This window comes from Aquibaculum sediminis (assembly GCF_040712085.1).
Classification (GTDB): Bacteria; Pseudomonadota; Alphaproteobacteria; order Kiloniellales; family DSM-21159; genus Aquibaculum; species Aquibaculum sediminis.
Genome location: NZ_JBFCVK010000003.1, coordinates 113887 through 224610, shown reverse-complemented (window position 1 = coordinate 224610; position 110724 = coordinate 113887). Strand labels below are relative to the sequence as shown.

The following is a 110724-nucleotide window of genomic DNA, read 5'->3' as shown; positions in this document are numbered from 1 at the left end:
ACATCGACCTTTTCGGTCGTGACCCGCTCCTGCCTGCCTGCGCCCATGTGCGAAAACCCCTTCGCCGACGCGGCCGTTCCACCCCTGGATTGGCCCCTGGATCGACCGTGACCGGGAATCCTAGACCGGATCGACTTCAATTTGAACCACAAGGTTTCAAATTAAATGCGTGAATCCAGTCTAGTTTCAAACAGCTAGAGCCGATTCACGCATTATATCGCGTTATATACGGATCGCTTGGCGATTCCGATAACACGCGATCTGCTCGGGCCGCTCCTGCCGCGGCTGCCAACCCATGCTGGCCGGCGAGCCGACTAAAACTGCGTGACGGTCTGTCGTTCCAGGCGGCCCCGCTTCAGGGGCGCAGGAAGCCGACGACGTCTTGCACTTCGCGCAGGATGGGCTCGGCAATCGCCGCGGCGCGTTCGGCGCCGTCGTGCAGGATGCCGTCCACATGGTCTGGATCGGCCTGCAGGCGCTTCATCTCGGCCCCGATGGGCCCAAGCTTCTCCACGGCGAGTTCGGTCAGCGCCTTCTTGAAGCTGGAGAACTGGGCGCCCTCGAACTCCTGCAGGACCTCGCTCCAGCTCTGGTCGGACAGGGCGGCATAGATGCCGAGCAGGTTCCAGGCCTCGGGCCGGGCCTTGCGGGTTTCCTCCGGCAGGCGCCCCGCCTCGTCCAGCGCGGCCGGGCCGGGCAGGAGCTCCGGATCTGTGGTGGCGCGGCGGATCTTCTGGGCGATGGCGTCCGCCTCGTCGGTCATGTTGATGCGGCTCATGTCCGAGGGGTCGGACTTGCTCATCTTCTTGCTGCCGTCGCGCAGCGACATGACCCGGGTCGCTGCGCCCAGGATCAGCGGCTCGGTGATCGGGAAGAAGTCGACACCGTAGTCGTTGTTGAACTTCTGGGCCGTGTCACGCGTCAGCTCCAGGTGCTGCTTCTGGTCCTCGCCCACCGGCACGTGCGTGGCCTTGTAGGCCAGGATGTCGGCGGCCATCAGGCTGGGATAGACGAAGAGGCCCGCGCTGGCGTTCTCGCGGTGCTTGCCGGCTTTCTCCTTGAACTGGGTCATGCGGCTGAGCCACCCCATGCGCACGACGCAGTTGAAGATCCAGGCAAGTTCCGCATGTGCGGGGACTTGCGACTGGTTGAAGATGATCGAGTGCTTGGGATCGATGCCGGCGGCCAGGTAGGCGGCCGTGACTTCACGCGTGTGGGCGCGCAGGGCGGCCGGCTCCTGCCAGACCGTGATGGCGTGCAGATCCACCACGCAGTATATGCACTCATAGTCGTGCTGCAGGGCGACGAAGTTGCGGATGGCGCCGAGATAGTTGCCCAGGTGCAGGTTGCCGGTGGGCTGCACGCCGGAAAAGATGCGCTTCATGTCGCTGGGTCCAGGCACTGAAAAGCAAACGCGGGCTGCGGGAACGGAACGGAAGGGGTTATCGCCCTTGCCGGGCAGAGGGTCAAGCAGCGGGCCGAAGGCCGGTCATGGCCGTTCCCCGCCCTACAGCCGCTCCCAGGGCAGCAGGAAGGGCTCGCCCTTCTCCATGCCGCGCAGCACGCGCACGCCATAGGCGCTGGCCAGTTCCCGGTCGCCCAGCACCGTCTCGGGCTGTCCCTGGGCGAGCAGGCGGCCGCGGTGCAGCAGGGCCAGCCGGTCGCAGAAGCGCGCAGCCAGGGAGAGATCGTGCAGCACCACGACGACAGCCTTGCCTGCACGGGCCTCGGCGCGCAGCAGGTCCATGACCCGCAGCTGATGATGCGGGTCGAGGGCGGCCACCGGCTCGTCGGCCAGCAGGGCCTCGGCCTCCACCGCCAGCGCCCGGGCCAGCAGCACCTGCATGCGCTCCCCGCCCGAGAGCGTGGCGAGGGTGCGCGCGCGCAGGTGTTCGACGCCGCTGCGCTGCAACGCCCGCTCCACCGCCGCCTGGTCCTCGGCCGAGGTGCGGCCGAGCGGCCCCTGGTGCGGCAGGCGGCCCAGCGCCACCAGACGTTCGACGCGCAGCGGCCAGTGCGCCTCGCCGCCCTGCGCCAGATAGGCCAGCCGCCGCGCCAGGGCGGGACGCTCCCGGCGGGCAATGGCCTTCCCGTCGTAGAGAACCCGTCCGGACCCAGGCGGTCGCAGGGCGCCCAGCACCCGCAGCAGCGTGGTCTTGCCGGCGCCGTTTGGGCCGATCAGGCCCGTCAGTTCGCCGGGCCGCACTTCCAGGTCGACGCCGTCGAGCAGCGGCTTGCCGCCGATCTCGACGCTGACGGCTTCGGCGGTGATGCGCATCATTCGGCCATCTCCCGCCGCAGGCGGTGGAGCAGCAGCAGGAAGATGGGCGCCCCGACCAGGGCGGTGACCACCCCCAGCTTCAGTTCCGGACCGGTTGGCAGCAGCCGCACCAAAAGGTCTGCGGCCAGCAGCAGGGCGGCCCCACCCAGCGCCGAGGCCGGCAGCAGTCGCGCCGGTTGCTGCCCCACCAGGGGACGCAGCAGGTGCGGCACCACCAGGCCGACGAAGCCGATGGCGCCGGAGACCGCCACGGCCGCACCCACTGCCAAGGCAGTGCCCACGATCAGCTTGAGGCGGAGATAGCCCAGGTCGATGCCCAGGCTGGCCGCGGTGTCCTCGCCCAGGGTAAGCGCGTCGAGCCCCCGACCGGAGGCAAGAAGCAGCAGCCAGCCCAGCAGCATGATCGGCGCCACCAGCTGCACATGCTCCATACTGCGGTCGGCCAGGGACCCCATGATCCAGAAGATGATCTCCAGTGCGGCGTAGGGGTTGGGCGCGAAGTTCAGCACCAGGGAGGTGAGCGCTGCAGAGAAGGCATTGATCGCCACGCCGGCGAGAATGATCGAGAGCGTGCTGGCTTCCCGCCCGGCGAGCAGATGCAGCAGCAGCACCGACAGGAATGCGCCGCCGATGCCGCCCAGGGGCAGGGCCAGCGGGAAGGTGAGGGAGAGCCCGCTGTAGAAGGCCAGAACCGCTCCGAAGGCAGCGCAGCTCGACACGCCGATCACGCCCGGTTCCGCCAGGGGATTGCGCAGGAAGCCCTGCATGGCGGCACCGGCCAGGCCCAGGCTGGCCCCGACCAGCAGGCCGAGCAGGGCGCGGGGCAGGCGCAGTTCCAGCAGGAGCAGCGTTTCCAGGCTGCTCTCGCCCCTGAACAGAGCGGCCAGCGTGCCGCTCAGCGGCAGGGGCATCGTTCCCACCCCTAGGGAGATGAAAAAGAGCACGATGACGAGCAGCCCCAGCCCGGGCAGCAGCCAGGCCGGCATGGGCGCATTCTCGCGACTTTCGGTCATTCGCCGCTGCCCGTCGTCAGGCGCTTGGCGGCACTGCGCAGCTTGGTGAGGGCTTCCATCAGCCCCGGTCCGCCGCAGCTCCAGAGTGCAGGATGCACCACGACGCGCTGCATGTCGGGAAAGGCGTCCTCCAGGGCGGGGTGGGAGAGCACTTCATGGGCCAGGGAGGGCATGGGCTCCTCGATGCTGTTGAGCACGAGCAGATCCGGGCGATGCCAGAGCAGCGTTTCGATCGACAGCACGCCGTTGTGATTCTGCAGGCCTTCCGAGGCAAGGTTCCTGAAGCCCGCAAGCCGCAGGATTTCATCCACCAGGGTGCCCGGTCCGACCAGAAAGCCGTTGGGGCGATAGACCGCAGCCAGCGGTCTCGGTCCCTCCAGCGGAGGACCGAGGCTTGCCTGGGCCTGGCGCATGGACTCGATCATGGCCTGCCCGCGATCCGGCCAGCCCAGCGCGGCGGACACCTCGGCGACCTGGGCTTCCACCTCCTCCAGGGTGCTGGGCACGGCCACGTCGAGGATCGGCACCTCAAGGCGCCGGAGCAGCTCGACCGTGCTGCGGGTGGTGTAGGGTTCCGCCAGCACCAGATCCGGTTTGAGCGGCAGGATCTCCTCGGCCCGGCCGCGGTTGAGGGGCAGGTCGCCCACCTGGTCGGATACCGAGGACACCCGCGAGTCTGCGGCCAGGAAGGTGATCGAGGCGATGTCCTCGCGGTCGGCAAGCCGCAGCAGCAACTCGTCGGCGCAGAGGTTGAGCGAAACGATGCGGCTGGGGTTCTCGGCCCAGCCGACCGAAGGGCTCAGGGCGAGCAGGAGTGCTGCGAGCCAGGACGGCCACCGGCAGACTTTCCGGATGAAGCGCATGACTCGCAGCGTCCCCGCCTAGAAGCGCAGGCGCAGGCCGGCGTAGGCTGCGCGCCCTGGGGTGTTGTAGGTGTAGCTCTCCTCGTAGCTCTCGTTCAGCGCGTTCTCGATGCGCCCGAAGACCTCCAGATTGTCGGTGATGCGGTAGGAGCCCGCCAGGTTCACCAGCGTGTAGGAGCGCAGCGAGACCACCGAGGTGTTGAAGTTCTGGTCGAAGGCCAGATCGTGCTGATTGCCGTTGTAGAGCACCCCCAGGTTCAGGTTCGCCCGATCCTCCAGGAAGCGGTAGTTGAGGTTCACGCTGCCGCTGTGCCGTGGCCGCTTGGTCAGGCGGTCGCCGTTGGGGTCGCGGGTGTCGTTGAAGGTGTAGCTGCCCTGCAGCGAAAAGCCGTTGGAAAGGTCGAGATCGGCGGTCAGCTCCACACCGCGGGAGCGCGAGCGGCCGTCCAGGTTGACCGAGGTGCGTCCGGCGCCGGTGATCAGGTCCTCGATGTTCTGCTGGAACCAGGTGGCGCCGAGCGTGAGGCGATCCTGGAAGAGATCCTGCTCGATGCCGATGTCCCAGCCGCGGCTGCTTTCCGGCTTCAGGTCGGGATTGCCCTGATAGGTCTGGTCGAAGCCGTAGAGCTCGGTGACCGTGGGGTTCTTCACCGCCGTGCCGTAGGAGGCGCGCAGGCGGGTCCCGGTCTCGAAATGGTTGTAGGCGGCGGTGAAGCGGTAGGTCTGGGTGTCCTCGAAGCGCTGGTTGGCATCGTGGCGCAGGCCGGCGGTCAGGGAGACCCGCTCGAGCAGGTCGATCTGGTACTGGCCGAAAAGGCTGCGGGTGCGGAAGCTGCGGTCGAGATCGGCGAAGGCGCTGTTCATCTCAACGCTTTCCCGCTCCTGCTCCAGCCCCAGCGTGACCAGATGCGACGCGTCTGCGAACTCCGGCGTGTCGAAAAGGACGTCGCTCTGATAGTCGAACTTCGTCTTGCCGCCGGTGGCCGTGTTGGTCCGGTTGCCGCTGTCGTAGTCCCGGGCCTTCATGCGCGTCAGGGTCGCGCCGAAGCGCTGCTGCCAATGACCGTCGAAGAGGTCCAGGCGTGCCTGGGCGCGGCCGTAGCGCTGATCGCCCTTGGTCCTCATGTCCGCTTCCACCGCGCGGGTGGTGAAATTGTCGATCTCCTGATCGTAGCGGGTGTAGCGCGCCACGAAGTCGAGTTCCAGATTCTCCACCGGGCGCGCCGCCAGCTTGGTGAAGACCGTGGTGTTCTCGTAGCCGTCGGGCTTCAGGCTGCCGCCGGGGCTCTTGGCCTGGGAGATGCCGTCGCTGCGCATGTGGGTGCCGCTGATGAAGGCGTTGTAGCGCTCTCCCCCGGCGCCGAGGCTGGCATTGGCCTGTCCGGTGCGGAAGGAGCCGCCTTCCAGGCTGACGGCGCCGCTGGGCCGGTCGCCACCGCTCTTGGTGATGACATTGATGACGCCGCCCACGGCCTCTGAGCCGTAGAGCACCGTCTGGGGCCCGCGGAGGATCTCGATGCGCTCCACGTCAGCCGCCAGCAGATGGGCGAAGTTGAAGAAGGAGGCGCCGGCGGGGTCGTTCACCTCGATGCCGTCGATCAGCACCAGGGTCTGGTTGGTCTCGGTGCCGCGCAGCCGCACCTCGGTCAGGGCCCCCGGCCCGCCGCTGCGGTTCACGCTGACACCGGGCACTTCGCGCAGGATGTCGGCGACATAGTCCGTGCCGCGGTTTTCGAGATCCTCGGCCGTGATCAGCGTCAGGCTGCTGCCGACGCTGCTGAGCGGGCGTTCGGTGCGGGTGGCGGTGACCACCAGCGGGTCGAGCTGTGCGGCGTCCGCAGCGTTCTCCTGCGCCTGAACGGGCGCCGAGGAGAGGGTTGAAAGACAAAACAAAAGGGTGAGCGGGGCGGCGATTGCAACCGCCCGCTCCCCACCGAAAGGCTTGCGCATGGCAGTGTTCCTTGGTGCAGAGGACTGCGACCTGGGACAGCGTGCCGGACGCCGCGCGTGCAGCGCCCGGAAGGGCTATGCAGGTCGGCGGTCGGGTTATTGGGCGGTTTTGGTGATGAAAGGACGCGTGAGTTCGTTCGGCATCGGTCGAGACTTCCCCTCGAAGCGTCGCGCCGAACGACCGAGGTCCTGCCAAGGCAGGACGCTTCGACACCGGCACCCCCGTCCGATGCGCTCGAGCGCGACTCCGTGCCGACGGCAGGTCTCCTGGCTCGTGGGTCTTCGCCCGCACCCGACCTTCCCAGGCTTGATCGCCCAGTGGCATGTTTGGGTGCCAGCTCGCCACTCACAGTTGCGGGGGCAGCCGCGGCTTCGGATGACTCCTACCGCGTTCCCTCTCGGGCCCTTGCGGGCACCGTCGGCGGCGCGGAGTGTGGCCGAGGTGCTCGTGCCCGGTCAAGCATTTCGCGGGAGGTTCTCATCGCGCGATTGATCGCCGTCGCCGCTCGCAGGCTTGCGCCGAAAGGCGGCGCGGAAATCGGCCGGCTCGACCGCGCGCAGGGCGAAGGCCAGAAGGAAATAGAGCCCGCCGCCCGCCGCCACCAGCAGCGCCAGAGCAAGGATGCGTTCAATCTCGCCGCCGGCAAAGAGATCGGCCAGCAGCGGCTGGAGCAGGATAAGCGCCAGGGCCATGGCCAGTGCGGCGGCCAGGGAGCGCGGCAGCCGTCGGCGCAGTCGGGCATCGAAGCGCAGAAAGCCCAGCCGGCGCAGGCGCCCGGCGAGCAGCAGCACGTTCAGCCAGGAGGAGAGTGCGGTTGCCAGCGCGATGCCGACAAACCCGATGGTGAAGAAGAGCAGCAGGCTGAGCGCCAGGTTCGCCGCCACCGATGCCAGGGCGAAGCGCAGTGGTGTCACCGTGTCCTCGCGGGCGAAGAAGGGCGGCTGCAGGACCTTGACCAGGACATAGGCCGGCAGCCCGATGGCGAAGGCGGCCAGGGCCCAGGCGGTCAGGCGTGCCGCCTCGGCATCGAAGGCACCGCGTTCGAACAGCACCGAGATGATCGGGAAGGGCGCCACCAGCAGGGCCGCGGTCGCCGGCAGGGTCAGCAGCAGCGAGAACTCGAGCGCGCGGTTCAGGCTGCCGTGGGCTTCGTCGTCCCGACCGGCGCGCAGCTTGCGTGCCAGCTCCGGCAGCAGCACCACGCCGATGCCGATGCCGATGATGCCGAGCGGCAGCTGGTAGAGCCGGTCGGCGTAGTAGAGGTAGGAGACGGCACCCGCCTGCAGCGTGGCGATCATGGTGCCGACCAGCAGGTTGAACTGCATGGCCCCGGCCGAGGCCACCCCCGGCAGCATGAGGCGCCACAAGCGGCGGATCTCCGGTGTCAGGTGCGGGCGCGGCATCCGCAGCGCCATGCCCGCGCGCTTAGCCGCCCAGAGCAGGAGCAGCAACTGGCCCAGTCCGGCCAGGCAGACCGTCCAGGCCAGCACCTGCCCCGGCGCATCGCGGAAGTGCGGCAGCACCAGAATGATGGCGGCGATGAAGAAGAGGTTGAGCAGGATCGGCGCGGCGGCGGCCGCTGCATAGCGATAGAGCGCGTTCAGCACACCGGAGAGCAGCGCCACCAGCGCCATGGCCAGAAGGTAGGGAAAGGCGATGCGGGTCAGCTCCACCGCCAGGGCAAACTGCTCCGGGTCGTCGGTGAAGCCCGGTGCGATCACCTGCATCAGCCAGGGCATGGCGAGCAGGCAGAGCGCGGTGAGCAGCAGCAGCACGGCGGTCAGCACGGCCAGCGCCTGCTCCGCGAAGGCCTTGGCCGCCGCCTTGCCGTCACGCTCCAGCCGCGTCGCGAAGAGCGGAACGAAAGCGGCGTTGAAGGCGCCCTCGGCGAAGAGACGACGGAAGAGATTGGGAAAACGGAAGGCGACGAAGAAGGCATCGGCCACCGGCCCGGTGCCAAGCGCCGCGGCCATCAGGATGTCGCGGATGAATCCGAGAACGCGGCTGACAGCGGTGAGCGAGCCGACGGTGGCGAAGGCGCGGAGCAGCATGGGTATCGCGGCCGGTGCGGCGCAGGCCCCGCCCTACCAGGGCACGGCCGGGACGCCGAAGACCCAGGGATGCAGAATGATGAAGGCCAGGTAGAGCACGATACCCAGCAGAGGGCGCCACCAGCCGAGCCCCGCCCAGTCCATCTCGGTGCGCCCCTCCGCGATGGCGCGAAAGGGCAGCAGCGAGGTGGTCAGCTTCACCGGTCCCCAACCGGCGCCGAGCTGCAGCTCGCGCTTGCGGTCGATCTGCTTCATGCCCAGCAGGGACAGCGCCAGGATGCCGCCCATCATCACCAGACTCGCTAGGTCGCCCCTGGCCAGAAGGTGACTGATCGCCCAGAGCGCAGTGCCCCAGAGAAAGGGATGACGGGTGACTCGCAGGATTCCCGGTGCCGGATCGGCCGCCAAGGCCGCTGTTTCATTGCCGACGGCCGTTGGGGAGGTGGTGGTGACACCGGCCACCAGCAGGACCGAGGCGATGGGCATGAGCAGCAGGGGAATCCAGTCCAGCAGCGGTATGAAGGACCAGAGCGGCACGAAGGGCGCCTGGGTGTAGGCCTTGATCATCCAGACCAGGGTGACGACAGCCACGAGCGAATAAAGCAGACGGAAGCCTGTCGCGCCCAGTTTGCCGTGCAGCAGGCCGCGCAGAGGCGCGCTGGCGAGGAGCAGATGGCCGCCGACGAACAGAACGGTCGCGGCAAGGAGTTCGTTGATGTCCAGCATGGCGCGGCCAGTCTAGACTGGATCGCGCTCAATCTGAACCACAAGGTTTCAGATTAGGCGCGTGAATCCGGTCTGGATTCAAGGTGCTGCAGGGTCGCGCGTCTCGTTATGCCGAGCGCCGATACCCTTGGGCTAAGTGGAACTGCCGTAGCGCTCGGCCACGCTGCGCGGCAGCAGCAGCCAGTAGCGACCCTGCTGGCGCATGCGCCCGGCCTGTTCCAGGGCGGCCTCGCCGCTGCCCCAGAAGAAGTCGCCGCGCACGACGCCCTTGATCGCGCTTCCGGTGTCCTGGGCCACCATGAGCCGCTGCAAGGGCTGGTCGCTGGCCGGCCAGGTGGTCTCGAGCCAGAGCGGTGCCCCGAGCGGAAGTTCACCCGGGTCTACCGCCAGGGAGCGCCCGGGCGTCAGGGCCACGCCCTGGGCCCCGATGGGCCCTTCGCCGTCGATGGCGCGGAAGAAGATGAAACGCTCGTTGCGGTGCATCAGGGCTTCGGCCTGATCCGGGTTGGCGCGCAGCCAGTCGCGGATCGCCTGCATGGAGCTGCGTTCGCGGTCGATGATGCCTTCGTCGATCAACGCCCGGCCGATGGCGTAGAAGGGCCGGCCGTTGGAGCCGGCAAAACCGACCCGCAGCCGCCGGCCGTCGTCCAGCTGCACCACCCCGGAGCCCTGGATATGCAAAAAGAAGGCATCGATCGGATCGCTGACCCAGAGCAACTCTGCCTGCTGCCCGGCGAGGTGGCCGTTCTCGATAGCGGCGCGTTCGGGATAAGGCTTGAGCCGGCCGTTATCCACATGACCAACCAGCCGTTCCGGGGGCAGGTCGGCGCGGAAGTCGCGCAGGTCCACCTCGACCAGGTCGTCGGGGCGCTCGAAAAGCGGCACCTCGTAGCCCGGCTTGCGCTCCAGGCTGCCGTTCAGCTCCGCCTCGTAGTAGCCGGTGAAGAGGCCTTGCGCGTCCTCGCCGTCGCCGACAGAGAGAGGCTGGAAGGTATCCTCAAGAAAGCTGCGCAGCGCTGCGTCGTCGCCTTCCGGGAGGTTGGCGAGACGCTCGCAGGGTGCGCGCCAGTCCGCCACGGTGCCGGCCAGGCCATCGGGACCCAGGGCCCGCTCGTCGGGCTGGGTCAGCAGCCGCCCGCAGGAGCGCCGCAGGGCCGGCAGGGCCCGTGCCACGTCATCCGCCTGCCAGCCCGGCAGATCGCTGAAGGAGGCGGGCTGCAGCTTGAGGCCGCGTGGCGGTTCTTCCTTGGGGGATTCGCAGGAGGCAACAATGAAGGCCAGCGCCGCGGCGGGAAGCAGTCGCGCCAGTATGCGACGCGAGGTCAAACCCTTGGACAGGGCCCACGACCGGCTTGCATTGCGACCCGTGTGCGCTCGACCGGGTAGCGCCATGCCTCGCGCCTCAGTTGGGGCTGCTTGTGGCGACCAGCGCCCAGTTCGGGTCGCGGCTGCGGGTGTTGCGGGCAAAGGTCCAGATGTCGGTCAGGCGGACCACATCGCTGGGATCGCCCTCGATGATACGCCCCTCGGAGTCGCGGGTGACATTCACCTGTTCGGACACGATCTTGACCGTCACGAAGGCGGTGTTGCCCTGCATCTCGGCCTCGATGATCTCCGGGTGCTGGATGCTGACCAGCGTGGTGTCCAGGGTCTGGTCCTCGCTGGCGCGCTCCTCGATGGCGCGGGAGAAGTCATTGTAGACGTCGTCGGCCAGCAGGGAGCGCAGTGTATCCTTGTCGCCCTGTGCGAAGGCGGTGACGATCATCTCGAAGGCAGCGCGCGCGCCCTGAAGAAAGCCGTCGGGATCGAAGTTGCTGTCCGCCAGACGGATCTGGATGACGCCGGCCGATACGGGATCGTTTGCGTCCGCCATGGATGGGGCCTCCTGCGGTCGGCGACCGTTGCCCGGCAGCGGGATCACCTTATCGTCGGGCTGCTGATCGGCGTCCTGCTCCGGCCCGTTCTTCTGCTCGGGGCGCTGCTTGAAGGGATCGAAATCCGGCCGCGATTCATCGCCGGTACGCCGCCCAAGGACATTCCTGAGCCTGAGAACGAGGAAGGCCGCGATCGCTGCAAAGAGTATGATATCGAGCAACTGACTGCCTTCACCCATTCGGTCGATCCGATGATTACCGCGCAAGAAGCCGACCCCACGCAGCCGATGTGCGAAAGGCCTTGACGAGACGCGCCGTGGGACCCTTGTAGTGTCCAGCGCCCCACCCCCCGTACATAGGGAAGCAACGGAAAAAGAGCAAGCATGCCCCTGCTGATCCTGGCCATTCTCCTTGCCGTCCCGCTCATCGAAGTGGGGCTTTTCATCGAAGTGGGCGACGCCATCGGCCTCTGGCCGACCCTGGCGACGGCGATTCTCACGGCCGTGGTCGGCATCTGGCTGGTCCGGCTGCAAGGCTTTGCCTTGTTGATGCAGGCGCGTCAGCAGCTCGACCGTGGCGAGGTTCCGGCCCGCGAGATGTTCGACGGCATCTGCCTGGCCATAGCCGGTGCCATGCTGCTGCTGCCCGGTTTTGCGACCGATACCCTGGGCGTGCTGTTGCTGCTGCCGCCGGTGCGCGGCTGGTTGTTCAGGCGCAGCCGCATCCGCGCTGAGAAGATGCGCATGCGCACCCGGGTCTATCGCGATGGCGAGGAGGTCTACCGCTCGGGGCCGCACGGCCAGCAGCAACGCAGCGACACCATCGAGGGCGACTGGGTCCAGGTGGACAGTCAGGGGGACCTGCCCGCCAACGACCAGGACAGCGACACACACCCCAAGGGGTCGCAGCCAAAGGGGCCGCAGGCACCGGGGCGCGACCCGGCCTGAGGCCGCGCCAGCCGGGGCGAAGCGCCGTTCGGCGATCCTGCTGCAGAGTTGTACCGGCGGGAGGATCGTGATAGCCAATCGGCCGCCGTCAAGACACCATACCAGCCGTGCGGAGCAACCATGAGCGATCAGAACAGCAGCGCGCCGACAGGCGCCGCGACCGGGGGAGCCGCCCAGCCGGGCGCCCAGACCGAGGCCGGCCAGACTCAGGCCGCCCAGAACCAGGGCACCGAGAACAAGCAGGAAGCCCCCATCGTCATCCACGGGCAGTATGTGAAGGACCTCTCCTTCGAAAGCCCGCGTGCGCCGGCGGTACTGGCCAGCATGCGCCAGTCGCCGCAGCTCGACATCCAGATGCACGTTAACGCGCGGCCGATCCAGCAGGAGCAGCAAAAGCGCCTCTACGAGGTGATGCTGAAGATCCGCGCCTCGGCGAAGCACGAGGAAAAGGCCGCTTTCATGATCGAGTTGGATTATGGGGCCTTGATCACCCTGGGCTCCATGATCCCGGAGGACCGGATCGAGCCTGTGCTGCTGATCGACGTGGCGACGATGATCTTCCCCTTCGCCCGGCGCATCGTGGCCGACATTACGCGCGAAGGCGGCTTCCCGCCCGTGCTGATCAATCCGGTGGACTTCGTCAGCCTCTATCGCCAGCGCAAGGCGCAGGAGCAGCAGGCGCAGGCCGAAGCCACCCAGGGAGCGCCGGCCGGCAACGCCTGAGGGCGTTCCAAAGTTATCTGGCTTCAGACAGCCGGCCCCACCAGGGCCGGCTGTTTGCGTTTCAGGGGGTTGTTTCCTTGCTGCCGCCGAGGTCCGTCAGGGCGCGGCGCAGCAGCCCGCGGGCCGAGGGCGGTGGTTGCCGGTCCCAGGGGAAGGGGCGGCAGAGGTCCATGGCAGCGGTGGCGATCCGGGCCGTCAGCAGGCCATTGAGCAGCCCCACGCCGGCGCGACGCGACAAGCGGGACGCGATCCCGGCCCCGATCAGGTCGCCGATGCTGTCGTCGGCCAGGTCCAGGGCGCCGCTGGCGAGAACCTGGGCGAGTGACAGCCGCAGCAGGCGCCAGGCCCCGAGCCAGCCGGGTCGTCCGCCGTAGATGCGGGCAATGCGGCGCAACAACCCCAGGCCGATCATCAGGCTGACCAGCATGTCCAGCAGGGCAAAGGGGCTGATCGCCGTGATCATGGCGGCACGGCGGACCGCGGAGACCGCGATCCTTTGTGCGCGCTGGTCCAGGGGGGCAAGCAGTTCTCGTTCCGCCAGGGGCAGCAGGCTGCCGGAGGCCGCGGCCGCGGCCTGCTGGTCCTCCACCCGACGCAATGCCCACTCCATGTCCGAGCGGCGGCGGTAGAGCTGCTTCAGTTCTTTGACAACGGCCTGGGCGGCCTCGGGCTGCCCGGCAGCTTCGGCACTTTCCGCCTGCAGCCGGGCTGCGCGCAGACGCTCGAGGCTGGTCAGGCCGTGCCACTCGCGCAGGAAGGCGAGCAGCAGACCCAGCGCCAGCAGCCCCAGTCCTGTCAGACCGATCCAGGCAAGCTGGCCCGCCGGCTCCAGCGCGCGGCGGATCAGATCCTCGGCGATCAGCGCCAGGGCTCCGCCCAGCAGCAGACCGCCGCCCGCGAGGACCAGGCGCAGGGCCAGGGAGCGGCGCGGCGGGTCGGCCGGGTCGCGCGCTTCCACGTCAACCGGCAGCAGCCGCGTGGCTTCCAGCGGCAGGGAGTGCGGTGCCTCCGGGCGCGGCGCTTCGGCCTGCGGAGCTGTCGCCTCGACCTCTTCCAGGGGGCGGGAGCGTGGACCCTCAGCGTCGCTCATTCCACCCAGTCTCCAATGAGGAATTCCAGCGCCCGGTCGAGACCGAGGTGTGGCCAGGGGCCAGTGGGGTCCAGGTCCGCGGGCGGGCGAAAGCGTTCGATGCGAAAGCTGCCGTTGGCCAGGCGCCCGGTCTGGGGAATCCTGCCCGGATAGTGCGCCAGCGGCTTCTCGCCGCCGTAGGGCGTGCCGGCGACATAGCGCCGTGCTTCGCCCCGCGCCTCCACTTCGCGCGTCGCCCGCAGGGAGGCGAGCACGCGGGTTTCCATTTCGGCGCCGCTATAGGCCGTCCGCCGCAGAGCCGCGTCGAGCTTGCGGCGCAGCTGTTCCTCGAGGCCCTGGTGCTGGTCGCCGGGCAGATGGTCCGCCTTGGTGGCGGCGAAGAGCACCCGATCAATGTGCGGCGAGAGCCAGCGCGGCAGCCAGCCGCTGCCGCCCACTCTCAGTGCGGCCAGCACCGCGTCCAGCGCCGCGGCCGAGGCGTCGGCCCGCTCCTCACCGGCGCTGAGGTGGCCGGCGAGGTCGATCAGCACGATCTGGCGGTCCAGGCGGGTGAAATGACGCTGGTGAAAGGCGCGCACCACCTGCTCGCGATAGGCGTCGTAGCGCTCGGCCATGAGGCGGCGCAGCGAGCTGCGCGCCGTTGCCTCGGCGCCGGGTGGCGGCAGCGGTGCAAAGGTGAGCAGCGGCGAGCCCTCCAGCTCGCCCGGCAGCAGGAAGCGACCCGGCCCCAGCGGTGCGGCCCGGCCGACGCTGCGCTGGCGCGCCAGCAGATAGGCGGTGAACAGCCGGGCAGCCTCGATGGCCTGGGGTTCGGCGGTGGCGTCGGCCCGGTCGGGCGCCAGGCGATGCAGCAGCTCCAGGAAGGCGCGCGCCTCCGGCAGGGCGCTGGCCTCGCGCAGGCTGGCCAGTGCGCCGGCGGACCAGGTCTCGTAGTCCTGCTGCAGCAAGGCGAGGTCGAGCAGCCATTCGCCGGGATAGTCGAAGAGGTCGAGGTGCAGCACCCGCTCGCCCAGCCGGCCCATCAGCCCGCCCGGCAGGTAACGGAGCGACAGCCGAAGTTCGGCCTGGTTGCGCGTGCTTTCGGGCCAGTCCGGCGGCCCGTCGCGGCCCGTGAGGCGGGCGACGCAGTCCTCGAAGGGAAAGCGGGGCAGGTCCTGGCTGGGCTGCGGACGCAGCAGCACGGTGCGCAGACGTCCCTCAGCCACCACCTGCAGCCGCGGCAGGGCGGCGGGGTGCAGGAGGGCCTGCACCAGTGCGGTGATGAAGACCGTCTTGCCGGCCTCGGCGAGGCCGGTCACGCCGAGGCGCAGCCGACGTTCTACCAGTCCGCGTCCGGTATCGAGCGCGCGGTCAAAGAGACGGTCGAGATAAAGGTCCATGACGCCAGGAGATAGGCCTTTGAGGTGACAGCGACAAAAGGAAAAGCTGCATGGCCGTGCCTCATGCTTCCAGGGAAAAGCCGGTGCCTGCCTTGCGGATGAGGTAGAGCGTGGTCTCTCCGTTGATCCGATCGCGCGGCCGTTCTTCGATCACGGTAAAGCCGAAACGGGCCAGGGCGCGACTCATCGGGAGGTTGGATTCATGGGTGGAGACCCGGAAATCGCGATGAAAGTGCAGCAGCAGCAGGCTGGCCAGCAGCCGGCTCACCAGACCCCGGCCGCGGTGATCCGGATGGGTCATGCAGAAGCCGATTTCCACCTCGTTGAGCTCTTCGCGCAGGCAATAGTCGAGGTAGGACACGAGTTTTGTTTCTCGATGCTCGAGAGCCATGCCGTGCCAGCGGCCGTCGCGCAGGCCCTTGACCAGCATTTCCGTGTGGCTGGTCTTCCAGGTCACCTTGGGCAGGAAACGAATTGCTTCCGACAGGGCGCGGATCGTCGCCTCGGCATCCGGTGAGAGGAAGCGCAGCGGCTCGCCGGAGGGGCAGGGCGCAAGTCGTGCCTCCACCTCATCGCCCTGACGCACGGCCGCTTGCGGGCACAGCGCCTCGCCTTCCAGCAGCGCGCGCAGGCGCTCGCCGTCCTCGGTCGGTCGGTAGCGATGCGAGTGTGAAACCGCTGCCTGCTCCAGCTCTGGTGACGGCATTGACGCTTATCCCCCGCTTGACGTTTCCTGCTGGCGTGACCTTCAGCAAAGGAGCCTATACCCTTACGGGTGGTTCTACAAAGTGGCGAGGTATCGGTGCATTTACTCCTCTGCAGCAAGCGCGATCTGGTGGCGAACCTGATGCTTCATCGCATGCTGCCACAACTTCCGCCTGCACGGATCACGCTGCTCCTGGCCAACCGCCTGCGCAGCGGCGCGCTGGCGGTGCCGCAGCTGCGCATGCTGCGGCTTTTCGAGGAGGAGTTGCCGAACCAGGTTCTTTTTCCCCTCGCGGCGGCAGCGGGCGCGCCGGGTGAGTTGGCACCGTTCGAAAGCCTGGCGGCGCGCCACGACATTCGCCTGATCATTGCCGACGGCATGGGCCGTGCCGGGCGCAGTGCGCTTTATCGTGAACTCGCGCCCGACATGATCCTCACCTTCAAGTTCGGTTTCCTGCTGCAGCCCGATGACATCGCCCTGCCGCGCCTGGGCGCCTGGAACCTGCATTCCGGCGCCCTGCCGGAGCGTCCGGGCCTGCATGCGGCCTTCTGGGCGATGCACGACGGTGAAGCCACTACCACAGCCACGGTGCACCAGATCGACGAGGGCATCGACACCGGCCCCATCGCCCTGATGCGCCAGCGGCCCATCGAGCCGGGGCGCTCCTTCTTTTACACCATGGTGCAGAACTACCTGCAGGGCGCCGACATGCTGGCCGAACTGGCCCGCGGCCTGGCCGAGGGGAACCCGCCCGCGCTGCAGACGCAGTCGCCGACGGCCCCCCGGCGCTATCTTCGCCTTCCCGATGCGGAGGCCCTGGCGCGCTTCGAGGCGGCGGGCAAGGTCATGGTGGAGCCGGAGGACTATCTGGCACTGGCCCGGCACTTCCTGCCGGAAGGGTTAGAGGCTTAGACCCGATCGTCTCGATTTCTTTTGATTAACTGCCGCCGCGACGGTAGCCGGTCGCCAGGATGGTCATGTCGTCGGCCTGGGCGGCGCCGTTCTCGAAGGCCTTGACCGCGTTGCCCAGGGCCTGCGGCATCATCCAGGTTGGCGTGTCCTGATTGCGCCGCAGTTCGCTCAACAGGCGTTCCTCCCCGAACTCGTTGTTCACGGGATCGCAGGCCTCAGTCACGCCGTCGGTATAGAGCAGGAGCAGATCGCCGGGCTCCAGAATGACTTCGCGCTCCTGGTAGTCCTGCTCCTCCATCACCGCCAGTGCCATGTCGCCCGTCACTTGCAGCAGCTCCACCTCGCCGGACGCACGCAAGTGCAGGGGCGGGTTATGGCCGCCGTTGACGTAGACGAAGCGGCCGGTTTCCGGCTCCAGCAGGCCGAAGAACAGCGTGACGAACATCATCTGCTCGTTCTCGGCGCAGAGCAGATCGTTCAGCCGCTCGATGGCAGCGCGCGGCTCGGCATCAGCGGTGGCGATGGCTTTCAGCAGCGTGCGCGTGATCAGGCTGAAGAAGGCCGCCGGCACGCCCTTGCCCGAGACGTCGGCGACCACAAGCGCCAGGCGCCCGTCCGGCAGCTCGAAGGCGTCGTAGAAGTCGCCCCCCACCTCCTTGGCGGGCAGCATCATGCCGTGCACCGCCAGGCCGTTCTGTTCGGGGCGGTCCGGCGGCAGGATGGAGAGCTGCATCGAGCGCGCCATGTCCAGTTCCTGCTGCAGCAGCAGGAACTCGCTCTTGGCGCGCAGGGCCTCGTTCAGCTCGGAGACGAGCTGCTTCAGGTTGGCGTTCTGATCGCGGATGCGGAAGGAGAGGTTCTCGAAGGCCACTGCCAGAAGCGCGAAGTCATCCTGGCCGCCGGCGCGGGGCTCCAGCAGCGCCTTTTCCAGTCGGCCGTCGGCGGCCCCCAGCAGGTCGCTCTGCTGCGCGCCTTCGCGCCGGGCCGTGCGCTCCAGGCGCTCCAGGTCGCCGAGCAGCGCCTCGCGGTCCTTGCCCTCCAGGGTTTCGGCCAGACCGGTGAGCTGGCGCCGCAGGAAGCGTTCCTGCCGCCGCCGCTGCCGTTCGCGGGAGATCTCCAGCGTGGTGAGCAGCAGCGCGCGCTGGCGCAGTTGCTGCAGGGCGCTGGACAGGCGGCCGGCCTCGTCGGTGCCGGCATGGCGCGGCACCTCCACCTCGCTGTCGCCGGCCGCGAGCGCGGTCACGCCGTGGATCAGGCGATCGAGCGGCGCGAACTCGCTGTGCAGCGCCCGGGCCAGGACCAGGAGCAGCAGCAGGAAGAGCGCCAGGCCCAGTCCGGCGGTCAGCAGGAAGAGCCGGTTCATGGTCTCGCTGACCGGCTCGGCCGGCAGCAGCGAGAAGAGCTGTCCGATGGGCCGCTCGGCGATGTCGGAAAGCGGCGTTTCCAGCAGCCGCAGGCCCTCCGGCACCGCAACCTCGCCGGCCACCACCTGGCGCAGCAGCGACTGGCCTTCGTCCGGTCCGGAGAGCGCGACGGTCTGACCACGCAGGTCGGCAAAAGCGGCGGGGCGTGCCGGCGCAACCCCATTGCGCGAGATGCCCTGGAGCAGCCTGTCCATGCCGGAGGAGACGATCACGCGCGCGTCGTTCGGCAGCGTTCGGGTGTAGGCCAGCACGAAGTCGCGCTGCGCGTTCTGTCGGAAGCCGGCGAACTCATCGCCCGCCTCGGCATCGGCACCGGCGGCCGTGGTGGCGCGGGCCTCGAGGTTGCCGACGCGCTGTCCGTTCGAGCCGTTCTCTGTCTGCGGGTAGAGCAGCCGGCCCTCGCTGTCGACGATCTCGACGCTGCGCAGGCCGTAGCGCCGCTCCAGGGTCGGCAGTTCACTGGCGATGCGGGTGGCCAGCAGGTCAGGGCGGTCCTGGTCCAGAAGCCGCGGCAGCCAGGGCTGTTCGGCCAACTCCTCCGCAGCCAGGGAAAGCAGCCCCGACTGCTGCTCCACCAGGGTGCGCCAGAGCCGCGCCTGCTCGCGCTGATGCACCTGGAACTCGGCTTCGCTGACGCTGGGAAGCGCGACGCTGCGGGTCCAGATCAGGCTGCCGGCAACGCCGAGCGCGAGCAGCAGGCCGGCGATCAGCAGCAGGCGCAGGCGTGCGCTCATCAGCGCCTCCCCATCAGACTGGTGGCCAGGAGGGCGGCGGCCGCCAGGGCGAAGAGGAGCGGCCAGCCAAAGGCACTGATCGCCAGCAGGCCGACCGCCGTGCCGCCGGCAAGGGCGAAGACATTCTGCGTGCTCCGGGGTGCGCTGTGGCCCGCGTCAGCGGTCAGGACCGCTGCAGTGAGCAGCAGCCCGGCAAGCACAGCAGCGGCCAGCGCCGGAATCGACATGGCCTGCAGGGACGAGGGGGCCGCCTGGCTCAGGAAGGCCGCAAGTGCGAGGCAGAGCCCGCCCGCGAGGGCGGCGAAGCGGCGCGTGCGCACCAGCCCCAGGGCCGGGGCAAGGTTGCCCGAGAGCAGCACGCCGGCCAGCAGCGCGATGGCGATGGCCAGCAGTGCGACGATTTCTGTGGTGCCGCTGTCTGCGGCGCGGTCCGCGAACAGCGTCGGCAGCAGGGCCGCCAGCAGGCCGAGGCTGAACAGCGGCAGGGGTAGCGGCAGCCAGCGTGGCGTCGCTTGTGCCTCGATGGCGCCATCCATCGCCTCGTTGCGTTCCGGCAGGGTCTGGCCGACGAGCAGGCCGCCTATGGCGGTGACCAGGGCGGCCAGCGGTGCCAGGTTTGGCGAGCCGGTGAGCGCCAGGAAGAGAAAGCCCGGGCCGGCGCCGGCCACCAGGGCCAGCAGCGCCCCGCGCGTGAGCGCCGCGCCACCCCCCAGCGGGCGAAAGGCCATGCCGATGCCCAATCCACCGAGAACGCGCAGCGCCATCACCGATTCCGGGGATTCCGCCAGGGCCAAGCCGAGCTGTCCGGCGGCGGCGATCAGGGCGCCGGCGGTGAAGGTCATGCCCGGGGCGAAGCCGGCCAGGGCACGCCCGGCCAGGCCATAGCCCAGCGGAATGGCGAGCAGCAGCGGCAGTGCCAGCACCGCCGTGGCGGCATTTGTCGAGAGCGCCTCCAGTGCGCCGAGGCTCCACCAGCCCGGCAGCAGCACCGCCTCGCCCAGCAGCAGCGCAAAGACGGCCAGCCGGAAGAGACCGTCGCCGGCCACGGCCACCGGCCAGGCACCGGCCACCGGGGGCAGTCGATGCGGGCCGAGCCCGCGGCGCACCACATCGGTGATCTCCCGCAGGACCGGCGGCTCGAAATGGCCGGCCCGGGCGGCGAAGGCGCTGAGCAGGAAGGCGTGGAAGGCGGTGTTGACGCCGGCAAGTCGGTGCCGGGTGGCGAGGAGCAGCCGGCCCATGCTGCCCGGGGCTGCAAGCCAGGTGGTGCGAGACAGGTCGCCGCGCTCAAGGGCCGCCGCCAGGCGCGCGAGCGCCTCCGCGGGTCGCTCCACGCTCTTGAACAGGGTTGCGCGCAGCGCTTCGTGCAGCAGCACCAGGAGGGCCAGCGTGGCCAGAGCGGCGGCGGCCGCAAACGCCAGGATCGTGTGCGGCGGCAGACCATCGGCGACGCCAACCAGCACATAGCCTTGGGTCGTGCCCCCGTGCGAAATGGGCGCGATCACCGCCAGATGGCCGGCGGGGCGGAAGGCTTCTGCGTTGAGCGAGTCAGCGCCCAGCCGGTCCGGCACCAGGCCACTGTCGCGGCCGGCGGCTGCGACCTTCGCGCCCTCGCCGTCGAGCAGGGTGGCAAATCCGATGCGGTCGTCGAAGCTGGTGGTCGTCGCCAGGAAGGCCTCGACACCGGCAAGGCGCTCAAAGGGGATGCCGGCTTCCAGGGCGAGCTCGAACTGCTGTACCAAGCCGTTGCCCACGGTGCGCGAGGCCGAGGTCATCTCACTTTCCAGGCGGTCTTCGACGGCGCGCAGCCCAAGCCAGCCGCTCAGCCCGGCAGTCAGCAGCACGAGCAGGAGGCCGCAGAGCACCAACCGGACCCGCAGCCGCAGCGTCCAGCCGGTCTGCACAAGCAGGGCCCGGCTGTCGGCGTCCGCCGTTTCGTCCAGCGTCTCGCCCTTCGTCACCGGGGCGCCTGGAGCGAGGGGCGACTGGTCAGTTACGGCCATCGATGCGCTCCACCTCACCGGTTGCCTCGCGGCAGCGGCGCTCGGCGGCCTGAACCGCGCCGTGCAGGGCCGTGACCGTTGCGATCAGGCTGCCCGTGGCGTTGGTTGCCGTCTTGCTGTCCAGGGTCTTGCTTTCGGCCTGAGGCCTATCCAGGGCCTCGGCCAGCGCGGCGGCTTCCCTTTCGACCGGGCGGCAGAGGCGCTGAAACAGCAGCCCGCCGATCAGTGTGCCGCCGAGGGCCAGCGCCAAAGGCAGGGCCAGCGCCATGTTCTGCGCCGAGAGGTACCCTTCGCCGACGCGGGTGATGCTGTGGCGCAGAACCAGACCGCCGACCACAAGCCCGAAATCGTTGTGCAGGGCCACGCCCAGGGCCTGACCGTCGCGCTCCTCCAGATGCCAGATTGCTTCGCTTTCCGGGGTCTGCTCGGCCTCGTCGGGCGTCGGTAGTTGCAGGGTTGCCTCCAGCCAGCCTTCGGGCACGGCCTGGCGGATGCCGACGCGGTCGGTGGTGAAGAGGAGGTTGCCTTCGGAATCGAACAGGTCGATGGACAGGATCTCGGGATCGGCAGCGGCTTCCAGCTCGAGCAGCTGCTGCAGATAGTCGAGGCTTTCCACCTCGAGCCCCAGGGAGAGCGGCGATTCCACCCGCTGCTTCAATTGGGCAAGGCTGTAGGCAAAGCGGCCTTCGCGCAGATCCCGCTCGCTGTCCACATGCACTGATTCCAGGGCGAGGCTGAACAGCAGGGCCAGCACCAGCAGCACGCTGCCGAGAATCGTCGTCATGCGAAGAGCGAGCGCCGTCGGCATGCCTCAGTCCATCAACTCGGCGATCTGGAGCACCAGCATGGGCGGGTAGCGCTCCAGCGCGAGCGCGACCGGCATGTTGATGAGCAGGGTGAAGCGGCGCAGCGAAGGGGTGGGCAGGTTGGCCGGGTCGGCGCCCTCGCGCAGGATCTGCTCGGCCTGATAGCCGGCGACCTGACCGATGCTGGAAAGTGAGGCGAAGAGTGCGAGCATGGCATCGCCCTGCCGGATCGGCAGCTCCGCCGAGGTGAAGACCGGCAGGCCGGTCTCGACCGCGGCGGCGGTGTAGGCCTCTACATTCTGGATGATGAAGGAGCTGGATACCGTGACCAGGAAGTCCGGCTCCTGCTCCGCAATGGCCTGCATCGCCGGCGCGATGGACTCCGGCAGGGGGCGGCCTTCGGGGCCCGGATCAAGCTGTTGCTCCACGACCTCGACGCCGAAGCGCGAGGCGGCGACGCGCAGGGCACTCACCGCAGCCACGGAGTTCAGTTCGTCGGCCCCGTAGACCACGCCGATCCGGTCCACCTCCTGGTAGGACTGCATGACGCGCAGCTGGGCCTCGAGCGGCACCTGGATGTTGGCGCCGGCCAGATTTGGGCGCTCCGACACGTCGGGGCGGTTGACCAGCCCGGCGCCCAGCGGGTCGGCCACGTAGAGATAGACGGCCGGGATGTCGGTGACATAGGTCTCGCTGTCGGTTGTGCCGACCGGGCCGACCATGCCGAGGCTGATCGCCGTGCCCCAGGTGACCAGCAGGTCGGGCTGCAGGTCCTTCACCTCTTCCACCAGATCGGGAATGCGCGTGGTGTCGCGTTCGATGGAGCGCTCGATGAACTCCACCGCCAGGCCGCGGTCCAGCAGGTAGCTCTTGAAGGCTTCGCAGACCTCCTCGCAGCCGCGGAAGGTGGCGATATAGACCTGATGGCGCTCGGCCGCTTCCGGTTCCTGCGCATGCAGCGGCGTGGCGGGAGCCGTGGCAAGGATGCCCAGCAGCGCGCTCAGCAGAATGCTTACCGCGACCCAGCCGGTTGTTCTGCGCCCTTGCATCCGCTTTTGCCCCCCCTTGCTTCCGTCAGTTCACCGCGCTGGCGCCGCCGCGTGCGCGCAGCAGTGAGATTGCCGTGAACAGAAGCCCACAGGCCAGAACGTACAGCCCGAGCAGCCCGATCGTCCAGGCATAGCCGTAGAGGGCCGCAAGACTGGCCGCCAGAATCGGGCCCAGGACACTGCCGATGCGCTCCAGCACGCGGTAGGCCGAGATGGCGGCGGTGCGTCTGTCTCCGCCCACCCGGTCGGCCTCCTGAAGCAGGATGGCGCCCTGGGACGGGATGCACAGCGCATGGGCGACGCCCACCAGACCCATGGACAGCGCGACCCAAAGCGCGAAGTGGGCGCTGCCTTCCAAGGCACTGGGCAGTATCGCTGCCATTCCGGCCAGCAGCAGTCCGCCACCGGCGAAAAGGCGGTAGCGCCCCACCCGGTCCGCCAGTCGGGCCATCGGCACGCCCATCAGGATCATCACCACGAAATAGACCATCATGGTCTGGCCGATCACCGAGGTGGAGTAGCCGACCGAATCAAGCAGCATGGGCGTGGCGTAGAAGAGATAGCCGGTGGTGAGCAGCTGCGTCGGAATGGCGGCGATGAGAATCAAGAGCTGAAAGCGCGGGTTCGCCAGCACCGTTCCGAAGTCGGCCAAGCGCAGCCGCACCCCGCCACCCATGGCTGAGGTGCCCCGGTCGCGCAAGTTGATCACCAGCATGAAGGCCGAGAGCAGGGTCACCGCTGCGGCCACCAGGAAGGTGGCGTGATAGCCCAGGCGGTCGGCGAGGATGCCGCCGATGGAGGTGCCGCAAAGCCCGGCGGTCACGAAGGCTGCGGTGTAGATCGCCATGCCTTCAGCCCGACGGTTCCGGCCCGCCGCCCGGGCAATGTAGTCCAGTGCCGCGATGGTGGTGAGCGCGAAGCCCACCGCATTCACCGCGCGCCAGAGGATCAGCATGGCGATGTCGTTTGCCAGGGCGGTCATCAGCAGGCCAACCCCGGTCGGCACCAGGCCGAGCAGGAAGAGTCGGCGGCTGCCGAAGCGGCCGGCCAGCGCCCCGGCCATGGGGGTCAGGATCGCCACCAGGAAGAGGTAGAGCGCGATCGGCAGGGCGATGGTGATCTCGTAGGACAGGCCGGGCAGCGGCTCGTAGAGATCGCGCGCGAAGATCGGCAGGAAGGAGCGGCTGAGTTCCGTCGCGAAGAAGAACAGGAAGAGCGGCATGCGCACGTCGGCGATGCTGCCCTCGGTGGCAGCGGCGGGGCGCGCCTCGGGGCGCAGGCGCTCGCCCAGGTCCTGCATCAGGGCGCTGAGTTCCGGCGGCGCGGTGGGGCGCAGGCGGGAAAAGGCCTCCTCCAGCGCAGCAAAGCGCTCCTGCTCACGCCGCACCATCCTGTTGAAGGCGGCGGCGAAGCGGCCAATCTCGTCGCGCGTCTCTCCCGGAACCAGATGGCGGAAGACTCCGCGCTCCCCTTCGGCCATCAGGTGGCTGAGCCGTCGTACCGGCTCGGTGACGAACATGGCCACCACCACCAGCAGCACCTCGAAGGTGAGGAAAAGCGCCACCAGCAGGATGACAAGAATCTCCGCCTGGATCTCGCGCAGGCGATCCGTCACATAGCCCGGTGCCACGGCCACGGCCAGTCGCCCCGCCTCTGCGCTGGGTGACCCGACGGCGACGGTTTCGTTCCAGCTCGCTTCGGCTGGCACCCCTTGTTCCGAACTGACGAACAGTGTCCGGCCGCTGCTGTCGCGCAATTCGATCTTCAGGATTTCCGGATGGTCTTCCAGGATGGCGGCGGCAAAGGGCTCGAAGCCGCGCAGCTCCTCGAGCGGGATGCCCGCGGCCAGGGCGCGATCGATCTCGCTGCCGATGACGCTGGCGACCACGCCGGCCTTGGCCTCGAGGCGCGGTTGCAGCACCCGCTCGAAACTTTGCAGGCTGAGATAGGCCACGCCCGACAGCGCAGCGGTGAGCAGTGCAAGGGTCAGGACGATAAGCCCGTAGGACAGGCGCTTGAGCCCGCGTTCCTCGATCACCTTTTGCCCCATCCCCTTGAGCGCCCGCCGGCCAAAGCATCCGTTTCGCCAACCGCCCCTTTCCGAGCGGAGGCGATCCCGTTCAGCGGCGCGCCAGCGCGTTCTCGGCCTCTTCGACCTTGGCCTCCAGTTCCCCAACCTGTTGGTGGACGACCTGGAAACGGCGCTCCAGATCGTCGGTCGGCAAGCCGCCGTCCACCGAGGCCTGGCGCTCCCGCCCCTCGACCAGGCGGGTCAGGCGCGCAAAACCCCGGGTGACGCCGCGCAGATACCAGCCGGTCAGCAGCAGTGCCGCCACGCAGCTCAGCAGCAAGGCGGCCAGGCCGAAGCGCAACTGTTCCAGCGTCACCTGGCGCACCAGGGCGCTGCTGGCAGCGCGGTCGTAGTGGAGCGCCACCACCCCGGCCTGCTGCCCGAAGGCGTTGAGCAGCGGCACCATCAGCCCGAAGGAGTGGCTGTCGGAGAGCACCAGCGTGTCGTCGCCGCCGCCCCGTTCCGGCCTTTGCAAGCGTTGCAGGCCCTCGGACAGGCCGGCTTCATCCGGGGGCGTGCCGGCGAGGTGCAGCAGTTCACCCTGTTCGTCGAGGATCGCCAGGGAAAGGATATCCCCGTGGGTCTCCACCAGGCGGCGCAGGATGCCGCCGAGATTGTCCATCTGCTCCAGGGTGAGGCCGAGTGCGAGTCCGCGCTCGGCCGTCGTCTTGACGTCCAGCGCCAGCACGAGGAAGCGCGACTGCTCCACCTCCTCCTGCAGCGAGCGGAATTTGGCGTTGGTCAGATAGGTCAACAGCAGCAGGGCGAAAGCGATGATCCCCACCATGTAGACGGCAATCTTGACCGACAGTCGCATGCGACCGTTCCCGAACCCGCTCAGCTGGACTCCGCGCTACTTGACGGCAGCCAGAGCGGTCTGCCGGTCTGCTTGGATGGAGAAGATGCTGGAGAAGCCGCTGATGTCGAAGACCTCGCGGACGTGCGGCGACAGGGAGCAGAGTGCCAACTTGCCGTTGCTGGCCCGCGCCTGCTTCGCGCCCTTGAGCAGCACCCGCAATCCGGCGGAGCTGATGTACTCGAGGCCGGAAAAATCCAGGACGACCGCAGGCCGGTTCTGAACCTGATTGGTCAATACCTCGTCGAGTTGCTTGGAGGTGTTGCTATCCAGTCGCCCCTGAATCGACAGGATCAGGACGTCACCGTCCATGGTTTCATCAATCTGCATCGTGCTCTTACCTCGTCTGCTCTATGCCGCGTTGGGCTGGTCCGTCAGCGGCTTGCGGAATCCCAGCCTATTTCGCCCATCCTCGCGCCGATAGCAAAGGTCATCCATCAGGGTACGCAAAAAATGCAAGCCAAGACCACCGATGGGCCGCTCTTCCACCGAGGCGTCCAGGTCCGGTTCCTTGACGGACAGGGGGTCGAAAGCCACGCCATCGTCCTCCACGACCACGGCGACGGATTCCGGTTCGCGCTGTAATTGAATTACGATCTCCCGCTCACCCGCATCCGCCTCGTATCCGTAGCTGACGATGTTCGTCACCAGCTCGTCGAGCACGAGGTTGAGATGATAGGCGGCCCCTGTGGGCACCGCCTTGGCCTCACAGAATTCCTCAAGCGCCTCGCTCAACTTGTCGAGCTCCGTCAAGTCGTTGCGCAGTCGCAGTTCCAATCGCGCGCTCTTCGCCTCGGACATTTTTCCCTCGCCCCCGTGGCGCCAGCATACCACAGTGATCGCGGCTGCACAGGGAGTAAAGCCTGCAATTGATCCGTGCCTTGGACGGCGCGGCATTGCGTGTTGCGCGCCACGGACTTCCGGCCTAGCTTGGCACTCGATGGGCGGCAGAGAATATTAAGTAAATATTACAGTCCGTTAGGGGGGGGCGGGGTGGAGCACCTGCAACGCAACGCTTATGGCGAGCAGTCAACGCGACGGGCGCGACTGACCATCGGCGCGCTGGGCATCCTTGCAATCCTGATTGCCGGAATCGTCGCCCTGTTCAGCCTTTACTATGCCGACCAGGGGCACCGGCAGACGGTCCAGACGCTCCAGGACCTGGATGCGGCCAGCCGTGAGGCCGGGGCGGCGCAGGTCGCCTTCAAGCGACAGGTGCAGGAGTGGAAGAACCTGCTGCTGCGTGGCCACGATGCGCAGGACTACGCCCGCTATCGTGATGCGATGCAGGCCCAGAGCGAGCGCGTCGAGGCTGCCCTGGCGGCCCTCTCCCGCGCGCCGGCCACGCCAGCGGCCCTGACCGAGCGGGCGTCGGTGGCGCGTGCGCTGCATGGGCGAATCCAGGCGGACTATGAGGCGGCAGCCGCTGCCTTCGAGGAGGCGGGACGCCAGAACCCTGTTGCGGTGGATGCCCGGGTTCGCGGGGTGGATCGCGGACTGGACCAGGCGCTGGATGCCTTGGCCGAGCAGTTGCGCGCCGCTCTGGGTGAAGCGCTGCAGGAGGCCCGAGTGGCCGCGGAACGCCGCTATGAGGCCCTGCGCAAGGTGGTGCTGTTCGCCCATGGGCTCGGCATCGGCTTGCTGACGCTCCTGCTGCTGCTGGCCCTGCGTGACCCTGTGGGTCGTGGTCCGGCGGCGCGCGGCTGAACCGGGCGGACGGGATGGAGAGTTTCGCCAGTCTCTTTGCCGGTCTCGGACTCTTCTTCATCGGCATCCGCTATATCGGCAGCCATCTGAAGCGCATGACCGGCCGGCGTTTCCGCCGTGTCGTGGCGGCGGCCACCCGCCGGTCAGGCACAAGTGCGATTGTTGGCGTGCTGGCCGGCGCGCTCACCCAGAGCAGCAACGCCGTCACTTTCATCGCCGTGGGTCTGGTCACAGCCGGCCTGACGGAGGTGCGCCGGGCCGCCCCGCTGGTGGCCTGGTCGAACGTAGGAACGGCGGGTCTGGTGCTGCTGGCGGCGGTGGACCTCAGGCTGCTGGTACTCTTCCTGCTCGGCCTGGTGGGCTTCGCCTACTACTTCGATGTCGAGCGGTCGGCGCGCTGGCGGCATGTGGTCGGCGCGCTGCTGGGCATCGGCCTGCTGTTCCTTGGCCTGCAGTACATCAAGGCCGCGGCCGGCCCCTTGCGCGAACTCGAGTGGATGACCGCCTTCCTGACCTTCGCCGGCACGGCCGACTGGCTCGGGCTGGCGATCGGGCTGCTCGGCGCGCTGATCCTGCAATCCTCGGCAACGCTCACCGTCATGGCGGTCACGCTCACGGGCCTGGGTCTGCTGTCGCTGGAGCAGACCCTGGTGCTGGTTCTGGGCTCGGGCGTCGGCTCCGGCTTGAGCGTGGCCGTCATGGCCGGCGGCCTCAGCGGCAGCGCGCGCCAGCTTGCCTACTTCCAGGTCGCGGTGAAGCTGCTGGGCAGTCTGGGCGTGCTGCTGCTCTTCTGGTTGGAGCGCGACGGGGGCGTGCCACTGCTGCTCGCAGCGGTTCAGGCGCTGGCCGAGGGGACGGCGCTGCAGATGGCGCTTCTCTTCCTGGTCATTCAGCTCGCCGGCGCCCTGCTCAGCCACCCCCTGCAGCGGCCGCTGCTGCGGATTTGCGCCAGCCTGGCGCCGCCAGCCCCCGCCGAAGCGCTGGCACGCCCGCGTTTCCTCTACGACCAGGCGCTGGAAGACAGTGCGATCGCCCTGGAGCTGGTGGAGCGCGAGCAGCAGGCGCTGTTGACCCGGCTCCCGGCCCTGATTCCGGCCGACGGTCAGGTGGTCCCGCCGCCCGCGGAGCGGCGGGCCGTGCTGGAGGCCAGCCAGGAAGTGGTGGCTGAGGGCGAGCGCTTTCTCTCGGAGGTCGTTCGGCGCAGCGAGGGCGATGAAGCGCTGGGACGGGCCATGAACCTCAAGAGCCGCAATGCGCTTCTGCAAGGCCTCTGCGAGACCCTGGACGAGCTCATGACGGCCCTGGACACGAGCAACGGAACGGACGGGCCCCCGCCGCTGTCGGCCAATCTCACCGAGGCGGCCCATGCGCTGCTCGACAGCCTCGTTGAGGCCGGCGGCGAAGGCGACGCGGTGGATCCGCAGCTCTTGCGTGCCCTGACCTCGGATCGCTCGGCCTTGATGGAGAAGCTGCGGCGCGACCTGCTGCGCAATGGCGCCGAGTTGGGGTCGGATCAGCGCAATGGGCTACTGGCTGCCACGGCGCTGTTCGAGCGCCTGGTGTGGCTGATCCACCGCTATGCGGTGCTGCTGCCGGACCCCGAGGCAGAGGGAAGCTCGCAAAAGGCGCCCGAGCGCGCGTCCACTTGAAGAAAGGCACGCTCGTGCCCTGCCAGCACGACCGCGGTAAGCGCGTTGCCATAGACGGCGCCGGTGTCGACGTTGATCCGGTTGTGAAGATTCTCCGCAGTCGCGACCGGCGAGTGCCCATGCACCACCACGCCGCCATGGTCGGCCTCGCTGCGGTGGAAGAGCCCGCGGATCCAGATCAGGTCGTCGCGTTGCTGCCGAGCAAGCGGCACGCCGGGGCGCACGCCGGCATGGGCGAAGAAGTAGCCGCCTTCGCGGTGGCTCAATGCCAGGCGCCACAGCAGCGCCCTGTGGCTCTCGGGCAGCCGCGCCCGCAGGGCTTCGGCCAGCGCCGCCGGTCGCTCTTCCGGATCCACGCCGTAGCTGCGGCAGGTTTCGTCTCCACCGTAGTCCAGCCACAGCGCCCCCAGGGCCGGGTTGCCGGTGAGAAAGCCCAGCATCATCTCCTCGTGATTGCCGAACAGGCAGACCTGCTCGAAGCCTTGCGGCGGTCCTGCCACCAGCCGATCGAGCACCTCGCATGAGGCGGGACCGCGGTCCACGTAGTCACCCAGGTAGATCAAGACGCGGCGTGTGGCCGGATGCGCGGCCGCGTCGGCCTCGATGCGCTCCAGCAGGAGCTCAAGCAGCGCCGCCTCGCCATGGATGTCACCGATGGCGTAAAGACGCGTGCCCGGCGGAGCAGCATAGCGGCTCACCGCAAGTCCCCTCTCGGCTTCTCCCCGCTGTGCCCCTGGACTTTCACTAGGCCAGCAGACGCGCGAGATCGCCGTCGCGAATGGCGCGCTCCATCTCCTCGTCCAGGCTGCGCGCCATCTCTTCCATGAGACGGTGCCAGATCGCCGTGCGCTCGCCGCGCCCCAGGTTCTCGCGCACCGTGGTGCTGCGCTCCAGGCGGGCCTCGACGCTGCCATCGGGGTCGCCCTGGGCGTTGCGTGCCCGCAGGGCCAAAGCGATGCGCGCATCGTAGCGTTCGCTCTGTTCGCGGGTCACCAGCCCGCGCAGGCCGCTGCTGCGCGGCAGTGTCGTTTCGGTGACCGAGGCTTCGCGCAGCACCGCTTCAATTTCCCCGGCGCTGCCCACGGCCTGCAGGCGGTCGCGCACCCAGCGTTCGATCACGGTGGGCGGCGGATCGGGGAAGAGGTGCCCCACTTCAGGCGCTTCGCGCGGCTGCCGGCTTTCGTCCCGGAAGACGACGCGCGCCACGTTGAGGCGCAAGGGCGCGCGGTGGCCGAAGCCGATCTGGGTGTAGTCGGGGCTGGGCGGCGGCGGCGGCGTGCAGGCGGCGATCAAGGGCAGCCCACCGGTGAGCAGGAGGGTGAAGGACAGGAAACTGCGGCGGCTTGTCATTCTTCTTGGTCCGAATTCTTGTTCGTGAAGTTTCCGGCCGCGGCTCGGATCGCGTCGGTTTAGCGCGCAGCCGGCCGTGGCCAGTCAACCTTGCTGACGTGCTTTATCCACAAGTGGCGTGTTTCGGGACTGGCTGCAAGCGTCGGCGTCAATTCTTGCGGAGTAGTCGCCTTTCCCCTTCGCGCTTTCCTTACCCGCTTGCTTCTGGCAGAAACCCTGCTTCAGCAGACAGTCGCCATGTAAGATCCTCGTGAACCCCTGCGCGTCGGGCCCCGAGTAGGTCCGTGCGCCCAGTCAGAGTGCCCGCATGCCCAAGCGTAACGACATCCAGTCCATTCTCATCGTCGGTGCCGGCCCCATCGTCATCGGACAGGCCTGCGAGTTCGACTATTCCGGAGCCCAGGCCTGCAAGGCGCTGCGAGAGGAGGGCTACCGGGTGATCCTGGTGAACTCCAATCCGGCGACGATCATGACCGATCCCGGGCTGGCGGATGCCACCTATGTGGAGCCGATCACGCCGGAGTTCCTGGAGAAGGTGATCGCGCGTGAGCGCCCCGACGCACTGCTGCCCACCATGGGCGGCCAGACCGCGCTGAACGCCTCGCTGAAGCTGAACGAACTGGGCATCCTGGAGCGCTACAACGTCGAGATGATCGGCGCCGATGCCGATGTCATCGACAAGGCCGAGGACCGGCAGCGCTTCCGCGAGACCATGGATGCCATCGGCCTGAAAAGCCCGGCCTCGCGCATGATCACCAGCTTCGATGCGGCCATGGACGCGCTCGACTTCGTCGGCCTGCCGGCCATCATACGGCCGTCCTTCACGCTGGGCGGGACCGGCGGCGGCATCGCCTACAACCGCGAGGAATACGTCGAGATCGTCAAGAACGGGCTGCGAGCGAGCCCGACCAACGAGGTGCTGATCGAGCAGTCGGTGCTGGGCTGGAAGGAGTTCGAGATGGAGGTGGTCCGCGACAAGGCGGACAACTGCATCATCGTCTGCTCCATTGAGAACATCGACCCGATGGGCATCCACACCGGCGATTCCGTCACCGTGGCCCCGGCGCTGACGCTGACCGACAAGGAATACCAGATCATGCGCAACGCCTCGATCGCCTGTCTCAGGGCGATCGGGGTGGAGACCGGCGGCTCCAACGTGCAGTTCGCGGTCGATCCCGAAACCGGGGAAATGGTGGTGATCGAGATGAACCCCCGGGTCTCGCGCTCCTCGGCGTTGGCCTCCAAGGCGACCGGCTTCCCCATTGCGAAGATCGCGGCCAAGCTGGCGGTTGGCTACACCCTGGACGAGCTCGACAACGACATCACGAAGGTGACCCCGGCTTCCTTCGAGCCGACCATCGACTATGTCGTCACCAAGATGCCGCGCTTCACCTTCGAGAAGTTCAAGGGCACCCAGGCGCTGCTTTCGACCTCCATGAAGTCGGTCGGCGAGGCCATGGCCATTGGCCGGACCTTCCAGGAGTCGCTGCAGAAGGCCTTCCGTTCCATGGAAACCGGCCTCAGCGGCCTGGATGAGGTGGTGATCCCCGGCGGCCTCGATGAGGAGGGTCAGGTCGACCGCGAGGGCGTCCTGGGCTACCTCTCACAGTCGGTGCCGGAGCGGCTTCTGGCCGTGGCCCAGGCCATGCGCTACGGGCTCACGGTGGAGGAGATTCACCGCGCCACGCACATCGACCTTTGGTTCCTGCGCCAGATTGCCGAACTGGTGGAGGCGGAGGCCGGACTGCGTCGCGATGGCCTGCCCCGGGAGCGGCGGACCCTGCTGCGCCTCAAGTCCATGGGTTTCTCCGACGCCCGCCTTGCCGCCGTGACCGGGCAATCGGAGGCCGCCGTCGAGGCCGCTCGGCTCAGCGTGGGGGTCCAGCCGGTCTACAAGCGGATCGACACCTGTGCCGCGGAATTCCCCTCCCCCACGCCCTACATGTACTCCTGCTACGAGGGCCACGACTGGCGCGAGCCGGAGTGCGAGGCGGAGCCCAGCGATCGCGAAAAGGTGATGATTTTGGGCGGCGGTCCGAACCGGATCGGGCAGGGCATCGAGTTTGACTACTGCTGTGTCCATGCCGCCTATGCCCTGAAGGAGGCCGGGTTCGAGGCCATCATGGTCAACTGCAACCCGGAAACCGTCTCCACCGACTACGACACCTCGGATCGCCTCTACTTCGAGCCCCTGACGGTCGAGGACACGCTGGCCATCGGCCGCCTGGAACAGTCGCGCGGGACGCTCAAGGGCGTCATCGTGCAGTTCGGCGGTCAGACGCCGCTGAAGCTGGCCCAGGCCCTGGAGACCGCCGGACTGCCGATCCTGGGCACGGCACCCGACGCCATCGACCGGGCCGAGGATCGCGAGCGCTTCCAGGTGCTGCTGCAGGAACTGGGCCTCAAGCAGCCGGCAAACGGCTTGGCGCGTTCGCTGGAGGGGGCGGTGGCGGAGGCCGAGCGCATCGGCTATCCGGTGCTGCTGCGCCCCTCCTACGTGCTGGGCGGCCGGGCCATGGAGATCGTCCATGACGAGTCCGAGCTGCGGCAGTACATTGCCACGGCGGTCCAGGTTTCCGGGCGCAACCCGGTGCTGATCGACTCCTACCTGCGCGACGCAACCGAGGTCGACGTCGACGCCGTCTGCGACGGGAAGGACGTCTTCGTCGCCGGCATCATGGAGCACATCGAGGAAGCGGGCATCCATTCCGGAGACAGCGGTTGCTCGCTGCCGCCCTATTCACTCTCGCAGGATATCGTCGAGGAGATCGAGCGGCAGACGGCGCAGCTTGCACTTGCCCTGGGCGTCGTCGGGCTGATGAACGTGCAGTTCGCGGTGCAGGGCTCGGAGATCTACATCCTGGAGGTCAATCCGCGGGCCAGCCGCACCGTGCCCTTCGTGGCCAAGGCGACCGGCGTGCCGATCGCGAAAATCTCCGCCCAGGTCATGGCCGGGGCCAAGCTCGCCGACTTCAATCTCGCCCGTTCAAAGCGCGAGCATGTCGCGGTCAAGGAGGCGGTCTTCCCCTTTGCGCGCTTCCCCGGCGTGGACGTGGTGCTGGGGCCGGAGATGAAGTCCACCGGCGAGGTGATGGGCATCGACCGGGACTTTGCCCGGGCCTTCCTCAAGTCGCAGCTCGGCGCCGGCGTCAAGCTGCCGTCCAAGGGCCGCGTCTTCGTTTCGGTGAAGGATGGCGACAAATCCTTCGCCGCGCAGCTGGCGCGCCAGCTCATCGAGGTCGGCTTCTCGGTGATTGCCACCGCAGGAACGGCTGCATATCTGGAGTCGCAAGGCATCGCGGCCGAGTTCGTCCATAAGGTGCGTGACGGAAATCGACCCCACGTTGTTGACCGGATGATCGACGGGGATGTCCAGCTTGTGATAAACACCACGGAAGATCGCAAGGCTGTGGCGGACTCCTTTTCCTTGCGCCGCAGCGCCCTGACCAACTCCGTTCCCTACTACACGACCATGGCGGGGGCGGAGGCTGCGGTTCAGGCGATTATCGCCGCGCGTGGCGGGCTGCTTGAAGTGGCTCCGCTTCAGTCATACTTTAAAGGAGCGTTCTGACCGCCCCTGCGGTCGGAACGCACGTTTTTTCGGCCACCTCGAAGGGTCGGCACGCTTGCCAGGAGGGTTTCCGAAGGGCGATGAGCGAAAAGTTTCCCATGACAGCCGAAGGCTTTGCCCGGCTGGAAGAAGAATTGCGTCACCTCAAGACCGTTGCGCGGCCCGAGGTGATCAAGGCCATTGCCGAGGCACGCGAGCACGGTGACCTCTCGGAGAATGCCGAGTATCACGCGGCGCGTGAGCGCCAGTCCTTCATCGAGGGCCGTGTGGGCGAACTCGAAGACAGGATCAGCCGCGCTCAGGTGATCGATCCGACGAAGCTATCGGGCGACACGGTCAAGTTCGGCGCCACGGTGCGCGTGGTCGATGAGGACACCGACCAGGAAACCCAGTACCAGATCGTGGGCGAGACCGAGGCCGACGTGAAGGCAGGTCGCATCGCCGTCACCTCGCCCATTGCCCGGGCGCTCATCGGCAAGGCCGTGGGCGACTCCGTGGAGGTCACCACCCCCAAGGGCACCAAGGCCTACGAGATTCTCCACGTCCAATACGTTTGAGCCATTGGACCGACCAGCGGTTCGACCTGGAATGGTGTGTTCCGGGTCGAACGCAGGGATGTGGTCGGGGGGATGTGGTTGGGCGGGAACGCGAAGCGCTACCGGCAAAACGCGAACCACTCCAGATGATTTCGCCCGGTCCGCCGGCCCGGCTGTAGTGTCGCCGGACCACGCTTGGCGGGATCGGCGTTACTCCATTTCAGCACGCAGTTTCTGGCGTAACACGTCGATGGGCACGGCACGGCCTTCCACGTCGAGATGCCAGAAGGACCAGCCGTTGCAGGCCGGCGCACCCTGCAGGGCGGCGCCCACCTGATGGATCGAGCCGCGGTGATCGCCTTCCGGCCCGCTGGCGATCAGCGTGCCGTCGGAGCGCACCTTGGCGCAGTGCCGGCGACCCGGGCCGTAGAGCAGGGTGCCCGGCTCCAGCAAGCCACGCTCCACCAGCCAGCCGAAGGGCACCCGCGGCGCTTCGCGCTTGGGCTTGATCTCGATGAGGCTGGGGTCGGTCAGGGGCTCGACGCGAGCGATGCGCTCGCGGGCGATGCGGGCGTAGTCGTTGTCGCGCTCCAGCCCGATCCAGCGCCGCCCCAGGCGCTTGGCCACGGCGCCGGTGGTGCCGCTGCCGAAGAAGGGGTCCAGCACCAACTGCCCCGGCCGGGTCGAAGCGAGCAGCACGCGGTGCAGCAGGGCCTCCGGCTTCTGGGTCGAATGCTGCTTGCGCCCTTCGGCGTCGCGCAGGCGCTCGCCGCCGCTGCAGATCGGAATGTACCAGTCGCTGCGCATCTGCAGATCGTCGTTCAGCGCCTTCATGGACTCGTAGTTGAAGGTGTAGCGTGACTCTTGCGAGCGCGCGGCCCAGATCAGGGTCTCGTGCGCGTTGGTGAAGCGCCGGCCGCGGAAGTTGGGCATGGGGTTGGACTTGCGCCAGATCACATCGTTGAGGATCCAGTAGCCGCGATCCTGCAGCGCCGCGCCGACCCGGAAGATGTTGTGATAGCTGCCGATGACCCAGAGCGTGCCATCGGGCTTGAGCAGGCGCTGCGCCTCGGCGAGCCAGGCCCGGGTGAAGGCGTCGTATGTGGCCAGGTCGTCGAAACGGTCCCAGCTGTCCTCGACGCCGTCGACCCGGCTGTTGTTCGGCCGGTGCAGCTCGCCGCCGAGCTGCAGATTGTAGGGCGGATCGGCGAAGATCACGTCGACGCTGGCGTCAGGAAGGCTGCGCATCAGCTCGATGCAATCGCCTTCCAGCACCCGGTCCAGCGCCGCGTCCAATGCCGCCGCTTCGGCCTCCTTTCCCCCTTGGGCTGCGGCACGTTTTCTTGCCGCTGCCCGCGCCGAAGCCTTGGTCACACCCGCCATAGTCTCTACCCCCGATCAAAGGCCCTTGGGCCATCTGCATGGTGTGCAGCATCCTACGACCGGGAATCCGGGTCAAGATTCTTGAGCGGACTCAGGTATTTGGGAGAAAAAGTTGACGTATGGGACTAAAAGAGCGCCGGTGATGCTGGCAAGGCCCTAGATCTAGTAGGGCGCGGCGATGCTCCGAAGTGCCATAGCCGCGATTGCGCTCCCAGCCGTATCCGGGAAAGCCTCCGGCGAGGTCTTCCATCTCGGCGTCGCGCGCCACCTTGGCCAGGATCGAGGCGGCGGCGACGGACCAACTCAGATCGTCTCCGCCGACCAGGCAGCGATGCTCGCAGGGCAGCGCCGGGGCGTGCAGACCGTCGATCAAGGCCGCCTCTGGTACCACCGGCAGGGCGGCCACGGCACGCTGCATGGCCAGCAGGCTGGCTTGCAGGATGTTGATCGCGTCAATCTCCGCCGGCGTTGCGCTGGCCAGGGCGGTCGCGGCGTAATCGGGGATGGCTGCGGCAAGCGCTTCGCGGCGCCGGGCCGTGAGCTTCTTGGAATCCTGCAGGTCCCGACGCAGCGTTTGCGGCAGTGCCTTGAGATCCAGAACGACGGCTGCCGCTGTCACCGGTCCGGCCAGGGGGCCGCGGCCCACCTCGTCCACACCAACGACAAGGCGCCCGTGAAGGGCGCCCAATTCGATCTCGTAACGATCGTCCGGCATTCCGTCTGCTCTCGCGGCCTCCCAGGCCCCAGCGATACTGCAGCGGTCTGCCGTGTTCAACGGCATTCAAAGAGGTAGACCGGATCGCGTTTCATCTGAACCAGCCCGGGCTCAGATTAAATGCGTGCATTCATCCCGTCGCTCAAAAAGCCCGTCGCTCAAAAAGAAAGACCGGACCGCATCAAGGTGAATGCGATCCGGTCTTGCGGCTTCAGGCCGGCGGATGTGTCGCGGCAATCTGCAGCGACGGCACATCCGCCGGCCCCGACCCTTAACGGGTCACGCCGCCATCCCGTGCCCGTCGCTCCAGGCCTGGGTCTGCTTGCAGTTCGGGCAGATGCGTTCGCCCGACCACTGAGAGCGGAACTCGTTGCGGCACATCAGACACTTGCGCGCCTTCGACACGTGCGGACGGTCGCTCTCCGGCTTCTTGACTGTCTCACTGCGATTTCTGGCCATCGGATCTCTCCCAAGCCCTTGCCATTCGGATCATTCGTGGATGGCTTCAGTATATAAAGTAGATTCATGTGTCATCAAAGCATCATATCGCAGCGCAGCATTGCATTCTGCGAATAACCGATCTGCCCTGACGGCTAAGTCTTTCAAATGGAAGACTAAAACAGGGCCATCTGCCCCTCGGGGCCCGGTGTCCTGAAGCGGCTTATATCGAGATCCCAACTGCGTTTGTCCAGACCCAGTCGGCGCAAAGCCAGGGAAAATCGCCGGGCGAGAAGGAAGGCGTAGGGCCCTTCGCCGCGCATGCGGCTGCCGAAACGCGCATCGTAAAGGGCGCCGCCGCGGGTGTCGCGCAGCAGGTTCAGCACCTTCGCCTTGCGCTGCGGAAAATGTGTCTCCAGCCACTGCTCGAACAGCGGGCCCAGTTCCCGCGGCAGGCGCAGGAGGATCCAGGAGGCGCGATCCGCCCCGGCCTCGGCCCCGGCTTCGAGAATGGCTTCCATCTCCATGTCGTTGATGGCCGGGATCATGGGCGCGGCCAGAACGGCCACCGGCACTCCGGCCTCGGTGAGCCGGCGCAGGGCTTCCAGTCGCCGCTTCGGCTGCGCCGCGCGGGGTTCGAGGATGCGCGCCAGCGCGCCGTCCAGCGTGGTGATCGAGAGGCAGACCCGCACCAGGCCCTCACGCGCCATGGGGGCGAGAATGTCCAGATCGCGCAGCACCAGGGCGGACTTGGTGATGATGGAGACGGGGTGGTTCGCCTCGGCGAGCACCTGAAGCAGGCCGCGGGTGATCTCGAGCTTGCGCTCCACCGGCTGGTAGGGGTCGGTGTTGGCACCCAGCGCCAGGGTGGAGGGCTTGTAGCCACGCTTGCGCAGGGCCTCGCGCAGCAGCTGCGGCGCCTGATGCTTGGCGAAGAGTCGGGTTTCGAAATCCAGCCCGGGAGAGAGGCCGAGGTAGGCATGGCTGGGCCGGGCAAAGCAGTAGATACAGCCGTGTTCGCAGCCACGGTAGGGATTGATCGAGCGCTCGAAGGGCACGTCCGGGCTGTCGTTGCGTGCCAGGATGCTGCGGCTGGCGTCGGGCAGGACGCTGGTCGCGGGCCGCTCCTCCAGTTCCTCGGGATCGAGCCACCAGCCGTCCCAGGTGGCCTCGCGCTCGTAGGCTTCGAAGCGGCCAGTGGGATTGCCCACCGCGCCGCGCCCCTTGATCGCCTGTTCCGGTCGTCGCTCATCCATGCCGGCAGCATAGGTTCAAAACCAGAACAAACGCAATACGGAAGTGGCGTCAGTCTTCGTGCCGCGTTTCGGCGAACAGCTGCTCCAGCGTCTGCGGATCCTCGGCATCGATCACGCGGCGGGCCAGGGTGCCGGGGAAGCCCTGGCGCCCGAGGGCGGCCAGATCGCGTTGGCGCCGCTCTGCCCGCTGTTCCGGCACGCGCCAGGGCCCCAGGCGCCGTCTGCGGGCAAAGGCAATCGCGGCGGCCAGTTCCTCGTCGCCCGGCGTCTCCTCCGCCACGGCCGAGAGCGCCTGCTGCGCCAGCTCCGCAGTGATGCCCTTGGCTGCGAGGCGGGCGCGCACGCCGGCCGCGGAGGCGCCGCGCCGCCGCAGGGCCCGGGCGCGTGATTCGGCGAAGGCGGCATCGTTGACCAGGCCGCGTTCCTGCAGCCGGGTGATCAAGGTCTCCACTGCTGCCGCGCCTTCCGCCGGATCGGTCTCGTGCGCTTCGGCAGAGCGGGCCACCTTGCGCAGCAGCACGCGGCGCAGGCTGGACGAGGAGCTGGCGTAGCGCTCCAGGTAGAAGAGGGCGGCGCGTTCGAGGTAGTCGGGCGTTGCCTTGCGGGGCGCGCGCCTGCGGGGCTTGGCTTTGTCCGACATGATGCATGCGCCTCCTGCAAGTGACCCATGGCGCCAGCGGCCTTGTTCCGCTGGAGATGCGGCGTTATGTCCAAGCCATGATCGACAGCAACCCGTCTGCCCCGCCCGCGGCCACGCCGCCGGCGCCGCGGCAACTCGGCCAGATCAACTGGCTCGGCCTCTGGACCCTCTATCTGAAGGAGGTGCGCCGTTTCCTCAACGTCATTACCCAGACGGTGATGGCGCCGGTGGTGACGGCGCTGCTGTTCCTGGCGATCTTCACCCTGGCGCTGGGGCGTGGCTCCATGGTGGTGCATGGCCTGCCCTATGCGCTCTTCCTGGCGCCGGGGCTGATCACCATGACCATGCTCCAGAACTCCTTCGCCAACACCTCCTCCTCGGTGCTGATCTCGAAAGTGCAGGGGAACATCGTCGACGTACTGATGCCCCCGCTCTCCACCTTCGAGTTCACGCTGGCCTATGCCGCGGCGGGGGTGACGCGTGGCCTTCTGGTCGGCCTGGCGACGGGTCTGGCGATGCTGCCCTTCGTGTCGCTCGGCCTGAACGCGCCGCACGCGGTGCTGTGGTACGCGCTCAACGCCTGCCTGATGCTGGCACTGCTGGGCCTGATCGGGGGCATCTGGGCAGAGAAGTTCGATCACATCGCGGCCGTGACCAACTTCGTCATCGTGCCGATGTCCTTCCTGTCGGGCACCTTCTACTCGGTCGAGCGCCTGCCGGAGGAGTGGTCCTTCGTCGCCCACTTCAACCCCTTCTTCTACCTGATCGATGGCCTCCGCTACGGCCTCGTCGGCGTGCATGACGGCAATCTTGTCCTAGGCGCCATCCTGGTCGGGGTGGTCAATGTGCTGCTCTGGGCGCTGGCCTACCGCCTGGTGGCCAGCGGATACAAGCTGAAGCCGTGAAGCCGCCGGCTGTCTCGGAAACCGCGGGCTGGCGTCCGCCGCGCAACTGGGGGCGGATCGGCTGGCCAGCGCTCTGGGCGCTCTACCGGCGGGAACTGCTGCGCTACCTGCGCATCGCCCCGGAAAGCCTGGGCGGTGCCCTGATCTCCTCCCTGCTCTTTCTCGCCGTCTTCTCCCTGGCCTGGCCGGATCGCCTGCAGCTTCAGCCCGGAGTTTCGGCCCTGGTCTTCCTGGCACCGGGCATCGCGGGCTACGCGCTCTTCCACAATGCCTTCGAGAACGCGGCCTTCGGCCTGCTCTACGACAAGCTTGAGGGCATGCTGGGCGATATCCTGATGGCCCCGCTGACCCCGGCGGAGATTCTCTGCGCCTATGTCGCTGCGGCGGCAACCGGCGGCTTGATCACCGGCAGCGCGGTGCTGCTCGTGCTGGCTCTCTTCATTCCGCTCCCCCTGCCGGCCCTGCTGCCGGTGCTCGCCTTTGCGGTTCTGGGCACGCTCTTCTTCGCTCTGCTCGGGTTTCTGACCGGCATGTGGGCGGAGAAGTGGGATCGCTATGCGGTGGTCGACACCTTCCTGGTGATGCCGCTGGGCATGCTCTCGGGCAGCTTCTTCACGCCCGCGATCCTGCCCGAAGCCGCGCGCTGGATCATGCAGGTCAATCCCGTCTTCTACTTGATCGATGGCTTTCGCAGCGGCTTCACCGGCGTGTCGGAGGCGTCGCCGCTGTTCGGGTTCGCCCTCGGGCTGGTCCTGACGACGGCCCTGGGAGCGCTGGTTTGGCGCCTGCTGCGTCGCGGCTGGCGGGTACAGACCTGAACACAGCGGCCCGTAACACAGCGATCCGTCAGGCTCCGGCCTTGCCGTCCCGGCGGGTCAGCAGGCAGCCCGCCCCCAGCAGAACCAGCAGCAGCGGCACCCACAAGCGGCCCAATTGGGCATAAACCGTGGGCGGCAGCGGGTTGGGAAGTGGCGAGTCGGCGGCAGCCACCGCATCCTGCTCCAGGCGAACCAGCGTTCGCCCGTAGGGATCGACCACGGCGCTGATGCCGTTGTTGGCGACGCGCACCAGCGGCAGCCCCTCCTCCACGGCACGCAGGCGCGCGCTGGCTAAGTGCTGATGCGGGCCGGAAGAGCGGCCGAACCAGGCATCGTTGGTCAGGTTCAGCAGCCATTCGGGGCGCGGGGCATCGCGGGCGGTGACCCGGCCGGAGAAGATGATCTCGTAGCAGACCAGAAGGCTGGCCGGCGGCAGGCCAGGCAGCGCGGCGGTCGTCAGTCCGGGTCCGGAGGAAAAATCCAGGCTGCCGGCGGTGATCTTGTCCATGCCGAACCAGCCCAGAAAATCGCGCAGCGGCAGGTACTCGCCGAAGGGAACGAGGTGAAACTTGTCGTAGCGCAGCCGCGTCTCGCCCTGCTCGTCCAGGGCATAGATCGAGTTGTAGACGCGCGGGTTGCCGCTGTCCGTCTCCTCGTAGGCCGGCGCGCCGGAGATCAGCAGGCCATCCGGCGGCACCAGCTCGCCCAGCGCCTCGGCCAAGGCCGGCTCGTGGTTGAGGTACCAGGGCAGGGCGGTTTCGGGCCAGATGATGTGGGTCGGCGGGGTCGGTGCCGCTTGACGGGACAGGCGGGCATGCTCCTGCAGGTGCTGCTGGCGCAGTTCCCCCTGCCACTTTTCGTCCTGCGGGATCGAGGGCTGGACGAGGCGCAGGGACACGTCCGGCTGCATTGCTTCGCCGGACCCGGGCGCCTCGGCCAGGCGCAGTGTGCCGTAGCCCAGGGCCAGCAGCGGGAGCAGCCAGCAGAGCGCCAGGAAACCCAAGCCACGCCGCAGCGGCAGGCGGCCCGTGCCGGCCAGCACCGCCGGCGCGGCCGCGGCCAGCAGGGTGAGGACGGTGAGGCCCCAGACGCCCGCGACCGCCGCAATCTGCAAGGGCGCCGGGTGCAGGCTCCAGACGCTGCCCAGCAGGTTCCAGGGAAAGCCGGTGAGCAGGACCGAGCGCGCAAACTCGGCCGCCAGCCAGACAAGGGCCAGGAGCAGGACCCGGGCGCGTCCCTGCAGCCCGCTCTGCCAGATCGCCCAGAGGGCCAGGCCGATGAAGAGCGCCAGGCCGCCCGACAGTCCCAGCACCGAGACCGGCATGAACCAGCCGAACCGCGCCAGATCGACCGTCATGGCGATCCCGACCCAGTAGAGTCCGGCGGCGAAATAGCCCAGCCCGAAGCACCAGCCCAGTGCAAAGGCCTGGCGTCGGTCGCGGGCGCCGTCCAGCAACCAGAGCAGTCCGGTGAAGGCAGGTATCAGCAGGGGCAGCAGGAAGAGCGGCGGCAGGGCAGCCGCCGCCAGCAGGCCGCAGAGCAGCGCCACGCCGGCCCGGCTCCAGGGCGAAAGCCCCGCCAGACGGCGGGCGAGGCCTTCCAGAACCCAGGCCCGACTGGGCGAGGGGGGTGTCAGGTCGTCCGGCCTCGTCACCCCGCCCCGGCCTCGCGCAATGCAGGCAGGTTGCGCAAGCGCAGGCGCTTGATGCGCCGCGGATCGGCTTGCAGCACCTCGAAGGTGACCCCGGAGCCGGCATGCTCCACCAGTTCGCCCCGACCCGGGATGCGCCCCGCGATGTAGAAGACCAGTCCGCCCAGCGTATCGATATCCTCGTCGTGCTCCTCTTCGGTGAGGATGGGACCGACCAGCCTCTCAAAGTCCTCGATGGGCGTGCGGGCGTCGGCGAGCAGGGTGCCGTCCGGCCGCCAGGCCATCTTCGGCGCCTCGACCACGTCGTGCTCGTCCTCGATCTCCCCGACGATCTCCTCCACTAGGTCCTCGGCCGTGACCAGACCGTCGATGCCGCCGAACTCGTCGACCACCAGGGCCAGGTGGCTGCGCTTCAGGCGCATGTCCAGCAGCAGGTCGAGCACCCGCATCGAGGGCGCAACGAATTCCGCCGGTCGCAGGATGTTACCGAGGCGGAAGGCATTGCCCTGGCGGCTGACCGCGAGCACGTCCTTGATGTGCACCATGCCGACGATGTCGTCCAACGACTCGCGGAAGACCGGCAGCCGGCTGTGGCCGCCCTCGGCAATGGTTTCCAGCACCCGGTCGAAATCGGCATCGAGGGGCAGGGCGACGATGTCCGCGCGCGGCACCATCACGTCGTAGGCGGTGAGATGGCGCAGCTTGAAGATGTTGCCGAGCAGCATCCGCTCATGGGTGCCGATCGGCGTGGCGTCCTCATCGTCCTGGTCTTCGATCTCGCCGATGATCTCCTCCAGGGTCTCGCGCAGCTGCTGGCTGTCACCGTTGCGCCCGCGCAGGCGGCCCATGATCCAGCCCACGGCACGTTTGAGGGCTCCCGGCTCTTCGCCCTTGCCGTTGCGCCCGCCGTTTCTGCAAGCGCGTTCGCGTTCTTCCGGGGGCTCGGTATCCGGCACGGGGCGCGGTGCTGTTTCCGCCGGCCTGGTGCCGGAAGACTCTGGGGTGCCGGGGGAGCCCTCGGTGCTACTCGGAGGCTCTTCGCCTTCGGACCTGTTCACGTCGTCTCCTGCTCTTTCAAACTGTTGAATCATAGCCTTTCACTGCTCGTTGGTTCCACTCGCCCGGTCACAGTCTGCGCAGCCTCGCCGGTCTCGCCCTCGGCATAGGGGTCGGCGATGCCCAGTTCCGCGAGCAGCCGCACTTCCAGGGCCTCCATGGCCTCGGCCTCGGCCGGCGCCTCGTGGTCGTGGCCCAGCAGGTGCAGCACGCCGTGCACCACCAGATGGGTGGCATGGTCGGCCAGGCTCTTGCCCTGCTCGCGCGCTTCCCGGCGGCAGGTCTCGAAGGCCAGGGAAACATCGCCCAGTGAGCGCCCGCCCTCCGGCAGTGCCGTGCCGTCGGGGAAAGACAGGACATTGGTGGAACTGTCGCGCCCGCGCCACAGGCTGTTCAGTTCCTGCTGGCTCTTGTCGTCGGTGAGCAGAAGCGAAAGTTCGTCCCGGCCCGCAGGTGAGAGCGCACCGCTCTGCCGCAGGGTGAGTGCCGCGGCCTGACGCAAACGGCTCAGCGGGCGGGGAAAGGCACGTCGCCATGCGGAAGCCTCACAGAGTACGGCGATGTGCGGCTCCGGCGCCTCGGCGCCACGGCGTCCTGAAGGAGCGGTGGTCATGGTCGTTCGAAGAGGTCTGCCTCCTGCGCCCGCCCGGCGTCGCGGGCGGCATAGGCCTGGACGATGCGGGTGACCAGTTTGTGGCGCACCACATCGGCGTCGGTGAACTGCACGAAGGCCACGCTATCGATCCCGGCCAGCAGGTCCGCGGCGTCGCGCAGGCCGGATCGCTGGCCGCGCGGCAGGTCGACCTGGCTGAGGTCGCCGGTCACCACCATGCGGCTGTTCTCGCCCAGGCGGGTGAGGAACATCATCATCTGGGTCGGCGTGGTGTTCTGGGCTTCGTCCAGGATGATGAAGGCGTTGGAGAGGGTGCGCCCGCGCATGAAGGCCAGCGGCGCGATCTCGATCTCTCCGGTCTCGAGGCGCTTGATCACCTGGTCGCCCGGCATCAGGTCGTGCAGCGCGTCGTAGAGCGGCCGCAGATAGGGGTCGACCTTCTCCTTCATGTCGCCCGGCAGGAAGCCCAGGCGTTCTCCGGCTTCGACAGCGGGGCGCGAGAGGATCAGCCGGTCCACCTTGCCGCTCAGCAGCCAGGTTACGGCCATGGCAACCGCGAGATAGGTTTTGCCGGTGCCGGCCGGCCCCAACCCGAAGACCAGTTCGTTGGCGAAGAGCGCCTTCAGATAGGTCACCTGACCCGCCGAGCGCGGCGTCACATGGCGCTTCTTGGTGACCAGCGCCAGTTCCTTGCCGTGCATGGCCTGAAGGCCGGCATCGCTGCTCTGGCTCAGCGCCATGCGGGCGGCGGCATCGACCTCGGCATTGCCCACGGCCATGCCCTTCTTCAAGCGTTCATAGAGGGCGCCCAGGGCCTCGCTGGCGGCCTGGCGGGAGTCTTCCGGCCCGGTGATTGTCACGTTGTTGCCGAAAGAAGCCAGGCCGACGCCGAGCTGCTGCTCCAGGCGCGTCAGGTTTTCGTCATGCTGGCCAAACAGCAGCGGCAACAGGGAGTTGTCGTCGAACTGCAGTTGCAGTGCGTCGCGGGTCAAGCCATCGCCCTCGTTGTTACTCCCGCCGCCACGGTTTGCGGCGGCTCTACGGCATTCATGTCATCGCCCGCAGGCAGGGTGACCACGCGGCCGATCAGGGAGTTTGGGTGGGCTTCGAGCACATCCACGTCCACCAGATGACCGAGCAGGCGCGCCGGCGCCTCGACCACAACGGACTGCATCGAGGGGCTGCGCCCCACGAGCTGGCCCGGGTGCTTGGCGGCGCGTTCCAGCAGCACCGGGACGCGCTGGCCGACGCTTTTGCGGTTGAAGGCTTGCTGCTGCTCGTTCAGGAGCTGTTGCAGCATGGCAAGGCGTTCGGACATGACCGCTTCCGGCACAGCCTGCGCGGCGCCGGCGGCGGGGGTGCCCGGCCGGGCCGAGTACTTGAAGGAATAGGCCTGGGCGTAGCCGACGTCGGTGACGAGGCGCAAAGTGTCGGCGAAGTCGCGGTCGCTTTCCCCGGGAAAGCCGACGATGAAATCGCTCGACAGGGCGAGATCCGGCCGCGCTTCACGCAACTGGTCCACCACGCGATGATAGAAGGCGGCGTCGTGGCGCCGGTTCATGGCGTCGAGAATGCGGTCAGAGCCCGATTGCACCGGCAGATGCAGGAAGGGCATGAGCTTGGCTTCCTCGCGGTGCGCTGCGATGAGCTCGGCATCCACATCGCGCGGGTGCGAGGTGGTGTAGCGCAAGCGCTCCAGCCCCTCGAACTCCGCCAGGCGCCGCAGCAGCCGACCCAGCCCCCACTCACGTCCGTCCGGCCCCTCGCCGTGATAGGCATTCACGTTCTGGCCCAGCAGCGTGATCTCGATCACCCCCGCCTTCACCAGGCGCTCGGCCTCGGCCAGGATGTCGACCACGGGCCGGGAAACTTCGGCGCCGCGCGTGTAGGGCACCACACAGAAGGCGCAGAACTTGTCGCAGCCTTCCTGCACGGAAAGGAAAGCCGCGGCGCCGGGGGCAACGGATTCCTCGGGCAGGAAGTCGAACTTGGATTCAGTCGGGAACTCCGTATCCACCAGGGCCTTGCGGTCTTCCCCGGCCAGGGCGCGGGTCACCAGGCCGGGCAGGCGGTGATAGGTCTGTGGCCCGACCACCAGGTCCACCTGCGGCGCGCGGCGCACGATCTCTTGGCCCTCGGCCTGGGCGACGCAGCCGGCGACACCGATCAAGAGCCGACGGCCTTCCTCGGCTGCGGCGTTCTGCAGGGCGCGCAGGCGACCCAGTTCGGAAAAGACCTTCTCGCTGGCCTTCTCGCGGATATGACAGGTGTTCAGCAGGATGAGGTCCGCGCCTTCGGCGGACTCGCTCTGGCTATAGCCCAGCGGTGCCAGACTGTCCGCCATGCGGGCGGAGTCGTAGACATTCATCTGGCACCCGTAGGTCTTGATGTAGACTTTCTTGCTCGACACGCTCCGTCCTGCCAATCCGGGGGGCGGGCCACCGGGCCCTGCTCCCCTATTCATAATGTTTAGCACAAAGTTGGCGGCGCTTCATCCGCTTCAACCGCCCGCCCGCTGTGGCGGGGGCGCGTTCGGAGCCTTCCGCGCCACACGCCGCAGGCCCAGTCGCCGCCGCTCCGGTATGCCCACCTTGCCCGCCAGGGCGTCGGCGACCCCCTGGGCCACGACACGGTGGCAATGCTCGGCCAGCGCCTTGCGCGACCCATAGTCGCGCAGGGTCACGGGCTCATGGAACTGGACCACCACGGTGACCATGCCCATGCCCAGGGCTTCCCATGCGTGGCCCGGCAGGCTCATGTCGCCGTACCAGGCAAAATAGGGACGCAGGAAGCGGCCCATAGGCATGCCATCCAGTCGCGTGTAGGTGATGGAGACGGGCTGAACCGTCAAGGGCCCACCGCCCTCCACTTCTCGTTCTGCCACCGCGAAAAGCGCCGACTTGAAAGGCAGTACCCGGTTGCCGTCACTGCTGGTGCCTTCGGGAAAGAGCACCAGATCATCGCGCGTGGCGAGGCGGGCGGCGATCTCGTCGCGCTGTCCGCCGGTCTGTGATCGGCGGCGGTCGACGAAGACCGAGCGCTGCAGCTTGGCGAGCCAGGAGAAAAACGGCCAACGGGCGATCTCCGCCTTGGCGATGAAGGAGGCGCGCAACAGCGATCCCAGCACGGGAATATCGAAGTAGGAAACGTGGTTGGCCACAAAGAGCACCGGATGCTCCTGCACGGCCTTGCCCACTTCCACCACCTTGATCCCGAGCAGGCGGCAGCCGCGGCGGTGAAAGCGATAGGGCAGTTCCCGGGCCAGTCGGGTGCTGAAGAGCAGGAAGAAGGCCTGAACCGGCATGAGGGCCAGGGTGAAGCCGAGATAGAGCAGCGTCCGACGCAAGGCCCGCAGCGGCGAGGAGTAGCCCCCTTCCATGGTGTCAGGTCTCTCCCGTCTCCGTAGCCGCTTCGCTCCGGGTGAGATTGCGCCGGTATTTGTCCGTCACGACGTCGGTCTTCACCACCACGCAGACATCGGTGGTGCCGAACTCATGGTCGACCACGGCGCCGTCGCCCACGAAACCGCCGAGACGCAGGTAACCCTTGACCAGCGGCGGCAGGGAATGGAGCGCCGCCTTGGCGTCCAGGGCCTCCGCCGGCATGAGGTTCATGTCGACGTAGCGCTCGTCGACCGCGCGCGGCCGCAGGGCCGGCGGCGCCAGATGATGGTGGTGCAGGTAGGCCAGAGGCTGCGCCAGCGAGGACACGTCGGTGCCGCGCAGGCTGGCACAGCCGAACAGCAGGTCGACCTTGAAATGCAGCACGTAGGCCGCAATGCCGCGCCAGAGCAGTTGCATGATTCCGCTCGTGCGATAGTCGCGGTCGACGCAGGAACGGCCCAGCTCCATGATCTCGCCGGGGTAATCCAGCAGCTTGCTGATGTCGTACTCGTCCTGGGTATAGAACTGCCCGGCACGTTTGGCCTGCGCGCGGCGCAGGAAGCGATAGGTGGCGATCACCCGCCCGGGTTCGCCTTCGCTGTGGTCGAAGATGAGCAGGTGGTCACAGTGGGGATCAAAGGCATCGAACTCGCGGCGCGTGCGCGCCATTTGCTCGCTCGGCTTCGCACCCACCTCGTCAACGAAAACCCGGTAGCGCAGCTCTTGAGCCGCGGCCACCTCGGCCTCGCTTTCGGCCAGGCGGATCCGGAAAGTGCGCGCGCGCACGTCGACCGGACGATCGGTGGTGCCGCTGTCGGGCCTGATGTCACTCATTGGGATGCCTTCCGCCCGTCCGATGCCCGTTCGGTTATGGCGCGAAGCGGCACGCCGGTTTGTCGTTGAGCGGACATCCTCAGGACTTGTCGCTGGGGGTCTGCTTGGTGTGCGCCCGTCGGCGCTCGGCCTCCTCCAGGCGGACGCCGTAGAGCTCGAGCCGGTGATCGACCAGCTGGTAGCCGAGCTTGCGCGCGATCTCTTCCTGCAGGCGCTCGATCTCTTGGTTGACGAACTCGATGACCTCGCCTGACTGCATGTCAATCAGGTGGTCATGATGTTCCTCGGTGGCCTCCTCGTAGCGCGACCGTCCGTCGCCGAACTCATGGCGCTCGAGTATGCCGGCCTCTTCGAAGAGCTTGACGGTGCGATAGACCGTGGCAATCGAGATTTTCGGATCGATCTCCACGGCCCGCTGATAGAGCTGCTCCACGTCGGGATGGTCGTGCGCCTGCGAAAGAACGCGTGCGATGACCCGACGCTGCTCGGTCATCTTCAGGCCGCGTTCGATGCAGAGGGCTTCAATCCGGTCGGCCATCACCCTACCCGTCACTTAACGCTGCAACACCAAAGGCCTGGCCGGGGCGATCGCGCAGCCTCCTGCGTCAAGCCGCCGAGCCCGGCCGCGGCTGGCCCTATAATGACAAGATCGCGTGCCGGGGCAATGGTAATCCGACCATGGCGGGCAAGCCAAAGCGACACGGCCACGCCGGTGAGCCGCTGTGCGCTCCGGCGTGGCCGCCTGTGCCTTGACCATATCCGCGCCGCCACACCGGGCCGCAGCCCGCGGCGAGGCCTACTTGCTGGAGCGCCGGCCGAGCCCGATCTCCTTGGCGAGCTGACTGCGCTGCTTGGCGTAGTTCTCCGCGACCATGGGATAGTCGGGACCCAGGCCCCACTTCTCGCGATACTCGTCCGGGGTCATGTCGTAGGCGGTCTTGAGATGACGCTTGAGCATCTTCAGCTTTTTGCCGTCTTCCAGGCAGATCAAGTAATCGGGATGTATCGACTTCTTGATCGGCACGGCCGGAACCGGGCGCTCCTCCTGCTTTTCGGCGGAGCCCACTTGGTCCAGCATCTCGTAAACTTCGCGGATCAAGCCCGGCACATCTGATGGTGCGACGGCATTGTTGGAGACATGGGCCGCGACGATGTTGCTGGTCAGGGAAAGCAGTTCACTCGGCTTTGGCTGTTCAGACATTATTCGTTCCCGAAAAAGCGAAATCTTCCTGAGGATATAGATAGGTGAGACTGGGCACGCAATACTATTTTTGCATATCGGAAGTAGTCCCCTCGCATCGCTAAGGAAATGCGCAGCATGCGTTTGAAACGCGCGGAGAAAAACGCTTTGGCAGATGGGAAATCCGCGCCTGACGATACTCGTGGCGCCAAGGTGTTACGGCAAGTCATAGGCGAGCAGCAGGGCATCCACCCTTTCGCCTTTCCGAGTGTAATAATTCGGGCGCCGGCCCACCTCATCGAAGCCGAAGCGCTGATAGAGTGCGAGGGCCGCCGCATTGTCCCGGGCCACCTCGAGCAGGACACGATGCGCCCCGAACAGCCGGACCCGCGGCAGCGCCGTTGCCAGCAGCCGGCTGCCCAGCCCGGTCCGGCGCTGCTCCGGCGCGACACAGAAGGTCAGGATCTCCGCTTCATCGGCTGCGATCCGCAGCAGGATGAAGCCCTCGGGCGTCGCATCGTCGTCTTGCCGCTCGCCCGAAGACTCCAGCAGCCAGCCGCAGACTCCCGGCGAGGCGAGCAGCTGCTCGAAGCTGTGCCGCGACCAAACTTCATGGGGAAAGCAGCGCGCGTGCAGCGCCGCGATGGCGGTCGCGTCTTCGGCGTCGATCGGTCGGACGGCAGGCTCATGCACGGGGCTTGCCCGGCAGGGTGACATCGGGCGGGCGCAGGTAGAGCGGAGCCGGGGGCGGGCTGTCGGCCGAAGGCAGTGGCAGTGTCGCCGCCAGGCGGGCCAGTGCCACGCTGTCCGCCGCGTCGGTGCCTTCGACCATCTGATAGTCGCGCCCCGCCAGAGCCGGCAGGATCTGCTCCACCCCATCGCCGGCCAGCAACAAGGGACCCCTGGGCAGGCGTTCCGCCACCAGCTCGGGCGGGAGCGATTGCGGTGCCTCCAGAGGGTGTTCTTGGGGATCGAAGCACTGCACAAAAACGTCGGCCCGTCGTGCGTCGATGGCGACAGCCAGGGTGCGCTCGCTCCGCTCGGCCTCGGACAGCACCTGGGCGGTCATGGCCGCGTACAGCCTGAAGCCGTCGATGGCGAGCAGCGGAAGGCCGCCGGCCAGGGCTAGGGCGCGGGCAGTCGCCAGGCCCACGCGCACGCCGGTGAAGCTGCCGGGCCCGCGGGTGACCGCCAGACGCCCCAGATCGGCCCAATCGAGTCCGGCCTCCGCCAGACACTCCTGCAACAGCGGAAGCAGCCGCTCGGCCTGGCCGCGCCGGCGCGCCTCGAAGCGCTGCGCCAGGACCGCGTCGCCCACAAGAATGGCGGCAGAGCAGCTGCTGCCGGCGCAGTCGAAGGCGAGCACGGGAGTCTGGGTCATAGTGGCAGCGGGCATGAAGGAGGCATTAGCCTTGGGCGATGTGAGGTTTGCGGCTTTCTAGCCGCATCGGCGGCTTTGTGCACGCCTGCGCATATTGGTTCGACATCGGAAACAATCAATTGCATGGGATACGGCTTGGCACAAAGCGGGGAAGCAATCATCTCTTTGGGAACGGGGCCGGCGATTGCGGGATTGCCGGACCAGCCACTCATCAACGAGCCACTCAATCAAGGAGCAGCTTCATGTCCAAGGTTCTCGTTCTCTACTATTCGATGTACGGTCATATCGAGACCATGTCGCACGCCATTGCCGACGGCGCCCGCTCGCTCGAGGGCACCGAGGTGGTGATCAAGCGCGCGCCCGAGACCATGCCGCGCGAGGTGCTGGAGCAGATCGGTGCCAAGCTCGACCAGCCGGCGCCGGAAGCGACGATCGACGAGCTCGTCGACTATGACGCCATCATCCTGGGCGTGCCGACGCGCTTCGGCAACATGCCCGGCCAGATGCGCACCTTCTGGGACCAGACCGGTGGCCATTGGGCCAAAGGCTCCCTGGTGGGCAAGGTCGGCAGTGTGTTCACCTCGACCGGAACCGGCGGAGGCAGCGAGACCACCATCACCTCCACCTGGAACACCCTGACCCATCATGGTCTCGTGATCGTCGGCCTGCCCTATACGGCTGCCGAACTGAGCGATGTCTCGGAAGTGCGCGCCGGCAGTCCCTATGGGGCCGCGACCATCGCCGGTTCCGACGGCAGCCGTCAGCCGAGCGAGAAGGAACTGAGCCTGGCGCGCTTCCAGGGCCGCCATGTGGCGCAGATTGCGCAGAAGCTGCACGGCTGACCCCTTTCACGAAGGGGCAGCCTTAGGACCGGAATAGAGAAGGATGCGTTATGGGACTGCTGATTGACGGCAAATGGCATGATCAATGGTACGATACGGACAGCACTGGCGGCCGCTTCGAGCGGAGCGAGAGTGCCTTCCGCAACTGGATCACGCCTGACGGCAGTCCCGGCCCTTCCGGGAGCGGCGGCTTTGCCGCCGAGCCCGGGCGCTATCGCCTCTATGTCTCGCTGGCCTGTCCCTGGGCGCACAGGGCCTTGATCTTCCGCGCGCTCAAGGGCCTGGAGTCGGCCATTCCCGTGTCCGTCGTCCACTGGCGGATGAAGGAGAACGGCTGGGAATTCCGCACCGACGACGACCCGAGCGAGGCCGTCACCGGCGACCCCCTCTTTGGTGCCGATTTCATGCATCAGCTCTATACCCGCGCCAAGTCCGACTACAGCGGGCGGGTGACGGTGCCGGTGCTTTGGGACGAAAAGCGCGAAACCATCGTCTCCAACGAATCGGCCGAGATCATACGCATGTTGAACTCCGCCTTCGATGACGTCGGTGCGCGCCCGGGCGACTACTACCCGCAGGACCTGCGGGAGGAGATCGATGCCATCAACGCCGTGGTTTATGACCGGGTGAACAACGGCGTCTACAAGGCTGGTTTCGCCACGAGGCAGGCGGCCTATGAGGAGGCGGTCACCGACCTCTTCGAGACGCTCGATGACCTGGAAGCCCGCCTGGGCCGGCAGCGCTATCTCGCAGGCGAGCGCCAGACCGAAGCCGACTGGCGCCTCTTCACCACGCTGCTGCGCTTCGATCCGGTCTACGTCGGCCACTTCAAGTGCAACCTGCGCCGGCTGGTGGATTATCCCAATCTCTGGGCCTACACCCGGGAGCTCTATCAGGTGCCGGGTGTGGCCGAGACGGTGAACTTCCACCACATCAAGCATCACTATTACGGCAGCCACGACACCATCAATCCGACCGGAGTCGTGCCCTTGGGGCCGCTGCTCGATCTTGAGGCGCCGCACGGCCGCGGCTGACGGCGCCCGCTGGGCAAAGCACGGCGCTTTCGGAGCAGTCCCGCCCCTGGCCGGGTGCTATGGGCGGGGCTCACTCCCGCGAGGCGCGTCCCATGTTCTCCAAGATCCTCTGCTGTATCGACGGCTCCGAGCACGCCCTGCGGGCGGCGGAGTCGGCCTGCGCCCTGGCGCAGCGCTTCGAGGCACCCCTGACCTTCCTGACCGTGGCCAAGGAGCTCGAGCCCTCCAAGGCGGTGAAGCGCTTCCTGGAGATCGAGCATCTCTCGGGCGAGGCCCAGTACGTGCTGGATGACTACACGGAATCCTATCTGGAAAAGGCCAAGGACGTGGCCGATGCCACCGGTTTGCGCGGCGTCCGCACCGAGGTCCGCACCGGCCATCCGGCGCGCACCATCATCGATTTCGCGCACCGCGGCCGCTACGACTGCATCGTCCTGGGCAGCCGCGGCATGGGCGACCTGGAAGGCACCCTGCTCGGCTCCGTCAGCCACAAGGTCGCCAGCCTCGCCAAGTGCACGGTGGTGACGGTCAAGTGATTCTGCTGCGGACAGGCAGCACATCCTTTGGCTATTATCGCCAGTAAGCATTCCCTGGCTCATTTGCCGGAAACCGAGCCTGCGAAACCATCGGGCGATGCGGCATGACAGCTGAGTGACTGGTGCTGGTCCTGAGCTAAGCGACACTGTTGCACTCAACCGGCGTGGACTAAAGGACGACTGTGCTGGCTTGGCAAATCCAGATGGTGAAATGATGCAGAGGTCCGCTGTGTCTCTGCCGCCTTTGCGTGCGTTGTCGGCCTTTGAGGCAGTTGCGCGCAATATGAGCTTTGCTAAAGCTGCAAAGGAGTTAAATGTTACCTCATCGGCTGTTAGTCAACAGATCAAGATATTAGAAGAACACCTCGCAATAAGTCTGTTTCGCAGACTGAATCGGCGAGTATTGCTTACAGAGGCGGGCGAGTTGTACTATGCTTCTGTTTCCGCAGCTTTTCGAACAATCGGTGAAGCAACAGAGCGTGTAGACAGCAACGCCAGCCCAAGATTGCTTGTTGTCCGATCGGCACCCAGCTTTGCTGCTAAATGGCTAATGCCTCGCCTCGGTGATTTTCTGCTGCGCAATCCAGACATTGATCTGCGCCTCGATGCTTCCAATGAGAAAACTGATTTTGTACGCGAGGCAGTTGATTTAGAGATACGGTTTGGGGGCGAGGTTTGGGGTAACTTGCACGTAGAGCCGCTGTTCTGCGAGCCCTTCGTTCCACTGGCAGCGCCATCTTTGGTGCGCAAGTACGAAATCAAGAGTGCGGACGATCTTCTGGCGCTTGGCTTGCCGCTGATTCACTCCGTAAAGTGCCCTGTGGATTGGCAGGAGTGGTTTGCAGCGCAAGGTGTCGAAACGCCCAGTTGGCTGCGCGGACCAAGATTCGACCGCTCTTTCATGTCGATTCAGGCAGCGGTGGATGGGCTGGGCGTCGCCCTGGAGAGTTGTGTCATGGCTTCCGCAGAAATCACAGGAGGAAGCTTGGTCTGCGTCGTGCCGAACCCGCCGAGCTTTCTGCGTAGGCTCTATTGGTTCGTCTGTCCGCCCGCAAACTTGAAGCGAGAGACGGTTGAAAGGTTCCGCCACTGGCTCTTTTCCCAACCCGAAATGCAAGGTCGGGAACTTGAGGAGAGCCCTTAAAGCGCAGGTCCGCCTTATAACTGTTGACCGACCCGTCCAGAGTACCTCAGCCCATAAACAGCCTGGGGAGAAATAGGACCAAACCGGGAAAGAGTGTGATCAGTAGTAGGACCCCGAATCCCAGAAGGAAAAAGGGCACGACTTCACGAAAAACAGCCTCAATCCGAGCTTGGGCGAATTGTCCAGCTATGTAGAGACATATTCCCACCGGCGGTGTCAGCAGGCCAAGCATCAAGTTAAACACAACGATGACGCCAAAATGCACTGGATCGATGCCGTACATAAGCACGATGGGCACGAGGATCGGCACAAAAATGGTTAGTGCTGCGATTGCTTCGAGAAAAATGCCTATCACGAGCAGCAGCACATTAATCACCAACAATAACAACAGTGGATCGTCAGTGATAGACAGCAGCAGGTTTGATAATTGGCGGGGAAGGCCGGTCACAGCCATCAGCCAACCAAAAAGACTGGCCATGGCAACAATGATCATGACCGCCGCTGCTTCAAGGGCGCTGCGACTTAGCACCTCGGCGAGGTCCTTCTTAGTGAGCTCCCGATAGACGAGTGTTCCGACTAGCAGCGCGTAGAGTACCGCTATTGCGGCGCTTTCAGTCACTGTAAAGACGCCGCCGACCACCCCCACAAGGATGATTGCTGGCATCACCAAAGCAGGTAGCGCGCTTGCCAGACGCATCAAGAAGACGCGGGGTGACACCGCGCCGTGTACGGGATAGCCGCGGCGCCGCGCGATAATCCAGCTCAGCGCCATCAGACCAAAGCCCAGCATCAGTCCCGGCACGATTCCAGCGAGGAAGAGCGCACCAATCGAGACGCCACCACCTGCGATAAGGGCATAGAGTACAAGCGGGATGCTTGGTGGGATGATCGGACCGCAGATTGAAGAGGCGGCAGTGATCGCGGCGCTGAAAGGCCCGCCATAGCCTTCCTTCTTCATCGCAGGGATCAACGTACTGCCGACCGCGGTTGTATCCGCGACGGCTGAGCCGGAAACACCGCCGAAGAAGAGACTCGCCGCCACGTTGCCCATGGCAAGGCCGCCGGTGAACCGGCCTACCACGGCGTTGGCGACGCCGATAATGCGGTCTGTCATGCCACCGCGGTTCATCAGATTGCCGGCCAAGATGAAGAATGGAATGGCGAGCAACGCGAAGGCGTCGGCTCCGAGCAGCGCTCGCTGGGGCACCAAGGACAGGGGAAAGACCCCGTGCCCCAGGATCAGGCCGATTGCCGCTACCCCCATCGCAAAGGCGAGCGGCAGCCCCAGCAGAAGCAGGACGAAGAAGCTGCCGATCAGGATTGCGCTCATGACCCTCCCTCCCCCCCTTTACCGGGGTTGGAGGTATCGCTGAGCCGAGGAACCCCTTCAATCGCTCGCTCTATCCAATAAACCAGCATAAGCGCCGCAGAAACCGGGGCAGCGAAGTAAAAAGTGCTGGGCGAGATATCGAGCGCTCCAAAGGTCTGCGACAGGTTGGCCCAGGCTAGGTTCCAGCCGTAGACCAACAGGACGAGAAACAGCACGAGCAGCAGCAGGGCATTCAGAGCCTGCACCGTGCGGCGCAGCGCAGGTGGGAGCAGTTCCACGAAAAAATCTATCGCGATGTGCCCAGATCGCCTGTAGAGCACCGCTGCGCCCAGAAAGGTGGTCCAGACGAAGAGGATACGGTTGACTTGCTCGGTCCAAACCAGTGGCGCATTCGCCACGTATCGGGTCCAGACCGCCACCAGCATAATCAGAACCATCCCTGCGAGCAGCAGGCCCAGAAGACGCACTGACACTGCTTCACTGGCGGAGCAGAAGCGGGCGAGCGCGGATGCAGCGTTTCGATCGCGTTGGGGCCGATATGCTTCCGCCTGCTCCGGCACTTCATCGCTCATCGCACGCCTCCCTGCCCGCGGAGAGTTGAGCCGGACGGGAGGACTGATTGGTTCCAGTCGTTCGCGCCCGGCTCGACCCAGCTCTATTCGACAGTGCGAGCGCGCTCAACCCACTCCTGGACGTGGGGGAACTCCTCCGAGAAGCCCTCGAGTGCTGCCCGGAAAGCTTCTTTGTCGACTTCGGTGACGACGATTCCGGCCTCACGAACCTTTTCCATCAACTCATCGGTCTCGGCTTGCGTGCGGGCCCGGAACTCTTCCTCTGTTTCCCTTGCCGCCTGCTGCAGCGCCTCTTGTTGGTCCGAGCTGAGTTGTTGGTAGAAAGTTTCCCCGACCACGATGATGTTGTCCTGCATCATGTGCTCGGTCAGGTTGAGGTGCGTATTGACCTCGAAGAAGCCGCTGTTCCAACTCAAGGACAGGGGGTTCTCCTGGCCGTCGATGACCCCGGAGCGCAGCGCTTGGTAAACGTCCGGGAATGGCAAAGGCGTCGGCGAAGCGCCAAAGCGCTCGAATGTGCGCAGCCACATCTGAGTTTCCGGCACGCGGATCTTCAGGCCGGCCATGTCTTCGGGAGTCTCCACCGGCTGATTCGCAGTGAGCAGGCGGGGGGCGCGGGGTACCGCCACCAGCGGGCGCAGGTCGGCTTCGGCGACAACGGCCTCGGCATAATCATCGCGGATCGCGTCCCAGACGCGGTCCTTATGATCGGCGTCATCGAAAAGATAAGGGTAGGTCCAGACTTCGGCTGGCCGATACCAGCCGGACAGCAGTGCCTGTCCCGGAGTGGCAAGATGGATGCCGCCCTGCAGGATGGTTTCCACCAAGTCACGATCGCCACCGAGAGCGGCTCCGTGGTGGGTTTCTATGACGACCTCACCGTCGGTCAGCCGTTCGACCCGTTCCGCGAAATCGTCAGTCGCCAGGGCGATGGGATCATTTGCCGCTACGGCGGTACCCGCGATCCATCGGTGTTCTTGCGCCTCCGCCGTAGACACTGCAGCGAGAACGGCGAGAAGACCGGCGCTGCCGAGCAGAACGCTTAGAGTGCGGCCAACGAATGTACGTTGGGGCCGGGTGTTCTGCGGCGTTGTTGTCTCAAGGATGTGACGTGTCATTTTTTTCCTCCCGAGTGAATGCTATGCGGTGCTTCTGACGCACTTCTTAGTAATGCAGGGCACCGAGGTCGGTGGCCCCACGGAACGAGTTACTTGATTGCTGCGGTTGCCTGTTCTGTTTCAGGCGCAAAGGCGCGCTCCATCTCGCGCCGGATGCGCACGGCGATGTCATTTTCGTCGAGCTCGACGTCATTCCAGCACAAAGCTTCGCCTTGCATCTTTGCAACCTTGAGCTTAACCCCTTGCGCCAGCCCGAGCGGCAGGCCGCCAATTTCCAGTGAGCGCTCGGCAGGCATCTGCCTACCCCAGACGCAGAAACCGCCCTCGCCGTCGAGAATCTCGCCGGCTGCAAGATCTCGTTTGGCCGTCGCCACGACGTCTGAACGAAATCCGGTGGGAGCGCCCGTGGCTTCGCCGCGTAGGGCGATCGAGGCAATCGAGATACCGAGTTCCAGGCCGATCAGGTGCGTCGGCCGATACAGGGCCGAGAATCGGAAGCTGCTATCCGGCAGGAATTTGAACTCTTCGATGCAGTTCCGCACGTAGTCGCTCTCGGCCTCCACCACGACGTAGGTGCCGATCTGCAAGTGATGTTCCACCGGGGTACGGTCCCGGTTCAGCGAGGAAACCACTTCGGTTGTGCCTTCATGACTGAGTTGCCCACCTGCCGCTCGCGGCTTGCAGATCTCAGCGAGGTCGTAGCAGGAAGCCGGGGGAAAAGAGAGGCCGTTCGGCTGGGGCGTAAGGCCAGTCGCGTTGCAAACTGCCGTCATCTCGATGCCGGACTTTGTGCCGTCAATGAAGGAATTGTACATCTTAGGGTTCATGCCGCCGCGCGCGGCCATTTCAGGCGAGATGCCGAAATTCTCCCAGACCGTCTCTGGGGTGGAGGCGTGGAAATCCGGGTGATAGCGCGTTCCCTTGCCTGCGCTGACCACTTTGAAGCCACAGGCGCGGGCCCAGTCGACGTGTTCGCAGATCACAGCTGGCTGGTCGCCGTATGCCAGGCTGTAGACCACTCCGGCCTGGCGGGCGCGGCGCGCCAGCAGCGGCCCGGCCACTACGTCGGCTTCGACGTTTACCATGACGACATGACGTCCGGCGTCGATCGCCTCCAAACAATGCCGAATGCCGGCGGCGGGATGGCCGGTACACTCCAGAACGACATCGACGCCTTCAGCCGCGATTAGCGCGGAGGCATCATCGGTAATCCAAGTGGCGCCGCTGCGCACGGCTTCCGAAGCGGAATGCGCTGAAAAGCGCTCGTCTTCCCAGCCGGTACGCCTGCAGGTCTCTCTTGCGCGCTCCACATTCAAGTCTGCGATCCCCATGACGTGCAGACCGGTCATCAAGCGAGCCTGAGCCAGGAACATCGCCCCAAATTTTCCTGCTCCGATCAGGACCACGCGAACTGGTCGGCCAGCCTCGGCACGTGCCTGGAGTAGCTGGTAAAGGTTCATTTCGCTCCCCATACTCTGTTTATGGGGAGTCAGGGTAAGGGCCCCCTTGTCATTAGACAATGCGACAAATACTCATTGTCAGATTAGCGCAACTTATCAAACGACGCTGGCCCTGGAAGCAACGCTCTGCCGAGGGCTCCGCAATGTGCAGGGAATGGACAGGAGTTCCATTGCGGACTGGATTTGGTGACTGGATTATGACCACGTTTTGAACTGCTCGTTCGACAGTCTCCTTCCCCTCACCTTCACCGCCTGGTTCCGCCAGCGGGGTTGGCGGCCGCATTGTCACCAGCTTGAGCTGCTGGCCCGCGCCCGGGACGGTCAGTCGGCGCTGTTGATTGCGCCCACCGGCGGCGGCAAGACCCTGGCCGGTTTCCTGCCCAGCCTGGTCGAGCTGGCCGAGCATCCCGTCGAGGGGTTGCACAGTCTCTATGTCTCGCCGCTCAAGGCGCTGGGTGTGGACGTGGCGAGAAACCTCACCGAACCGGTTCGCGAGATGAACCTGGACCTCGCCATCGAGACCCGCAGCGGCGACACGCCGGAAGGCAAGCGGCGCCGCCAGCGCGAGCGCCCACCACAGATCCTGCTGACGACGCCGGAATCCCTGGCGCTTCTCCTGTCCTACCCCGATGCCCCAAGGATATTCGGGGGCCTGCGCACGGTCATCCTGGACGAGATTCATGCCCTGGCCCCCAACAAGCGCGGCGAGCTCTTGGCGCTGGGCCTGGCGCGGCTGCAGCAACTGGCGCCGGGGCTGCGCCGGGTCGGCCTTTCCGCCACCGTTGCCGACGAAGAGGCGCTGCGGGCCTGGCTGGCACCGGGCGGCCGGGGCGAGTCGATGGCGCTGGTGCGCGGCGGCGCCGGGCTGGAGCCGGAGATCGAGATCCTCACCACCCGCGAGCGCCTGCCCTGGTCGGGCCACATGGCGCTGCACGCCCTGCCGGAAGTCTATCGCCGGCTCTGCGAGGCCGGCACCACGCTGGTGTTCGTCAACACCCGCGCCCAGGCGGAACTGGTCTTCCGCGAACTCTGGCGCCTGAACGAAGAGGCCCTGCCCATCGGTTTGCACCACGGCAGCCTGGCGGTGGAGCAACGCCGCAAGGTGGAAGCGGCCATGGCGGCCGGCAAGCTGCGCGCCGTGGTGGCCACCTCCTCCCTCGACCTCGGCATCGACTGGGGGTCGGTGGATCTGGTGGTGCAGATGGGGGCGCCGAAGGGGGCAGCGCGCCTGCTGCAGCGCCTGGGACGCGCCAATCATCGCCTGGACCGCCCGAGCCGGGCGCTGCTGGTGCCGGGCAACCGCTTCGAGGTGCTGGAGTGCCGCGCGGCTGTCGAGGCGGTCCGTGCCGGGAGCCTTGATGGCGAGACGCTGCGCCCGGGCGGCCTGGACGTTCTGGCCCAGCACATCCTGGGCATGGCCTGCGCGGCCCCCTTCGAGGCCGATGCGCTCTACCGGGAGGTCACCACGGCGGCGCCCTATGCCGGGCTGACGCGCGCCGACTTCGATGCGGTGCTTCAATTCGTCGCCAGCGGCGGCTATGCCCTGCGCAGCTATGAGCGTTTCCGGCGCCTGAGCCTCGATGCCAAGGGGCGCTGGCGGGTGAGCGGGCCCGCCCAGGTCCGCCGCTACCGCTTCAATCTCGGCGTCATCGTGGACACGCCCACGCTCAAGGTGCGCTTCAAGGCGGCGCGGCGCAGTCTCGGGGAGGTGGAGGAGTACTTCGCGCAAGGGCTGCGCCCCGGCGACAGCTTCATCTTCGCCGGCCAGCTGCTGCGTTTCGAGCGCATCCGGGAAACCACGGTGGAGGTGAGCCGCGGCGGCAGCGGTGATCCCCAGGTCCCGGCCTACATGGGCGGCCGCCTGCCGCTCTCCACCCATCTGGCCGAGCGCGTGCGCGGGCTGCTCGCCAGCCGGGAGGAATGGCCGAACCTACCCCCGGCCGTACGAGAGTGGCTGGCAACTCAGCGCTGGCGCTCAAGCCTGCCCTCGCGCGAAGGCCTGCTGGTCGAGAGCTTTCCGCGCGGCGGCAAGCATTTCCTGGTCGCCTACTGCTTCGAGGGACGTAATGCACACCAGACCCTGGGCATGCTGCTGACCCGGCGCATGGAGCGCAAAGGCTACGGCCCGCTGGGCTTCGTCGCTACCGACTACGTGATCGCCATCTGGTCCCTGAGGCCGGTCGAGGATGTGGCCGATCTCTTCGACCAGGACATGCTGGGCGACGATCTGGAGGAGTGGATGGCGGAATCCTCGCTGCTGCGCCGCACCTTCCGCAACGTGGCGGTGATCGCCGGGCTGATCGAGCGCCGGGTGCCGGGCGCCGAGCGCAACGCATGTCAGGTCACCTTCAGTTCGGACCTGATCTACGATGTGCTGCGCCGGCACGAGCCGGACCATGTGCTGCTGCGCGCCACCCGCGCCGATGCCGCCGGCAGCCTCACCGACATCGGCCGCCTGTCGGACATGCTGGCCCGGGTCCAGGGGCGCCTCGAGCATCGGCGCCTCGACCGGGTCTCGCCGCTGGCCGTACCGGTGTTGCTCGAGATCGGCCGCGAGCAGGTGGCAGGCGCCGCCATCGACGAACTGCTGGACGAGGCGGCGGCCGACCTGATCGCGGAGGCCACCAGCGGTGTACAGCAGGGCAGCCTGCCGCTGTGATGGCTTCAGGAGTTAGTGGTCGACGATGTCGCCGTCGGTGAAGAGAAACTCGCGCAGGTGCTTCTCGAAGGTCTCGTCGTTGCGACGCAGCCACTCCAGGGCCATGCAGGCATGCTCGATCTCTTCGCGCATGTTGTGCAGCAGGATCGCCTTCAGGGCCTCGTCCTCGCAATCGTCGGCGCGCTGCTGATACCAGTCGACCGCCTCGAGTTCCTCCATCAGGGACACGATGGCGTGATGACGCATCAGGGTATTCTTCGACAGACGCTCGCGGGGGGCGTGGAGCTGGTCACTGGCCATGCTTCGATCTCTCCTTGGCTGAATCTCGTTTGGCCCGTTCCGGGCCGCGATCACGATAACCGTGGAGCGAGGGATCAGGCCAGCGTGAACTCCGCCACCAGGGGGGCATGGAACGACTGCGGGCTGCCCGGCGGCAGGGCCCCTTCGTCGTGCAGGGCCTCGTTGTGGATCTCGCAGTGCAGGAAGTGGGAGGTGAGGCCGGGGCTGGCCAGCAGATGGTCGTAGAGTGCTGCCCTGCCGTCGTGCAGCACGGAATAGCGCCGGTCCTGTGGCAGGCTGCGGGCGAGCGGCGTGAGCTCGCCTCCCGCCAGATTCGGGGTGTCCACGTCGGCGGCAGCGCCGCGCAGGATGCGCAAGGGGGCTTCGTGCTCCCCGGCGTTCATGTCGCCGGCGACGAGCACCAGCGCCTCAGTGTCGAGGGCCAGGAGCTCCTCCACCAGCAGGCGGGCTTCCAGGGCCTGGCCGCTGCGTTTTAGGCTGGCCAGGTAGAAGCCTTCCGCCCAGCCGCCCAGGCTCTGCCAGCCGCCGCCGCGGCGGCGCTGGCCCGGCACGGGCGCGGCGAGCGGTGCCCGCAGGTGCATGTTGACGATGTGGAGCAGAGGTCCGTCGGGCAGGCGCAGGCTGGCGCGCAACAGCGGCCGGTCCCAGGTGATCGGCTGGACTTCGGTCGACGGCGGCAGGGCCGTGGCATACTGCAGCCGCGGCGCCGGCACCAGGCGATGGTGCAGACTTTCCCAGGCGATCAGCGGCCAGCGCGAGAGGATGACCAGGTTGTGCTTGTCCGCCGGGCGCTTGCCGCTGCGGTCCAGGGAAACGGCATGATCGAAACCGGCATAGCCGCTTTCGGCCAGCAGGCTTTGCAGCGCCTCGAGCTGCCGACTGCGGGGCTTGCTGCGGGACGTGCTGCCCGGCGGCGGTCGCTGCGCGTCCACCTCCTGCAGGCAGAGCACGTCGGCGCGAAGGCGCTGCAGTTGGGCGCGCAGCAATGGCAGTCTTTGATCCAGCGCGCCGCGCCCCTCCGCGGCCACGCCCAGGTTCTCCAGGTTGAAAGTGGCGATGCGCAGCCGGCGTTCGGCCATGAGGGTCCTTTCCGCGCTCCGCCGCCAGACGCGGACAGATCTAGGTGCTCGAGTCGCCGCCCTGCACGACCGGCCGGAAGATATCGAGCAGGCGACGGTAAAGCGGCCGCTTGAACGGCACAATCAGCTCCGGCAGATCCTCGAAGGCCGCCCAGCACCAGGCGGAAAACTCGGGCTCGGGTCCGTCGATGTCGATCTCCGCGTCCTCGCCCAGGAAGCGCATGGCGTACCACTTCTGCTCCTGGCCGCGAAAGCGCCCCTTCCAGAGCTTCGGCACCAGATCGGGCGGCAGGTCGTATGCAATCCACTCGCTGCAGGCCAGGATCTCGGCCCGGTCGGTGCCGATCTCCTCCTTCATCTCGCGGAAGGCGGCTTTGAGCGGATCCTCCCCGGGGTCGATGCCGCCCTGGGGCATCTGCCAGGCCTCGGTTTTCATGTCGAGGCGCTGGGCCACGAACACCCGGTTCTCGCGGTTGAGCAGCATGACGCCGACCCCGCGGCGGTAGGGCAGGCGCGCGATCTCCGCTTCGCTGAGCGTGCCGCGGGCGTGGGGGTCGTTGGCCGTGTCGCTCATGGACGCTCCTCGCTGTTCTCGGCCCCAGGGGGGTCAACGGCGACGGACTCGGTTGCGGTCGGTGAGTCGCCGGCATTCTCGTCGGGAGCCGGAATCGGCACGCTCTGCCAACCGGCCAGGCGCGGCTCGCCCTGGTCCAGGGCGGGCAGGGGACCGGTGTAGAGCGAGGTCGAACGGCCGAACTCCTCGGGAGCCTGGACCAGGCTCACGCCCAGCCAGACCAGCCCGGCCACCACCACCATCCAGACGAGGATCCGCAACACCGGCTGCCGCTCCGCCGGGCTCAGTTGACGATGCGGCCGTTGAACAACGCCAGGCCGCGCAGCAGGTCGAGAGCGCGGGCGAGCTGGTAGTCCTCGATGATCTCCGCCGCTTCCTCGTCGCCTTCGCCTTCGCCGTCCGGCTCCGGCAGGATGACTTCGGGCACGGCCTCCTCGCCGTCCGGCTCCGCCGGTGTTGCCGGCGCTCCCTCACCGTCCAGGTGGCGCCGCAGATCGGCTTCCCGACGCTGGCGCTGCTGCTCGGGCGTGGTCACGGTCGCCTGCTCGACAGTGATGTCCGGATCGATGCCCATGGCCTGGATCGAGCGGCCCGAGGGCGTGTAGTAGCGCGCGGTGGTCAGGCGCATGGCGCCATCAGCGCCCAGCGGGATCACGGTCTGCACCGATCCCTTGCCGAAGGAGGTGGTGCCCATGACGATGGCCCGGCGGTGGTCCTGCAGCGCACCGGCCACGATCTCCGAGGCGGAGGCCGAGCCGCTGTTGATCAGCACCACCATCGGCAGCCCCTCGATGTCGTCGCCGGCGGTGGCGTTCCAGCGCTGGGAATCCTCGTCGTGCCGGCCGCGGGTGGAGACGATCTCGCCGCGATCAAGGAAGAGATCGGTCACGCTGATCGCCTGTTCGAGCAGGCCGCCCGGATTGTTGCGCAGGTCGAGCACATAGCCCTGAAGGTCGTCGCCAAGTTCGGCTTCGATCTCCGCCATGGCCTCTTCCAGACCGGGGGTGGTCTGCTCGCTGAAGGAGGTGACGCGCAGGTAGCCGATGTTGCCCTCGATGCGGCTGCGCACCGACTGCACCTTGATGATGTCCCGGGTGATCTCCAGGTCGAAAGGCTCCTGTTCTCCCCGGCGTATGGTGACGGTGATAGGGCTGTCCACCGGTCCGCGCATGCGGTCAACCGCTTCGCTGAGGGTGAGGCCCATCACCTGTTCGCCGTCGATGTGGGTGATGAAGTCGCCCGCTTCGACGCCGGCACGGTAGGCCGGCGTGTCGTCGATGGGCGAGACCACCTTCACCACGCCGTTCTCCATGGTCACCTCGATGCCCAGGCCGCCGAACTCGCCGCGGGTCTGGGTGCGCATCTCCCGGAAACTGTCGGGGTCGAGATAGCCGGAGTGGGGGTCCAGGTGGTTGAGCATGCCGCGCACGGCGGCTTCGATCAGCTCCTGGTCGCTGACCTCTTCCACGAAGTCGGCGCGCACCCGTTCGAAGACCTCTCCGAAGAGCTTGAGCTGCCGGTAGGTGTCCGCCTCCTGCGCGCTCGCCTGCAAGGGGGTCATCGCCATGAGGAGCAGCAGCAGGCTCGCCACCGCCGTGGTCGTCTGTTTGATCCTAAGCATCAGCCTCGCGCCTTATCGCTGGACAGTGCCAGCCAGGGTAGGGGATCCACTGGTTGCCCGCCACGCCGCAGTTCCAGATAGAGTTCGCTTTCGCGCTCGTCGTCGTCGGCCATCGACCCCACGGGTTCGCCGGCGAGCACCCATTGACCCTTGGTCGCCGCCAGTTGGCCCAGCCCCGCGAGGAGGGAATGATATCGCCCGTCGTGTTCTATGATCAAGATCAGCCCATAGCGACGAAAGCGCCCCGCATAGGCAATCCGACCGTCGAAGGGGGCCACCACCTGTGCCCCGGGACGTGCCTCGATGACCAGGCCTTCGGTCCGGCTCCCGCCACGGGCGCGGTCCTCCTCGCCGAAGCGCAGGGCGATGCGCCCCTGGGCCGGCATCTGCAGGATCGCGCTGCTCTGCTCGGGGAATGAGCGGGCCTCGGCCGGGCGCTCCTCGCGCAGAGCGGCCGTTGCCTGCTCCTGCTGCGCACGGGCATCGTCCTGTGCCTCGGCGGCGGCTGCGGCAGCCGCCTCCGCTTCCGCCTGGCGAGAGGCATCCTGGCGCGCGCGTTCCGCCTCGCGTTCCGCAGCTTCGCGCAGCGCCTGGGCCCGGGCCGCAGCCTCGGCGGCGCGCCGGGCTTCGGCGGCGCGCTGCTGTCTTTCCCGCTCCGCCTCGGCCTCCAGCGCTTCCAGCAGTTGGCGCAGATCGTCGGCTTCGGCCAGGCGCGCCTCCAGGGCGGCCTCGGCCTGGGAGCGGGCCTCGGCCGTCTCGCCCAGCACTGCTTGGCGGCGCTCGGTCAGCTGTGCCAGCTCCGCACGTTCCTGCTCCAGCTGCACGGCCTGCTCTTCCAGATGCTGGCGCTCGGCCAGCGCCTGGGCCCGGGCCTTGGCGTAGCGGGCATGCAGTTCGGTGAAGCGCCGGGCGCGCTGCTCGAGGGTCGGCACAGCGCCGCCCAACAGGCGCGCCGCCCGCAGCGCATCCAGTGGATCGCCGGGCGCGCTCAGCGCCGCTTCCGGCGGCAGGCGGCCGAGGCGCTGCAGGGCGGCCAGGCTGCCGACGAGGCGTGCCTGCTCGACGTCCAGCGCTTCGCGGCTGCGCAGTTGGGCGACGCGGTGGACGGCCGCGCCCAGCTCGCCAAGCGTCATGGCGGCTTCCAGAGTCTGGATGCGTTCGGCCAGGGCGCGCGCCGCGCTGCGCAAGTCATCGATTTCCGAGCGCAGTGCCGCGGCGGCTTCGGTGAGCGCTTCGGCCTCACGCCGGTCGGATTCCAGCTGCTGTTCGAGGCGTTCAAGCTGAGCGCGCGTTGCCTCTTCCTCCTGCGCCTCGGCGGCGAGGGTGGGCGGCAGCAGCGTAAGTCCGAGCAGCAGCACGACAGGGAACAGCATCGCCTGCAGCATAGAGCGGGAATGGAAGCTGTCGAGAGAGCAGCGCCCAGGGCGCGACCCCCGCAGCTCGGCGGCTATCCGACCTTGCGCAGTTCGTTGCCTTCGCCGGGCAGACCGCGCTCCTTGCGCGGGGTACGGCCGAAGAAATCGCGGTAGCACTTGGAGAAGTGCGAGGCGGACACGAAGCCGCAGGCCAGGGCCACGTCGATGACCGACAGGTTGGTCTGCAGCAAAAGCAGGCGCGCCCGGTTGAGCCGAAGCTCCAGGTAGTAGCGCGCGGGCGAGCGATTGAGATACTTGCGGAAGAGCCGCTCGAGCTGGCGGGTGGACAGCCCGGCCTCGCGGGCGAGCTGGGCCCGGGACAGCGGCTCTTCCAGGTTCTTCTCCATGGTGGCGATGATGGAGAGCAGCTTGGGGTGGCGCACCCCCAGGCGGGCCGGCAGGCTCATGCGCTGGTGATCGTGCTGATCGCGTATGCGCTCATGCATGAACTGCTCGGCCACGGCGGCCGCCAGTTCATGGCCGTGCTGCTGGGTGATGACGTTGAGCATCATGTCCAGCGGTGCCGTCCCGCCGGCGCAGGTGAAGCGTTTGCGCTCGACCTCGAAGAGCTCGTTGCTGACATCCAGCTCCGGGAACTCCTCGACGAAGGAGGCGAGGTTCTCCCAATGGATCGTGCAGGCCACATCGTCGAGCAGGCCGGCCTTGGCCAGCACGTAGGGCGCGGTGCAGATGCCGCCGATGTCGCAGCCCTGACGGTCCATGCGGCGCAGCCAGGAGATCAGCCGACGGTCGGCAGCCTTCTGGATCTCAAGGCCGCCGCACAGGGCGATGGTCTGCAGCTTGGCGGCGGCGTCGAGATCGCCTTCGGGCGTGAAGGCGAGTCCGTTCGAGGCGGCCACGGCTTGCCCGTCCACCGAGAAGATCGGCCAGCGGTAAAGTTCGCGCCCGCTGATCCGATTGGCCTGGCGCAGAGCCTCCACGGCCGAGCTGAACGCGATCATCGAAAAACGCGGCAGCAGCACGAAGCCGATGACCTGCGGAAACTCCTTGGGAAGATTACCCAGCATGCATGCCTCTATGACAGGCTCTTGGCCGACACGACTGGAGGAGAAATGTGGCACAAGCACGCATGTCGCGAAATGGAAACTTGTCGGCGGGAGGGGAAGAGCTGCCATGCGCCTGAAGAGGTGGTTTTAGGCCGCGTTGCATCGTCGGGTTGCCGCTGACACCATACAGTCGGAAACTGGGATTGGACGTTGCGGGACAACAGGCTGGTCAGAGGGTGCGGCAGCAGGCATGAACAAGCGCTATTCGATCTTCTCCCTGGCTCGTAATGCCTTAAGCCGCCATGAGAATTGGCAGGAGGCATGGCGTTCTCCTGCCCCGAAGCCGCGCTACGACGCGGTGATCATCGGCGGCGGCGGCCACGGCCTGGCCACGGCCTATTACCTCGCCAAGCAGCACGGCATGACAAATGTCGCAGTGCTCGAGCGCGGCTGGCTCGGCGGCGGCAACACCGGACGCAACACGACGATCGTGCGCTCCAATTATCTCTGGGACGAATCGGCCGCGCTCTACGAACAGGCCATGAAGCTCTGGGAAGGTCTGAGCCGGGAGCTGAACTACAACGTCATGTTCAGCCAGCGCGGCGTGCTCAACCTGGCGCACAACCTGCATGACTTGCGGGAAATCCAGCGCCGCGTGAACGCCAACCGGCTGAACGGCATCGACGGCGAAGTGCTCGACGCGCAGCAGGTCAAGGATTTCTGCCCGGCCATCGATCTGCGCGCCGGCGGGCGCTACCCGGTGCTGGGCGCCTCGCTGCAGCGTCGTGGCGGCACCGCCCGGCATGACGCCGTGGCCTGGGGCTATGCCCGGGCGGCCGATGCCCTGGGTGTCGACATCATTCAGGAATGCCCGGTCCACGGCATCCGCGTCGCCGACGGCAAGGTCCAGGGCGTGGAGACCGGGCGCGGTTACATCGAGACCAGCAAGCTGGGCATCGTCGTCGCCGGACATTCCTCCGTTCTGGCGGAGATGGCGGGCTTCCGCCTGCCGGTGCAGTCGGTGCCGCTGCAGGCCCTGGTGAGCGAGCCGGTGAAGCCGGCCATCAACTGCGTGGTCATGTCCGGCGCGGTCCACGCCTACATCAGCCAGTCCGACAAGGGCGAGCTGGTCATCGGTGCCGGGGTCGACAAGTACGTGGGCTACGGCCAGCGCGGCAGCCAGCCGGTCACCGAGGAGACCGTGGCCGCCATCTGCGAGATGTTCCCGATCTTCCGGCGCATGCGCATGATGCGGCAGTGGGGCGGCATCGTGGACGTCTGCCCCGATGCCAGCCCGATCATTTCCAAGACCCCGGTGGAGGGGATCTACATCAACTGCGGCTGGGGCACCGGCGGCTTCAAGGCCACACCCGGTTCGGGCTGGGCCTTCGCGCACACGGTGGCGCGCAACGAGCCGCATCCCCTCAACGCCCCCTTCACACTCGACCGCTATCGCACCGGCTATCTGATCGACGAGCACGGCGCCGCGGCCGTTGCGCATTGAGGAAGCACCCATGCTGCTGATCGACTGCCCCCACTGCGGCCCCCGGAGCGAGACCGAATTCTCCTATGGCGGTGAGGCCCACATCGCCCGCCCCCTCGATCCGGCTGCGCTCAGCGATGCCGAGTGGGCCGACTATGTCTTCCTGCGCGACAACCCCAAGGGCCTGATTCGGGAGCGCTGGATGCACGCCCATGGCTGCCGGCGCTGGTTCAATGTCGCGCGCGACACTGTCACCTACGAAATCCTGACCGTTTATCCCATGGGGGTGGAGCCGCCGGAGTTGCCGGAGCGGCGCTACCCTTAACAGGTCGGCTTCGAAGCGCGCCTTGCCCCGTCAATTGGCCCCATCGAGGCCCACCTAAAGTTCAAGGACCCAGTGTGCGATGGCCCAGAGTTTCCGTTTGCCGGAAGGCGGTGTGATCGATCGCAGCAAGAGCCTGCGCTTCAGCTTCGACGGCCGCAGCTATGAAGGCCATCCTGGCGATACCCTGGCCTCGGCGCTGCTGGCCAACGGCGTGCACCTCGTCGGGCGCAGCTTCAAGTATCACCGGCCGCGCGGCATCTTTTCTGCCGGTGCCGAGGAGCCCAATGCCCTGGTGCAGCTCGGTGAGGACCCGCGTACCGATCCGAACCAGCGCGCGACCCAGGTGGAGCTGTTCGACGGCCTGACTGCCATGCCGCAGCACTGCTGGCCGTCGCTGGAGTTCGATCTCAGCGAGGGAGCCAGCCTGGCAAGCCGCTTCCTGCCCTCGGGTTTCTACTACAAGACCTTCATGTGGCCGAACTGGAAGCTCTTCGAGGGGCCGATTCGCCACGCCGCGGGCCTGGGGCGCGCGCCGCGCCTGCCCGACCCTGACCGCTATGACAAGACCTACGCCCACTGCGACCTTCTGGTGGTGGGCGGGGGTCCGGCCGGTCTGGCCGCTGCGCTGGCTGCCGGCCGGCGCGGCGCCCGGGTTCTGCTGGTGGAGCAGGATTCGACCTTGGGTGGCCACCTGCTTTCCTCGCCGGACAGCGAGATCGACGGCCAGCCGGCAGCGGAATGGGTCGAGGCGGCGCGCGCGGAACTGGAGTCGCTGCCGGAAGTGCGGGTGCTGACCCGCAGCACCTGCTTTGCCTATTACGATCATAATTTCCTGGGTGTCCTGGAGAAGGTCACCGACCACTACGCGCCCTATTCCCGCCCGCAGCATCTGCCGCGCCAGCGCATGTGGAAGGTGCGTGCGGCGCAGGTGGTGCTGGCCAGTGGCGCGATCGAGCGCCCGCCGGTCTTCCGCGACAACGACCGCCCGGGGATCATGCTGGCCTCCGCGGCTTCGGCCTATCTGCGCCGCTGGGGCGTGAAGCCCGGTGGGCGCGCCCTGGTGCTCACCAACAACGACAGCGGCTATCGCGCGGCCCTGGATCTCAAGAACGCAGGCGTGGACCTGGCCGCGGTCATCGACCTGCGCCTGGCAGCCAAAGGCCCCTTGAGCGCCCAGGCGCGCGACGAAGGTATCCCGATTCGCAGCGGCTACGCCGTGACCGGCACCCAGGGGCACCTGCGCCTGCGCAAGGCCTTCGTCGCGCCGATGGACGGGGACGGCGGCCGGGTTTTCGGCGGCGGAGAACCGATCGAATGCGACCTGCTCGCCGTGTCCGGCGGATGGAACCCCACAGTCCACCTCTTCTGCCAGTCGAAGGGCAGCCTGGAGTGGGACGAGCAGCGCGCCTGCTTCCGGCCGGCTCGCTCCATGCAGCGCAACCAGGCGGTCGTCGGCGGGGCAAACGGCACCTTCGCGCTGGGCGAGGCCCTGCGTGAGGCCCATGCCGCGGGCCTGCAGGCAGCTGAAGCCGCCGGCTTTGCTGGCAGCGGCAGCGAGAGACCGGCGCCGCATGCGGGCGGGGAGGGCGATTTCCTTCCCTTGCGTGAAATCTACCTCGTGCCCTCGACCCAGCCGGTGGGCCAGGGCGGCAAGCATTTCGTCGATCAGCAGCATGACGTGGCGGCTTCCGACCTGCTGCTGGCCCTGCGCGAAGGCTATCGCTCCATCGAGCACGTCAAGCGCTACACCACCACCGGCATGGCCACCGACCAGGGCAAGACCTCGAACGTCAACGCCATCGGCATCGTGGCGGAGCATCTGGGCAAGCCGGTGCCGGAGGTGGGCGTGACCACCTTCCGCCCGCCCTACACGGCGGTGACCTTCGGGGCCTTTGCCGGGCGCGACGTGGATGGCCTGCTCGATCCCGAGCGCACCACGCCGATGCACGGCTGGCACCAGGCCCAGGGCGCGGCCTTCGAGGACGTAGGGCAGTGGAAGCGTGCCTGGTACTATCCGCGCCCGGGCGAGGACCTGCACGCCGCCGTGGCCCGGGAGGTGAAGGCCACCCGCGACTCCCTGGGCATCCTGGACGCCACCACTCTGGGCAAGATCGAGGTGTGCGGGCCCGACGCGGCGCGCTTCCTGGATCTGGTCTACACCAACATGTTCTCCACCCTGAAGGTGGGACGTTGCCGCTATGGGCTGATGCTCAAGGAAGACGGCATGGTCTTAGATGACGGCGTGACCTCGCGCCTGGCCGAGGACCGCTTCCTGATGACCACGACCACCGGCGGGGCGGCCAACGTCCTCGATTGGCTGGAGGAGTGGCTGCAGACCGAATGGCCGGAGATGAAGGTCTATCTCACCTCCGTCACGGAGCAGTGGGCGACCATGACCATCTCCGGTCCCAAGGCGAAGGCGCTGCTGGGCGAGGTGAGCGACCTTAAGCTCGATTCGGAGACCTTCCCGCACATGAGCTTCGCCGAAGGCCGCGTGGCCGGCGTGAAGGCGCGGGTCTTCCGCATTTCCTTTACCGGCGAGATGTCCTTCGAGATCAACGTCCCGGCCCGCTACGGCCTGGCGGTCTGGGAGACCCTGATCCGCGCCGGCGCCAAGTACGCCATCACGCCCTATGGCACCGAGGCCATGCATGTGCTGCGCGCGGAGAAGGGCTTCATCATCGTCGGCCAGGAGACAGACGGGTCGGTGACGCCGCTGGACCTGGGCATGAACTGGATCGTCTCCAAGAAGAAACCGGATTTCCTGGGCCGTCGCTCGCTGTTCCGACCCGATATGCAGAAGCCCGACCGCAAGCAGCTCGTGGGGCTGATGACCGAGGACGGGCGCGAGGTCCTGCCCGAAGGGGCGCAGCTGGTGGAGAGCAACGGCGCCGCCCGACCGCCGGTGCCCATGGTCGGCCACGTCACCTCCAGCTACTGGAGCCCCAACTGCGGCAAGGCCATCGCGCTGGCGCTGGTGAAGGGCGGGCAGGCGCGCATGGGCCAGCGGCTCTATGCACCGCTGGCCGACCGGACCGTCGCCTGCACTATCACCGAACCGGTGTTTTTCGATAAGGCGGGAGAGCGCCTCCATGGTTGAAGACTTCCTGCGCCAGAGCCCCCTGGCCCACCTGGGTCTGGCCACCCACGCCCGCGCGGAGCTCGCGGCCGATGATGGTGTGGCGCTGGCCGAGCGTCCCTTCCGGACGGTGATCACCCTGCGCGGCTCTGGCGGGGAAGGCGCTTTCGCCGCTGCGGTGGAGCAGGCCAGTGGCCTGAAGCTGCCGCAGGAGGTTGGTGCGGTCTCCGGCGAGGCGGAGGGACGGCAGTTGCTCTGCCTCGGGCCCGACGAGTGGTGGCTCTGCGATGGCGACAGTGATGCCGAGTCGCTGCTTGCCGCCCTGGAGGACCCGCTGGCCGGCCAGTTCGCGTCGGCCGTGGACACCAGCGACAACTGGTTTGCGCTCGAGATTTCGGGAGCGCATGCAGCCGACCTTCTGGCCAAGGCCTGCCCGCTGGACCTGCATCCACGCAGCTTCCCGGCCGGCCGCTGTGCCCGGTCGCTGCTGTCAAAGGCGCCCATGACCCTCCAGAAGCTGAACGAGAGCCCGCGCTTCCGGATCCATGTCCGCCGCTCTTTTGCCGACTATGCCTGGCGCTGGCTCAGCGATGCCGGCCGGGAGTACGGTGTCTCAGTGCTGAGCGCCTGACGAGCCCTGCGCGGCAGGGCTCGTCCGGGCTTCCCGAACCTAGCGGTCCAGTTCGGTGACGTAGTCGGTCACCGGCGGCAGGGCTTCGACCACCCCGCTTTCCTCCAGGAAGCGGGCGAAGCGCTCGTAGCGGCCTATGTCGGCCGCGCCGGGCCGCAGGGCAAAGCGGGGCAGGGTGTCCCACCAGGCCCGGCGATTGAGGTCGTCGTCCAGGCCTTCGTCGTAGGCTACGAAAATCTCCCAGCTCTCCTCCGGGTGATTGATCAGGTACTGCACCCCGCGCTCCAGGGCCTCGAGGAAGGCCGGCAGACGCGGGTCGTCGAGCGCGTTGCTATTGGCGACGATGATCAGTTCGTCGTAGGCCGGCACCCCCTCCTCCTCGGGATAGAAGGCGCGCCCGGCCTGGCCTTCCAGTTCGAGCTGATTGAGCTCGAAGTTGCGGAAGGCGCCGATCACCGCATCGACCCGCCCGGTAAGCAGAGCCGGGGAGAGCGCGAAGTTGACGTTGATCAGCTCCACATCGTCCAGTTCGAGCCCGCTGTTCTCCAGCATGCGACGCAGCAGGGTCTCCTGCATGCCGCCGATGGAGTAGCCGACCCGCCGCCCCTTCAGGTCGGACATGGCCTGTACCGGCCCGTCGGCCAGGCTCACCAGGCTGTTGAGCGGCGTGGCGATCAGGGTGGCGATGCGCGACAGCGGCAGCCCCGCCTCTGCCTGCAGATGGAGCATAGGCTGATAGGTGACCGCCAGGGGCGCCTGGCCCGCCGCGACGAGCTTGGGCGGGTCGTTGGGATCGGCCGGCTCGATCAGCTCGACCTCCAGGCCGACCTCGGCGAAAAAGCCCCGGTCCTGGGCCACGATCAGCGGGGCGTGGTCCGGATTGACGAACCAGTCGAGCAGCACCGTCAGGGGTTCGGCGCGCGCCGGCGCGCCACTCAGTAGGACTGTGGCGGCAAGCGCGATCAGTCCCCGGCAAAAGCTGTTGGCTGTGATATGCATTGCAATCTCCTCTTCGCCGTTGTCAGGGGAAGAGGGAGACGGCGGACCAGAGCGGTTCCGCGTGCCCGTTCCATTCCCTGCGCCGGCATGACCCGGATCAGGTTCTAAGGGTTTCCGCGCGCACCGCGGTCTCTCAGCCCTCACCATGCGAGGACACCCCCAGGAACCGCGGGAAAGCTAGGCTGTCGCCGCCGCGAGGGTCAAGCGAAAGTCTGCGCGGGCCCGCTTGCACTCCCTGAGACCCTGTGATACCTACCCGTCGCGCGGATGGGGCGGAGCCTGTCTGCGACGGTCCCTTTCCGTGCTTCCGCGGATGCTGCCCTGGCCTGACGGTCTTCGGGTGGTTCCCTACTCAGGAGACACGCGGCCGATGGGGCCGATGCCTCACTTCTTTCTGGGGAGCGATTAGGCTTTGGCAGGCGAAGACACCTCGACGGGCGGTCTGGCCGGGCGTTACGCCCTGGCACTGTTCGAGCTCGCCGATCAGGCGCAGGCCTTGGACAAGGTCTCGGAAGACCTCAAGGGCATTGACGCCTTGCTGGCCGAGAGTGAGGATCTTCAGCGGCTGGTGCGCAGCCCGCTCTATGGGCGCGAGCAGCAGGCCAAGGCCATGGATGCGGTTCTGGCCAAGGCGGGGGTCACGGATCTTACCCGTCGCTTTATTATGGTGGTGGCGCAAAACCGGCGCCTCCATGCACTACCCAACATGATTCGGGCCTTTATGGCGGAGCTGGCGCGTCGGCGCGGCGAAGTGCGCGCCGAGGTGACGGCCGCGCTGCCGCTGTCCGAGACGCAGGAGAAGGCCCTGCTCGATTCCCTGTCGAAGTCGGTGGGCGGCAAGATCCAGCTCGTCCAGAAGACCGATCCGAGCCTGCTCGGTGGTCTTGTGGTCAAGGTGGGCAGCCGCATGATCGACACTTCGCTCAGGACCAAATTGCAACGACTTCAGTTCGCTATGAAAGGGGTTGGATGATGGACATCCGCGCCGCGGAAATCTCGGCGATCCTCAAGGAGCAGATCGAGAACTTCGGTGCCGAGGCGGACGTCGCCGAGGTAGGCCAGGTGCTTTCGGTGGGTGACGGCGTGGCCCGTGTCTACGGCCTCGACAACGTCCAGGCCGGCGAGTTGGTCGAGTTTCCCGGTGACATCCAGGGGATGGCGCTGAACCTCGAGGTCGACAACGTCGGCATCGTGCTCTTCGGCGACGATCGAGGCATCAAGGAAGGCGACATCGTCAAGCGCACGGGGCGCATCGTCGACGTGCCGGTGGGCAAGGGCCTGCTCGGCCGCGTGGTCGACGGACTCGGCAACCCGATCGACGGCAAGGGTCCGATCGATAGCGACCAGCGCATGCGTGTCGAGACCAAGGCGCCGGGCATCATCCCGCGCAAGTCAGTGCACGAGCCGATGCAGACCGGCTTGAAGGCGATCGACTCCCTGATCCCGATCGGCCGCGGCCAGCGTGAGCTGATCATCGGCGACCGTCAGACCGGCAAGACTGCCATTGCCGTGGACGCCTTCATCAATCAGCGGCCCCTGAACCAGGGGGACGATGAGAGCAAGAAGCTCTACTGCATCTACGTCGCCATCGGTCAGAAGCGCTCGTCCGTCGCGAAGCTGGTGAAGACCCTGGAGGACTCCGGAGCGATGGAATACTCCATCGTCGTGGCGGCCACCGCCTCCGACCCGGCTCCGCTGCAGTTCCTGGCGCCCTACACCGGCTGCACCATGGGCGAGTACTTCCGCGACAACGGCATGCATGCCGTTATCTGCTACGACGACTTGTCGAAGCAGGCGGTTGCCTATCGCCAGATGTCGCTGCTGCTGCGCCGTCCGCCGGGCCGCGAGGCTTTCCCGGGCGACGTCTTCTACCTGCACTCCCGTCTGCTGGAGCGTGCGGCCAAGATGGGCGACGATCACGGTGCCGGTTCGCTCACGGCACTGCCGATCATCGAGACCCAGGCCGGCGACGTGGGTGCCTTCATTCCGACCAACGTGATCTCGATCACCGACGGTCAGATCTTCCTTGAAACCGGCCTCTTCTATAAGGGCGTGCGTCCGGCGGTGAACGTCGGCCTGTCGGTCAGCCGTGTCGGTTCCGCGGCCCAGATCAAGGCGATGAAGAAGGTGGCCGGCACCATCAAGCTGGAACTGGCCCAGTACCGCGAAATGGAAGCCTTCGCGCAGTTCGCCTCCGACCTGGATGCGGCGACCCAGCGTCTGCTGCAGCGCGGTCAGCGTCTGACCGAGCTGCTGAAGCAGCCGCAGTACAAGCCGCTGCCGGTGGAAGAGCAGGTCTGCGTGATCTACGCCGGTGTGCGTGGCTACCTGGACAAGATTCCGACATCCCAGGTGGGTGACTTCGAGCAGAAGCTCCTCGTGGCGCTGCGGGAGAAAGGCCAGTCGATCCTCGAATCCATTCGCACGAGCCAGGATCTCTCCTCGGAAACCGAGGAGAAGCTGAAAAGCCTGATTGCCGAGCTCGGCAAGGCTTACGCTTGATTTTCGCCCCTTCTGTGAACGAGTTGCGGTTGAAGAGACATGGCTAGCCTCAAGGAGCTCCGCTCCCGTATCGCCAGCGTCAAATCGACGCAAAAGATTACCTCGGCCATGAAGATGGTGGCCGCGGCGAAGCTGAAGCGTGCCCAGGAGCAGGCGGAAGCCTCGCGGCCCTATGCAGCTCGCATGGCGCGCATGCTGGGCTCCCTGGCCTCGGGCAACCGTGGCGGCCAGGGGCCCAAGCTGCTGAGCGGCACCGGCAAGCAGGATGTGCATCTGCTGGTGGTGGCTACGGCCGATCGTGGTCTCTGCGGCGCCTTCAATGCCAACATCGCCCGTGAAGCGCGCCGTGATATCGAGCGCCTGAAGGGCGAGGGCAAGACGGTGAAGGTGCTGTGCATCGGCCGCAAGGGCCGTGATGCCCTGCGCCGCGGTCATGCCGATGTGATCATCGACACCTTGGAAGACGTCTCCAAGCCGCGACCGAGCTTCGGGAAGTCCGACGAGATCGCCCAGCGCCTGCTGGCCATGTACGACGAGGACGAGTTCGACGTCTGCACGCTCTACTACGCGCAGTTCAAGTCGGCCATTTCCCAGGTCGTCACCCGCCAGCAGCTCGTTCCCTTTGCCGCGCCGGAGGCCGAGGCCTCCAGTGAGGAGGTGCAGGCAGAAGAGAACCAGGGTATGGTCTACGATTACGAGCCGGACGAGGAGACGATCCTCGCCGAACTGCTGCCGCGCAACCTCGCAGTTCAGGTCTTCAATGCCCTGCTGGAGAACAACGCCGGTGAGCAGGGTGCACGCATGACCGCAATGGACAATGCGACGCGCAATGCCGAAGACATGAAGAAGAAACTGACGCTGCTCTACAACCGCACGCGTCAGGCCGCGATCACCAAAGAACTTATCGAAATCGTCTCCGCCAAGGAGGCCATGTAGTGTGCGCTCTTTGCGCCCGCATGGAAGCAAAAGGCACTAGAGGAGCATAGGATGGCCAAGAACCTCGTCGGGAAAGTCACCCAGGTCATGGGACCGGTGGTCGACGTGCAGTTCGAGGGCGACCTGCCTGCGATCATGAACGCGCTCGAGACCAGCAATCACGATCAACGTCTGGTTCTCGAGGTCGCGCAGCATCTCGGCGAAAGTACGGTGCGCACCATTGCCATGGATGCCACCGAAGGCCTGGTGCGTGGTCAGGAGGTCACCGATACGGGTGAGCCGATTACGGTTCCGGTTGGCCCCGAGACGCTGGGGCGTATCATCAATGTCATCGGCGAACCGATCGATGAGCGTGGGCCGGTGGGTGCCAAGCTCAGCGCGCCGATCCATAGAGCGGCGCCGACCTACACTGATCAGTCGACCGAAGCCGAAATGCTGGTGACGGGCATCAAGGTCGTCGACCTGCTTGCTCCCTATGCCAAGGGCGGCAAGATCGGCCTTTTCGGCGGTGCCGGTGTGGGCAAGACGGTGCTGATCATGGAGTTGATCAACAACGTCGCCAAAACGCATGGTGGCTACTCGGTCTTCGCCGGCGTGGGCGAGCGTACCCGCGAGGGCAACGACCTCTACCACGAGATGATGGACTCCGGGGTCATCAAGACCGACGGCTCCGCCTCGAAGGCGGCCCTGGTCTATGGTCAGATGAACGAGCCGCCGGGCGCCCGCGCGCGTGTGGCCCTGACTGGCTTGACCCTCGCCGAGTACTTCCGCGATGAGGAAGGCCAGGACGTGCTCTTCTTCGTGGATAACATCTTCCGCTTCACCCAGGCGGGTTCGGAAGTGTCGGCGCTGTTGGGCCGCATTCCCTCGGCGGTGGGTTATCAGCCAACTCTCGCCACGGACATGGGTGCACTGCAGGAGCGTATCACCACCACTACCAAGGGCTCGATCACCTCGGTGCAGGCCATTTACGTGCCGGCCGATGACTTGACCGATCCGGCGCCGGCCACGTCCTTCGCGCACTTGGACGCCACCACGGTGCTGAGCCGTCAGATCGCCGAGTTGGGCATCTACCCGGCAGTCGATCCGCTCGACTCCACCAGCCGCATCCTGGAGCCGGATGTGGTGGGCGAGGAGCACTACAACGTGGCGCGTCGGGTCCAGGAGACGCTGCAGCAGTACAAGCAGCTTCAGGACATCATCGCCATTCTGGGCATGGACGAGCTGTCCGAAGAGGACAAGCTGACCGTCGCCCGGGCCCGCAAGATTCAGCGTTTCTTCTCGCAGCCCTTCGACGTGGCGCAGGTCTTCACCGGCACGCCGGGTGTGCAGGTGCCGCTCGAAGAGACCATCCGCGGCTTCAAGGGCCTGGTGGAAGGCGAATACGATCACCTGCCGGAAGCGGCCTTCTACATGGTCGGCACCATCGACGACGCCGTCGAGAAGGCCCGCAAGATGGCCGCCGAAGCGGCATAAGCGACGGGTCTTTGGCAAGAACGAGGATAGGCTGACATGGCTGAGCAGAAGGTCGAGTTCGAACTCGTCTCGCCGGAGAAGCTGCTGCTGTCGCAGGCAGTGGACATGGTCGTGGTGCCGGGCGGCGATGGCGATTTCGGCGTGCTGCCCCGCCATGCGCCGATGATTTCCACGGTGCGGCCCGGTGTCATCTCGGTCTACGAAGAGCGCCGGGCGGTCAGCCAGCGCCTCTTCGTTTCCGGTGGATTCGCGGAAGTGACACCAGAGCGTTGCACCGTTCTGGCTGTGGAGGCGGAGCCGCTCGAGGAAATCGATCGCGCCGCGACCGAGCAGGCATTGAAGAATGCCCGCGAGGATGTGGCGGACGCGAAGAGCGAGCATGACAAGGCGGTCGCCGCGAAGCGCGTGAGCGTCCTGGAAGCCAAACTCGACGCATTGAGCCGCGCCAACTGAGTGTGGGTCGGAAAGGCCGGTGCCATACCGGTCCTGCCACCTTTTTCGGACCGCCCACTCGTGCATGAGGGTTGCGTGCGGAGCGAAAATGCTCTCTCTTGCGGCCGTTAGCCATCGCACTTACATGGCAGTCGCCGGTTTCAATGCGAAGATCCGGCGAACATCAGGGGGCCGAGGGTGAGACATGTCCGAAAAGCACTGGTCGCTCGACGACATCGCCTGGGATCGCTTTGATCGCACGCGGGTCGATCCTGAGCTTCTGAAGATCGCCAAGGCTGCAGCGCTGGTCGAGTTCAACTCCGGCGACTACGCCGATTATCTCTGTAACGTCTTCCCCGACGACGAGACCTTCAAGGCTGAAGCACGACGCTGGGCCGGGGAAGAGGTGCAGCACGGCGAAGCGCTGGGCCGCTGGGCCCGCATGGCCGATCCCGACTTCGACTTCGACGGCGCCATGGAGCGCTTCCGCTCCGGCTTTCGCATTCCGGTTGACTCGACCACCTCGGTGCGCGGCTCGCGCAGCGGCGAACTGGTGGCGCGCTGCATCGTGGAGGTGGGCACCTCCTCCTACTACGGGTCACTGGCCGACTCGACCGAAGAGCCCGTTTTCAAGGATATATGTCAGCGCATCGCAGCCGACGAGCTGCGTCACTACAAGCTCTTCTATACGCATCTGCGCCGCTATCTCGAGCGCGAGAGAATCAGCCGCGTCCGGCGCTTCCTGATCGCGGTGAGCCGCATGCAGGAGACCGAGGACGACGAGCTGGCCTATGCCTACTACGCCGCCAATGCGCCGGCCGACGAACCCTATGACCGCAAGCGCTGGAGCAGCGCCTACATGGTGCGCGCCTATGGCTACTATAAGCCGGTGCGGGTACAGCGGGCCTCGGCCATGATCTGCAAGGCCGCGGGCCTCAGTGCCCAGGGTCGCATGGCCCAGCTCATGGCCAAGGTCGCCTATGGCATAATGCGCCGGCGCCACCGCCGTCTCAGCCGCGACGGTGCGCTCGCAGCCTGACGCCCGGCCACGCGCCCGGGAGTCGTTCGATTCACGTTCTCCTTTCAGCCGGAGCGTCCCATGACAGCCTTCCGAACCCTTGATGACGTCACGCTTGCGGGGCGCACCGCCCTGGTGCGGGTGGATTTCAATGTGCCCATGGAGCAGGGGCGGGTCACCGACGCGACCCGCATCACGCGGGCAATCCCCACGATTCACCGCCTGCGCGAGGCCGGGGCAAAGGTTGTGCTGCTGAGCCACTTCGGGCGGCCCAAGGGTGAGCGGCGCGAGGACATGTCGCTGGCGCCGCTGTTGCCGGAACTCCAGGCCGCCCTGGGCGCCGAGGTGCCGGTGCGTTTTGCCGAGGATTGCATCGGTGCCCCGGCCGAGCGCGCCCTGGCCGAGCTTCCCGAGGGCGGGGTGCTGCTGCTGGAAAACCTGCGCTTCCACAAGGGCGAGGAGAAGAACGACCCCGAGTTTGCTGCCGCACTGGCGGCGCTGGGCGACCTCTTCGTCAGCGATGCCTTTTCCGCCGCCCACCGCGCTCACGCCTCCGTGGAAGGCATTGCGCACAAGCTGCCGGCCGTGGCCGGCCTGCTGATGCAGGAGGAGCTGGAGGCCCTGCAGAAGGCCCTTGAGCAGCCCGAGCGACCCGTGGCGGCCATCGTCGGCGGGGCCAAGGTCTCCACCAAGCTGGAGCTGCTGGGCAATCTCGTGGAGAGGGTGCAGCTCCTGGTGATCGGCGGCGGCATGGCCAACACCTTCCTGCACGCGCTTGGCGTCAATGTGGGCGCTTCCCTCTGCGAGAAGGAGATGGCGCCCACGGTCGAGGATATCGTGCGCAGGGCCAAGGCCTCGGACTGTGACATCGTGTTGCCGACCGATGCGGTCGTGGCGGCCGAGTTCAAGCCCAATGCGGCCTATGACGTGGTCACCGTGAAGCAGGTGCCGGCCGACCGCATGATCCTGGACATCGGTCCGCGCACGGCTGAGCACATCGCGCTCCGCCTGGCGGAATGCAGGACGCTGGTGTGGAACGGTCCCCTGGGTGCCTTCGAGATCCAGCCCTTCGATGCCGGCACCAATCAGGTGGCTCAGGCAGCGGCCGATCTGACCCGCGCCGGCACGCTCCTGTCGGTGGCCGGCGGCGGCGACACCGTGTCGGCGCTCAGCCACGCGGGCGTGCTGGACGCCTTCAGCTATGTCTCCTCAGCCGGTGGTGCCTTCCTGGAATGGCTGGAGGGCAAGACGCTCCCCGGCGTGCAGGTGCTGCGCGAGGATTCAAGGGGCTGATTGTTCGTCCCAGAGAAACAGTCCGCTGCTGAATGCCGCCCTTACTTATTCGACATGGAATAACGATCTCTTAGACAGGCGCTTGGAGGATCTCTCCTCCCAAGCTCAACCCTTAAGGAGATCACCATGATGAAGACGGTATTGGCATCGGCAGCGGTTCTGGCATTCGTGGCGGCGACCCCGGCCATGGCGGACATGGGTCAGCAGAACGCGAGCCTCAACAGCTACGTCGGCCACGCCACCGAGGCGCAGGCCAATCAGCCCACAGCTCACCAGTCCGCGAGCGATGGCGTGGTCATCCACCGCATTGCCCCCGTGGGCAGCGGCAACGCCAGCCTCGAGTCCTTCAACCCGAACAGCGTCCAGTCGCAGTCCACGCGATTTGAGGCTGCTCCGGGCGTGGCGAAAAATTCCGATTTCCGCTGGGTCGAAGAGAGCGACATCGGCGCCTGATTCTCCCAAGCCAATCCGCCCGCAGCGCATGCGGGCGGATGACGCAGGCACCCCGAATTATGATCGGCCCGCTTCCTTGGAGGCGGGCCGATTGCTTTTGCGTTCCCGTGATCCGCTCCACCTCACCTTGGAACCCACGGGCGTCGCCGCGACGGTCGGTCCGGCCGGTCGAGTTCGTCACCCCACAGGGCAATGCGCTCCCGGTCACCTTGGAGGCTGCGCAGGCGTTCGATCCGCTCGGTCGTTCCCGGATGGCTGCGCAGCAGTGATGGGATCTGCGTCTTTCCCTGGCCGGTCACCAGCGCCCAGAGACCGCGCTGGCGGCGTTCCAGCTTGGTCAGGGCCGAGGCCAGGCCGGCGGGGTCTCCAGTCAGCGCCACGGCTTCCAGGTCGGCATCAAACTCGCGGGTGCGCGAGAGCGCCAGTTGCAGCAGGGCGGCCAGCGTCGGCGCGAGCGCCAGCAGACCGGCCCCAAGCAGCCAGCCCGGCCCCGCCTCGCCGGTGAGCAGCAGGGGCAGGCCGAGGAAGAGCAGCAGCAGGCCGACAAAGCCGAGCACGCGCGTCAGGCGCGACAGGCTGTCGGCGAGATTCATCACCCAGAGATCATTGTTGATCAGATGCCCGATCTCGTGCGCCATCACGGCGGCAAACTCGCGGGCATTGAGTTGGCGCAGCAGCCCGTCGGTCACGGCGATGGCCGCCTCGCCGCGGCGTCCCACGGTGAAGGCATTCAGCTGTGGACTGGGCAGATGATAGAGCGGCGGCAACTGCTGCAAGCCGGCCTGGGCAGCCAGGCGCTCGAGGATGTCGTAGCCGTTGGGAAAGGCCTGGCGGGGCAGGGGGCGGGCGCCGTAAAGCGCCAGCGCTGCGCCCGGCTCGATCCGTGGGGCGATGGCCATGCCCAGCAGCCAGCCCAGCGCTGCCCAGAGGCTGGCCGCCGGGCCGAAGAGCAGCAGCGCGCATACGCTCAGCAGCCCGGCCATGGCCACGAGCAGCACCAAGGACTGCAGGAGGTTGCGCCGCTTGTGTCGGCGGCGTATGGCCTCGTCGAGACGGGAGGAGGGAAAGCCGGAGCGGGCCATGGTCGGCCCTCGTGTCACAGGGCCGCGACGCGCAGCTGAAGCTGATGCTGTCGACCGTCACGCAGGATGGTCATGTCCACCCGCTCACCGACCCGCACGAGCCCGATGCGATTGCGCAGGGCCGTGGAATTGCGCACCGCTTCACCCTCGACCGCGACGACGAGATCACCACGCTGCAGCCCGGCCTGGGCGGCAGGAGAGCCGGCCTCGACCGCGGTCACCAGGGCGCCGTCGACACCGGGGAGGCCGAAGGCCTGGGCCAGGTCGGGGGTGAGATCCTGGATCGACACGCCGATGCGCCCGCGCTCGACCCGGCCATGTGCCACGAGCTGATCCATGACGCCGCGCGCCAGATTGCTCGGCACGGCAAAGCCGATGCCGATGTTGCCGCCGGAGCGGCTGAGGATCGCCGTGTTGATGCCGATGAGTTCGCCCCGGGAGTTGACCAGTGCGCCGCCGGAGTTACCGGGGTTGATCGAGGCGTCGGTCTGGATGAAGTCCTCGTAGCCGCCGCGATTGATGCCGGTGCGTCCCAGGGCGGAGATGATGCCGCTGGTCACGGTCTGTCCCAGGCCGAAGGGGTTGCCGATGGCAAAGACCAGATCCCCCACCTCGAGGCGGTCGGAGTCGCCCATGGGCGCGGCCTGGAGGTTGTCGCCGCGGATGCGCAGCAGGGCGATGTCAGTGGCGGAATCCACGCCGACCACCTCGGCGGGCTCCTGGCGGCCATCCACCAGGGACACGATGATCTGATCCGCGTGCTCGATGACGTGGGTGTTGGTCATCACGAGGCCGCGCCCGGCATCGACAATCACGCCCGAGCCGGCGGAGAGCGCCTGGCGCTGCTGCGGCGCCTGCCATTCCGGCAGGCCGAAGAAGCGGCGGAAGAAGGGATCCTGCAGCAGCGGGTTCTGATGCACCGGCACCTGCTGGCGCACGGAGATGTTGACCACGGCCGGCGTGACCCGGGAGAGCTGCGGCGCAACGGTGAGCACCCCGCGCTCGCGGTCGAGATCGAAGGCTTCGGCCGCCGGGGCAAGCAGCGGCAGGCTGAGCGCAGCGCCCAGCAGCGCCAGGGTGCGTCTACGGCTTCGCTGTTCGCTCAGAGGTCCCGGTCTTTCGGTGCGTGCGATCGATCCTGGCTCTGCCGGCATGGCTGATCCCCCTATCCCCAGGGCCCTCGAGCGGTGGTGGTCGTGGCGCCCGCCATCTCCCGCAGGCGGGCAATGCGATTGGCGGTGCGCGGATGGGTGGAGAAGAGACTGTCCACCTTGTGGGCGTGCAGCGGATTGATGATGAAGAGATGGGCCGTCGCCGGATTGCGTTCGGCGGCGACATTGTCGATGCGCTGAGCCGCCTGCTCGATCTTCTCCAGCGCCGAGGCGAGCCACAGCGGCTGGCCGGAGATGCGCGCGCCTTCTGCGTCGGCGCGGTACTCGGCCGTGCGCGAGATCGCCATCTGCACGACCATGGCGGCCATGGGCGCCAGAACCATCATCAGGATCACCCCGACAATGCCCAGCGGGTTGTTGCGGCTGCCGCCGAAGAAGAGCGCAAAGTTGGCCAGCATGGAAATGGCGCCGGCCAGCGTCGCGGTGATGGTCATGATCAGGGTGTCGCGGCTTTTGACGTGCGCCAGTTCATGGGCCATGACACCGGCCACCTCTTCCCAGCTCAGGCGCTGCAGCAGACCGGTCGTCGCAGCCACAGCCGCATTGGCCGGGTTGCGCCCCGTGGCAAAAGCGTTGGGTTGCTCATTCTCGATGACGAAGACCTTGGGCATGGGCAGCCCGGCATTCTCCGCCAGGCGCTCGACAATGCCGTAGAGCTCGGGCGCGCTGCTCCGGTCCACCTGCTTGGCGCCGTACATGCGCAGCAGCATGGAATCGCTCTTCCAGTAGGCGAAGAAGTTCATGCCCATGGCGATGACCAGCGCGATGAGCATGCCGCCTTCCCCCGCCAGGAGGTAACCGACGGCGAGAAAAAGGCCGGTCATGCCGGCGAGGAGAAGAGCAGTCTTTGCGTAACTCATAGCGAGAGATAAGTAAGGCGCGCCACCGCCCGTTCAAGCCTTGGCAGCCGGTGCCTCCCGGGCCATATTTCGCCCATGCGCGAATTCAAGAGCCACACTCCACAAAGCGTCGCAGCGCGCCTGCGCGGCGCGGCGGGTCCGGCCGGTGAGCCCGTCGATGCTGCCGCACGCGCCCGTGCCGAGGAACAGACGCGCCGTGAGCAGTCCGGGAACCCCAAGCCTGAGAGCAAGGAGATCGGCGGACCCGAGGGTCCGGAGCCGACCCGTTACGGCGATTGGGAACGCAAAGGCATCTGCGTCGACTTCTAAGCCTTGGCGCAGGGTGCAGCGCGTTGTCCATCCGCGCTGCTCGCTATTCCGCAGCCTGTTCGGCCAGATCCTGGATCGCCAGCCAGCGCTCAGCCTCCAGGGCGGCCATGCAGCCCATCCCGGCAGCGGTCACGGCCTGGCGGTAGACGTGGTCCTTCACGTCGCCAGCCGCATAAACCCCGGGGATGTCGGTGGCAGTGGAATCCGGCGCGGTGAGGATGTAGCCGTTGGGATCGGTGCGAAGCTGTTCCTTGAAGAGCTGCGTGGCCGGATCGTGACCGATGGCGACGAAAACGCCGTCCACGGCCAGATCACGCTGCCCCCCGTCCTCGCTGCTCTTCAGGCGCACCCCGGTGACACCCGGCGGCAACCCGCCCTGACCCTCGTCACCGAGGACCTCCTCGACCACTGAGTTCCAGATGAACTCGATCTTCGAATTGGCGAAGAGGCGGTCCTGCAGGATCTTCTCGGCCCGCATGCTGTCGCGCCGGTGCACGAGGTGGACCTTTTCGGCGAAGTTGGTGAGGAAGAGCGCCTCTTCGGCCGCGGTGTTGCCGCCGCCGATGACCGCCACCTGCTTGCCGCGATAGAAGAAGCCGTCGCAGGTGGCGCAGGCGGAGACGCCAAAGCCGCGCAGGCGTTCCTCTCCGGGAACCCCCAGCCAACGGGCCTGGGCGCCGGTGCAGATGATGAAGCTGTCGCCGGTGTAGCGCGTGCCGCTGTCGCCCACGGCCAGGAAGGGCCGCTGCTTTAGGTTCACCTCGACGATGGTGTCGGAGATGATCTCGGTGCCGACGTTGGCCGCCTGGGCGCCCATCTGCTCCATGAGCCAGGGGCCCTGGATGGGATCGGCAAAGCCGGGGTAGTTCTCGACATCGGTGGTGATGGAGAGCTGCCCTCCGGGTTCCAGTCCCTGGATGAGCATCGGCTTGAGGTTGGCCCGGGCCGCATAGATGGCCGCGGTGTAGCCGGCCGGCCCTGAACCCAGGATCAGGACGCGCGAATGACGTGTGTCGGACATGACCGCTCCGCTGCATTGGAGCCGATCGTCTCAGATCGAATTCGCAAAGCGATCCGAACAGAGACGTGAACCGGCTCTGCCTCTTTGATGAAGACCGGATTCACGCATTTGATTTTGAACCTGATGGTCCAAACCAACTGCGATCCGGTCTAGCCGGCGGCAGTGCCGGCTGGCTGGACAGTAAGAAGCCTGGCCTGTCCTCGCAAGCGCGCGTGGGCCAGCGCGCACGGCGTATGTGGGGCCGGCCGGAACCCCTCCGGCTCCGGCCGGCCCGGTCTGCTGGTCAGGCCGACTTGGCGAAGGTCTTCACCAGTTTGACGATCTGGGACTTCACTTCGCCCTCGGGTATGGAGTTGATCGCCCGGGCGACCTCCAGACTCTGACGGGTGAGCGGCATGCTGTCTTCCTGCGCCGCCGCATTTGGCTGCTCCTGCAGGCCCTCGAAGAAGTGACTGACGTTGACACCCAGCACGCGGCTGATGTCCCACAGCCGGCTGCCGCTCACGCGGTTGCCACCACGCTCGTACTTCTGGACCTGTTGGAAGGTGATGCCGAGCTGTTCGGCCAACGCGCTTTGACTCATGCCGAGCTCGACTCGACGTTCACGAATCCGCCGCCCGATGTGCACGTCTGTCGGGTGAAACATGTCCCGTAATCCCCTATTGTGTGCGCCCTTGCCCCCCGGAATGCGGTGTCTTCTAATGCCGAGGGCGTTGTCGGCACGGGTTTTCATTGCCGCAATCAATGATTGCCGACCCTTCCCACGCCGTCAACGGGTGCCGAAAAAAAAACTGTCGACAATCGAGCAGACGCACGCTGCTTGATTCCCAAGGGCGATTTGCGCAATATTCGTGCGCGAATCGTGAGTCGCCGGATCCGGGTTTGACGGGTGCCGGAGCCAGATGTCACCAGATGTCATTTTGCCCGCTACTCTCACAGCCCCTGCGGGACAGCGAAGCAAGCCCAGGCACAGGGAGCCCTTCTATGCCGCGCGTCAAGCTCGATCGGATCGATCTGCGTATTCTCAAGGATCTGCAGGCTGAAGGCCGGATGACCAATGTTGAACTGGCGAGCCGCGTGGGCATATCCGCCCCGCCATGCCTGCGCCGGGTGCGCGCCTTGGAGGAAGCCGGTTTCATCAAGGGCTACCATGCCGATCTCGATGCCGAACTGCTGGGATACGAGGTGCTGTTCTTTGCGCTGGTGGGCCTGGACAGCCAGAACGAGACCGTTCTGGAGGGCTTCGAGGCGATGGTTGCGGCCTGGCCCGAGGTACGCGAGTGCCACATGGCCCGCGGACCGCATGACTTCCTGCTCAAGCTGGTGGCCCGCAACACCTCACACGAGAACGAACTGACGCGCCGGCTGACCGGCTCGCCGCATGTCTCCACGGTGCTGACCGTGCAGACGATCCGCACCTCGACGGACCGCCCGGGCGTGCCGGTGGAAGAGGAGACGGCCCTTTCCGTCCAGACGGGAGAGGAGTGATCGGGCTGAACACTGGCGCAGACCCGAGGACCGAATAGGACCTCTGCAGCGTATCGCAAGCACCAAGCCTTCATCGCACACTATACATTGGCGGCAAAGGGGCGCGGACTAGGGGAGAGGGTCAAGCACTGGCACGCCGCACCAACTCAAATCCTAGATCTAGACGGGCCGGGCCGTTGCTGTGACCGAGCTTGCGAGCCAGGATAAGCTTGCCGGTCTGATAGCCTATTTCCTTTCCGGGTACCCGCACGGTGGTAAGGCTCACGCCGTTGTTGCCGGCAAACTCGAAGTCGCCAAAGCCCGCGATCGCCAGTGCGCCCGGCACAGCCATCCCGCGGCGTCGTGCCTCGGCGAGAGCGCCGAGCGCCAGCGCATCGCTAGCGCAGAAGACGCAGTCCGTGTTCGGCCAGCGTTCAAGGAGCTGGGAAAGGCCCGCCGCTCCGGTATCTCCCTGCACGCCGGCCGGGGGCACTGGCAGGCAGCGCGGTGCGCCCATTCCCAGTTCAGCCAGCACCTCAGTATAACCTCGCGACCGCAGGTAACCGCGCCAGTCCCCCTCGGCTAAGCCGCCCAGGAAGGCGATGTGGCGATAGCCGAGCTCCGCGAGCAACCGGGTCATTGCGGCGCCGGCTTCGCGGTTTGAAAAACCGACCGCACTGTCAATGGGATGCTCGGGCAGGTCCCAAATCTCGACCACTGGCAGGCGCACGGAGGTCAACATGGCGCGCGTGCGCTCGGTGTGTTCGGAACTAGTCAGAACCAGCCCATCCGGCCTGCGGCCAAGCACCGTCGTCAGTAGGGCTTCTTCGCTTTCAGCGGAATACTGCGTGGTGCCCAGCAGCAGTTGATGCCCGCTCTCGGCCAACGCCGCATTCAATCCCTCAATCGTGGAAACGAACACGGATCCGGCGACTGTTGAGATCAGCGCCGCTATGAGGCGGCTAGAGCGCGAGGCGAGGCTTCCAGCTACGTTATCCGGCACGTAGCCGAGTGATTCTATGGCGTGTCGCACCCGCTCTCGGGTGGTTTCCGCCACCTTAGATGGCGATTTCAATACGCGCGACACTGTCATAGCGGAAACACCGGCGTGTTTGGCCACATCCGACAGGGTCGCCCAGCCCCCTTCGCTAAGGGATTCCTGGGTCGATTGACCAGCGTCCTGTTTCATTCTAGTCTTAATGTTAGCGCTCACATTCATTGCCAAGGCGAAATTGGGGAGTAAGCGAAATGCTATCCCAGGAGCAAGTTACCTTCTACCACGACAATGGCTATCTGCTGGTCGAGGATGCGGTGACACCCGAACAGCTACAGGCGTTGCGGCAAGTTACAAACGATCTTATAGAGCGCTCGCGCGAAGTGCGGGAGAGCAACGACGTCTACGATCTCGAGGAAGGTCACAGCGCTCAAGAGCCACGCCTGTCGCGCATAAAGCTCCCACATCGCCAGCATGAAGTCTACTGGAGTACCTTAATCGGCGAGCGGCTCAACGGAATTCTGCAGATGCTGCTGGGGCCAGATGTGCTGTTGCAAACGAGCAAGCTCAACACAAAGCCGCCAGGAGGCGGCGCCGCCGTGGAATGGCACCAAGACTGGGCATTCTACCCGCACAGCAATGATTCCATGCTGGCTTGCGGCCTGATGCTGAACGATGTGACCGAGGATAATGGCCCGCTGCTCGTTATTCCCGGCTCACATCGCGGGCCAGTGCTGAGCCATCACAACCAAGGCGTGTTCTGTGGCGCAGTCGATGCCGACGACCCCCTGTTCGATAAGAACAAGGCGGTGACCCTGACAGGCCGGGCGGGCAGTATGACGATCCACCATGTTCGCACGCTGCACGGGTCTGCGCCCAACCTGAGCGACCGCGCGCGGCAGGTCCTGTTCTACGAATGTCACGCTGCCGATGCTTGGCCGCTGCTGGGTGCCGGATCCTACATTCACCAACTAGGCCAGCAGGCTCTGTGGGATGATATGCACCAGCGAGTGGTTTGCGGTGCTCCCACTGTAGAACCGCGCGTGGAACAGGTTCCAGTGCGTATGCCCCTGCCGCCGGCTCCAGATGCCACCTCAATTTTCAAAACGCAGAGATCGGGCGGAGCGAAAAGCGCTTTTGCAGCCTGATACGGAGCAACCCGTCAACGGCGGACGCAAGATTCGCCTGACCGGCATTGCTGTAACCGAGTACGAACCGGGAGGAAAGACATGGTAAGGACTAATAAGCTGGCGGTGCTGGCCGCTGTCATGGGTGTTCTGTCGGCTGGCGCTGCCAGCGCACAGGAAACCCTAACCTTCGGTGGATCCGATGCAGTCGGATCGCTGATCGACAAGGCCAACCTGAAATTTACAGAACTGGTAAACGAGCGGGCCAAGGGTCAGCTCAAGGTTAACTTTATTCAGGGTGAGCAGCTGGGTAACGACATCGACGTCATTCAGCAGATGATGCAGGGCTCGGTCGATGTCTACGGCGATGTACTGGATTGGTACGGCAACTGGGTTCAGGACTTCAATATCTTGAACTGGGGGTTCACTTTCCGAGACAATGACCACATGCAGGCCTTTTTGGAGAGCGACTTGTATGGGGAGCTTACGGACGAACTGCGCCAGGAGCACGGTCTGCGTATTCTTGCAGCAGCGCCTACGCAGCCGCGGGTGCTCTTTGCGACGAAGCGGATAGAATCACCGGAGGATCTGCAAGATCTAAAAATGCGTGTCCCGGAGATCCGAGCCTACCTCCTGCTCTGGGAGACACTTGGCACGAGGCCAAGCCGTGTGGCTTGGTCTGAAATTTTTCTCGGGCTGAGTACCGGTACAATTGAGGGTGCAGAGGGACCGGTTTCTGCTGCCTATGCCCAGAAGATGCATGAACCCGCACCGTACGTGATTCGCACCGATCACTTGGTCGCCACGCATCACATCACGATGAGTGAAGAAAGCTTCCAGTCTCTGGCGCCGGAAATGCAGGAGATCGTTCAGGAAGCCGCCGAGGAAGCGGTGCGGTGGGTGCGCGCGCAGGCGGACGAGGAAACCGAAGAAATTGTCCAGCAAATGGCCGACGAAGGTGCGACCGTCGTCGAAGTTGATCGAGAGCCGTTTGCTGAGAGAGCGTTAAGTGGTGTTGAGGAGATGGAAGAAGCGGGTACGTGGAGCAAAGGGCTCTGGGAACGCGTACGCAATATGTAACCTCCTCGGAGCGGCGGGTCCCATGGACCCGCCCTCTCGGCCACTGCGGAGTTCCCTAATGCAGCGACTGCTGGCGGCGTGGCGTTCGCTTCTGAATCTGCTCGCCACCGTTGAGCGCTTGGTGTTGATTTTTCTCATCGCCAACATCGTTCTCAACATCACGGCACAGGTCATCTCCCGTTATGCCTTCGGCCGCCCGCTGGTCTGGGTAGAGGAGATTGCGATTTACTCATTTATCTGGGCAACATTTGTCGGCGCGGCGCTAGGGCTTAAGTACAGCCGTCATGTAAAGATTGAAACTTTTGTGAGCCATCTACCGTTGGGGGGCGCAGCGCTTTTGCGAGCGTTGGTGTTTGCGCTGATTCTCGGGTTCAGCGTTTGGATGCTGCCATTCGTTTGGACCAACGCAGTTCTAGAGATGAAGCGCGGTACTATATCTCTGCCGTTCGACGCTGCCATGGGATGGTTCTTCTCGGTGCCGCTGATGGTTGGGCTTAGCTCAATCGCCCTTACAGCGGCTTACCGCCTGCTGGACGAACTGAACCAACTGGCCGGTCGCGCTCCGCAACCGCCCATCACGGGCATGCCCGAGGAAGAGCAGGAGGACGAGGAAGCCGAGAAAGTGCTGGTCGGGGATCGGTCATGAGCATTGGTCTGATGTTTGCGCTGTTCGCCGCGCTTGTGCTGATTGAGCTGCCGATAGCCTTTGCTCTCGCGCTTTCGGCCGTTGGCTATCTCGCGATAGATGGCCAGCTACCACTAAACGTTGTTGTGCAGCGCATGACGTCTGGGCTGGACAGCTTCCCATTGCTTGCAATCCCCCTGTTCATCCTTGCCGGGAATATCATGAACCGTGCGGGATTGGCGGCGCGGATCTTCGCATTTGCTTTATCGGTTCTGGGCCATATTCGCGGCAGCCTCGCTCATGTGAATATTGGCGCCAGCTTGGTCTTCGCCGGCATGTCGGGCGTAGCGCAAGCCGACGCTGCAGGACTTGGCACGGTGGAAATTCGGGCGATGCGCCGCGCCGGGTTCGACCCAGCCTTCGCGGCAGCGGTAACTGCTTCCTCCTCGATCATTGGGCCAATCATCCCACCAAGTGTGATTATGGTGATTTATGCGGTGATCGCGCAAGTTTCGGTTGCGGATCTGTTTCTTGCGGGAATTCTGCCCGGTTTGCTCATGGGCGGCTTGCTGATGCTCATGATTTGGCTGATGGCGGTGACCGGAAGAATACACGCGCCGGTGCGGCCTCGCGCGTCACTGCACCAGATTGGCACAACCTTTGCCCGGGCGCTTCCGGCCTTGCTGGCGCCTGTTGTGCTGGTCGCAGGACTGTTGTCAGGCGCTGCTACACCCACGGAATTAGGAGCCATTACAGTCGTTTATGCCGCGATCATCGGGTTTCTGCAGGGCGGTCTCAACTTGCGTCGCCTTTATCGGGCGACCCTTGAGACTGGTATAACGGCCGGTGTCTTGGTGTTCATCATAGCGGCGGCAGTGCCTTTCGGTTGGGTGGTCTCGGTCAATAACCTGCCGGCACAGCTTGCCGGCACGTTGCTTTCGCTGACCGATAATCCCTATCTCATCCTGGCGTTGATGAATTTGATGCTGCTGGCTGCCGGCTTGGTGATGGAGACCACCGCGATCCTGCTCATTGCAGTTCCGGCCTTGCTCCCCCTCGCCCTTGCTTTGGATATGGATCTAGTCCACTTCGGTGTGATGGTGGTGTTGAATCTGCTGATCGGGGCGATTACGCCACCCTTCGGCGTTATCCTCTTCATCATGATGGATATCGCAAAGATTAGCTTCGCGCGGATGCTAAAGGCGATGCTGCCTTTCTATGTGCCGCTCGTACTGGCGCTGTTGGCCGTGACTTTCTGGTCAGACCTCGTTCTGTTCTTACCGGAACTGGTGGGGCGTTGACCGTCCCTTTGATAGGGGCGCGCCGCTTACCAGCGGCTTGTGCGGGCTGAAGGCCGGTCAGCGCGTGGGGACCGGGGTGTCGGTGCTGTAGTCGTAGAAGCCGCGCCCGGCCTTGCGGCCGACCCAGCCGGCCTCGACGTACTTCACCAGCAGCGGGCAGGGCCGGTACTTGCTGTCGGCAAGGCCCTCGTAGAGCACGTACATCACCGCCAGGCAGGTATCGAGGCCGATGAAATCGGCCAGCTCCAGCGGCCCCATGGGGTGGTTGGCCCCCAGCTTCATGGCCGTGTCGATGGCTTCCACCGAGCCCACGCCCTCATAGAGGGTGTAGACCGCCTCGTTGATCATCGGCAGCAGGATGCGATTGACGATGAAGGCGGGGAAGTCTTCGGCCGCGACCGGGGTTTTGGCCAGCGTGACGGTGAGCTGCCGGATGCGGCTGAAGGTTTCCTCGTTGGTCGCGATGCCGCGGATCAGCTCCACAAGCTGCATGACCGGCACGGGGTTCATGAAGTGCATGCCCATGAACCGCTCGGGCCGGTCCGTGCCCGAGGCGAGGCGCGTGACCGAAATGGAAGAGGTGTTGGTGCAGATCACCGCATCCGACTTCAGCTCTTGGCAGAGCTGCTGGAAGATGGCCCGCTTGATTTCCTCGTTCTCGGTGGCGGCCTCGATCACGAGGTCGCAGTTGTTGAGGAAATCCATGGAGACATCGGTCGAGATGCGTCCCAGCGCGGCCTTGCGGTCCGCATCGCTGAGGCGCTCCTTGCGGACCTGACGGTCGAGGTTTTGGGTGACTGCCTCGACGCCGCGCTTGAGCGGCTCTTCGCCGATGTCCTGCAGCCGGACGTCGTAGCCGGCCAGCGCACAGACCTGGGCGATGCCGCTGCCCATCTGGCCGGCGCCGATCACCCCGATGGTCGTAAAGTCCTGCAGCGTCGAGACCTGCTCGGCCATGAAACACACTCCGCGTTGGGCCTGTCAGGCGAGGGGCGGGGCCCGTCGCCTACAGAGCCTTGTCCAGTTCCTGCTCCAGTTCCGGGACCGCCTGGAAGAGGTCGGCCACCAGGCCGTAGTCGGCGACCTGGAAGATGGGCGCTTCCTCGTCCTTGTTGATGGCGACGATCACCTTGCTGTCCTTCATGCCGGCGAGATGCTGGATCGCACCGGAAATGCCGACGGCAATATAGAGCTCGGGCGCCACCACCTTGCCGGTCTGCCCCACCTGGTAGTCGTTCGGCACGTAGCCGGCATCGACCGCCGCACGGCTGGCACCGACCGCAGCGCCCAGCTTATCGGCAATCTTTTCCAGCATGGCGAAGTTCTCGCCGTTCTGCATGCCGCGGCCGCCGGAGATCACCACCCGGGCGCTGGTCAGTTCCGGGCGCTCGGACTGGGTGAGTTCGGAGCCGATGTAGCTGGATTTGCCGCTGTCCCCGGTGCCTTCCACGGCCTCAATGGCGGCGGAGCCGCCTTCCGCTGCCGCCGCGTCGAAAGCGGTGGCGCGCACGGTGATCAGCTTGCGGGCGTCGCCCATCTTCACCGTGGCCAGCGCGTTGCCGGCATAGATCGGGCGCACGAAGGTATCAGCGCTTTCCACCGCGACAGCGTCGGTGAGGGGCTGCAGATCGAGCAGCGCGCCGACCCGCGGCATCACGTTCTTGGAAAAGGTGCCCGACGGCGCGACCAGGTGATCGTAGCTCTCGGCCAGCTTGACCAGGAGTGGGGCGACATTCTCCGCCAGCAGGTGCGCATAGGCGGCGTCGTCGGCCTTCAGGACCTTGGTGACGCCCTCGACCTTGGCAGCGGCCTCGGCGGCGGCGTCGACGCCCTCACCGGCAACCAGCATATGCAGTTCGCCGCCGCTGTGGCCGGCGATTTCCTTGGCGGCGGTGACGGCGTTCAGCGTCGCAGGCTTGAGTGCGCCGCCGTCGTGCTCGGCAATGACCAGAATGCTCATCGTCAGATGACCTTCGCTTCGTTCTTCAGCTTTTCCACGAGCTCGGCAACCGAGCCCACCTTGGCGCCGCCCTGGCGCGCCGGCGGCTCGCTCACCTTGACCACGCTCAGCCGCGGGCTGGGATCGACGCCCAGGTCCTCGGCGCTCATGGTGTCTATCGGCTTCTTCTTAGCCTTCATGATATTGGGCAGCGAAGCGTAGCGCGGCTCGTTCAGGCGCAGGTCGGCGGTCACCACGGCCGGTAGCGCGACCTCAATGGTCTCCAGCCCGCCGTCGATTTCGCGCGTGACCGTCAGCTTGCCGTCGCTCTTTTCGATCTTCGAGGCAAAAGTGGCCTGCGACCAGTCGAGCAGCGCCGAGAGCATCTGGCCGGTCTGGTTGAAGTCATTGTCCACCGCCTGCTTGCCCATGAGGACCAGTTCCGGCTGTTCCTTCTCGACCACGCCCTTGAGCAGCTTGGCGATGGCGAGCGGCTGCAGCTCCGCATCGCTCTGCACCAAAATGCCGCGATCGGCGCCCATGGCGAGCGCGGTGCGGATCGTTTCCTGGCTGCTCTGCTGGCCGCAGCAAACCACCACCACCTCGCTGGCGATGCCGGCCTCCTTCATGCGCACCGCTTCCTCGACGGCGATCTCGCAGAACGGGTTCATCGACATCTTGACGTTCTGCGTCTCAACGCCGGAGCCGTCGGATTTCACGCGCACCTTCACATAGGCGTCGATCACGCGTTTGATGGCGACCAGTACCTTCATGGGCTGCCTGCTACCTTCTTGATGAGTTTCGCCGGAACAGAAACACGCACGCTCGAGGGTAATCCCCGCTACTCCAGGACCCCGTCACTCCGGGTTGCAGTGATGCCGGGGCCGACACCCGGGAACCGGCCGCCGTTCCGGCAAGCGAGCGCGCGCACGATAAGTAGACCTCCGGAGCCTGTCAATTGCGACTCCCCGCGGCTGAAGGGCGTGTCTCTCCGGCATCTCAGCCGCGATTCTGCCCCGGTACCCAGAGCACGTCGGCCTTGCCGTTGTCGTTCAGCGCCCGGGCCAGCACGAAGAGCAGATCGGACAGGCGGTTGGCGTAGCGAATAGCGTCAGCGTTGACGCTTTCCGTCTCGGCCAGCGCGGTCATCTCGCGCTCCGCGCGCCGCGCCACGGTGCGGCCGAAATGCAGCCAGGCCGAGGCGGCCGTGCCGCCGGGCAGGATGAAGGACTTCAGGGGCTCCAGCGCGCCGTTGTAGTGGTCGATCGCCTGCTCCAGGGCGTCGACCTGCGCGGCGACGATGCGCAGTGGCGGATACTTGGGGGCTTCGCTCTCGGGGGTCGCCAGGTCCGCGCCCAGATCGAAAAGGTCGTTCTGGATGCGGCTCAATAGCGCGTCCACCTCGCCCTCGGTGTGCTGGCGCGCCAGTCCGATGACGGCGTTGGTTTCGTCCACCGTGCCATAGGCGGCGACGCGCAGGTCATGCTTGACCACGCGGCGGCCGTCGCTGAGCGATGTCTTACCCTTGTCTCCGCCACGGGTGTAGATGCGCGTGAGTTGAACCATCGCGTTTCCTGCTCGCCTGTGATTACTTGCCGGCAGACAGCATCGCGATGGCGAAGAGCAGCAGCGCTGCGCCCTGCGCCAGGATGCGGTAGCGCATCAGCTTGTTGCCGTACTTCTTGTTGAACTCTCCGCCCCGGGCCATGGAAAACAGGCCAGCGAAGAGGACTCCCAGGGTGATCAGCATCGCGATCACCATGAGGACTACCATGAACGCGCTCATGACACCCAACTTAGGCCTTGCACAGGCCGGGTTCCAGCCCCGATCCGCATGTCAGCCATCACTGCCAGGCATCACTGCAGGCCGACCAGCGACTGTGCCGCCGGCGAGAAGAGCAGGGTCATGTAGCCGGCGTAGAGCAGAAGGAAGCACACCGCCTCCCGCCGCACGATCTTCCAGCCGGTCATGGAGACCACCACGAGCAGCGCCATGGCGCCTAGCATCACCCAGAAATCCAGCCTGAGTATCTCGTCCGGCACCGGGATCGGCTTGATGGTGGAGGTTACGCCCAGGATGAAGAGCAGGTTGAAGATATTGGAGCCGACGATGTTGCCGAAGGCCACGTCGGCGTGGCGCCGCAGGGCCGCGGTGACCGAGGCGGCCAGTTCCGGCAGCGAGGTGCCGACCGCGACGATGGAAACGCCGATCACCGTCTCCGAAATGCCGAGCAGCGTCGCCAGTTCGATGGCAGAGTCCACCAGCAGGCGGGCGCCGAAGACGACGCCGGCCAGCCCGATGGCCATGACGAGCAGCGCCTTCCACAGCGGCCCCTCCACAGCCTCGATCTCTTCGGCTTCCGCAACGTGTTGCGCGGCTTCCCGCGTGCTCCGGCGCTCGGAGACGTAGCAATAGACGAGGTAAACGATGAGCGCGGCGAGGAAGAGCAGGCCGGCCCAGCGGGCCATGAAACCGGTGAGCACCACGGCGCCCATGAGAAAGGCCGAAGCCATCATCACCGAAGCGTCGCGCGGGAAGGGTCCGCGCATGACGCGGATCGGCGCGATCAGGGCGGTTGCGCCGATGATCAGTAGCACGTTGGCGATGTTGGAGCCGACCACGTTGCCTATGGCGATGCCGGGTGCGTCGGCGAGCGCGGCCTTAACGGACGCCACCAGCTCCGGCGTCGAGGTGCCGAAACCCACCAGCGTGATACCGATCAGCAGAGGGGAAACGCCGAGTCGCCGTGCCGCCCCCACAGCGCCGCGCACCAGAAACTCACCGCCGGCGCAGAGCAGCACCAGACCGACGGCTAGCAGGAAGTATACCAGCAATGAACTGTCCCTAGTCTGTCGTACGCCCGCCCCCGGGGCACGCTGCTCAATCTCGGCGCAGCCGGCGCCATTTCAAGAACTCTTTGCGCAAGCGACCTCCATCGGCGCCGGGCAAAGCTTGGCCTGGACTGTCCGAAACGCTAGGACTGTCGGGAACCCGCAAGGGCAGAATGACACTTAACACGGGAGGAAAAGGCAATGCGCATCGGTTTCATCGGAACGGGCATCATGGGCCGCCCCATGGCGGGGCATCTGCAGGCGGCAGGGCACGAGCTTTTCCTCCTGCAGCACCGCTCGCCGCTTCCCGAGGAGTTGGTGAGCGGCGGGGCCACCGCCTGCAGCAGCGCGAAGGAGGTTGCCGAGAAGTCCGAGGTCGTCATCCTCATGCTGCCGGACACCCCGGACGTCGAAGCGGTGCTGTTCGCTGACGAGGGTGTCGCGGCCGGATTGCAGGCCGGCTCGGTGCTGCTCGACATGAGTTCCATCTCGCCCACCGCGACCCAGGCTTTCGCGAAACGCATTCTCGAGCAGGGCGGCGAGTATGTCGACGCGCCGGTCTCCGGCGGCGAGGTCGGCGCCAAGAATGCGGCCCTGACCATCATGTGCGGCGGCGCGCGCAAGACCTTCGATCGGGTGCTGCCCCTGCTGGAAGCCATGGGCAAGAACATCACCCTGGTGGGTGAGGAGAATGGTGCCGGACAGACCTGCAAGGTCGCCAACCAGATCGTCGTTGCGCTCACCATCGAGGCGGTGGGCGAGGCGCTGGTCTTCGCCTCCAAGGCCGGGGCCGATCCCGCCAAGGTGCGCGAGGCGCTCATGGGCGGCTTTGCCGGGTCCAAGATCCTGGAAATCCACGGCGAGCGTATGATCAAGCGCACCTTCGACCCGGGTTTCCGCATCGGCCTGCACCAGAAGGACCTCAATCTGGCGCTGCAGTCGGCGCGCGAGCTCGGCGTGGCACTGCCCAACACCGGCACCGCCCAGGCCCTGTTCAGCGCCTGCGTGGCCCAGGGCGGCTTTGACTGGGATCATTCCGCTATGGTCAAGGCCCTGGAACTGATGGCGCAGCACCCCGTGAAGGAATAGCGGGCACGGAGCTGCGCCTGCCTTTTCCGTCACGCAGACAAGCAGCGGGACAGGAGAGGTCGCGATGTACGAGCTCTACTATTGGCCGGATATCCAGGGGCGGGGCGAATTCGTTCGCCTCGCCCTGGAGGCGGCGGACCTGCCCTACCGGGATGTTGCGCGGGAGCCTGGTGGCACGGCGCGGCTCCTGGCTCTGATGCGAGAGAGCGAGCGGGGGACCTTGCCCTTTGCGCCGCCCTTCCTGAAGCAGGGCGACCTGGTGATCGCCCAGACGGCGACAATCCTCTGCTATCTGGGCCAGCATCACGGCCTGGCGCCGAGTGACGAGGCCGGCGTCCTTCGCGCGCAGCAACTGCAGCTAACCCTGGCCGACTTCCTGCAGGAAATCCACGATACCCATCATCCCATAGGCAGTGGGCTCTACTATGAAGAGCAGCAGGCAGAGGCGCGTCGGCGCACTGCCGATTTTCTCGCCGAGCGGGCGCCACGCTACCTGGGCTACTTCGAACGCGTGCTCGAGCGCGCCGGCGAAGCGGGTTTTCTCTGCGGTTCGCAGTGGGGCTATGCTGACCTTTCGTTGTTCCAGGTCATGGCCGGCCTTCGCTATGCCTTTCCGCAGGCAATGCGCCACTTGGAGCCCGGTTTTCCGCGGGTTGTAGCGCTGCATACGCACATCGCCACACTGCCGCGGCTGCGGCGCTATCTCGAGTCGGAGCGGCGCATCCCGTTCAACGAATCAGGGATTTTCCGACACTATCCCGAGCTGGATCGACCCGAGAGCCTGACGGCGGGATGAAAAGCAAGGGTTGTCGTGGCTCTTCCTCGTGCGGCCGCCGATGAGCCGCCAGAGCACGCATTTTACCCTAGCCCCGGTCATCGAATTTATGCCATATGGGTAACAACAGTTTCGCTGTGCACTTTCCGACGGTTGTGGGACAGAGCACAACGGAAGTCCTGCGGCCTGCTCTCGTGCGGCGCAGGTCGCAAAAAGAGAAACGCACGGAAACGCAACAGGAGGCACGGCATGTCTGATGCTACGTCCAGCAAATTGTCTCGTCGCAAACTGCTCAAGGGGGGCGCGATCACCGCGGGTGTCGGCGCCGCATCCTTGGCGATGCCCCAGGTATCTCGCGCGGAAACCATGACCCTGCGTATGCAGTCGTCCTGGTCTTCGAGCGACGTATTCCACGAAATGGCTGCCGACTATGTGTCGCGGGTGGAAGCCATGGCCGGTGGACGCCTGCAGATCGACCTCACCCCGGCCGGCGCCATTGTCGGCGCCTTCCAGGTGCAGGACGCCTGCAGTGATGGCGTCATCGACATTGCCCACACCGTGGCTGCCTACTGGTATGGCAAGAACAAGGCCGCCTCGCTCTTCGGCACCGGCCCCGTTTTCGGCGGCGACCCGATCCAGATGCTGGCCTGGGTCCACCACGGTGGTGGTCAGGACCTCTATGACGAACTGGTCCAGGACATCCTGGGTCTGAACGTCGTCGGCCGCTTTGGCATGCCGATGCCGGCGCAGCCGCTGGGTTGGTTCAAGGAGCCGATCGAGTCTGCCGATCAGCTGGATGGCTTGAAGTACCGCACCGTCGGCCTGGCCGCCGATCTCTTCCAGGCCATGGGCTCCGCCGTCACCCAGTTGCCGGGCGGCGAAATCGTCCCGGCCATGGAGCGCGGCGTGCTCGATGCCTTCGAGTTCAACAACCCGACTTCTGACCGTCGATTCGGCGCTCAGGACGTGGCCAAGAACTACATGATGGGCTCCTACCATCAGGCCAACGAGACCTTCGAGTTCATCTTCAACCGCGACATGTTCGAGGAGCTTCCCGACGAGCTGCGGGCCATCCTGGAGTATGGCGTCGAGGCGTCCTCCACGGCGAACCTCTCCAAGGCGATGAACCTCTACTCGGCCGACCTGCAGGGTCTGATCGAGGAAGATGGCGTCAACGTCCAGCGTACGCCGCAGGCCATCATGGAAGCCCAGTTGGCTGCCTGGGATGAGCTGCTCGATGATCTCACCGGCGAGGATGAGTTCTTCGCGAAGGTGGTCGAGAGCCAGCGCGAGTGGTGTGAGCGGGTGGTCTACTACAGCCTGATGAACGGGCCGGACTACAAACTGGCCTATCAGCACTACTATCCCGGCAAGATCGACTTCTAAGACCGGGCCTGGAACGGGGGGGCGGCGCCTTGGGCTCCGCCCCCTTTTTCTGACACCGACACGAGGAGCCGGCGGGTGACGGGTTTCATCCTTCTCATCGACAAGATCTCGATGTGGTTCGGCAAGGCTTTTGCCTGGCTGATCATGCTGATGACCCTGGGGGTCAGCTACGAGGTTTTCGTGCGCTATGTGCTGGGGCGTCCGACGCCCTGGGCCTTCGACGTCACCTACATGATGTACGGCACGCTCTTCATGATGGCGGGAGCCTATGCCCTCTCGCGCAACGCACACGTCCGCGCGGACTTCCTCTACCGGCTCTGGCCGGTCAAAGTGCAGGCGACGGTCGAGTTGATTCTCTATTTCCTCTTCTTCTTCCCCGGCGTCCTGGCGCTGATCTTCGCCGGCTGGAAGTACGCCGGAAACTCCTGGCGCTACATGGAGGTCAGTCAGTTCAGCCCGGCCAACATTCCGATCTTCCAGTTCAAGACCGTGATCGTGGCCGCCGGGGTGCTCCTGCTCCTTCAGGGTGTTGCCCAGGTCTGTCGCTGCATCGTGGCCATGCGGACCCGTGAATGGCCACAGGCGCTGGAAGACGTGGAAGAGATGGAAGCTGTTCTCCTGGCCAACAGGGACGCGGCTGCCGAGCAGGCAGCCGAAATGGAAAGCGTACAGGCGGGTGCCGGAGCGGCGCATCCGGAAAGGCAGGGGCAATGACCGATCCCCAGGTTGCGGTGTTCATGTTGGGGTTGTTCATCTTCCTCATCATGCTGGGTTTCCCGATTGCCTTCACCCTCATGGGGATGGCGGTTGGTTTTGGCTATTATGCGTACTTCGACGGGACCCGGATGTGGCGTGCCTACGACCGAGCTGTCGAGGAGGGGGCAGGCTTCTTCAACCAGGTTGACGCCTATATCGGCGCCTTCCTGAACAATCGAATATTCGATCTCTTCGTCAATCAGACCTATTCGGTGATGGCGAACGACGTGCTGACGGCCGTGCCGCTGTTCCTCTTCATGGGGTACATCGTCGAGCGCGCCAACATCGTCGCGCGTCTCTTCTCCACCTTGAACATCGCCGCGCGCAACCTGCCGGGTTCCATGGCGGTGGCAGCCCTGATCACCTGTGCGCTCTTCGCCACGGCAACGGGCATCGTCGGCGCCGTGGTCACGCTCATGGGCCTGCTGGCTTTCCCGGCCATGCTGAAGGCGCGCTATAACACCAGCTTCGCGGCGGGCGTGATCTGCGCCGGCGGCTGTCTTGGCATCCTCATTCCGCCCTCGATCATGCTGATCGTCTACGCGGCGACATCGGGCGTTTCCATCGTGCGCCTCTACGCCGGGGCGCTCTTCCCGGGCTTCCTGCTGGCCAGCCTCTATGTGATGTACGTGCTGATCCGGGCCTGGATGCAGCCGCAACTCGCGCCCAAGCCCAGCAAGGAAGAGGTGGGCGAGGTGAGCACCGGTCGACTCATCGTCATGCTGCTTACCTCCTTCTTCCCGCTCGCAGTGCTGATCCTTGCGGTGCTGGGTGCCATCCTCTTCGGCCTGGCAACGCCGTCGGAGGCTGCGGCCATCGGTGCGCTGGGCGGGTTGACCCTGGCTGCCGCCTATCGCGCGCTCACCTGGGACAGGCTGCGGGAATCGGTCTATCTGACGGTGAAGACCTCGGCCATGGTCTGCTGGCTCTTCGTGGGCTCCTGGACCTTCGCCTCGGTCTTCTCCTATCTCGGCGGCGAGCATGTGATCAGCGATTTCGTGGTCGGCCTGCAGCTCTCGGCCATCACCTTCCTGATCCTGGCGCAGATCATCATCTTCCTGCTCGGCTGGCCGCTGGAGTGGAGCGAGATCATCATCATCTTCGTTCCCATCTTCCTGCCGCTGCTGGCGCACTTCGATATCGATCCGCTGTTCTTCGGAATCCTGATTGCGCTGAATCTGCAGACCTCGTTTCTGACACCACCCATGGCCATGGCTGCCTATTACCTGAAAGGAATATCGCCACCTCACGTGCAGCTGGTGGACATCTTCAAGGGCATCGCGCCCTACCTGGTGATGATCGTCTTCTGCATGTTCATCCTCTATGTCTTCCCGCAGATCGCTTTCTGGCTGCCGCAACAGATCTACGGGCGATAGGAGACAGGGCATGGCAAAGAAGAAGAATCCTCACGCCGGAGTGGTTGGGCTCTCCGCCCTGGACCTGGCCGAGGCAATCGCCAAGGGCAGTGTCCGGGCGGTGGAGGCCACCGAGGCGTTCCTCGCCCACATCGGGGAACAGGAGCCCCGGATCCAGGCCTGGGCGCACCTCGACCCCGATTTTGCCCTCGCACAGGCGAAGGCGCTGGACCGGCACCGTGAGAAGGGGCACCCGCTGGGGCCGCTGCACGGTGTGCCGGTGGGGATCAAGGACATCGTCGATGTCGCGGGCCTGCCCTGTGAGAATGGGACCCCCCTGGATGCGGGTCGCCGGCCACGCAAGGATGCGGCCATCGTCACCCGTCTCCGCGAAGCCGGGGCGGTGATTCTCGGTAAGACCGTCACGACGGAACTGGCGGTCTTCCACCCGGGCAAAACCCGCAATCCCCACGACACCAGCCGCACGCCCGGAGGATCCTCCTCGGGCTCGGCGGCGGCGGTGGCGGCGGGAATGGCGCCCCTGTCGGTGGGGAGCCAGACCAACGGTTCGGTCATCCGGCCGGCTGCCTACTGTGGTGTGGTCGGCTTCAAGCCGAGCCAGGGCGTGGTCTCGCGCCGTGGCGTGATCACCCAGTCGCCGACGCTGGACACGCTCGGCGGCTTTGCCCGCACGGTCGAGGATGTGGCGCTGCTGCACGACGCCATGGCCGGCTACGACGAGGAGGACCGGGCCATGCGCCTGGTCGCGCGGCCTCAGCTGCTGGAAACGGCGCGCAGCAAGCCGCCGGTGCAGCCGGATTTCGCGTTCGTGCGCTCGCCCTTCTGGGAAGATACCGAGCCCGATCTGCGCCAGGGCTATGAGGAACTGGTGGCGGAACTGGGCCCGCGGGTCGAGCAGGTGGAACTGCCCGAGGTCTTCGGCAAGGCCATCGATCTGCACAGCACCATCCACCTGGCGGACATCGCCAAGAACTATGGCCGCTACTACGACAAGGACCGCGAGCAGCTCAGTCCGCGTCTGCGGGAGATGGTCGAGGAGGGTCGCAAGATCCTGGCCATGGACTATGTCAGCGCGCACGACTGGATCGAGGTCTACAACGCCGCGCTCGACCAGTTGCTCGATCAGTACGACGCCTTGATCACCCCGGCCACGACCGGGCAGGCGCCTGGCATCGAGTCCACGGGCAAGCCGACCTTCTGCACGCTCTGGACCTTCTGCGGCGTGCCGGCGGTGAGCCTGCCGCTGCTGGTGGGCGCCGAGGGCCTGCCCATCGGGGTGCAACTGATCGGCAAGCGCGGGCGCGACGGCCGCTTGCTGCGCACGGCGCGCTGGCTCGTGGAGCGCCTGCGCGACGAGAGCGACAACCAGGAACAGGGGCGCGGCTAGCCCGCATCCGCTGTGATACTTGAGGAGAGGAACGTCATGTTCTCCGACCGCCTGATCGCCATCTGCGCCCTGGTGCTCTTGCTCGCCTTCCTGTCCGTGCTGGTCATCTGGGTGCCGCGCGTGGACATGGCCGTGGTGATCGGCCTCGTCGTGCTTCTGGTGCTCTATGACTTCTTCCGCGACCTCGGTCCGGGGCGCGGCAAGCAGCAAGGCGACAAGGTGTAAAGTCGAGTTTTCTAGAGATGTGAAACGGCTCTAACACTTTAATTTAGACCGGATTCACGCATTGGATCTGAACCCGGCGTGGTTCAGATTAAATGCGATCCGGTCTATCGCCCGCGCCGCTTCGGCGCTGTCAGCGCAATGCCCAGAAGAATCTGACCACAGAGCGCGGTATCGCGGCTGCCGGTGCGCTTGCAGGCGGCCTCCGCGTCGAGCAGGCGGGCACTCGCCGCGGCCAGTCGGGTCGGTGGCCAGCCTCTGGCCTGTGCCTCGAAGCGCTCGGCCACCTTCCAGAAGGGACGCGGTTGCAATTTGGCCATGGCGGATTTTGCCGCCGTGCCCTCGGCCACCTGTGCGGCCACGAAGTGCAGCCTCTGGAAGTGGCGCATGACATGGCGCAGGATCTGCACCGCATTGGTCCCTTGCTGAAAGCTGCGCCTCAGGGCCCGGTCGAGCGCCGCGGCATCGCCGTCGCATACCGCGAGCGCGATGTCGTCGAGGTCGAGAGCGGCGCCATCTCCGATGCAGGCCACAACATCCTCCACCTCAATGCGGCGGCTTGCCGTGCCATCGGGGGCCTCACCCTGGGACCCGCCCTTGTAGAGGATCAGTTTTTCGATTTCGCGACGGCTGAGCTGTCGGTCACCCCCGAGCTGACGGGCAAGCAGAGCCAGCGCGTCGCGGTTTGCCTCGAGTCCGGCTTCGCGCAGCAGCGTGGTGGCGAGGCGCGTGATGCCGCCCCCCTCGTCGCGGTAGCAGGCCACCACGCCTGCGCGGTCGTCGGCGCGGACGAAGGCCTGGACCAGGGCGGCCCGTTTCGGCAGATCCCCGGCCTCCACCAACAGCAGCGCCTCGCCGGGCGGGTCCTTCAGGAAGCTCTTCAGCAGCTCCGCCAGCTCGTTGCCGGCGCCGCGCAGGCGCACCACGCGTCGTCCGCCGGTCAGCGAGAGCGCCGCTGCCTCGTCGGCCAGCAAGGCCGGGTCGTCGCGCAGCTGCGCCGGCGTCAGCTCCGCCATGCGAAAGGGATCGGCCGTCTCGCCCAGGACGGCGCGCGATGCGTTGCCACTCAGCTCCGCAATCAGACCGGCATCGGGGCCGTAGAACAGGAGCGCGCGCAGCCGCTCCACCAGGCGCGGCAGCTGGGAGGGAAGCTGGTCGGCGCGGATCTCCACGATCCGGTTCCCGTCAGCTGCTGGTTTCGGCGAGGAAGAGCGCGAGACGTCGGCGGATTTCCTGCGCCAGCTCGCGGACCGCGCGCTCCTGGGCGCTTTGTGCCGAGGCGTGGTTGGCGTAGCCGCTTTCCACGAGGTTGAAGCCGACGATCGACTGCGCCCGTCCGCTGGTCAGCGCCTCGCCGGTTTCGCGCAGGAAAAGACGGTAATTGGCCCGCATGGTCAAAGTACCGCGGGTCGCCGTCTCCGTGCGTCTCAGGCCGGACCTGCGGGTGTTCTCCGACATCTCCACCCGAAGATCATAGAGCGAGTCGACCGGTTGGCCGCGCGGATTGAGCAGATCGCGCAGTTCGTTGTGCAGCATCTGGCCGCGACGGGCCGAAATCGGCTGTATGGCGATCGTGGCCAGACCTGGAGCCCCGTCCTCGGCGGCGCCGGGCCGGCTGCCGGCCGTTCCATAGAGCGGCCGCACCACGCAGCCACCCAGGCCAGCGGCAAGCGGCAGGGCGCCGAGGGCGCCCAGCAGATGGCGTCTAGACCACCACATTGACGATCCGGTTCGGCACGACGATCACCTTGCGTGGGCTGCGGCCCTCCAGGTGCTTGGCCACTGCGGGGTCGGCCAGGGCGGCGGCTTCCAGGCTGTCGCGTTCGGCATCGCGCGGCTGCTCCAGCTTGGCGCGCAGCTTGCCGTTTATCTGCACAGCGATCACGACCACCTCGTCGCGGGCCAACGCCGGGTCGGCTTCCGGCCAGGGCGCACGTGCCAGGAGGTCCTCTCCGCCCAGCCGCGCCCAGAGTTCCTCGGCCAGGTGCGGCATCATCGGCGCCACCAGCCGGGCCAGCGTCTCGCAGGCTTCGCGCAGCACCCAGAGGCCGGCCTCGTCGCGGCCCTTGAAGGCGGAGATGGCGTTTGTCAGCTCGTAGATGCGCGCCACGGCCTTGTTGAAGTGGAAGGCCTCGATGTCGGCGCTGATGTCGTGGATGGTCTTGTGGATCTGACGGCGCAGCTCCAAGGCCGGGCCGTGGATGTCGGCCGGCGCCGGCGTGCCGAAGGGCGGCAGCAGGGGCAGCGACTCGGCGACCAGGCGCCAGAGCCGCTGGGTGAAGCGCCAGGCGCCCTCGATCCCGGCGTCGGTCCACTCCATCTCACGCTCCGGCGGGCTGTCCGAGAGCATGAACCAGCGCGCGGTGTCGGCGCCGTAGGTGCCGATGATGCGCTCGGGGTCCACGGTGTTGCGCTTGGACTTGCTCATCTTCTCGACGCGCCCGCGGGTGACCGCCTGCCCCTCGGGGCCGCGCAGTTGGCCGTCGTCTCCGGCCACCACCTCATCCGGCGAGAACCAGCGCCCCTCGGCGTCGCGATAGGTTTCGTGACCGATCATGCCCTGGGTGAAGAGGCCGGCAAAGGGCTCCTCCAGGCCGAGATGACCCGTCTGCTTCAACGCACGCGTGAAGAAGCGCGAATAGAGCAGGTGCAGGATGGCATGCTCGATACCCCCGATATACTGGTCGACGGGAAGCCAGTGGTCGACGGCCGCCGGATTGAGCGGCCGGTTCTCGTCGCGCGGGCTGCAGAAGCGCGCGAAGTACCAGGAGGAGTCGACAAAGGTGTCCATCGTGTCGGTGTCGCGTTCCGCCGAGCCGCCGCACTTGGGGCAGGGGGCCTGCTTCCAGGTCGGATGGTGGGCCAGGGGGTTACCCGGCTTGTCGAAGCTCACATCCTCGGGCAGGCGCAGAGGCAGATGCTCACGCGGCACCGGAACCGCACCGCAGCTCTGGCAGTGGATCACGGGGATCGGACAGCCCCAGTAACGCTGGCGCGAGACACCCCAGTCGCGCAGCCGGAACTGCACCCGGCCCTCGCCCTTGCCGAGCGCTTCCAGGCGCTCGATGACCTTGCGCTTGGCCTCTTCCACCGGCAGGCCGTCGAGGAAGTGGGAATTGAAGATCGTGCCTTCGCCCACATAGGCCTCGTCGCCGACGTCGAAACTGGCGGCATCGGCCTCCGGCGGCAGCACCACGGGCGTGACCGGCAGGCCGTACTTGCGCGCGAAATCCAGGTCGCGCTGGTCATGGGCCGGGCAGGCAAAGATCGCGCCGGTGCCGTAGTCCATCAGCACGAAATTGGCGACGTAGACCGGCAGCTCCCAGTCCGGGTCCAGCGGGTGGCGCACCTTGAGGCCCGTGTCGTAGCCCCGCTTCTCGGCGGTCTCGATCGCCTCTTCGCTGGTGCCCAGGCGGTCGCACTCGGCGACGAAGGCGGCCAGTTCCGGGTTCTTCTCCGCCAGTTCGGCGGTCAGGGGGTGATGCGGCGAGAGCGCGCAGAAGGAGGCGCCGTAGAGCGTGTCGGGGCGGGTGGTGAAAACCTCGATGGCCTCGTCACGACCGACGATCTCGAAGTGCGCCTTGGCACCCTCGGAGCGGCCGATCCAGTTGCGCTGCATCAGACGCACCTTCTCCGGCCAGCGCTCGAGCGAATCGAGCGCGCTCAGCAGCTCTTCGGAAAAAGCGGTGATGCGGAAGAACCACTGCGACAGGCGGCGGCGTTCGATCAGCGCGCCCGAACGCCAGCCGCGGCCATCGATGACCTGCTCATTGGCCAGAACCGTGTGGTCCACCGGATCCCAGTTGACCCAGGATTCCTTGCGATAGACCAGCCCGGAGTCGAGGAAATCCAGGAAGATCGCCTGCTGGTGGGCGTAGTACTCCGGATCGCAGGTGGCAAACTCCCGCGCCCAGTCGATGGACAGCCCCATCTTCTTGAGCTGTCCGCGCATGGTCGCGATGTTGTCGTAGGTCCACTGCGCCGGATGGATGCGGCGCTCGGCCGCGGCATTCTCGGCCGGCAGGCCGAAGGCGTCCCATCCCATGGGGTGCATGACATTGAAACCGCGGGCGCGCTTGTAGCGGGCGATCACGTCGCCGATGGAATAGTTGCGCACATGGCCCATGTGGATGCGCCCGGAGGGGTAGGGAAACATCTCCAGGACATAGTACTTGGGCCGGGTGTCCTCCGCGCCGGGCGCGTCGGCCACGTGGAAGCAGTCGGCCTCGTCCCAGGCCCGCTGCCACTTGGCTTCGGTTTCTTTCGGGTTGTAACGGCTCATGCTCTTGCTTCCAGCCCGCCCGGCCGTTGCGGGCAGGCCGGGAGTATCGATCCGTAAAGGGCTCAGTTGAGGCCGGCGATGCGCAACTCGCGAGCCCGGGTCAGGATGGCGTCCTCGATCTCGCGGCCGCTGTTGTCGGCGCTGGCTGCGTCGGCCCAGCCGCTTTCGTCGCGCACCTGGCGGAAGACCGTGGCACGCACACCGTCGGCGCGCAGATCGCTGCCGAGAATCAGCACGTTGACCTTGAAGCGCTCGTCCGGCGTGTCCGGGGGCGTATACCAGTCGGTGATGATCACACCGCCGAAGGGATCGGCCGAGGCCAGCGGCAGGAAGTTCAGGGTGTCCAGCGAGGCCCGCCAGAGGAAGGCGTTGACGCCAATTCCGCTGCCACCCGCATCCGGTCGCTCGGTTCGCGAGCCCAGCAGGAGCAGGCCATCCTCGCCGAAGACGCTCGGCTCGCCCTCGTAGGTCGGGCGACCAAAGCGGTCCATCTGGTCCGGATAGTCGTAGCGAACATTATCGTTGGAGGAGGTACCGCAGGCCGTCAATCCGAGCAGAAGGCAAAGGCTCGCCGTGCGTTTCCACATAGTACACCATTTCCGCGCCAAACATTGATCGGCGGCGATTGCCTGCCGAACGAGCGGCACTATGCCAGCATCGGCCGGGACTTCAAACAGCAAAGGCGCCCTGAAGTCATTGCCGGTGCTCAGAGGCTCGGCCGAATCCGTTGTTCGTCGCTGTCACGCATGTCCGGGTTGTAGGGCGGGAAAAGCGTGAGACTGATCTGCGACAGCAGTTCGCGATAGGCAGGGTCGTTGGCGCCGGACAGCGTCGGCACCGTGGCGCGGGTGCTGCTGAGCGGTCCGCCATTGCAGAAGGCCGCGATCAGTCGCCCCTCGTCGCTCTCGGGGTTCGGGGCAGAGCGGGTGGTCAACTCGCCGGTATATTGGGCCGAGCAGACCTGCCGCGGGCTGGTGCTGAGCGGCGGGTCGAATGCCAGGACAACGCCCCAGGAGCTGTCCCCATCGCGGCGCGGGCGGAAGTCGACCTGCGGGGCCCAGCCGGGAACCCGCATGCGCTCGGCAGTGGCGGCGGTCGCTGCCGCGTCGCCGGTGCCGAAGGGATCGCCCAGCACGGTCAAGGGAACGCCCTCGTCCCGGCCGGCGTGAATCAGGTCGCTGACCTGGTACCCTGGGGTGTAGTCACCGCGATTGACGGCCGCGGTGCCGGCGCAGGCGGAAAGCGCCAGCCCGCCGGCGAGCAGCAGCGGTACGGCGCGCAGCGCCCTTGCATGCACCGCGTTTGACAGAGGCGATCGGGACGGTCTCTCTTGCATGTCGCTGACCCTGGGTTATGCCCATTCCTTCAAAGGAAAATGGCGCCTCGCTGGCATTTCGGCAAGAGTGCCGGGTGGCATGGTGGAGTCGGAGAGCAAGGAGATCGATCATGGCGCGTGAGGCGGAAGCGCTTGTGGAGCGACTGGAGGCGGTGCGCGGGCGCATTGCGGCGGCGGCCCGGCGTGCGGGGCGCGATCCGTCCGATGTCACCCTGGTCGCGGTCTCCAAGACCCATCCTGCCGCAAGCATTGCCGCGGCTCTGGATGCCGGGCAGCGCTGTTTCGGCGAAAACCGGGTGCAGGAAGCAGTGCAGAAGTTCCCCGAACTGCGCGAATCGCACCCGGATTTCGAGTTGCATCTCATCGGACCGCTGCAGTCCAACAAGGCGGCCGAGGCGGTGGCCCACTTCGACGTGATCCAGACGGTGGATCGAGAGAAAATTGCCCGGGCTCTGGCGAAGGA

The 110724-nt window shown here is 66.3% G+C and carries 108 protein-coding genes and 2 riboswitches (1 of these 110 only partly in view); of the genes, 41 read left to right on the top strand and 67 right to left on the bottom strand.

Translation table 11 applies throughout. From position 1 onward, the window contains the following. Positions 1-355 precede the first annotated feature (355 nt). From trpS to ABZ720_RS06100, 9 genes are all read right to left on the bottom strand, one after another. Complete coding sequence (gene trpS, locus ABZ720_RS06140; RefSeq protein WP_366554629.1) at positions 356-1384, bottom strand: tryptophan--tRNA ligase; 1029 nt, start codon at positions 1382-1384, stop codon at positions 356-358. A 123-nt stretch (positions 1385-1507) separates the two neighbouring features. Next, a complete protein-coding gene (locus ABZ720_RS06135) occupies positions 1508-2281 on the bottom strand; it encodes an ABC transporter ATP-binding protein (protein ID WP_366554628.1) in 774 nt (257 codons plus the stop codon). Beyond that, positions 2278-3294, bottom strand: a complete 1017-nt coding sequence (locus ABZ720_RS06130; RefSeq protein WP_366554627.1) for a FecCD family ABC transporter permease — start codon at positions 3292-3294, stop codon at positions 2278-2280. Before ABZ720_RS06130 ends, ABZ720_RS06135 begins: the two co-directional genes overlap by 4 nt. Next, a complete protein-coding gene (locus tag ABZ720_RS06125) occupies positions 3291-4157 on the bottom strand; it encodes an ABC transporter substrate-binding protein (protein ID WP_366554626.1) in 867 nt (288 codons plus the stop codon). The genes ABZ720_RS06130 and ABZ720_RS06125 overlap by 4 nt, the downstream gene beginning before the upstream one ends. Before the next feature lie 18 nt (positions 4158-4175). Next, positions 4176-6107 carry a TonB-dependent receptor plug domain-containing protein gene (locus tag ABZ720_RS06120; protein ID WP_366554625.1) on the bottom strand — a complete coding sequence of 644 codons (1932 nt, stop codon included), beginning with the start codon at positions 6105-6107 and terminating at the stop codon, positions 4176-4178. A gap of 240 nt (positions 6108-6347) precedes the next feature. After that, a riboswitch (cobalamin riboswitch) is annotated at positions 6348-6542 on the bottom strand. Positions 6543-6563: 21 nt separating this feature from the next. Continuing rightward, the gene (gene murJ, locus ABZ720_RS06115) at positions 6564-8159 is read right to left on the bottom strand and encodes a murein biosynthesis integral membrane protein MurJ (protein WP_366554624.1); all 1596 of its coding nucleotides are present in this window, start codon (positions 8157-8159) and stop codon (positions 6564-6566) included. Positions 8160-8192: 33 nt separating this feature from the next. After that, positions 8193-8885: an NnrU family protein gene (locus ABZ720_RS06110; RefSeq protein WP_366554623.1), complete on the bottom strand. Its 693-nt coding sequence runs from the start codon at positions 8883-8885 to the stop codon at positions 8193-8195. A 132-nt stretch (positions 8886-9017) separates the two neighbouring features. Further along, positions 9018-10277, bottom strand: a complete 1260-nt coding sequence (mltA, locus tag ABZ720_RS06105; RefSeq protein WP_366554622.1) for a murein transglycosylase A — start codon at positions 10275-10277, stop codon at positions 9018-9020. 10 nt (positions 10278-10287) lie between these two features. Beyond that, positions 10288-10998 (bottom strand): Tim44/TimA family putative adaptor protein, encoded by a 711-nt coding sequence (locus tag ABZ720_RS06100; protein WP_366554621.1) that lies wholly within the window; start codon positions 10996-10998, stop codon positions 10288-10290. Positions 10999-11142: 144 nt separating this feature from the next. Between ABZ720_RS06100 and ABZ720_RS06095 the strand changes: the two genes are divergently transcribed. Beyond that, positions 11143-11706, top strand: coding sequence for an FxsA family protein (locus ABZ720_RS06095; protein WP_366554620.1), 564 nt, complete (start codon positions 11143-11145; stop codon positions 11704-11706). A gap of 120 nt (positions 11707-11826) precedes the next feature. Further along, a complete protein-coding gene (secB, locus tag ABZ720_RS06090) occupies positions 11827-12429 on the top strand; it encodes a protein-export chaperone SecB (RefSeq protein WP_366554619.1) in 603 nt (200 codons plus the stop codon). A 61-nt stretch (positions 12430-12490) separates the two neighbouring features. Here secB and ABZ720_RS06085 read toward each other — a convergent pair whose 3' ends face one another. The 3 genes from ABZ720_RS06085 to ABZ720_RS06075 form a co-directional block, all read right to left on the bottom strand. Next, positions 12491-13519, bottom strand: a complete 1029-nt coding sequence (locus ABZ720_RS06085; RefSeq protein WP_366554618.1) for a TIGR01620 family protein — start codon at positions 13517-13519, stop codon at positions 12491-12493. After that, positions 13516-14898, bottom strand: coding sequence for a YcjX family protein (locus ABZ720_RS06080; RefSeq protein ID WP_366554617.1), 1383 nt, complete (start codon positions 14896-14898; stop codon positions 13516-13518). The genes ABZ720_RS06085 and ABZ720_RS06080 overlap by 4 nt, the downstream gene beginning before the upstream one ends. A gap of 61 nt (positions 14899-14959) precedes the next feature. Continuing rightward, positions 14960-15604 (bottom strand): GNAT family N-acetyltransferase, encoded by a 645-nt coding sequence (locus ABZ720_RS06075; RefSeq protein WP_366554616.1) that lies wholly within the window; start codon positions 15602-15604, stop codon positions 14960-14962. A gap of 96 nt (positions 15605-15700) precedes the next feature. Here ABZ720_RS06075 and ABZ720_RS06070 point away from each other — a divergent pair, with 96 nt between their 5' ends. Beyond that, complete coding sequence (locus ABZ720_RS06070; RefSeq protein ID WP_366554615.1) at positions 15701-16516, top strand: formyltransferase family protein; 816 nt, start codon at positions 15701-15703, stop codon at positions 16514-16516. Positions 16517-16541: 25 nt separating this feature from the next. On the opposite strand, the gene ABZ720_RS06065 is transcribed toward ABZ720_RS06070, so the two are convergent. The 8 genes from ABZ720_RS06065 to ABZ720_RS06030 all read right to left on the bottom strand — a co-directional run bounded on the left by ABZ720_RS06065 (position 16542) and on the right by ABZ720_RS06030 (position 26260). Then, positions 16542-18674 (bottom strand): PP2C family protein-serine/threonine phosphatase, encoded by a 2133-nt coding sequence (locus ABZ720_RS06065; RefSeq protein WP_366554614.1) that lies wholly within the window; start codon positions 18672-18674, stop codon positions 16542-16544. Beyond that, entirely contained in the window at positions 18674-20677 is a 2004-nt protein-coding gene (locus tag ABZ720_RS06060) for a hypothetical protein (RefSeq protein WP_366554613.1), read from the bottom strand. Before ABZ720_RS06060 ends, ABZ720_RS06065 begins: the two co-directional genes overlap by 1 nt. Further along, positions 20664-21485, bottom strand: a complete 822-nt coding sequence (locus ABZ720_RS06055; protein ID WP_366554612.1) for a hypothetical protein — start codon at positions 21483-21485, stop codon at positions 20664-20666. Before ABZ720_RS06055 ends, ABZ720_RS06060 begins: the two co-directional genes overlap by 14 nt. A 3-nt stretch (positions 21486-21488) precedes the next feature. Continuing rightward, positions 21489-22532: an ABC transporter substrate binding protein gene (locus tag ABZ720_RS06050; protein WP_366554611.1), complete on the bottom strand. Its 1044-nt coding sequence runs from the start codon at positions 22530-22532 to the stop codon at positions 21489-21491. Positions 22533-22557: 25 nt separating this feature from the next. After that, on the bottom strand, positions 22558-24582 hold the full coding sequence (locus ABZ720_RS06045) for an MFS transporter (RefSeq protein ID WP_366554610.1): 2025 nt from the start codon (positions 24580-24582) through the stop codon (positions 22558-22560). A 70-nt stretch (positions 24583-24652) separates the two neighbouring features. Next, positions 24653-25420 (bottom strand): PDC sensor domain-containing protein, encoded by a 768-nt coding sequence (locus ABZ720_RS06040; RefSeq protein ID WP_366554609.1) that lies wholly within the window; start codon positions 25418-25420, stop codon positions 24653-24655. A 36-nt stretch (positions 25421-25456) separates the two neighbouring features. Beyond that, a complete protein-coding gene (locus ABZ720_RS06035) occupies positions 25457-25789 on the bottom strand; it encodes an STAS domain-containing protein (RefSeq protein ID WP_366554608.1) in 333 nt (110 codons plus the stop codon). A gap of 21 nt (positions 25790-25810) precedes the next feature. Further along, on the bottom strand, positions 25811-26260 hold the full coding sequence (locus ABZ720_RS06030; protein ID WP_366554607.1) for an ATP-binding protein: 450 nt from the start codon (positions 26258-26260) through the stop codon (positions 25811-25813). A 192-nt stretch (positions 26261-26452) separates the two neighbouring features. Here ABZ720_RS06030 and ABZ720_RS06025 point away from each other — a divergent pair, with 192 nt between their 5' ends. Next, positions 26453-27166, top strand: coding sequence for a hypothetical protein (locus tag ABZ720_RS06025; RefSeq protein ID WP_366554606.1), 714 nt, complete (start codon positions 26453-26455; stop codon positions 27164-27166). A gap of 14 nt (positions 27167-27180) precedes the next feature. Then, on the top strand, positions 27181-28815 hold the full coding sequence (locus ABZ720_RS06020) for a Na/Pi symporter (RefSeq protein WP_366554605.1): 1635 nt from the start codon (positions 27181-27183) through the stop codon (positions 28813-28815). On the opposite strand, the gene ABZ720_RS06015 is transcribed toward ABZ720_RS06020, so the two are convergent. Together ABZ720_RS06015 and ABZ720_RS06010 are read right to left on the bottom strand one after the other, a co-directional pair. Continuing rightward, positions 28743-29513 (bottom strand): metallophosphoesterase, encoded by a 771-nt coding sequence (locus tag ABZ720_RS06015; RefSeq protein ID WP_366554604.1) that lies wholly within the window; start codon positions 29511-29513, stop codon positions 28743-28745. The two genes, ABZ720_RS06020 and ABZ720_RS06015, sit on opposite strands and share 73 nt — an antisense overlap. Before the next feature lie 46 nt (positions 29514-29559). Beyond that, positions 29560-30165, bottom strand: a complete 606-nt coding sequence (locus ABZ720_RS06010; RefSeq protein WP_366554603.1) for a hypothetical protein — start codon at positions 30163-30165, stop codon at positions 29560-29562. Positions 30166-30472: 307 nt separating this feature from the next. Here ABZ720_RS06010 and carB point away from each other — a divergent pair, with 307 nt between their 5' ends. Further along, positions 30473-33736: a carbamoyl-phosphate synthase large subunit gene (gene carB / locus ABZ720_RS06005; RefSeq protein ID WP_366554602.1), complete on the top strand. Its 3264-nt coding sequence runs from the start codon at positions 30473-30475 to the stop codon at positions 33734-33736. Between the two features lie 80 nt (positions 33737-33816). After that, entirely contained in the window at positions 33817-34293 is a 477-nt protein-coding gene (greA, locus tag ABZ720_RS06000) for a transcription elongation factor GreA (protein WP_366554601.1), read from the top strand. Positions 34294-34482: 189 nt separating this feature from the next. On the opposite strand, the gene ABZ720_RS05995 is transcribed toward greA, so the two are convergent. The 5 genes from ABZ720_RS05995 to ABZ720_RS05975 form a co-directional block, all read right to left on the bottom strand. Beyond that, complete coding sequence (locus ABZ720_RS05995; RefSeq protein WP_275821469.1) at positions 34483-35520, bottom strand: site-specific DNA-methyltransferase; 1038 nt, start codon at positions 35518-35520, stop codon at positions 34483-34485. Positions 35521-35746: 226 nt separating this feature from the next. Continuing rightward, the gene (gene rnhB / locus ABZ720_RS05990; protein ID WP_366554600.1) at positions 35747-36370 is read right to left on the bottom strand and encodes a ribonuclease HII; all 624 of its coding nucleotides are present in this window, start codon (positions 36368-36370) and stop codon (positions 35747-35749) included. A 279-nt stretch (positions 36371-36649) separates the two neighbouring features. Continuing rightward, positions 36650-36829, bottom strand: a complete 180-nt coding sequence (locus tag ABZ720_RS05985) for a hypothetical protein (protein WP_366554599.1) — start codon at positions 36827-36829, stop codon at positions 36650-36652. Between the two features lie 155 nt (positions 36830-36984). Next, positions 36985-38064 (bottom strand): PA0069 family radical SAM protein, encoded by a 1080-nt coding sequence (locus tag ABZ720_RS05980; RefSeq protein WP_366554598.1) that lies wholly within the window; start codon positions 38062-38064, stop codon positions 36985-36987. Positions 38065-38113: 49 nt separating this feature from the next. Next, complete coding sequence (locus ABZ720_RS05975) at positions 38114-38704, bottom strand: RecX family transcriptional regulator (protein WP_366554597.1); 591 nt, start codon at positions 38702-38704, stop codon at positions 38114-38116. Positions 38705-38781: 77 nt separating this feature from the next. Here ABZ720_RS05975 and ABZ720_RS05970 point away from each other — a divergent pair, with 77 nt between their 5' ends. Together ABZ720_RS05970 and ABZ720_RS05965 are read left to right on the top strand one after the other, a co-directional pair. Continuing rightward, the gene (locus tag ABZ720_RS05970) at positions 38782-39609 is read left to right on the top strand and encodes an ABC transporter permease (protein ID WP_366554829.1); all 828 of its coding nucleotides are present in this window, start codon (positions 38782-38784) and stop codon (positions 39607-39609) included. Continuing rightward, positions 39606-40427, top strand: a complete 822-nt coding sequence (locus tag ABZ720_RS05965) for an ABC transporter permease (protein ID WP_366554596.1) — start codon at positions 39606-39608, stop codon at positions 40425-40427. Before ABZ720_RS05970 ends, ABZ720_RS05965 begins: the two co-directional genes overlap by 4 nt. A 28-nt stretch (positions 40428-40455) precedes the next feature. On the opposite strand, the gene lnt is transcribed toward ABZ720_RS05965, so the two are convergent. From lnt to tsaB, 11 genes are all read right to left on the bottom strand, one after another. Then, positions 40456-42081, bottom strand: a complete 1626-nt coding sequence (gene lnt, locus ABZ720_RS05960; protein WP_366554595.1) for an apolipoprotein N-acyltransferase — start codon at positions 42079-42081, stop codon at positions 40456-40458. After that, positions 42078-43034, bottom strand: a complete 957-nt coding sequence (locus ABZ720_RS05955; protein WP_438264085.1) for a hemolysin family protein — start codon at positions 43032-43034, stop codon at positions 42078-42080. Before ABZ720_RS05955 ends, lnt begins: the two co-directional genes overlap by 4 nt. A 131-nt stretch (positions 43035-43165) precedes the next feature. Next, positions 43166-43747 carry an rRNA maturation RNase YbeY gene (ybeY, locus tag ABZ720_RS05950; protein WP_366554594.1) on the bottom strand — a complete coding sequence of 194 codons (582 nt, stop codon included), beginning with the start codon at positions 43745-43747 and terminating at the stop codon, positions 43166-43168. Beyond that, positions 43744-44739 (bottom strand): PhoH family protein, encoded by a 996-nt coding sequence (locus tag ABZ720_RS05945; RefSeq protein WP_366554593.1) that lies wholly within the window; start codon positions 44737-44739, stop codon positions 43744-43746. Before ABZ720_RS05945 ends, ybeY begins: the two co-directional genes overlap by 4 nt. Beyond that, complete coding sequence (gene miaB / locus ABZ720_RS05940) at positions 44736-46157, bottom strand: tRNA (N6-isopentenyl adenosine(37)-C2)-methylthiotransferase MiaB (protein ID WP_438264084.1); 1422 nt, start codon at positions 46155-46157, stop codon at positions 44736-44738. The genes ABZ720_RS05945 and miaB overlap by 4 nt, the downstream gene beginning before the upstream one ends. Before the next feature lie 90 nt (positions 46158-46247). Then, on the bottom strand, positions 46248-47126 hold the full coding sequence (locus tag ABZ720_RS05935; RefSeq protein ID WP_366554591.1) for a lysophospholipid acyltransferase family protein: 879 nt from the start codon (positions 47124-47126) through the stop codon (positions 46248-46250). A 4-nt stretch (positions 47127-47130) separates the two neighbouring features. Further along, positions 47131-47964, bottom strand: a complete 834-nt coding sequence (locus ABZ720_RS05930) for a GNAT family N-acetyltransferase (RefSeq protein ID WP_366554590.1) — start codon at positions 47962-47964, stop codon at positions 47131-47133. Between the two features lie 79 nt (positions 47965-48043). Then, on the bottom strand, positions 48044-48502 hold the full coding sequence (locus tag ABZ720_RS05925) for a Fur family transcriptional regulator (protein ID WP_366554589.1): 459 nt from the start codon (positions 48500-48502) through the stop codon (positions 48044-48046). Between the two features lie 258 nt (positions 48503-48760). Continuing rightward, positions 48761-49165, bottom strand: a complete 405-nt coding sequence (locus ABZ720_RS05920) for a Ros/MucR family transcriptional regulator (protein ID WP_366554588.1) — start codon at positions 49163-49165, stop codon at positions 48761-48763. 195 nt (positions 49166-49360) lie between these two features. Continuing rightward, positions 49361-49837: a ribosomal protein S18-alanine N-acetyltransferase gene (rimI, locus tag ABZ720_RS05915; RefSeq protein WP_366554587.1), complete on the bottom strand. Its 477-nt coding sequence runs from the start codon at positions 49835-49837 to the stop codon at positions 49361-49363. Beyond that, a complete protein-coding gene (gene tsaB / locus ABZ720_RS05910) occupies positions 49830-50540 on the bottom strand; it encodes a tRNA (adenosine(37)-N6)-threonylcarbamoyltransferase complex dimerization subunit type 1 TsaB (protein WP_366554586.1) in 711 nt (236 codons plus the stop codon). Before tsaB ends, rimI begins: the two co-directional genes overlap by 8 nt. Before the next feature lie 227 nt (positions 50541-50767). Here tsaB and wrbA point away from each other — a divergent pair, with 227 nt between their 5' ends. The 4 genes from wrbA (at position 50768) to gcvA (ending at position 54081) form a co-directional block, all read left to right on the top strand. Then, positions 50768-51367 carry an NAD(P)H:quinone oxidoreductase gene (wrbA, locus tag ABZ720_RS05905; RefSeq protein WP_366554585.1) on the top strand — a complete coding sequence of 200 codons (600 nt, stop codon included), beginning with the start codon at positions 50768-50770 and terminating at the stop codon, positions 51365-51367. 50 nt (positions 51368-51417) lie between these two features. Beyond that, positions 51418-52401 carry a glutathione S-transferase family protein gene (locus ABZ720_RS05900; protein ID WP_366554584.1) on the top strand — a complete coding sequence of 328 codons (984 nt, stop codon included), beginning with the start codon at positions 51418-51420 and terminating at the stop codon, positions 52399-52401. 92 nt (positions 52402-52493) lie between these two features. Further along, positions 52494-52937, top strand: coding sequence for a universal stress protein (locus tag ABZ720_RS05895; RefSeq protein ID WP_366554583.1), 444 nt, complete (start codon positions 52494-52496; stop codon positions 52935-52937). A gap of 190 nt (positions 52938-53127) precedes the next feature. Then, a complete protein-coding gene (gene gcvA / locus ABZ720_RS05890; protein WP_366554582.1) occupies positions 53128-54081 on the top strand; it encodes a transcriptional regulator GcvA in 954 nt (317 codons plus the stop codon). Between the two features lie 46 nt (positions 54082-54127). Here the strand turns inward: gcvA and ABZ720_RS05885 are convergent, their stop codons facing one another. From ABZ720_RS05885 to ABZ720_RS05870, 4 genes are all read right to left on the bottom strand, one after another. Next, the gene (locus tag ABZ720_RS05885) at positions 54128-55411 is read right to left on the bottom strand and encodes a TRAP transporter large permease (protein WP_366554581.1); all 1284 of its coding nucleotides are present in this window, start codon (positions 55409-55411) and stop codon (positions 54128-54130) included. Beyond that, positions 55408-55983, bottom strand: coding sequence for a TRAP transporter small permease (locus ABZ720_RS05880; protein ID WP_366554580.1), 576 nt, complete (start codon positions 55981-55983; stop codon positions 55408-55410). Before ABZ720_RS05880 ends, ABZ720_RS05885 begins: the two co-directional genes overlap by 4 nt. Before the next feature lie 83 nt (positions 55984-56066). Further along, a complete protein-coding gene (locus ABZ720_RS05875; protein ID WP_366554579.1) occupies positions 56067-57101 on the bottom strand; it encodes a TRAP transporter substrate-binding protein in 1035 nt (344 codons plus the stop codon). 89 nt (positions 57102-57190) lie between these two features. Continuing rightward, a complete protein-coding gene (locus ABZ720_RS05870) occupies positions 57191-58561 on the bottom strand; it encodes an NAD(P)H-dependent oxidoreductase (protein ID WP_366554578.1) in 1371 nt (456 codons plus the stop codon). Positions 58562-58769: 208 nt separating this feature from the next. Here ABZ720_RS05870 and ABZ720_RS05865 point away from each other — a divergent pair, with 208 nt between their 5' ends. Beyond that, positions 58770-61220, top strand: a complete 2451-nt coding sequence (locus ABZ720_RS05865; protein WP_366554577.1) for a ligase-associated DNA damage response DEXH box helicase — start codon at positions 58770-58772, stop codon at positions 61218-61220. A 12-nt stretch (positions 61221-61232) separates the two neighbouring features. Here the strand turns inward: ABZ720_RS05865 and ABZ720_RS05860 are convergent, their stop codons facing one another. The 7 genes from ABZ720_RS05860 to ABZ720_RS05830 all read right to left on the bottom strand — a co-directional run bounded on the left by ABZ720_RS05860 (position 61233) and on the right by ABZ720_RS05830 (position 67237). Further along, entirely contained in the window at positions 61233-61520 is a 288-nt protein-coding gene (locus ABZ720_RS05860; protein WP_366554576.1) for a ferritin family protein, read from the bottom strand. A gap of 74 nt (positions 61521-61594) precedes the next feature. Then, positions 61595-62599, bottom strand: coding sequence for an endonuclease/exonuclease/phosphatase family protein (locus ABZ720_RS05855; protein ID WP_366554575.1), 1005 nt, complete (start codon positions 62597-62599; stop codon positions 61595-61597). Between the two features lie 40 nt (positions 62600-62639). Further along, complete coding sequence (locus tag ABZ720_RS05850) at positions 62640-63173, bottom strand: RNA pyrophosphohydrolase (protein WP_366554574.1); 534 nt, start codon at positions 63171-63173, stop codon at positions 62640-62642. Next, positions 63170-63436 (bottom strand): hypothetical protein, encoded by a 267-nt coding sequence (locus ABZ720_RS05845; protein WP_366554573.1) that lies wholly within the window; start codon positions 63434-63436, stop codon positions 63170-63172. Before ABZ720_RS05845 ends, ABZ720_RS05850 begins: the two co-directional genes overlap by 4 nt. 20 nt (positions 63437-63456) lie before the next feature. Next, positions 63457-64794, bottom strand: coding sequence for a S41 family peptidase (locus tag ABZ720_RS05840; RefSeq protein ID WP_366554572.1), 1338 nt, complete (start codon positions 64792-64794; stop codon positions 63457-63459). After that, entirely contained in the window at positions 64794-66167 is a 1374-nt protein-coding gene (locus ABZ720_RS05835; RefSeq protein WP_366554571.1) for a murein hydrolase activator EnvC family protein, read from the bottom strand. Before ABZ720_RS05835 ends, ABZ720_RS05840 begins: the two co-directional genes overlap by 1 nt. Positions 66168-66241: 74 nt before the next feature. Continuing rightward, on the bottom strand, positions 66242-67237 hold the full coding sequence (locus ABZ720_RS05830) for a GlxA family transcriptional regulator (protein WP_366554570.1): 996 nt from the start codon (positions 67235-67237) through the stop codon (positions 66242-66244). Positions 67238-67466: 229 nt separating this feature from the next. Between ABZ720_RS05830 and ABZ720_RS05825 the strand changes: the two genes are divergently transcribed. The 4 genes from ABZ720_RS05825 to ABZ720_RS05810 all read left to right on the top strand — a co-directional run bounded on the left by ABZ720_RS05825 (position 67467) and on the right by ABZ720_RS05810 (position 72734). After that, positions 67467-68720, top strand: a complete 1254-nt coding sequence (locus ABZ720_RS05825) for a sarcosine oxidase subunit beta family protein (protein ID WP_366554569.1) — start codon at positions 67467-67469, stop codon at positions 68718-68720. Between the two features lie 10 nt (positions 68721-68730). Further along, positions 68731-69024, top strand: a complete 294-nt coding sequence (locus ABZ720_RS05820; protein ID WP_366554568.1) for a sarcosine oxidase subunit delta — start codon at positions 68731-68733, stop codon at positions 69022-69024. A 79-nt stretch (positions 69025-69103) separates the two neighbouring features. Next, positions 69104-72124 (top strand): sarcosine oxidase subunit alpha family protein, encoded by a 3021-nt coding sequence (locus ABZ720_RS05815; RefSeq protein ID WP_366554567.1) that lies wholly within the window; start codon positions 69104-69106, stop codon positions 72122-72124. After that, positions 72117-72734, top strand: coding sequence for a sarcosine oxidase subunit gamma (locus ABZ720_RS05810; protein WP_366554566.1), 618 nt, complete (start codon positions 72117-72119; stop codon positions 72732-72734). Before ABZ720_RS05815 ends, ABZ720_RS05810 begins: the two co-directional genes overlap by 8 nt. A gap of 39 nt (positions 72735-72773) precedes the next feature. Here the strand turns inward: ABZ720_RS05810 and ABZ720_RS05805 are convergent, their stop codons facing one another. Continuing rightward, complete coding sequence (locus ABZ720_RS05805) at positions 72774-73733, bottom strand: ABC transporter substrate-binding protein (RefSeq protein WP_366554565.1); 960 nt, start codon at positions 73731-73733, stop codon at positions 72774-72776. A 56-nt stretch (positions 73734-73789) separates the two neighbouring features. After that, positions 73790-73904: riboswitch (TPP riboswitch) on the bottom strand. A gap of 241 nt (positions 73905-74145) precedes the next feature. Between ABZ720_RS05805 and ABZ720_RS05800 the strand changes: the two genes are divergently transcribed. From ABZ720_RS05800 to ABZ720_RS05765, 8 genes are all read left to right on the top strand, one after another. After that, entirely contained in the window at positions 74146-74706 is a 561-nt protein-coding gene (locus ABZ720_RS05800; RefSeq protein WP_366554564.1) for a F0F1 ATP synthase subunit delta, read from the top strand. Next, positions 74706-76235: a F0F1 ATP synthase subunit alpha gene (gene atpA, locus ABZ720_RS05795; RefSeq protein ID WP_366554827.1), complete on the top strand. Its 1530-nt coding sequence runs from the start codon at positions 74706-74708 to the stop codon at positions 76233-76235. The genes ABZ720_RS05800 and atpA overlap by 1 nt, the downstream gene beginning before the upstream one ends. Positions 76236-76274: 39 nt before the next feature. Further along, positions 76275-77171 carry a F0F1 ATP synthase subunit gamma gene (locus tag ABZ720_RS05790; RefSeq protein ID WP_366554563.1) on the top strand — a complete coding sequence of 299 codons (897 nt, stop codon included), beginning with the start codon at positions 76275-76277 and terminating at the stop codon, positions 77169-77171. A gap of 51 nt (positions 77172-77222) precedes the next feature. Beyond that, entirely contained in the window at positions 77223-78647 is a 1425-nt protein-coding gene (atpD, locus tag ABZ720_RS05785) for a F0F1 ATP synthase subunit beta (protein ID WP_366554562.1), read from the top strand. Between the two features lie 36 nt (positions 78648-78683). After that, on the top strand, positions 78684-79100 hold the full coding sequence (locus ABZ720_RS05780; protein WP_366554561.1) for a F0F1 ATP synthase subunit epsilon: 417 nt from the start codon (positions 78684-78686) through the stop codon (positions 79098-79100). A gap of 184 nt (positions 79101-79284) precedes the next feature. Continuing rightward, positions 79285-80118 carry a ferritin-like domain-containing protein gene (locus ABZ720_RS05775; protein ID WP_366554560.1) on the top strand — a complete coding sequence of 278 codons (834 nt, stop codon included), beginning with the start codon at positions 79285-79287 and terminating at the stop codon, positions 80116-80118. A 60-nt stretch (positions 80119-80178) separates the two neighbouring features. Beyond that, entirely contained in the window at positions 80179-81390 is a 1212-nt protein-coding gene (locus ABZ720_RS05770) for a phosphoglycerate kinase (RefSeq protein ID WP_366554559.1), read from the top strand. A gap of 126 nt (positions 81391-81516) precedes the next feature. Next, a complete protein-coding gene (locus ABZ720_RS05765; RefSeq protein WP_366554558.1) occupies positions 81517-81843 on the top strand; it encodes a hypothetical protein in 327 nt (108 codons plus the stop codon). 122 nt (positions 81844-81965) lie between these two features. On the opposite strand, the gene ABZ720_RS05760 is transcribed toward ABZ720_RS05765, so the two are convergent. The 3 genes from ABZ720_RS05760 to htpX are packed head-to-tail and all read right to left on the bottom strand — an operon-like array spanning position 81966 to position 84957. Next, the gene (locus ABZ720_RS05760) at positions 81966-82925 is read right to left on the bottom strand and encodes a zinc metalloprotease HtpX (RefSeq protein ID WP_366554557.1); all 960 of its coding nucleotides are present in this window, start codon (positions 82923-82925) and stop codon (positions 81966-81968) included. 14 nt (positions 82926-82939) lie between these two features. Then, positions 82940-84079: a Do family serine endopeptidase gene (locus ABZ720_RS05755; protein WP_366554556.1), complete on the bottom strand. Its 1140-nt coding sequence runs from the start codon at positions 84077-84079 to the stop codon at positions 82940-82942. A gap of 11 nt (positions 84080-84090) precedes the next feature. Continuing rightward, the gene (gene htpX / locus ABZ720_RS05750; protein ID WP_366554555.1) at positions 84091-84957 is read right to left on the bottom strand and encodes a zinc metalloprotease HtpX; all 867 of its coding nucleotides are present in this window, start codon (positions 84955-84957) and stop codon (positions 84091-84093) included. A gap of 75 nt (positions 84958-85032) precedes the next feature. On the opposite strand from htpX, the gene ABZ720_RS05745 reads away from it, so the two are divergent. Further along, complete coding sequence (locus ABZ720_RS05745; protein ID WP_366554554.1) at positions 85033-85266, top strand: DUF1674 domain-containing protein; 234 nt, start codon at positions 85033-85035, stop codon at positions 85264-85266. A gap of 43 nt (positions 85267-85309) precedes the next feature. Here the strand turns inward: ABZ720_RS05745 and trxB are convergent, their stop codons facing one another. Both trxB and ABZ720_RS05735 read right to left on the bottom strand, forming a co-directional pair. After that, positions 85310-86287, bottom strand: coding sequence for a thioredoxin-disulfide reductase (gene trxB / locus ABZ720_RS05740; protein WP_366554553.1), 978 nt, complete (start codon positions 86285-86287; stop codon positions 85310-85312). Positions 86288-86570: 283 nt separating this feature from the next. Further along, a complete protein-coding gene (locus ABZ720_RS05735; protein ID WP_275820893.1) occupies positions 86571-86933 on the bottom strand; it encodes a helix-turn-helix domain-containing protein in 363 nt (120 codons plus the stop codon). Positions 86934-87271: 338 nt separating this feature from the next. On the opposite strand from ABZ720_RS05735, the gene ABZ720_RS05730 reads away from it, so the two are divergent. Further along, complete coding sequence (locus ABZ720_RS05730; protein ID WP_366554552.1) at positions 87272-87775, top strand: Lrp/AsnC family transcriptional regulator; 504 nt, start codon at positions 87272-87274, stop codon at positions 87773-87775. A gap of 121 nt (positions 87776-87896) precedes the next feature. On the opposite strand, the gene ABZ720_RS05725 is transcribed toward ABZ720_RS05730, so the two are convergent. Further along, on the bottom strand, positions 87897-88943 hold the full coding sequence (locus ABZ720_RS05725) for a LacI family DNA-binding transcriptional regulator (RefSeq protein ID WP_366554551.1): 1047 nt from the start codon (positions 88941-88943) through the stop codon (positions 87897-87899). Positions 88944-89002: 59 nt separating this feature from the next. On the opposite strand from ABZ720_RS05725, the gene ABZ720_RS05720 reads away from it, so the two are divergent. From ABZ720_RS05720 to ABZ720_RS05705, 4 genes are all read left to right on the top strand, one after another. Continuing rightward, positions 89003-89896: a phytanoyl-CoA dioxygenase family protein gene (locus tag ABZ720_RS05720; protein ID WP_366554550.1), complete on the top strand. Its 894-nt coding sequence runs from the start codon at positions 89003-89005 to the stop codon at positions 89894-89896. Positions 89897-89977: 81 nt separating this feature from the next. Further along, positions 89978-90955: a TRAP transporter substrate-binding protein gene (locus ABZ720_RS05715; protein WP_366554549.1), complete on the top strand. Its 978-nt coding sequence runs from the start codon at positions 89978-89980 to the stop codon at positions 90953-90955. Positions 90956-91013: 58 nt separating this feature from the next. Beyond that, positions 91014-91601: a TRAP transporter small permease gene (locus ABZ720_RS05710; RefSeq protein WP_366554548.1), complete on the top strand. Its 588-nt coding sequence runs from the start codon at positions 91014-91016 to the stop codon at positions 91599-91601. Next, positions 91598-92881 carry a TRAP transporter large permease gene (locus ABZ720_RS05705; protein WP_366554547.1) on the top strand — a complete coding sequence of 428 codons (1284 nt, stop codon included), beginning with the start codon at positions 91598-91600 and terminating at the stop codon, positions 92879-92881. The genes ABZ720_RS05710 and ABZ720_RS05705 overlap by 4 nt, the downstream gene beginning before the upstream one ends. A gap of 57 nt (positions 92882-92938) precedes the next feature. On the opposite strand, the gene ABZ720_RS05700 is transcribed toward ABZ720_RS05705, so the two are convergent. From ABZ720_RS05700 to ABZ720_RS05675, 6 genes are all read right to left on the bottom strand, one after another. Then, on the bottom strand, positions 92939-93838 hold the full coding sequence (locus tag ABZ720_RS05700; protein ID WP_366554546.1) for a 3-hydroxybutyryl-CoA dehydrogenase: 900 nt from the start codon (positions 93836-93838) through the stop codon (positions 92939-92941). Between the two features lie 49 nt (positions 93839-93887). Next, positions 93888-94841, bottom strand: coding sequence for an FAD-binding protein (locus ABZ720_RS05695; RefSeq protein WP_366554545.1), 954 nt, complete (start codon positions 94839-94841; stop codon positions 93888-93890). Positions 94842-94843: 2 nt separating this feature from the next. Continuing rightward, positions 94844-95593 (bottom strand): electron transfer flavoprotein subunit beta/FixA family protein, encoded by a 750-nt coding sequence (locus tag ABZ720_RS05690; RefSeq protein ID WP_366554544.1) that lies wholly within the window; start codon positions 95591-95593, stop codon positions 94844-94846. Positions 95594-95819: 226 nt separating this feature from the next. Then, a complete protein-coding gene (locus tag ABZ720_RS05685) occupies positions 95820-96386 on the bottom strand; it encodes a cob(I)yrinic acid a,c-diamide adenosyltransferase (RefSeq protein ID WP_366554543.1) in 567 nt (188 codons plus the stop codon). Between the two features lie 22 nt (positions 96387-96408). After that, positions 96409-96594 carry a twin transmembrane helix small protein gene (locus ABZ720_RS05680; RefSeq protein ID WP_366554542.1) on the bottom strand — a complete coding sequence of 62 codons (186 nt, stop codon included), beginning with the start codon at positions 96592-96594 and terminating at the stop codon, positions 96409-96411. Between the two features lie 83 nt (positions 96595-96677). Next, complete coding sequence (locus ABZ720_RS05675) at positions 96678-97655, bottom strand: calcium/sodium antiporter (protein ID WP_366554541.1); 978 nt, start codon at positions 97653-97655, stop codon at positions 96678-96680. A 198-nt stretch (positions 97656-97853) separates the two neighbouring features. Here ABZ720_RS05675 and ABZ720_RS05670 point away from each other — a divergent pair, with 198 nt between their 5' ends. From ABZ720_RS05670 to ABZ720_RS05640, 7 genes are all read left to right on the top strand, one after another. After that, positions 97854-98741 carry a 2-hydroxy-3-oxopropionate reductase gene (locus ABZ720_RS05670; protein WP_497006764.1) on the top strand — a complete coding sequence of 296 codons (888 nt, stop codon included), beginning with the start codon at positions 97854-97856 and terminating at the stop codon, positions 98739-98741. 64 nt (positions 98742-98805) lie between these two features. Further along, complete coding sequence (locus ABZ720_RS05665) at positions 98806-99537, top strand: glutathione S-transferase (protein ID WP_366554540.1); 732 nt, start codon at positions 98806-98808, stop codon at positions 99535-99537. A gap of 228 nt (positions 99538-99765) precedes the next feature. Further along, complete coding sequence (locus tag ABZ720_RS05660; RefSeq protein ID WP_366554539.1) at positions 99766-100902, top strand: TRAP transporter substrate-binding protein; 1137 nt, start codon at positions 99766-99768, stop codon at positions 100900-100902. A gap of 75 nt (positions 100903-100977) precedes the next feature. Then, positions 100978-101616, top strand: a complete 639-nt coding sequence (locus tag ABZ720_RS05655) for a TRAP transporter small permease subunit (RefSeq protein WP_366554538.1) — start codon at positions 100978-100980, stop codon at positions 101614-101616. After that, complete coding sequence (locus ABZ720_RS05650) at positions 101613-103034, top strand: TRAP transporter large permease (RefSeq protein WP_366554537.1); 1422 nt, start codon at positions 101613-101615, stop codon at positions 103032-103034. The genes ABZ720_RS05655 and ABZ720_RS05650 overlap by 4 nt, the downstream gene beginning before the upstream one ends. A 10-nt stretch (positions 103035-103044) precedes the next feature. Then, positions 103045-104421, top strand: a complete 1377-nt coding sequence (locus ABZ720_RS05645) for an amidase (protein ID WP_366554536.1) — start codon at positions 103045-103047, stop codon at positions 104419-104421. A 36-nt stretch (positions 104422-104457) separates the two neighbouring features. Next, positions 104458-104646: a hypothetical protein gene (locus ABZ720_RS05640; RefSeq protein WP_366554535.1), complete on the top strand. Its 189-nt coding sequence runs from the start codon at positions 104458-104460 to the stop codon at positions 104644-104646. A gap of 104 nt (positions 104647-104750) precedes the next feature. Here the strand turns inward: ABZ720_RS05640 and holA are convergent, their stop codons facing one another. From holA to ABZ720_RS05615, 5 genes are all read right to left on the bottom strand, one after another. Then, complete coding sequence (holA, locus tag ABZ720_RS05635; RefSeq protein WP_366554534.1) at positions 104751-105815, bottom strand: DNA polymerase III subunit delta; 1065 nt, start codon at positions 105813-105815, stop codon at positions 104751-104753. Positions 105816-105828: 13 nt separating this feature from the next. Further along, the gene (gene lptE, locus ABZ720_RS05630) at positions 105829-106362 is read right to left on the bottom strand and encodes an LPS assembly lipoprotein LptE (protein ID WP_366554533.1); all 534 of its coding nucleotides are present in this window, start codon (positions 106360-106362) and stop codon (positions 105829-105831) included. Next, positions 106349-108925: a leucine--tRNA ligase gene (leuS, locus tag ABZ720_RS05625; protein WP_366554532.1), complete on the bottom strand. Its 2577-nt coding sequence runs from the start codon at positions 108923-108925 to the stop codon at positions 106349-106351. Before leuS ends, lptE begins: the two co-directional genes overlap by 14 nt. Positions 108926-108987: 62 nt before the next feature. Continuing rightward, a complete protein-coding gene (locus ABZ720_RS05620) occupies positions 108988-109512 on the bottom strand; it encodes a DUF3576 domain-containing protein (RefSeq protein WP_366554531.1) in 525 nt (174 codons plus the stop codon). A 119-nt stretch (positions 109513-109631) separates the two neighbouring features. Then, the gene (locus tag ABZ720_RS05615) at positions 109632-110261 is read right to left on the bottom strand and encodes a hypothetical protein (RefSeq protein ID WP_366554530.1); all 630 of its coding nucleotides are present in this window, start codon (positions 110259-110261) and stop codon (positions 109632-109634) included. On the opposite strand from ABZ720_RS05615, the gene ABZ720_RS05610 reads away from it, so the two are divergent. After that, positions 110260-110382: a hypothetical protein gene (locus ABZ720_RS05610; protein ID WP_366554529.1), complete on the top strand. Its 123-nt coding sequence runs from the start codon at positions 110260-110262 to the stop codon at positions 110380-110382. The genes ABZ720_RS05615 and ABZ720_RS05610 overlap by 2 nt on opposite strands. Next, a protein-coding gene (locus tag ABZ720_RS05605; RefSeq protein ID WP_366554528.1) for a YggS family pyridoxal phosphate-dependent enzyme crosses the window boundary here: on the top strand, positions 110372-110724 show its 5' portion. It continues 367 nt past the right edge of the window; 353 of the gene's 720 nt are visible here — the first part of the coding sequence; the start codon lies at positions 110372-110374; the stop codon falls past the right edge of the window. Before ABZ720_RS05610 ends, ABZ720_RS05605 begins: the two co-directional genes overlap by 11 nt.

Excerpts from the sequence above, each read along its gene's own strand:
- ybeY (WP_366554594.1), bottom strand. The coding sequence starts at position 43,747 with ATGACCACCGCTCCTTCAGGACGCCGTGGCGCCGAGGCGCCGGAGCCG.
- ABZ720_RS05970 (WP_366554829.1), top strand. The coding sequence starts at position 38,782 with ATGATCGACAGCAACCCGTCTGCCCCGCCCGCGGCCACGCCGCCGGCG.
- ABZ720_RS06020 (WP_366554605.1), top strand. The coding sequence starts at position 27,181 with ATGGAGAGTTTCGCCAGTCTCTTTGCCGGTCTCGGACTCTTCTTCATC.
- mltA (WP_366554622.1), bottom strand. The coding sequence starts at position 10,277 with ATGGCGCTACCCGGTCGAGCGCACACGGGTCGCAATGCAAGCCGGTCG.
- ABZ720_RS05690 (WP_366554544.1), bottom strand. The coding sequence starts at position 95,593 with ATGAAGGTACTGGTCGCCATCAAACGCGTGATCGACGCCTATGTGAAG.
- ABZ720_RS05870 (WP_366554578.1), bottom strand. The coding sequence starts at position 58,561 with ATGAACCTTTACCAGCTACTCCAGGCACGTGCCGAGGCTGGCCGACCA.
- leuS (WP_366554532.1), bottom strand. The coding sequence starts at position 108,925 with ATGAGCCGTTACAACCCGAAAGAAACCGAAGCCAAGTGGCAGCGGGCC.
- htpX (WP_366554555.1), bottom strand. The coding sequence starts at position 84,957 with ATGAGTTACGCAAAGACTGCTCTTCTCCTCGCCGGCATGACCGGCCTT.
- ABZ720_RS05860 (WP_366554576.1), bottom strand. The coding sequence starts at position 61,520 with ATGGCCAGTGACCAGCTCCACGCCCCCCGCGAGCGTCTGTCGAAGAAT.
- lptE (WP_366554533.1), bottom strand. The coding sequence starts at position 106,362 with ATGTGGTGGTCTAGACGCCATCTGCTGGGCGCCCTCGGCGCCCTGCCG.
- secB (WP_366554619.1), top strand. The coding sequence starts at position 11,827 with ATGAGCGATCAGAACAGCAGCGCGCCGACAGGCGCCGCGACCGGGGGA.
- atpA (WP_366554827.1), top strand. The coding sequence starts at position 74,706 with ATGGACATCCGCGCCGCGGAAATCTCGGCGATCCTCAAGGAGCAGATC.
- ABZ720_RS05680 (WP_366554542.1), bottom strand. The coding sequence starts at position 96,594 with ATGGTAGTCCTCATGGTGATCGCGATGCTGATCACCCTGGGAGTCCTC.
- ABZ720_RS05720 (WP_366554550.1), top strand. The coding sequence starts at position 89,003 with ATGCTATCCCAGGAGCAAGTTACCTTCTACCACGACAATGGCTATCTG.
- ABZ720_RS05610 (WP_366554529.1), top strand. The coding sequence starts at position 110,260 with ATGTCGCTGACCCTGGGTTATGCCCATTCCTTCAAAGGAAAATGGCGC.
- greA (WP_366554601.1), top strand. The coding sequence starts at position 33,817 with ATGAGCGAAAAGTTTCCCATGACAGCCGAAGGCTTTGCCCGGCTGGAA.
- ABZ720_RS05920 (WP_366554588.1), bottom strand. The coding sequence starts at position 49,165 with ATGTCTGAACAGCCAAAGCCGAGTGAACTGCTTTCCCTGACCAGCAAC.
- ABZ720_RS05710 (WP_366554548.1), top strand. The coding sequence starts at position 91,014 with ATGCAGCGACTGCTGGCGGCGTGGCGTTCGCTTCTGAATCTGCTCGCC.
- ABZ720_RS05755 (WP_366554556.1), bottom strand. The coding sequence starts at position 84,079 with ATGCCGGCAGAGCCAGGATCGATCGCACGCACCGAAAGACCGGGACCT.
- ABZ720_RS06085 (WP_366554618.1), bottom strand. The coding sequence starts at position 13,519 with ATGAGCGACGCTGAGGGTCCACGCTCCCGCCCCCTGGAAGAGGTCGAG.
- ABZ720_RS05665 (WP_366554540.1), top strand. The coding sequence starts at position 98,806 with ATGTACGAGCTCTACTATTGGCCGGATATCCAGGGGCGGGGCGAATTC.
- ABZ720_RS06130 (WP_366554627.1), bottom strand. The coding sequence starts at position 3,294 with ATGACCGAAAGTCGCGAGAATGCGCCCATGCCGGCCTGGCTGCTGCCC.
- ABZ720_RS06075 (WP_366554616.1), bottom strand. The coding sequence starts at position 15,604 with ATGCCGTCACCAGAGCTGGAGCAGGCAGCGGTTTCACACTCGCATCGC.
- ABZ720_RS05715 (WP_366554549.1), top strand. The coding sequence starts at position 89,978 with ATGGTAAGGACTAATAAGCTGGCGGTGCTGGCCGCTGTCATGGGTGTT.
- ABZ720_RS05650 (WP_366554537.1), top strand. The coding sequence starts at position 101,613 with ATGACCGATCCCCAGGTTGCGGTGTTCATGTTGGGGTTGTTCATCTTC.
- ABZ720_RS05615 (WP_366554530.1), bottom strand. The coding sequence starts at position 110,261 with ATGCAAGAGAGACCGTCCCGATCGCCTCTGTCAAACGCGGTGCATGCA.
- ABZ720_RS05850 (WP_366554574.1), bottom strand. The coding sequence starts at position 63,173 with ATGAGCGACACGGCCAACGACCCCCACGCCCGCGGCACGCTCAGCGAA.
- rnhB (WP_366554600.1), bottom strand. The coding sequence starts at position 36,370 with ATGCCGGACGATCGTTACGAGATCGAATTGGGCGCCCTTCACGGGCGC.
- ABZ720_RS06030 (WP_366554607.1), bottom strand. The coding sequence starts at position 26,260 with ATGTCCGAGGCGAAGAGCGCGCGATTGGAACTGCGACTGCGCAACGAC.
- ABZ720_RS06110 (WP_366554623.1), bottom strand. The coding sequence starts at position 8,885 with ATGCTGGACATCAACGAACTCCTTGCCGCGACCGTTCTGTTCGTCGGC.
- tsaB (WP_366554586.1), bottom strand. The coding sequence starts at position 50,540 with ATGCCCGCTGCCACTATGACCCAGACTCCCGTGCTCGCCTTCGACTGC.
- ABZ720_RS06055 (WP_366554612.1), bottom strand. The coding sequence starts at position 21,485 with ATGCCGACGGCGCTCGCTCTTCGCATGACGACGATTCTCGGCAGCGTG.
- murJ (WP_366554624.1), bottom strand. The coding sequence starts at position 8,159 with ATGCTGCTCCGCGCCTTCGCCACCGTCGGCTCGCTCACCGCTGTCAGC.
- ABZ720_RS05880 (WP_366554580.1), bottom strand. The coding sequence starts at position 55,983 with ATGAGCGATGAAGTGCCGGAGCAGGCGGAAGCATATCGGCCCCAACGC.
- ABZ720_RS06125 (WP_366554626.1), bottom strand. The coding sequence starts at position 4,157 with ATGCGCTTCATCCGGAAAGTCTGCCGGTGGCCGTCCTGGCTCGCAGCA.
- ABZ720_RS05875 (WP_366554579.1), bottom strand. The coding sequence starts at position 57,101 with ATGACACGTCACATCCTTGAGACAACAACGCCGCAGAACACCCGGCCC.
- ABZ720_RS06050 (WP_366554611.1), bottom strand. The coding sequence starts at position 22,532 with ATGCAAGGGCGCAGAACAACCGGCTGGGTCGCGGTAAGCATTCTGCTG.
- ABZ720_RS05735 (WP_275820893.1), bottom strand. The coding sequence starts at position 86,933 with ATGTTTCACCCGACAGACGTGCACATCGGGCGGCGGATTCGTGAACGT.
- ABZ720_RS06100 (WP_366554621.1), bottom strand. The coding sequence starts at position 10,998 with ATGGGTGAAGGCAGTCAGTTGCTCGATATCATACTCTTTGCAGCGATC.
- ABZ720_RS06060 (WP_366554613.1), bottom strand. The coding sequence starts at position 20,677 with ATGGCCGTAACTGACCAGTCGCCCCTCGCTCCAGGCGCCCCGGTGACG.
- ABZ720_RS05695 (WP_366554545.1), bottom strand. The coding sequence starts at position 94,841 with ATGAGCATTCTGGTCATTGCCGAGCACGACGGCGGCGCACTCAAGCCT.
- ABZ720_RS05780 (WP_366554561.1), top strand. The coding sequence starts at position 78,684 with ATGGCTGAGCAGAAGGTCGAGTTCGAACTCGTCTCGCCGGAGAAGCTG.
- ABZ720_RS05985 (WP_366554599.1), bottom strand. The coding sequence starts at position 36,829 with ATGGCCAGAAATCGCAGTGAGACAGTCAAGAAGCCGGAGAGCGACCGT.
- ABZ720_RS05925 (WP_366554589.1), bottom strand. The coding sequence starts at position 48,502 with ATGGCCGACCGGATTGAAGCCCTCTGCATCGAACGCGGCCTGAAGATG.
- ABZ720_RS06135 (WP_366554628.1), bottom strand. The coding sequence starts at position 2,281 with ATGATGCGCATCACCGCCGAAGCCGTCAGCGTCGAGATCGGCGGCAAG.
- ABZ720_RS05885 (WP_366554581.1), bottom strand. The coding sequence starts at position 55,411 with ATGAGCGCAATCCTGATCGGCAGCTTCTTCGTCCTGCTTCTGCTGGGG.
- ABZ720_RS05840 (WP_366554572.1), bottom strand. The coding sequence starts at position 64,794 with ATGCTTAGGATCAAACAGACGACCACGGCGGTGGCGAGCCTGCTGCTG.
- ABZ720_RS05820 (WP_366554568.1), top strand. The coding sequence starts at position 68,731 with ATGCTGCTGATCGACTGCCCCCACTGCGGCCCCCGGAGCGAGACCGAA.
- ABZ720_RS05810 (WP_366554566.1), top strand. The coding sequence starts at position 72,117 with ATGGTTGAAGACTTCCTGCGCCAGAGCCCCCTGGCCCACCTGGGTCTG.
- ABZ720_RS05620 (WP_366554531.1), bottom strand. The coding sequence starts at position 109,512 with ATGTGGAAACGCACGGCGAGCCTTTGCCTTCTGCTCGGATTGACGGCC.
- ABZ720_RS05895 (WP_366554583.1), top strand. The coding sequence starts at position 52,494 with ATGTTCTCCAAGATCCTCTGCTGTATCGACGGCTCCGAGCACGCCCTG.
- ABZ720_RS06045 (WP_366554610.1), bottom strand. The coding sequence starts at position 24,582 with ATGGGGCAAAAGGTGATCGAGGAACGCGGGCTCAAGCGCCTGTCCTAC.
- atpD (WP_366554562.1), top strand. The coding sequence starts at position 77,223 with ATGGCCAAGAACCTCGTCGGGAAAGTCACCCAGGTCATGGGACCGGTG.
- ABZ720_RS05640 (WP_366554535.1), top strand. The coding sequence starts at position 104,458 with ATGTTCTCCGACCGCCTGATCGCCATCTGCGCCCTGGTGCTCTTGCTC.
- ABZ720_RS06040 (WP_366554609.1), bottom strand. The coding sequence starts at position 25,420 with ATGCGACTGTCGGTCAAGATTGCCGTCTACATGGTGGGGATCATCGCT.
- ABZ720_RS05705 (WP_366554547.1), top strand. The coding sequence starts at position 91,598 with ATGAGCATTGGTCTGATGTTTGCGCTGTTCGCCGCGCTTGTGCTGATT.
- ABZ720_RS05660 (WP_366554539.1), top strand. The coding sequence starts at position 99,766 with ATGTCTGATGCTACGTCCAGCAAATTGTCTCGTCGCAAACTGCTCAAG.
- ABZ720_RS05930 (WP_366554590.1), bottom strand. The coding sequence starts at position 47,964 with ATGAGTGACATCAGGCCCGACAGCGGCACCACCGATCGTCCGGTCGAC.
- ABZ720_RS06080 (WP_366554617.1), bottom strand. The coding sequence starts at position 14,898 with ATGGACCTTTATCTCGACCGTCTCTTTGACCGCGCGCTCGATACCGGA.
- ABZ720_RS05995 (WP_275821469.1), bottom strand. The coding sequence starts at position 35,520 with ATGCGCAGCCTTCCTGACGCCAGCGTCGACGTGATCTTCGCCGATCCG.
- ABZ720_RS05855 (WP_366554575.1), bottom strand. The coding sequence starts at position 62,599 with ATGGCCGAACGCCGGCTGCGCATCGCCACTTTCAACCTGGAGAACCTG.
- ABZ720_RS06120 (WP_366554625.1), bottom strand. The coding sequence starts at position 6,107 with ATGCGCAAGCCTTTCGGTGGGGAGCGGGCGGTTGCAATCGCCGCCCCG.
- ABZ720_RS05935 (WP_366554591.1), bottom strand. The coding sequence starts at position 47,126 with ATGGAAGGGGGCTACTCCTCGCCGCTGCGGGCCTTGCGTCGGACGCTG.
- ABZ720_RS05975 (WP_366554597.1), bottom strand. The coding sequence starts at position 38,704 with ATGTCGGACAAAGCCAAGCCCCGCAGGCGCGCGCCCCGCAAGGCAACG.
- ABZ720_RS05670 (WP_497006764.1), top strand. The coding sequence starts at position 97,854 with ATGCGCATCGGTTTCATCGGAACGGGCATCATGGGCCGCCCCATGGCG.
- ABZ720_RS05825 (WP_366554569.1), top strand. The coding sequence starts at position 67,467 with ATGAACAAGCGCTATTCGATCTTCTCCCTGGCTCGTAATGCCTTAAGC.
- ABZ720_RS06095 (WP_366554620.1), top strand. The coding sequence starts at position 11,143 with ATGCCCCTGCTGATCCTGGCCATTCTCCTTGCCGTCCCGCTCATCGAA.
- ABZ720_RS05700 (WP_366554546.1), bottom strand. The coding sequence starts at position 93,838 with ATGGCCGAGCAGGTCTCGACGCTGCAGGACTTTACGACCATCGGGGTG.
- trpS (WP_366554629.1), bottom strand. The coding sequence starts at position 1,384 with ATGAAGCGCATCTTTTCCGGCGTGCAGCCCACCGGCAACCTGCACCTG.
- ABZ720_RS05775 (WP_366554560.1), top strand. The coding sequence starts at position 79,285 with ATGTCCGAAAAGCACTGGTCGCTCGACGACATCGCCTGGGATCGCTTT.
- ABZ720_RS05835 (WP_366554571.1), bottom strand. The coding sequence starts at position 66,167 with ATGCTGTTCCCTGTCGTGCTGCTGCTCGGACTTACGCTGCTGCCGCCC.
- ABZ720_RS05725 (WP_366554551.1), bottom strand. The coding sequence starts at position 88,943 with ATGAAACAGGACGCTGGTCAATCGACCCAGGAATCCCTTAGCGAAGGG.
- carB (WP_366554602.1), top strand. The coding sequence starts at position 30,473 with ATGCCCAAGCGTAACGACATCCAGTCCATTCTCATCGTCGGTGCCGGC.
- ABZ720_RS05645 (WP_366554536.1), top strand. The coding sequence starts at position 103,045 with ATGGCAAAGAAGAAGAATCCTCACGCCGGAGTGGTTGGGCTCTCCGCC.
- ABZ720_RS05745 (WP_366554554.1), top strand. The coding sequence starts at position 85,033 with ATGCGCGAATTCAAGAGCCACACTCCACAAAGCGTCGCAGCGCGCCTG.
- ABZ720_RS05815 (WP_366554567.1), top strand. The coding sequence starts at position 69,104 with ATGGCCCAGAGTTTCCGTTTGCCGGAAGGCGGTGTGATCGATCGCAGC.
- ABZ720_RS05830 (WP_366554570.1), bottom strand. The coding sequence starts at position 67,237 with ATGCTGGGTAATCTTCCCAAGGAGTTTCCGCAGGTCATCGGCTTCGTG.
- ABZ720_RS05805 (WP_366554565.1), bottom strand. The coding sequence starts at position 73,733 with ATGCATATCACAGCCAACAGCTTTTGCCGGGGACTGATCGCGCTTGCC.
- ABZ720_RS05760 (WP_366554557.1), bottom strand. The coding sequence starts at position 82,925 with ATGGCCCGCTCCGGCTTTCCCTCCTCCCGTCTCGACGAGGCCATACGC.
- ABZ720_RS05685 (WP_366554543.1), bottom strand. The coding sequence starts at position 96,386 with ATGGTTCAACTCACGCGCATCTACACCCGTGGCGGAGACAAGGGTAAG.
- wrbA (WP_366554585.1), top strand. The coding sequence starts at position 50,768 with ATGTCCAAGGTTCTCGTTCTCTACTATTCGATGTACGGTCATATCGAG.
- ABZ720_RS05980 (WP_366554598.1), bottom strand. The coding sequence starts at position 38,064 with ATGGATGAGCGACGACCGGAACAGGCGATCAAGGGGCGCGGCGCGGTG.
- ABZ720_RS06035 (WP_366554608.1), bottom strand. The coding sequence starts at position 25,789 with ATGCAGATTGATGAAACCATGGACGGTGACGTCCTGATCCTGTCGATT.
- ABZ720_RS06010 (WP_366554603.1), bottom strand. The coding sequence starts at position 30,165 with ATGACAAGCCGCCGCAGTTTCCTGTCCTTCACCCTCCTGCTCACCGGT.
- ABZ720_RS05900 (WP_366554584.1), top strand. The coding sequence starts at position 51,418 with ATGGGACTGCTGATTGACGGCAAATGGCATGATCAATGGTACGATACG.
- ABZ720_RS06065 (WP_366554614.1), bottom strand. The coding sequence starts at position 18,674 with ATGAGCGCACGCCTGCGCCTGCTGCTGATCGCCGGCCTGCTGCTCGCG.
- ABZ720_RS05790 (WP_366554563.1), top strand. The coding sequence starts at position 76,275 with ATGGCTAGCCTCAAGGAGCTCCGCTCCCGTATCGCCAGCGTCAAATCG.
- ABZ720_RS05730 (WP_366554552.1), top strand. The coding sequence starts at position 87,272 with ATGCCGCGCGTCAAGCTCGATCGGATCGATCTGCGTATTCTCAAGGAT.
- ABZ720_RS05765 (WP_366554558.1), top strand. The coding sequence starts at position 81,517 with ATGATGAAGACGGTATTGGCATCGGCAGCGGTTCTGGCATTCGTGGCG.
- ABZ720_RS05770 (WP_366554559.1), top strand. The coding sequence starts at position 80,179 with ATGACAGCCTTCCGAACCCTTGATGACGTCACGCTTGCGGGGCGCACC.
- trxB (WP_366554553.1), bottom strand. The coding sequence starts at position 86,287 with ATGTCCGACACACGTCATTCGCGCGTCCTGATCCTGGGTTCAGGGCCG.